121 protein-coding genes and 1 riboswitch (1 of these 122 only partly in view) are annotated in these 113,826 nt (G+C 44.3%); of the genes, 76 read left to right on the top strand and 45 right to left on the bottom strand.

All coding sequences use genetic code 11. The features are described 5' to 3' along the window. The 6 genes in view from R8269_RS10990 to R8269_RS10965 are tightly spaced (at most 33 nt apart) and all read left to right on the top strand, a layout consistent with a single transcriptional unit that may run on beyond the window. On the top strand, window positions 1–262 hold the 3' portion of the coding sequence (locus R8269_RS10990) for an asparagine synthase-related protein (RefSeq protein ID WP_005379482.1). 1,184 nt of this gene lie to the left of the window's left edge; the window shows 262 of its 1,446 coding nt (coding positions 1,185–1,446); its start codon lies off the left edge, out of view; it ends in the stop codon at window positions 260–262. Continuing rightward, a complete protein-coding gene (locus R8269_RS10985) occupies window positions 259–1,371 on the top strand; it encodes a glycosyltransferase (RefSeq protein WP_005379484.1) in 1,113 nt (370 codons plus the stop codon). Before R8269_RS10990 ends, R8269_RS10985 begins: the two co-directional genes overlap by 4 nt. A gap of 33 nt (window positions 1,372–1,404) precedes the next feature. After that, complete coding sequence (locus R8269_RS10980; RefSeq protein ID WP_318222534.1) at window positions 1,405–2,487, top strand: EpsG family protein; 1,083 nt, start codon at window positions 1,405–1,407, stop codon at window positions 2,485–2,487. A gap of 8 nt (window positions 2,488–2,495) precedes the next feature. Continuing rightward, window positions 2,496–3,584 carry a glycosyltransferase gene (locus tag R8269_RS10975; RefSeq protein ID WP_005379488.1) on the top strand — a complete coding sequence of 363 codons (1,089 nt, stop codon included), beginning with the start codon at window positions 2,496–2,498 and terminating at the stop codon, window positions 3,582–3,584. After that, window positions 3,581–4,843 (top strand): hypothetical protein, encoded by a 1,263-nt coding sequence (locus tag R8269_RS10970; protein WP_021034099.1) that lies wholly within the window; start codon window positions 3,581–3,583, stop codon window positions 4,841–4,843. Before R8269_RS10975 ends, R8269_RS10970 begins: the two co-directional genes overlap by 4 nt. Beyond that, window positions 4,840–5,649 carry a glycosyltransferase gene (locus tag R8269_RS10965; protein ID WP_005379492.1) on the top strand — a complete coding sequence of 270 codons (810 nt, stop codon included), beginning with the start codon at window positions 4,840–4,842 and terminating at the stop codon, window positions 5,647–5,649. Before R8269_RS10970 ends, R8269_RS10965 begins: the two co-directional genes overlap by 4 nt. A 114-nt stretch (window positions 5,650–5,763) precedes the next feature. On the opposite strand, the gene R8269_RS10960 is transcribed toward R8269_RS10965, so the two are convergent. Further along, on the bottom strand, window positions 5,764–6,771 hold the full coding sequence (locus R8269_RS10960) for a sugar transferase (RefSeq protein WP_017820724.1): 1,008 nt from the start codon (window positions 6,769–6,771) through the stop codon (window positions 5,764–5,766). Between the two features lie 239 nt (window positions 6,772–7,010). Further along, complete coding sequence (locus R8269_RS10955) at window positions 7,011–8,327, bottom strand: MBL fold metallo-hydrolase (RefSeq protein WP_318222533.1); 1,317 nt, start codon at window positions 8,325–8,327, stop codon at window positions 7,011–7,013. Window positions 8,328–9,472: 1,145 nt separating this feature from the next. Here R8269_RS10955 and wecA point away from each other — a divergent pair. From wecA to galU, 10 genes are all read left to right on the top strand, one after another. Further along, complete coding sequence (gene wecA, locus R8269_RS10950; protein ID WP_140268604.1) at window positions 9,473–10,591, top strand: UDP-N-acetylglucosamine--undecaprenyl-phosphate N-acetylglucosaminephosphotransferase; 1,119 nt, start codon at window positions 9,473–9,475, stop codon at window positions 10,589–10,591. Between the two features lie 80 nt (window positions 10,592–10,671). Continuing rightward, complete coding sequence (locus tag R8269_RS10945; RefSeq protein WP_213899423.1) at window positions 10,672–11,871, top strand: O-antigen polymerase; 1,200 nt, start codon at window positions 10,672–10,674, stop codon at window positions 11,869–11,871. Next, on the top strand, window positions 11,871–13,067 hold the full coding sequence (locus R8269_RS10940; RefSeq protein ID WP_318222532.1) for a hypothetical protein: 1,197 nt from the start codon (window positions 11,871–11,873) through the stop codon (window positions 13,065–13,067). The genes R8269_RS10945 and R8269_RS10940 overlap by 1 nt, the downstream gene beginning before the upstream one ends. 1 nt (window position 13,068) lies before the next feature. Further along, the gene (locus R8269_RS10935) at window positions 13,069–14,121 is read left to right on the top strand and encodes a glycosyltransferase family 4 protein (protein ID WP_213899425.1); all 1,053 of its coding nucleotides are present in this window, start codon (window positions 13,069–13,071) and stop codon (window positions 14,119–14,121) included. Further along, window positions 14,108–14,590: a PssD/Cps14F family polysaccharide biosynthesis glycosyltransferase gene (gene pssD, locus R8269_RS10930; RefSeq protein WP_213899426.1), complete on the top strand. Its 483-nt coding sequence runs from the start codon at window positions 14,108–14,110 to the stop codon at window positions 14,588–14,590. Before R8269_RS10935 ends, pssD begins: the two co-directional genes overlap by 14 nt. Beyond that, on the top strand, window positions 14,587–15,039 hold the full coding sequence (gene pssE / locus R8269_RS10925; protein ID WP_318222531.1) for a PssE/Cps14G family polysaccharide biosynthesis glycosyltransferase: 453 nt from the start codon (window positions 14,587–14,589) through the stop codon (window positions 15,037–15,039). Before pssD ends, pssE begins: the two co-directional genes overlap by 4 nt. A 170-nt stretch (window positions 15,040–15,209) precedes the next feature. Further along, window positions 15,210–17,303, top strand: a complete 2,094-nt coding sequence (locus R8269_RS10920; protein ID WP_412079954.1) for a YjbH domain-containing protein — start codon at window positions 15,210–15,212, stop codon at window positions 17,301–17,303. A gap of 100 nt (window positions 17,304–17,403) precedes the next feature. After that, entirely contained in the window at window positions 17,404–18,570 is a 1,167-nt protein-coding gene (locus R8269_RS10915; protein ID WP_005379519.1) for a nucleotide sugar dehydrogenase, read from the top strand. A 66-nt stretch (window positions 18,571–18,636) separates the two neighbouring features. After that, window positions 18,637–19,641 (top strand): NAD-dependent epimerase, encoded by a 1,005-nt coding sequence (locus R8269_RS10910; protein ID WP_005379520.1) that lies wholly within the window; start codon window positions 18,637–18,639, stop codon window positions 19,639–19,641. A 48-nt stretch (window positions 19,642–19,689) separates the two neighbouring features. Next, entirely contained in the window at window positions 19,690–20,568 is an 879-nt protein-coding gene (galU, locus tag R8269_RS10905; protein ID WP_005379521.1) for a UTP--glucose-1-phosphate uridylyltransferase GalU, read from the top strand. A 97-nt stretch (window positions 20,569–20,665) separates the two neighbouring features. On the opposite strand, the gene tpiA is transcribed toward galU, so the two are convergent. Further along, window positions 20,666–21,436, bottom strand: a complete 771-nt coding sequence (gene tpiA / locus R8269_RS10900; protein ID WP_005384863.1) for a triose-phosphate isomerase — start codon at window positions 21,434–21,436, stop codon at window positions 20,666–20,668. Window positions 21,437–21,705: 269 nt separating this feature from the next. On the opposite strand from tpiA, the gene R8269_RS10895 reads away from it, so the two are divergent. The 3 genes from R8269_RS10895 to R8269_RS10885 all read left to right on the top strand — a co-directional run bounded on the left by R8269_RS10895 (window position 21,706) and on the right by R8269_RS10885 (window position 24,158). Beyond that, window positions 21,706–22,053, top strand: a complete 348-nt coding sequence (locus R8269_RS10895) for a 5-carboxymethyl-2-hydroxymuconate Delta-isomerase (protein WP_005379524.1) — start codon at window positions 21,706–21,708, stop codon at window positions 22,051–22,053. A gap of 162 nt (window positions 22,054–22,215) precedes the next feature. Continuing rightward, a complete protein-coding gene (locus R8269_RS10890) occupies window positions 22,216–22,638 on the top strand; it encodes a DUF805 domain-containing protein (protein ID WP_005379526.1) in 423 nt (140 codons plus the stop codon). Between the two features lie 1,226 nt (window positions 22,639–23,864). After that, entirely contained in the window at window positions 23,865–24,158 is a 294-nt protein-coding gene (locus R8269_RS10885; RefSeq protein WP_049872675.1) for a GIY-YIG nuclease family protein, read from the top strand. Here the strand turns inward: R8269_RS10885 and R8269_RS10880 are convergent. From R8269_RS10880 to glpX, 3 genes are all read right to left on the bottom strand, one after another. Beyond that, a complete protein-coding gene (locus R8269_RS10880) occupies window positions 24,152–24,502 on the bottom strand; it encodes a DUF3135 domain-containing protein (RefSeq protein ID WP_005379531.1) in 351 nt (116 codons plus the stop codon). The genes R8269_RS10885 and R8269_RS10880 overlap by 7 nt on opposite strands. A gap of 160 nt (window positions 24,503–24,662) precedes the next feature. Then, on the bottom strand, window positions 24,663–25,283 hold the full coding sequence (locus R8269_RS10875) for a helix-turn-helix transcriptional regulator (protein WP_005379532.1): 621 nt from the start codon (window positions 25,281–25,283) through the stop codon (window positions 24,663–24,665). A 384-nt stretch (window positions 25,284–25,667) separates the two neighbouring features. Continuing rightward, window positions 25,668–26,675: a class II fructose-bisphosphatase gene (gene glpX / locus R8269_RS10870; protein WP_005379534.1), complete on the bottom strand. Its 1,008-nt coding sequence runs from the start codon at window positions 26,673–26,675 to the stop codon at window positions 25,668–25,670. A 348-nt stretch (window positions 26,676–27,023) separates the two neighbouring features. Here glpX and zapB point away from each other — a divergent pair, with 348 nt between their 5' ends. Further along, entirely contained in the window at window positions 27,024–27,266 is a 243-nt protein-coding gene (gene zapB, locus R8269_RS10865; RefSeq protein WP_005379536.1) for a cell division protein ZapB, read from the top strand. 135 nt (window positions 27,267–27,401) lie between these two features. Here zapB and rraA read toward each other — a convergent pair whose 3' ends face one another. The 7 genes from rraA to priA all read right to left on the bottom strand — a co-directional run bounded on the left by rraA (window position 27,402) and on the right by priA (window position 36,521). Beyond that, complete coding sequence (gene rraA / locus R8269_RS10860) at window positions 27,402–27,908, bottom strand: ribonuclease E activity regulator RraA (RefSeq protein ID WP_005379537.1); 507 nt, start codon at window positions 27,906–27,908, stop codon at window positions 27,402–27,404. 76 nt (window positions 27,909–27,984) lie between these two features. After that, the gene (locus tag R8269_RS10855) at window positions 27,985–28,902 is read right to left on the bottom strand and encodes a 1,4-dihydroxy-2-naphthoate polyprenyltransferase (protein WP_005379538.1); all 918 of its coding nucleotides are present in this window, start codon (window positions 28,900–28,902) and stop codon (window positions 27,985–27,987) included. 1,287 nt (window positions 28,903–30,189) lie between these two features. Beyond that, window positions 30,190–31,521 (bottom strand): HslU--HslV peptidase ATPase subunit, encoded by a 1,332-nt coding sequence (hslU, locus tag R8269_RS10850; protein WP_025768349.1) that lies wholly within the window; start codon window positions 31,519–31,521, stop codon window positions 30,190–30,192. Window positions 31,522–31,544: 23 nt separating this feature from the next. Then, on the bottom strand, window positions 31,545–32,096 hold the full coding sequence (gene hslV, locus R8269_RS10845; RefSeq protein WP_005379541.1) for an ATP-dependent protease subunit HslV: 552 nt from the start codon (window positions 32,094–32,096) through the stop codon (window positions 31,545–31,547). 115 nt (window positions 32,097–32,211) lie between these two features. Further along, window positions 32,212–32,760 carry a cell division protein FtsN gene (gene ftsN / locus R8269_RS10840; protein ID WP_017820300.1) on the bottom strand — a complete coding sequence of 183 codons (549 nt, stop codon included), beginning with the start codon at window positions 32,758–32,760 and terminating at the stop codon, window positions 32,212–32,214. 225 nt (window positions 32,761–32,985) lie between these two features. Further along, the gene (gene cytR, locus R8269_RS10835) at window positions 32,986–34,014 is read right to left on the bottom strand and encodes a DNA-binding transcriptional regulator CytR (protein WP_254901949.1); all 1,029 of its coding nucleotides are present in this window, start codon (window positions 34,012–34,014) and stop codon (window positions 32,986–32,988) included. A 302-nt stretch (window positions 34,015–34,316) separates the two neighbouring features. Further along, window positions 34,317–36,521: a primosomal protein N' gene (gene priA / locus R8269_RS10830; RefSeq protein WP_258458310.1), complete on the bottom strand. Its 2,205-nt coding sequence runs from the start codon at window positions 36,519–36,521 to the stop codon at window positions 34,317–34,319. Between the two features lie 296 nt (window positions 36,522–36,817). On the opposite strand from priA, the gene rpmE reads away from it, so the two are divergent. From rpmE to rplQ, 29 genes are all read left to right on the top strand, one after another. Next, window positions 36,818–37,039 (top strand): 50S ribosomal protein L31, encoded by a 222-nt coding sequence (rpmE, locus tag R8269_RS10825; protein ID WP_005379546.1) that lies wholly within the window; start codon window positions 36,818–36,820, stop codon window positions 37,037–37,039. Between the two features lie 456 nt (window positions 37,040–37,495). Then, on the top strand, window positions 37,496–37,807 hold the full coding sequence (gene rpsJ, locus R8269_RS10820) for a 30S ribosomal protein S10 (protein WP_004410492.1): 312 nt from the start codon (window positions 37,496–37,498) through the stop codon (window positions 37,805–37,807). A gap of 14 nt (window positions 37,808–37,821) precedes the next feature. Continuing rightward, complete coding sequence (rplC, locus tag R8269_RS10815) at window positions 37,822–38,451, top strand: 50S ribosomal protein L3 (protein WP_005379555.1); 630 nt, start codon at window positions 37,822–37,824, stop codon at window positions 38,449–38,451. Between the two features lie 17 nt (window positions 38,452–38,468). Beyond that, window positions 38,469–39,071 (top strand): 50S ribosomal protein L4, encoded by a 603-nt coding sequence (gene rplD, locus R8269_RS10810; RefSeq protein WP_005379556.1) that lies wholly within the window; start codon window positions 38,469–38,471, stop codon window positions 39,069–39,071. After that, on the top strand, window positions 39,068–39,370 hold the full coding sequence (gene rplW, locus R8269_RS10805) for a 50S ribosomal protein L23 (protein WP_004398471.1): 303 nt from the start codon (window positions 39,068–39,070) through the stop codon (window positions 39,368–39,370). The genes rplD and rplW overlap by 4 nt, the downstream gene beginning before the upstream one ends. A gap of 15 nt (window positions 39,371–39,385) precedes the next feature. Then, window positions 39,386–40,210 (top strand): 50S ribosomal protein L2, encoded by an 825-nt coding sequence (gene rplB, locus R8269_RS10800; RefSeq protein WP_005383168.1) that lies wholly within the window; start codon window positions 39,386–39,388, stop codon window positions 40,208–40,210. Between the two features lie 21 nt (window positions 40,211–40,231). Beyond that, window positions 40,232–40,510: a 30S ribosomal protein S19 gene (rpsS, locus tag R8269_RS10795; RefSeq protein WP_004394525.1), complete on the top strand. Its 279-nt coding sequence runs from the start codon at window positions 40,232–40,234 to the stop codon at window positions 40,508–40,510. Between the two features lie 10 nt (window positions 40,511–40,520). Continuing rightward, window positions 40,521–40,853: a 50S ribosomal protein L22 gene (rplV, locus tag R8269_RS10790; RefSeq protein ID WP_005383164.1), complete on the top strand. Its 333-nt coding sequence runs from the start codon at window positions 40,521–40,523 to the stop codon at window positions 40,851–40,853. Between the two features lie 18 nt (window positions 40,854–40,871). Continuing rightward, a complete protein-coding gene (gene rpsC / locus R8269_RS10785) occupies window positions 40,872–41,570 on the top strand; it encodes a 30S ribosomal protein S3 (RefSeq protein WP_005383161.1) in 699 nt (232 codons plus the stop codon). Between the two features lie 11 nt (window positions 41,571–41,581). Continuing rightward, complete coding sequence (gene rplP / locus R8269_RS10780; protein WP_005379577.1) at window positions 41,582–41,992, top strand: 50S ribosomal protein L16; 411 nt, start codon at window positions 41,582–41,584, stop codon at window positions 41,990–41,992. Beyond that, window positions 41,992–42,183 (top strand): 50S ribosomal protein L29, encoded by a 192-nt coding sequence (gene rpmC, locus R8269_RS10775; protein WP_005379576.1) that lies wholly within the window; start codon window positions 41,992–41,994, stop codon window positions 42,181–42,183. The genes rplP and rpmC overlap by 1 nt, the downstream gene beginning before the upstream one ends. After that, window positions 42,183–42,437 carry a 30S ribosomal protein S17 gene (gene rpsQ, locus R8269_RS10770; RefSeq protein WP_005379575.1) on the top strand — a complete coding sequence of 85 codons (255 nt, stop codon included), beginning with the start codon at window positions 42,183–42,185 and terminating at the stop codon, window positions 42,435–42,437. Before rpmC ends, rpsQ begins: the two co-directional genes overlap by 1 nt. Window positions 42,438–42,599: 162 nt before the next feature. Further along, the gene (gene rplN, locus R8269_RS10765; protein WP_004410450.1) at window positions 42,600–42,971 is read left to right on the top strand and encodes a 50S ribosomal protein L14; all 372 of its coding nucleotides are present in this window, start codon (window positions 42,600–42,602) and stop codon (window positions 42,969–42,971) included. Window positions 42,972–42,984: 13 nt separating this feature from the next. Beyond that, the gene (rplX, locus tag R8269_RS10760) at window positions 42,985–43,302 is read left to right on the top strand and encodes a 50S ribosomal protein L24 (RefSeq protein ID WP_005379574.1); all 318 of its coding nucleotides are present in this window, start codon (window positions 42,985–42,987) and stop codon (window positions 43,300–43,302) included. A gap of 23 nt (window positions 43,303–43,325) precedes the next feature. Next, on the top strand, window positions 43,326–43,865 hold the full coding sequence (gene rplE, locus R8269_RS10755; RefSeq protein WP_005379573.1) for a 50S ribosomal protein L5: 540 nt from the start codon (window positions 43,326–43,328) through the stop codon (window positions 43,863–43,865). Between the two features lie 17 nt (window positions 43,866–43,882). Continuing rightward, window positions 43,883–44,188 (top strand): 30S ribosomal protein S14, encoded by a 306-nt coding sequence (rpsN, locus tag R8269_RS10750; RefSeq protein WP_004410442.1) that lies wholly within the window; start codon window positions 43,883–43,885, stop codon window positions 44,186–44,188. A gap of 29 nt (window positions 44,189–44,217) precedes the next feature. Further along, complete coding sequence (rpsH, locus tag R8269_RS10745; RefSeq protein ID WP_005379572.1) at window positions 44,218–44,610, top strand: 30S ribosomal protein S8; 393 nt, start codon at window positions 44,218–44,220, stop codon at window positions 44,608–44,610. A 13-nt stretch (window positions 44,611–44,623) separates the two neighbouring features. Further along, window positions 44,624–45,157, top strand: a complete 534-nt coding sequence (gene rplF, locus R8269_RS10740) for a 50S ribosomal protein L6 (protein ID WP_005379570.1) — start codon at window positions 44,624–44,626, stop codon at window positions 45,155–45,157. Between the two features lie 9 nt (window positions 45,158–45,166). Next, window positions 45,167–45,520 (top strand): 50S ribosomal protein L18, encoded by a 354-nt coding sequence (rplR, locus tag R8269_RS10735; RefSeq protein WP_005379568.1) that lies wholly within the window; start codon window positions 45,167–45,169, stop codon window positions 45,518–45,520. Between the two features lie 14 nt (window positions 45,521–45,534). Continuing rightward, window positions 45,535–46,038 carry a 30S ribosomal protein S5 gene (gene rpsE, locus R8269_RS10730; protein WP_004745894.1) on the top strand — a complete coding sequence of 168 codons (504 nt, stop codon included), beginning with the start codon at window positions 45,535–45,537 and terminating at the stop codon, window positions 46,036–46,038. 7 nt (window positions 46,039–46,045) lie between these two features. Further along, window positions 46,046–46,222, top strand: a complete 177-nt coding sequence (gene rpmD, locus R8269_RS10725) for a 50S ribosomal protein L30 (protein WP_005379565.1) — start codon at window positions 46,046–46,048, stop codon at window positions 46,220–46,222. A 5-nt stretch (window positions 46,223–46,227) separates the two neighbouring features. Beyond that, window positions 46,228–46,662, top strand: a complete 435-nt coding sequence (gene rplO / locus R8269_RS10720) for a 50S ribosomal protein L15 (RefSeq protein ID WP_005383155.1) — start codon at window positions 46,228–46,230, stop codon at window positions 46,660–46,662. 20 nt (window positions 46,663–46,682) lie between these two features. After that, window positions 46,683–48,017 (top strand): preprotein translocase subunit SecY, encoded by a 1,335-nt coding sequence (gene secY / locus R8269_RS10715; protein WP_005379562.1) that lies wholly within the window; start codon window positions 46,683–46,685, stop codon window positions 48,015–48,017. A gap of 38 nt (window positions 48,018–48,055) precedes the next feature. After that, on the top strand, window positions 48,056–48,169 hold the full coding sequence (gene rpmJ, locus R8269_RS10710; RefSeq protein ID WP_000868186.1) for a 50S ribosomal protein L36: 114 nt from the start codon (window positions 48,056–48,058) through the stop codon (window positions 48,167–48,169). Window positions 48,170–48,318: 149 nt separating this feature from the next. Further along, entirely contained in the window at window positions 48,319–48,675 is a 357-nt protein-coding gene (gene rpsM, locus R8269_RS10705) for a 30S ribosomal protein S13 (RefSeq protein ID WP_005383154.1), read from the top strand. Window positions 48,676–48,693: 18 nt separating this feature from the next. Beyond that, on the top strand, window positions 48,694–49,083 hold the full coding sequence (gene rpsK, locus R8269_RS10700; RefSeq protein ID WP_001118870.1) for a 30S ribosomal protein S11: 390 nt from the start codon (window positions 48,694–48,696) through the stop codon (window positions 49,081–49,083). Between the two features lie 27 nt (window positions 49,084–49,110). After that, a complete protein-coding gene (rpsD, locus tag R8269_RS10695) occupies window positions 49,111–49,731 on the top strand; it encodes a 30S ribosomal protein S4 (RefSeq protein WP_005383146.1) in 621 nt (206 codons plus the stop codon). A gap of 24 nt (window positions 49,732–49,755) precedes the next feature. Next, on the top strand, window positions 49,756–50,748 hold the full coding sequence (locus R8269_RS10690) for a DNA-directed RNA polymerase subunit alpha (RefSeq protein WP_005383143.1): 993 nt from the start codon (window positions 49,756–49,758) through the stop codon (window positions 50,746–50,748). A gap of 26 nt (window positions 50,749–50,774) precedes the next feature. Then, complete coding sequence (gene rplQ, locus R8269_RS10685) at window positions 50,775–51,155, top strand: 50S ribosomal protein L17 (RefSeq protein ID WP_005383141.1); 381 nt, start codon at window positions 50,775–50,777, stop codon at window positions 51,153–51,155. 135 nt (window positions 51,156–51,290) lie between these two features. On the opposite strand, the gene R8269_RS10680 is transcribed toward rplQ, so the two are convergent. Together R8269_RS10680 and R8269_RS10675 are read right to left on the bottom strand one after the other, a co-directional pair. Further along, complete coding sequence (locus R8269_RS10680; RefSeq protein WP_017820297.1) at window positions 51,291–51,770, bottom strand: DUF2780 domain-containing protein; 480 nt, start codon at window positions 51,768–51,770, stop codon at window positions 51,291–51,293. Window positions 51,771–51,923: 153 nt separating this feature from the next. Then, entirely contained in the window at window positions 51,924–52,544 is a 621-nt protein-coding gene (locus tag R8269_RS10675; protein ID WP_005383137.1) for an FKBP-type peptidyl-prolyl cis-trans isomerase, read from the bottom strand. 232 nt (window positions 52,545–52,776) lie between these two features. Between R8269_RS10675 and R8269_RS10670 the strand changes: the two genes are divergently transcribed. Then, window positions 52,777–53,373, top strand: coding sequence for a LysM-like peptidoglycan-binding domain-containing protein (locus R8269_RS10670; protein WP_017820296.1), 597 nt, complete (start codon window positions 52,777–52,779; stop codon window positions 53,371–53,373). A gap of 91 nt (window positions 53,374–53,464) precedes the next feature. Here R8269_RS10670 and R8269_RS10665 read toward each other — a convergent pair whose 3' ends face one another. Then, entirely contained in the window at window positions 53,465–53,926 is a 462-nt protein-coding gene (locus R8269_RS10665; RefSeq protein ID WP_017820295.1) for a GNAT family N-acetyltransferase, read from the bottom strand. Window positions 53,927–54,068: 142 nt separating this feature from the next. Here R8269_RS10665 and dbpA point away from each other — a divergent pair, with 142 nt between their 5' ends. After that, entirely contained in the window at window positions 54,069–55,448 is a 1,380-nt protein-coding gene (gene dbpA, locus R8269_RS10660) for an ATP-dependent RNA helicase DbpA (protein WP_054579273.1), read from the top strand. Between the two features lie 53 nt (window positions 55,449–55,501). Here dbpA and R8269_RS10655 read toward each other — a convergent pair whose 3' ends face one another. Next, window positions 55,502–56,080 carry a Crp/Fnr family transcriptional regulator gene (locus R8269_RS10655; protein WP_054579272.1) on the bottom strand — a complete coding sequence of 193 codons (579 nt, stop codon included), beginning with the start codon at window positions 56,078–56,080 and terminating at the stop codon, window positions 55,502–55,504. Between the two features lie 97 nt (window positions 56,081–56,177). Further along, window positions 56,178–58,139 carry a 2',3'-cyclic-nucleotide 2'-phosphodiesterase gene (gene cpdB / locus R8269_RS10650; RefSeq protein ID WP_318222529.1) on the bottom strand — a complete coding sequence of 654 codons (1,962 nt, stop codon included), beginning with the start codon at window positions 58,137–58,139 and terminating at the stop codon, window positions 56,178–56,180. A 275-nt stretch (window positions 58,140–58,414) separates the two neighbouring features. On the opposite strand from cpdB, the gene cobA reads away from it, so the two are divergent. From cobA to cysC, 5 genes are all read left to right on the top strand, one after another. Then, entirely contained in the window at window positions 58,415–59,290 is an 876-nt protein-coding gene (cobA, locus tag R8269_RS10645) for a uroporphyrinogen-III C-methyltransferase (RefSeq protein WP_167426973.1), read from the top strand. Window positions 59,291–59,349: 59 nt separating this feature from the next. Further along, complete coding sequence (cysD, locus tag R8269_RS10640; RefSeq protein WP_005379592.1) at window positions 59,350–60,258, top strand: sulfate adenylyltransferase subunit CysD; 909 nt, start codon at window positions 59,350–59,352, stop codon at window positions 60,256–60,258. An 18-nt stretch (window positions 60,259–60,276) separates the two neighbouring features. Next, window positions 60,277–61,707 (top strand): sulfate adenylyltransferase subunit CysN, encoded by a 1,431-nt coding sequence (gene cysN, locus R8269_RS10635; protein WP_047101905.1) that lies wholly within the window; start codon window positions 60,277–60,279, stop codon window positions 61,705–61,707. 251 nt (window positions 61,708–61,958) lie between these two features. Next, window positions 61,959–63,683, top strand: a complete 1,725-nt coding sequence (locus R8269_RS10630) for an SLC13 family permease (RefSeq protein WP_047101907.1) — start codon at window positions 61,959–61,961, stop codon at window positions 63,681–63,683. A 24-nt stretch (window positions 63,684–63,707) separates the two neighbouring features. Further along, window positions 63,708–64,325: an adenylyl-sulfate kinase gene (cysC, locus tag R8269_RS10625; protein WP_005379598.1), complete on the top strand. Its 618-nt coding sequence runs from the start codon at window positions 63,708–63,710 to the stop codon at window positions 64,323–64,325. Window positions 64,326–64,414: 89 nt separating this feature from the next. On the opposite strand, the gene R8269_RS10620 is transcribed toward cysC, so the two are convergent. The 7 genes from R8269_RS10620 to R8269_RS10590 form a co-directional block, all read right to left on the bottom strand. Beyond that, window positions 64,415–65,320, bottom strand: coding sequence for a TIGR03899 family protein (locus R8269_RS10620; protein ID WP_005379599.1), 906 nt, complete (start codon window positions 65,318–65,320; stop codon window positions 64,415–64,417). 322 nt (window positions 65,321–65,642) lie between these two features. Continuing rightward, window positions 65,643–66,137: a DUF3299 domain-containing protein gene (locus R8269_RS10615; protein ID WP_005379600.1), complete on the bottom strand. Its 495-nt coding sequence runs from the start codon at window positions 66,135–66,137 to the stop codon at window positions 65,643–65,645. A gap of 4 nt (window positions 66,138–66,141) precedes the next feature. After that, on the bottom strand, window positions 66,142–67,401 hold the full coding sequence (locus tag R8269_RS10610) for an ABC transporter permease (RefSeq protein ID WP_005379602.1): 1,260 nt from the start codon (window positions 67,399–67,401) through the stop codon (window positions 66,142–66,144). Beyond that, window positions 67,398–68,126, bottom strand: a complete 729-nt coding sequence (locus R8269_RS10605; protein WP_005379603.1) for an ABC transporter ATP-binding protein — start codon at window positions 68,124–68,126, stop codon at window positions 67,398–67,400. Before R8269_RS10605 ends, R8269_RS10610 begins: the two co-directional genes overlap by 4 nt. Before the next feature lie 52 nt (window positions 68,127–68,178). Then, the gene (zrgA, locus tag R8269_RS10600; protein WP_213915171.1) at window positions 68,179–68,841 is read right to left on the bottom strand and encodes a zinc uptake protein ZrgA; all 663 of its coding nucleotides are present in this window, start codon (window positions 68,839–68,841) and stop codon (window positions 68,179–68,181) included. Window positions 68,842–68,974: 133 nt separating this feature from the next. After that, complete coding sequence (locus tag R8269_RS10595; RefSeq protein ID WP_213915172.1) at window positions 68,975–69,274, bottom strand: DUF2607 family protein; 300 nt, start codon at window positions 69,272–69,274, stop codon at window positions 68,975–68,977. A 227-nt stretch (window positions 69,275–69,501) separates the two neighbouring features. After that, complete coding sequence (locus R8269_RS10590) at window positions 69,502–70,053, bottom strand: YtfJ family protein (RefSeq protein ID WP_132936730.1); 552 nt, start codon at window positions 70,051–70,053, stop codon at window positions 69,502–69,504. Between the two features lie 215 nt (window positions 70,054–70,268). Between R8269_RS10590 and R8269_RS10585 the strand changes: the two genes are divergently transcribed. Continuing rightward, window positions 70,269–70,469 carry a DUF1107 domain-containing protein gene (locus R8269_RS10585; RefSeq protein ID WP_005379612.1) on the top strand — a complete coding sequence of 67 codons (201 nt, stop codon included), beginning with the start codon at window positions 70,269–70,271 and terminating at the stop codon, window positions 70,467–70,469. A gap of 70 nt (window positions 70,470–70,539) precedes the next feature. Here the strand turns inward: R8269_RS10585 and msrA are convergent, their stop codons facing one another. Further along, window positions 70,540–71,178, bottom strand: a complete 639-nt coding sequence (gene msrA, locus R8269_RS10580; RefSeq protein ID WP_017633451.1) for a peptide-methionine (S)-S-oxide reductase MsrA — start codon at window positions 71,176–71,178, stop codon at window positions 70,540–70,542. Between the two features lie 167 nt (window positions 71,179–71,345). Between msrA and R8269_RS10575 the strand changes: the two genes are divergently transcribed. The 4 genes from R8269_RS10575 to R8269_RS10560 are packed head-to-tail and all read left to right on the top strand — an operon-like array spanning window position 71,346 to window position 77,623. Further along, window positions 71,346–73,058, top strand: a complete 1,713-nt coding sequence (locus R8269_RS10575) for an autotransporter assembly complex protein TamA (RefSeq protein ID WP_005383121.1) — start codon at window positions 71,346–71,348, stop codon at window positions 73,056–73,058. Beyond that, window positions 73,055–76,819 (top strand): translocation/assembly module TamB domain-containing protein, encoded by a 3,765-nt coding sequence (locus R8269_RS10570; protein ID WP_318222528.1) that lies wholly within the window; start codon window positions 73,055–73,057, stop codon window positions 76,817–76,819. Before R8269_RS10575 ends, R8269_RS10570 begins: the two co-directional genes overlap by 4 nt. 44 nt (window positions 76,820–76,863) lie before the next feature. Further along, window positions 76,864–77,211 carry a gamma-glutamylcyclotransferase gene (locus R8269_RS10565; protein ID WP_025768359.1) on the top strand — a complete coding sequence of 116 codons (348 nt, stop codon included), beginning with the start codon at window positions 76,864–76,866 and terminating at the stop codon, window positions 77,209–77,211. A gap of 49 nt (window positions 77,212–77,260) precedes the next feature. Next, window positions 77,261–77,623 carry a DUF2799 domain-containing protein gene (locus R8269_RS10560; RefSeq protein ID WP_017633454.1) on the top strand — a complete coding sequence of 121 codons (363 nt, stop codon included), beginning with the start codon at window positions 77,261–77,263 and terminating at the stop codon, window positions 77,621–77,623. 73 nt (window positions 77,624–77,696) lie between these two features. Here the strand turns inward: R8269_RS10560 and ppa are convergent, their stop codons facing one another. Continuing rightward, complete coding sequence (ppa, locus tag R8269_RS10555) at window positions 77,697–78,227, bottom strand: inorganic diphosphatase (RefSeq protein WP_005379635.1); 531 nt, start codon at window positions 78,225–78,227, stop codon at window positions 77,697–77,699. Window positions 78,228–78,354: 127 nt separating this feature from the next. Next, window positions 78,355–79,371 (bottom strand): class 1 fructose-bisphosphatase, encoded by a 1,017-nt coding sequence (gene fbp / locus R8269_RS10550; protein WP_005383114.1) that lies wholly within the window; start codon window positions 79,369–79,371, stop codon window positions 78,355–78,357. 312 nt (window positions 79,372–79,683) lie between these two features. Between fbp and mpl the strand changes: the two genes are divergently transcribed. The 5 genes from mpl (at window position 79,684) to thiQ (ending at window position 85,257) form a co-directional block, all read left to right on the top strand. Beyond that, window positions 79,684–81,042 (top strand): UDP-N-acetylmuramate:L-alanyl-gamma-D-glutamyl-meso-diaminopimelate ligase, encoded by a 1,359-nt coding sequence (gene mpl / locus R8269_RS10545; RefSeq protein ID WP_138938991.1) that lies wholly within the window; start codon window positions 79,684–79,686, stop codon window positions 81,040–81,042. A 5-nt stretch (window positions 81,043–81,047) separates the two neighbouring features. After that, on the top strand, window positions 81,048–81,686 hold the full coding sequence (locus R8269_RS10540) for a flavin prenyltransferase UbiX (protein ID WP_005379640.1): 639 nt from the start codon (window positions 81,048–81,050) through the stop codon (window positions 81,684–81,686). A gap of 37 nt (window positions 81,687–81,723) precedes the next feature. Then, window positions 81,724–81,860: riboswitch (TPP riboswitch) on the top strand. A gap of 72 nt (window positions 81,861–81,932) precedes the next feature. Next, window positions 81,933–82,925, top strand: coding sequence for a thiamine ABC transporter substrate binding subunit (gene thiB, locus R8269_RS10535; protein ID WP_025768363.1), 993 nt, complete (start codon window positions 81,933–81,935; stop codon window positions 82,923–82,925). A 41-nt stretch (window positions 82,926–82,966) separates the two neighbouring features. After that, a complete protein-coding gene (gene thiP, locus R8269_RS10530) occupies window positions 82,967–84,553 on the top strand; it encodes a thiamine/thiamine pyrophosphate ABC transporter permease ThiP (RefSeq protein ID WP_017820277.1) in 1,587 nt (528 codons plus the stop codon). Further along, window positions 84,553–85,257, top strand: coding sequence for a thiamine ABC transporter ATP-binding protein (gene thiQ / locus R8269_RS10525; RefSeq protein WP_318222527.1), 705 nt, complete (start codon window positions 84,553–84,555; stop codon window positions 85,255–85,257). Before thiP ends, thiQ begins: the two co-directional genes overlap by 1 nt. A gap of 18 nt (window positions 85,258–85,275) precedes the next feature. On the opposite strand, the gene R8269_RS10520 is transcribed toward thiQ, so the two are convergent. Then, a complete protein-coding gene (locus R8269_RS10520; protein ID WP_005379650.1) occupies window positions 85,276–86,223 on the bottom strand; it encodes a LysR family transcriptional regulator in 948 nt (315 codons plus the stop codon). A 92-nt stretch (window positions 86,224–86,315) separates the two neighbouring features. On the opposite strand from R8269_RS10520, the gene R8269_RS10515 reads away from it, so the two are divergent. Further along, window positions 86,316–87,392, top strand: a complete 1,077-nt coding sequence (locus tag R8269_RS10515) for an alkene reductase (RefSeq protein ID WP_258476721.1) — start codon at window positions 86,316–86,318, stop codon at window positions 87,390–87,392. 63 nt (window positions 87,393–87,455) lie between these two features. Here R8269_RS10515 and R8269_RS10510 read toward each other — a convergent pair whose 3' ends face one another. From R8269_RS10510 to argR, 4 genes are all read right to left on the bottom strand, one after another. Further along, on the bottom strand, window positions 87,456–87,893 hold the full coding sequence (locus tag R8269_RS10510; protein ID WP_005379654.1) for a universal stress protein: 438 nt from the start codon (window positions 87,891–87,893) through the stop codon (window positions 87,456–87,458). A 45-nt stretch (window positions 87,894–87,938) separates the two neighbouring features. Further along, the gene (locus R8269_RS10505) at window positions 87,939–90,518 is read right to left on the bottom strand and encodes a TRAP transporter permease (RefSeq protein ID WP_171345715.1); all 2,580 of its coding nucleotides are present in this window, start codon (window positions 90,516–90,518) and stop codon (window positions 87,939–87,941) included. A gap of 291 nt (window positions 90,519–90,809) precedes the next feature. Next, a complete protein-coding gene (locus R8269_RS10500) occupies window positions 90,810–91,778 on the bottom strand; it encodes a TAXI family TRAP transporter solute-binding subunit (protein WP_005379657.1) in 969 nt (322 codons plus the stop codon). Window positions 91,779–92,183: 405 nt separating this feature from the next. Next, the gene (gene argR / locus R8269_RS10495; protein WP_005379659.1) at window positions 92,184–92,654 is read right to left on the bottom strand and encodes a transcriptional regulator ArgR; all 471 of its coding nucleotides are present in this window, start codon (window positions 92,652–92,654) and stop codon (window positions 92,184–92,186) included. A 359-nt stretch (window positions 92,655–93,013) separates the two neighbouring features. Between argR and mdh the strand changes: the two genes are divergently transcribed. Next, the gene (gene mdh / locus R8269_RS10490) at window positions 93,014–93,949 is read left to right on the top strand and encodes a malate dehydrogenase (protein ID WP_005379660.1); all 936 of its coding nucleotides are present in this window, start codon (window positions 93,014–93,016) and stop codon (window positions 93,947–93,949) included. 113 nt (window positions 93,950–94,062) lie between these two features. Beyond that, complete coding sequence (locus R8269_RS10485; RefSeq protein ID WP_005379661.1) at window positions 94,063–94,254, top strand: hypothetical protein; 192 nt, start codon at window positions 94,063–94,065, stop codon at window positions 94,252–94,254. 93 nt (window positions 94,255–94,347) lie between these two features. Here the strand turns inward: R8269_RS10485 and ispB are convergent, their stop codons facing one another. Then, window positions 94,348–95,319, bottom strand: a complete 972-nt coding sequence (ispB, locus tag R8269_RS10480) for an octaprenyl diphosphate synthase (protein WP_025768368.1) — start codon at window positions 95,317–95,319, stop codon at window positions 94,348–94,350. A 256-nt stretch (window positions 95,320–95,575) separates the two neighbouring features. On the opposite strand from ispB, the gene rplU reads away from it, so the two are divergent. From rplU to folA, 6 genes are all read left to right on the top strand, one after another. Next, window positions 95,576–95,887 carry a 50S ribosomal protein L21 gene (gene rplU / locus R8269_RS10475; RefSeq protein ID WP_005383096.1) on the top strand — a complete coding sequence of 104 codons (312 nt, stop codon included), beginning with the start codon at window positions 95,576–95,578 and terminating at the stop codon, window positions 95,885–95,887. Between the two features lie 20 nt (window positions 95,888–95,907). Then, window positions 95,908–96,165, top strand: coding sequence for a 50S ribosomal protein L27 (rpmA, locus tag R8269_RS10470; protein WP_005383095.1), 258 nt, complete (start codon window positions 95,908–95,910; stop codon window positions 96,163–96,165). Between the two features lie 212 nt (window positions 96,166–96,377). Further along, on the top strand, window positions 96,378–97,553 hold the full coding sequence (gene cgtA, locus R8269_RS10465; RefSeq protein ID WP_005383091.1) for an Obg family GTPase CgtA: 1,176 nt from the start codon (window positions 96,378–96,380) through the stop codon (window positions 97,551–97,553). Between the two features lie 195 nt (window positions 97,554–97,748). Further along, window positions 97,749–98,549 carry a threonine/serine exporter family protein gene (locus tag R8269_RS10460; RefSeq protein ID WP_065274127.1) on the top strand — a complete coding sequence of 267 codons (801 nt, stop codon included), beginning with the start codon at window positions 97,749–97,751 and terminating at the stop codon, window positions 98,547–98,549. After that, a complete protein-coding gene (locus R8269_RS10455; RefSeq protein WP_005379665.1) occupies window positions 98,549–99,022 on the top strand; it encodes a threonine/serine exporter family protein in 474 nt (157 codons plus the stop codon). The genes R8269_RS10460 and R8269_RS10455 overlap by 1 nt, the downstream gene beginning before the upstream one ends. Window positions 99,023–99,031: 9 nt before the next feature. Next, window positions 99,032–99,511 (top strand): type 3 dihydrofolate reductase, encoded by a 480-nt coding sequence (gene folA, locus R8269_RS10450; protein ID WP_005379666.1) that lies wholly within the window; start codon window positions 99,032–99,034, stop codon window positions 99,509–99,511. A gap of 269 nt (window positions 99,512–99,780) precedes the next feature. Here the strand turns inward: folA and apaH are convergent, their stop codons facing one another. The 6 genes from apaH to lptD all read right to left on the bottom strand — a co-directional run bounded on the left by apaH (window position 99,781) and on the right by lptD (window position 106,541). After that, the gene (gene apaH, locus R8269_RS10445; protein ID WP_169644226.1) at window positions 99,781–100,587 is read right to left on the bottom strand and encodes a bis(5'-nucleosyl)-tetraphosphatase (symmetrical) ApaH; all 807 of its coding nucleotides are present in this window, start codon (window positions 100,585–100,587) and stop codon (window positions 99,781–99,783) included. A gap of 15 nt (window positions 100,588–100,602) precedes the next feature. Continuing rightward, a complete protein-coding gene (apaG, locus tag R8269_RS10440; protein WP_005379668.1) occupies window positions 100,603–100,983 on the bottom strand; it encodes a Co2+/Mg2+ efflux protein ApaG in 381 nt (126 codons plus the stop codon). A 75-nt stretch (window positions 100,984–101,058) separates the two neighbouring features. Next, entirely contained in the window at window positions 101,059–101,868 is an 810-nt protein-coding gene (gene rsmA, locus R8269_RS10435) for a 16S rRNA (adenine(1518)-N(6)/adenine(1519)-N(6))-dimethyltransferase RsmA (protein WP_005379669.1), read from the bottom strand. Beyond that, window positions 101,865–102,863 carry a 4-hydroxythreonine-4-phosphate dehydrogenase PdxA gene (pdxA, locus tag R8269_RS10430; RefSeq protein WP_064353592.1) on the bottom strand — a complete coding sequence of 333 codons (999 nt, stop codon included), beginning with the start codon at window positions 102,861–102,863 and terminating at the stop codon, window positions 101,865–101,867. Before pdxA ends, rsmA begins: the two co-directional genes overlap by 4 nt. Further along, complete coding sequence (surA, locus tag R8269_RS10425) at window positions 102,853–104,136, bottom strand: peptidylprolyl isomerase SurA (RefSeq protein ID WP_005379672.1); 1,284 nt, start codon at window positions 104,134–104,136, stop codon at window positions 102,853–102,855. The genes pdxA and surA overlap by 11 nt, the downstream gene beginning before the upstream one ends. A 59-nt stretch (window positions 104,137–104,195) precedes the next feature. After that, window positions 104,196–106,541, bottom strand: coding sequence for an LPS assembly protein LptD (lptD, locus tag R8269_RS10420; RefSeq protein WP_005379673.1), 2,346 nt, complete (start codon window positions 106,539–106,541; stop codon window positions 104,196–104,198). Between the two features lie 266 nt (window positions 106,542–106,807). Here lptD and djlA point away from each other — a divergent pair, with 266 nt between their 5' ends. Continuing rightward, complete coding sequence (gene djlA / locus R8269_RS10415; RefSeq protein WP_005383076.1) at window positions 106,808–107,662, top strand: co-chaperone DjlA; 855 nt, start codon at window positions 106,808–106,810, stop codon at window positions 107,660–107,662. Window positions 107,663–107,804: 142 nt separating this feature from the next. Here djlA and R8269_RS10410 read toward each other — a convergent pair whose 3' ends face one another. From R8269_RS10410 to leuA, 5 genes are all read right to left on the bottom strand, one after another. Beyond that, window positions 107,805–108,587 (bottom strand): DUF547 domain-containing protein, encoded by a 783-nt coding sequence (locus R8269_RS10410; protein ID WP_005383074.1) that lies wholly within the window; start codon window positions 108,585–108,587, stop codon window positions 107,805–107,807. A gap of 335 nt (window positions 108,588–108,922) precedes the next feature. Beyond that, the gene (leuD, locus tag R8269_RS10405; protein ID WP_005383071.1) at window positions 108,923–109,525 is read right to left on the bottom strand and encodes a 3-isopropylmalate dehydratase small subunit; all 603 of its coding nucleotides are present in this window, start codon (window positions 109,523–109,525) and stop codon (window positions 108,923–108,925) included. A gap of 11 nt (window positions 109,526–109,536) precedes the next feature. Then, window positions 109,537–110,937 (bottom strand): 3-isopropylmalate dehydratase large subunit, encoded by a 1,401-nt coding sequence (gene leuC / locus R8269_RS10400; protein WP_005379681.1) that lies wholly within the window; start codon window positions 110,935–110,937, stop codon window positions 109,537–109,539. A gap of 194 nt (window positions 110,938–111,131) precedes the next feature. Continuing rightward, the gene (leuB, locus tag R8269_RS10395; RefSeq protein ID WP_033906035.1) at window positions 111,132–112,223 is read right to left on the bottom strand and encodes a 3-isopropylmalate dehydrogenase; all 1,092 of its coding nucleotides are present in this window, start codon (window positions 112,221–112,223) and stop codon (window positions 111,132–111,134) included. Window positions 112,224–112,305: 82 nt separating this feature from the next. Continuing rightward, window positions 112,306–113,826 (bottom strand): 2-isopropylmalate synthase (gene leuA / locus R8269_RS10390; protein WP_318128618.1); only part of this gene is annotated, 1,521 nt, incomplete at its 5' end.

Here is a 113,826-nt window from a genome sequence, read left to right as displayed (position 1 = left end):
TAGTGGTGTATTGCAAGAGTTAGGTATATTTAATGAGAAGTCTTTAGATATGTGGGCAAAGCACTGGCCTAAAACAACTTATGCTAAGGCAGATCGTCTTGATGAAAAAATGGCATGGTTAGCATCATTTTCAGTTTTCGTTAGAAACAATAACCTTAAGTCACAAGTAAACAAATATAGTGCACTTGATGACTTCAATCGACTAAAGGCTTTTGCTTACACCAAGCTATATCATACAGCACTGAAGGTCAGCAAACGATGAGAAAATCAATAACATTTATTATTGGTGGCTTACGTGGCGGTGGTGCAGAGAAAGTTTGTGTAACTTTAGCGAACGGTCTTGTTAATCAGGGGTACTCTGTAGACTTAGTCGTATTGAGTCTAAACGGTGCTGTCAGAGAAAAAGAGCTAGCTTCCGAAGTGAACTTAATTAATTTAGACGTTAAGCATACCCGTTATTCAGCCGTTGCTATTTCTCGCTATCTTAAGCAAGCAAAGCCTAAAATAGTTTTATCTTTTAACCGCCAAATATCAGTAATGTTGGGTCTGATACGAAGTATCATGAGACTGAAATTTACATTGATTTCAAGAAATATCATTTTCTTATCTATAGCTGAATCAAAGAAAAAAGGCCTATGGCACGGTTTTATTGTTAAACATTTGATTAAGAAGTTTTATGCACTGTCTGATTATTTTATCGCTCAATCTTCTGCAATGAAAGTAGACTTGATTGATTACTTAGGTGTCGAAGCATCCAGAGTTGAAGTGATCAACAATCCTGTTTGCCAAATTGTTGCGAACTATCAGAAGCAAGTGTCACTTGGCACTATCGTAAATGAAGCCAGTATTGAAGACTATTTGCTATGTGTGGGAAGACTGGAAGAGCAAAAAGCTTTCCATTATGCGATTGAAGCCTTCTCGAAAGTGGCACCAAGGTATCCAGAGCTCCGCTTGAAGATTGTTGGGCAAGGAGGCTTGGAGAGTGAACTGAAGAAGTGCGCCGCTAAGTTTAATGTACTTAAAAGAGTAGACTTTGAGGGGTTTCAGGGTGATATGATTCCTTATTATGCCAATGCAAAGGCAACGTTATTAACTTCATTATTTGAAGGCTTCCCAAACGTGCTTGTTGAATCGATAACACTTGGGACTCCAGTTGTTTCATTTGATTGCCCAAGTGGTCCAAGCGAAATCATTGAAGATGGCATAAATGGATATTTAGTCGGCTATCAGGACGTAAATGAGTTAGCAGAAAAAATATCACTAGTCTGTGATGGCAGTATTATTAGAAAAAAAACACAAAGTACATCTGAACGATATACTATAGAGAAAATTTTGCAAAGTTATCAGTCTTTAATTGAAGCTAAGTCTTAATGCTCTTATCTTTTTACTAAAGGTTGAATTATAGTGGCAATATACTTCTTTCCATTCTTTCTGATTATGTTTTTTTCTATTATTTCTGTTAATAGAAGTCAGAGTGTAATCAATTTATCGCCAGCACTTTATATATTACTTGTGCTTTTTGTTGGCATTAGATATGCCTCAGTTGATTACTTTAACTACGAAGAAATTTACTATTATGTCGACAATGTTTCAGAGATGGGATTTCCAAACTATATCCCATCTTCTGGAGAAAAACCGACGGAAAGCCTTTATGCATTCTTAACACTATTTATTAAGTCATTTGGTGGTAGTTTCGAACTATTTGTTTTTTTTATTGCTTCTATATCTATAGGGATAAAGCTCTATGCATTAAAAAAAATGTCGAACTTCTTTTACTTATCAGTACTTTTATACATAGCTATCTGGATGCGGGCAGACTTAGGGCAAATAAGGAATGGTTTGTCTTCTGCGATTACTTTAATGGCCGTCTACTATTTATACCATAGCAGGAAGTTGATTTTTACTCTCGCCGCGACATCATCTTTACTGGTACATATTGCTGCAGTGTTATCTTTTTTATTGATTTTTATGAAAAAGCTCGCGCGTCCGTGGATGCTGTCTTCAGTGCTCGCAGCATCCTTTGTTATGGCTGCTGCTGGTGGGTTCGGGATGACAATTGTTCTCTATATTGCTGAGTTTATGGGGCTGGGTAATGAATTTAGACTCGTCAGATACATGGATTCAAAGTTTGCTGAGTCATATTCTATATTTGGCGGTACCGTTTTAGTTCATTTATTAATTTCTGTATTAATCCTCTTGTTTTACAAGAGATTGGTTAAGGTAAACAAATATAATTCTATTCTAATACCCATGTATGTTTATGGATTTTCGATGATGCTGTTTTTTATCGATTATGGGATTATGTTTGCTCGTATAAAAGATCTTTTCTGTACACCAGCTTCCATCATAATATTGCCTTCTATTGTGTTGATTTTTCATAGAAGGTCTAGGCCGCTTATATATTTATCTTTAATAGCATTTTCTGCACTAATGTTTGTCACTACAGTTCAAAACGCAGAACCATATCAAACAATAATATTTAATTAGGTACAAACATGAGAATCCTCTTTGTTGTCAGTACATTGAAACACTCTGGCCCAACAAATCAATTGCTTAATATCATAAACAACCTTGATAGAAACATTTTTGAACCACACTTGATCACATTGTCTCCGGAGCCTCAACATAATAGCCGCTGGAAAGACTACGAAAGTGCAGGGGTCAATCTGTATTCTTTGAATCTATCTAGAATTAAAGGCATGTTTCTAGCTAGCTCAACACTGAAGAGTTTAATCAAAGAGATCCAACCAGACTTAATCCATACTCAGGGCATCCGAGCTGACAGTCTTGCCTCTTCAATTGCAGGTAGCATTCCATGGGTTATGACATCGAGAAACTTTCCACCCGAGGACTATATTAGTAAGTTTGGTCGAATTAAAGGAGCGTTGATGGTTAAGCAGCACTTTTCTGCTATGAAAAAGTGTCACAACTTAGTGTCATGCTCTAAAACGATCCAAGCACAGCTAAAGAGTGTTGGCATCGAGAGTGATGCGATTCAGAATGGTGTAAAAGACTTTGTAGAAAGCTCACAGGCTCCTTCGGTTTTGCAAGAATACGAGAAACCGGTTTACATTTCTGTGGGAAGTTTAATTCCAAGAAAAAACATGGAGTTATTGATAGATGCGTTTAATAGGCTACCCAATAAAAGTGCAGGTAGTTTGATTATTCTTGGCGATGGCCCTCTTAAAAATGACCTTCAGGTCAAAGCTGGGCCCAACGTGGGTCTTTTGGGCAATGTATCCAATGTAAATGAATATCTTGCTGCTTCGGATTATTTTGTATCTACTTCATTATCTGAAGGCTTACCAAATACAGTCTTAGAAGCTCTATCCGCAGGTTTGCCTGTAATATTATCAGACATTGACTCCCACCAAGAGATAGCACAAGAATCTAAACAAGCGTGTCAATTATTTTCTTTAGATTCCGGTACGCTTCATCTTAAACAAAAGTTGTCTCAAGCACCGATCGACTTTGATGAAAACTCAAAAAAAGAGGCGAGACGACTCGCAACAGAAGTGTTTTCTGCGAAGCAAATGTCTGAAAAGTATCAAGAACTATATCGTAAAATTTTGGAGGCACAGTGAGTAGTTATAGCGGGTTGGAACGTAATATTGCCAGAGTACTGAGGCGCTTTCCTGCGATCAAAGAGTTTGCAAAGTTCTGTTACTCTAGATTAATGTATGTTCGAGCTAAAAAGTCTTACAAGTTCAAATCTGAAGTGAGCCCTATCGCTTATTCCAACCAATCAAGGGAAAGCTTTTTTGGCTACTACGATAAGTCCCCGGAAAATAGCCTAGGAATGGTAATTACCCAATTATCTAGTCGCTCAACTAGTCTTTTACCTTCAATAGAAAAAAGTGTAGAAGTTGCTGTATTTGATAATAATCAAGAAATGTTATTAAGCTTGTCTGTCAATGCCTACAACTGGCAGCAAGGTTGCAGAGCGCATTGGCTAAATGAAGATCTTTTCATTTTCAACGACTACGATAGCGAAAGAAACATTTACATTGCGAAAATCTATTCAGTAAGTGAAAGAAAGCAAATTAAAGAGTTTAGCCATGCGGTGCAGGATTCTTTCAAAGACGAGTATTTTATTTCGCTAAACTATAAACGTCTGATGACTTTAAGGCCGGACTATGGTTACCGAAATACCTCACTACTAAAAGACAAAGAATTGCGTGATAATACCCAAGATGGATTATGGTTTGTAGATATTAAAACTGGTAATACGAAACTATTATTTTCTCTAGATGATGCTTGTAAAATAAATCCCACTCCAGACTTTCAGAGTGCGGTGCATAAATTTAATCACGTGATGATCTCACCATCAGGTGAACACTTTATATTTATGCATCGATATTTACTAGGTAAGCGTCGTTTCGATCGCTTGCTCAAGTTTGATATTACAACAGGAAATGTCACCTTGTTGAGTGACTTTGGTATGGTAAGCCACTGTTTTTGGGTTAACGAGTCAACGGTGCTTGGTTTTATGCGGGGTCCTAATGGAGTTGATGGTTATTGGCTTATTGATGTGGCTTCTGGCAACTTTACTCCATTCCAGCATGAGAAACTTTCAGGTTATGGGGATGGGCATCCTCATGTAGTCGGAGATTGGTTTGTGACTGACACATATCCAGACAAAGCTAGAATGCAGCATCTTCTTCTCTGTAACCTTGTCACTGGTGAAGTTAAACCAATTGGTGAGTTTTTCCATGGATTTGAGTTTTCAGGAGAAACAAGGTGCGACCTCCATCCTCGATTATCATCATGCGGGACGGCCGTTTTCTTTGATTCGGTATTTAGCGGTAAGCGTCAACTTTACAGAATGGATCTACCTAAATGAAATTTAGTGTTTTGCTCTCTGTCTATACCCAAGAGAGTCCCTCATACTTAAAAGAAGCAATGGAAAGTATTTGGGAGCGGCAGACCTTAAAGCCAGATCAGATAGTTTTAGTGAAAGATGGGCCTCTATGTTCTGAGTTAGAAGATGAAATTGTATCGTGGAAGGTCAAGCTTGGTGATGTTCTAACACTTGTTGAGTTGCCACAGAATATTGGGTTAGGGGGTGCATTAAATGCGGGCTTGAAAGCTTGTCGAAACGAATTAGTTGCGAGAATGGACACCGATGATATCGCATTGCCGCAACGTTTCGAAAAGCAAGTTGAATTTATGCTTCGAAATCCGAGTATTGCTGCCTCTAGCGCAACGCTTGAGGAGTGGGATGAGAGTTTTAGCTTTCGTATTTCTGAACGCAAGTTACCAGTTAGTTCAGCAGAGTTACGCAAGTTCGCTATTCGTCGTAGCCCTCTTAGCCATCCAGTTTCTATTTTCCGAAAGTCGATTATAGAATCCGTAGGCGGGTATCCAGACTTACGGAAAGCTCAGGATTATGCTTTGTGGAGTCTTTTATTGAGTAAAGGATATCAGCTAACTAATTTACCTGACACATTGTTGAAAATGCGCTCGGGCAAAGAGATGCTTACTCGCAGAGGGTATTTTTACTTCAAGCAAGAGTGTAGGTTAATGCGCTATCAAAAAAGAATAGGTTTCTTATCAACGAAAAACTTGATAGTAAACACTTCATTAAAAGCGGTGCTGAGGCTTTCTCCAAGGTTTACTAAAAAGATTATCTATAGATTTGCAAGATAATTGTTAGCATACTTTTTAAGATATAACTAACTAAAGTAAATACAAAAAGAGCAGCGACCGCGAGGCGCTGCTCTTTTTTATACCTGTGATACGTTCGATAAAATTCGCCGTGTTTTAGCGACCCATCCCAAATAACACCGTTTTGACTGTAAGGAAAAGAATCTTCACTTCCATCATCCAGTTTTGGTGTTTGATATAGTAGACATCGTATTTATGCTTCCAAATAGCATCTTCTACCGATGCGCCGTAAGGATATTTTACTTGAGCTAGGCCAGTGACCCCAGGTTTAACGGCGTGACGAAAGCGATAGTAAGGAATGGCTTTTTCCAACTCAGAGATGAACACTTCACGTTCTGGGCGAGGGCCAACCATTGACATCTCTCCCTTTAGTACGTTGATTAACTGAGGGAGCTCATCAATGCGAGTTTTACGAATAAAACAGCCGACTTTCGTTACGCGAGCGTCATTTTTTGTTGCCCATTGGGCTCCGTTCTTTTCTGCATCGTTTCGCATCGAGCGAAACTTAATCACTTCAAACTCTTCATTATACTGGCCGGTACGACGCTGTTTAAAGAATACCGGACCTGGCGATTCAAGCTTAATGAGTAGTGCCGTAATAAGCCCTACTGGAATAGCAACCCATGACAGCATGAAAACAAACAACAGATCGATGAAGCGTTTTTGCCAGCTGTTCTTGCGATTAGAAAGGATAGAAAAAGCTTTTTGGTGTAAGAAGTAGCCGCTGTGCAAAAGCTCCGTTTCAGTATATCCGAGTGAACGGTCAAAATAGCTCACTAATGGCTCAACCCAAGCACCTAGCTCTGTCGCCGCGACAAGAAACGCTTGCTGTTCAGGATCTAGATGCGAGCTTTTGAAGTGGCAAAGCGTTTTGCTCTTGAAGTCTCTAAGAGAATAGTTATTAACCTGAGCATTAATCTCAGGATGCCTCTTAAGTACTTGAGCAATTTTTGCTTCGTCTTCTTTTGGACAGTAGATATAAAGGCAAGCATTTGATTCACTTGCGGATAACTCGTCCAATGCTGATGTTATGCTGATAGAATTATGCTTAGTTAATTCAGAAGCTTCTCGTTCTTGAAGCGTGTCGCTCATACTGTCTGTCATAGGAATGGAATAAGTTGTTATCGACTAGCCAATTGCTTACAAGTCGGCGATTATAATTTATTTCGTATAGAAATTATATCCCTGAATCCAGAACATGCTCATAACTTTGTTAATTTTCTTGAACCTGAGTCCTTGTTCATGACTTGTTTTTGAATCTTAACGTAATTATATCAATGAACTCGAAAAACTATGTTTGCGATATATTATATTGCCTCGAAATTAAATGATTGTTCATTTCACTATATAACGCAGTTATATCCGAGGGTTATCAGTTGTTGATAAAGCGATCTTTTCGACTCTTGTTCACCATGAATAAGGTGAACTTCTTTCGGAGGAGTTGGAATGCCAGAAACAAACTGTATTAAATCGTCCCTATCCGCATGTGCAGAGTAACCTGACATGGTATGTACTTGAGCCTCCACTCTAACGCGCTTTCCTTCAATCAAGATGCTCTCTTCTCCATCCTGAATTCGCCGACCTAACGTCCCTTCTGCTTGATAGCCTGCAAATAACACATCATTTCTTTTATCTGGCAGCAATGCTTCTAAATAATTGACGACACGTCCCCCTTCACACATACCAGAGGCCGCAACCACGATAGCAGCTTCTGCCGTGCTCGCGAGTCGATTGACGAGCTTTAAATGGTCAGTGTGGCTTTCGACGGTAATACATTGATCAAACGCAAGAGGGTGTCGGTGATGCTCGAGCCGCTCTTTCGCTTCAGCTCCCCAAAGCTTTTTAAATTGCCTATAGGTAGTAGTTACCTTTTTAGCCAAAGGAGAATCGAGAATAATAGGCAGAGAATCTTGCAAGGCGTGCTCATGAATAAGCTGTTCTATATCAAACAGTAACTCTTGAGTTCTCCCGACGCTAAAAGCAGGTATAACAATTACGCCACCATCCTGAAGTGCATGCTCAATAATAGAAAGCAATCGCCTACTGCGAGACTCAACATCTTCGTGAACTTTATTGCCGTATGTTGACTCGATAAACAAATAGTCAGCTTTTTCAGGCGATACCGGATCAGGTAGGAGAGGCGTGTTACGAGGTCCCAAATCCCCTGAGAACACAACAACTTCATTGTTTGATAAATGAAACTCAACATATGCAGACCCTAAAATGTGTCCTGTTGGTTGAAAGCGAAGGTAGGTATGTTCTTCTATCTCTATCCATTGGGAGTAAGAGCAAGGGCGAATAAGCGTTCGAATAAAATCGAGCAAGCTTTCCCTTTGATGGCGCCTCATGCCTAACTGGAGCTTTAATCCATCTTCTAACATAAGCGGTACGAGCTCAGCGGTGGCTTCCGTACAGTAGATAGGTCCCTTATAACCTGCAGCCAATAGCCAAGGTAGCCGACCAACATGATCGATATGAGAATGGGTTAGAACAACAGCTTTGAGATCAGAGATAGAAAAGTCGATATTCAAACTCTCCTGCTGAGCATTATCTTGACCTTGTAGCAAACCACAGTCGATCAGCATACTTCCATTTTGTAATACGAGCTCGTGACAAGAGCCAGTAACCGTATTTTTCCCACCGTGGTGCAGTACTTTCATAACGAAACGACGCCTTTCCTTTGTTAACCCACGCTTACGAGTATTTGCTTTTATATAGCGACACCTCGCGACGTAAAGACGGCTCAGTCAATCGCGCAATGAACAAGGTAAGCAGAAAGTGGTGAATAAGTGAGCGTATTGTAGGCAAGGATAATGAGAGTTAGAAAACAGCAAAACCGAAAGTTTAGAGAGACTTAAATATTCGTCATAAATTTGACTGTGTAGAATTGCAACCTGTTGTGATGCAATTCATATTATTGCAACTATTTTCACTTAGGCTTCTGAGATTAACGCGCTAGCTATACAAACATCAGCTATGCCGGAAGGAGTTTAATAATTAGTAAGCCAACAAAAAAAAGCGTCACGTTTATGGCGAGTTAAGTGTCAGAAAAAAGACATTTTTTTGCAAGCTTTTTACACGTTCTACTTTTAGTTGCAACGTGTTTACTATACAATTCGTCTCCTGTTTGGAAACGCAACCATTAAACACTACGTCTAAAACTTGCTTCTAGGAGCCAGACCTAGGGGCGGTAGCGTGCCCAAATCATCTGTTAGTCTCTTTCCTAACAGAAGAGAGACCAAGCAAGATAATTTTTAATAATAATAAGCACCTAAGTGCATTTCTGGCAAGATTGATTTATAAAAAACGAGAACTATTACAAATTTATGTAATTCCCTTTTGTCAGAGGGACGCTCAAAGCTAACAAAGTGGCGAGCAAATGTTGGTTAGGCATAGGTTACAATTTAAATCTCCATTTCTCATACCTATCAAAACCAAATACTAGGTTTATAGAGGTACATAACTACCGGCCCAAACCGTTAGTTAGTGTATTCAGCTTTGTATTTGGCCTGCCTATAAAAGGCTGAGAACCGATGACCGTCACGAACTAGTGTCGGTGGAACTCAGTTACTTACATATTCAATATTAGAAATTAGCGTTTGCAATGCGTTACAACCCACGTTGGCTAATGTGGTTTTGTCACGCCAAAAAATCACCTGCTCATTCTTAAAGTTCGGCGTGTCTAGATACGAGCGAAGCAAGAATCAGCAGTATCGGACCTGTGATGCAATGGAATCCGTAAAGGAAATCAGTTGGATGCGTTATAGATTTACCTCAAACTTATTTAATAACACAGTTGGCTATCATGAATAATGCATATTTATTTGTATTTATTTTGTCGTTCGTTCTACTTTTTGTTATGCGCAAGGTCGCTAAGCGCGTAGGTCTAGTAGATAAACCCAATGCAAGAAAGCTTCACCAAGGTGTGGTGCCACTTGTAGGAGGCATCTCCATTTTCTCTACTATACTGGTGGGGTTCCTTTTGTTCCTACCAATGAATGACAACTTATCACTCTACTTATCTTGTTCGGCTGTACTCATCGTGCTCGGCGCATTAGATGACTATTACGATGTAAGTTTCAAAATTCGCCTTATTATCCAAGCAGGAATATCCCTTGCGATGATTTACATCGGAGGCCACAGCTTACACGATTTAGGTTATCTAATGGGAAGCGAAACCATTGCCCTGAATGAAGTTACTGGCGCGGTGATCACCGTGATTGCGGTAATAGGCGCAATTAACGCATTTAATATGGTTGATGGTATAGACGGCTTGCTGGGCGGGTTAGCCTCGGTCACCTTTACAGCATTAGGTATTGTGTTTGCCTACAACGGAAACGAATACTTAGCCACGATCTGTTTATTGATCGTGACTGCGATGCTCCCTTATATCTTCCTGAACTTAGGTTTCCCACTAGGTCGTCGCTTTAAGATCTTCATGGGCGATGCAGGCAGTATGTTTATCGGCTTTACCGTGGTCTGGATGCTGATTCGCGGCACACAAGAGCCAGGAGCTGTAGCTTTCAAGCCAGTTACAGCGCTGTGGTTAATTGCCTTACCATTGATGGACATGGCAACCATTATGATTCGTCGCGTTCGTAAAGGTCAGTCACCATTCCAACCCGACAGAGAACATCTACACCATATTTGTCAGCGTTTAGGTTTATCTCCCCTAGCTACTTTAATTTTGATTTGTTCTTTAGCTGCTATTTGTGCATTTGTTGGCTTGTGGGCCGATTTTACTAATACCAAAGAATCTACAATGTTTATTGCGTTCTTGATTCTATTTGGTTTTTATTTTACGGCTATCAATCATATATGGAAAGTTTCTACTTTCTTGAAGAGGGTGTTAATTAAAAAAAGATTAGATGTTAAAGTGAAAATTGACGTTTCTGATAACGATCTAGCTAGATATAAAAAATAGAATTTTCATTTAACATACATTTTTATGGTTAGGGTTTATTATGACTTTACTAAATTTTATTTTTTATTTGGCTGTTAATAATGCAGATTGAATTGTCGCTATTAGTCACATTGATTATATTTAATATATTTATTCTTAAGTTTTTTAATCCACTAGTGAGAGTGTATTTTTTAGCTATATCATTATATTCATTGTTATCTTTGGTTATTTATAATGAAAAAGTTGACTTTTATTATGTTAATAATATATACACGCACTTTTTCGTTTCATTTTTTGTTTCTCTACTAATTTTAAAATTTACTTTTGGTTTGTCTTATAATGGTATTATAAGAACAAGATATTCTTATGATGATTATCGTAATGAAAATTTATACGTATTAATTGGTATTTCTATTTTTTTCATTATGGGGGTTTTGTCTTTTTTATTTATATCTATAATTTATGGAGTTCCTATACTTAACATAGAAAATCGATATAAGGTTTCTGGATACTTTTCATATATTGTTTTTTCATTGTGGATAATATATCCAATAGTGTTCCTTTATTTAAAGAAAAATAAAATAATGATCTATACAGTAACCGCGTTATTTATTTTTTTCTGTATGGGTTATAGAACACCTATAGTAATAATAATAGCGATGTTTTTTATTATGAATGGTGTTAGACCTAGGTTTTATATAAATAGAAAGAAGAAAATAATAATTTCTACATTATTATTTTTAATTATAGCTGTTTATCCTCTATTGCGTTTTGATGATATGTCAGTTCTGGAAGATTTAGCTAATTATCTTGAAGTTCCTGTTTATTTAGTATGGATGTTGCCGCTTTTTTTAGCTACGACTGAAGGAGCAGAGGTCTTAACGGGAATTAAAAGTATAATATTAGAGCAAGGTATTCAAATGGGTTCTTTTACTATTGGTGGTATGCTTACTTTTCTGCCTAATATAGAGCTTCACAGTAGAAGGCAGCTTTCTATTTGGTTAGGTAGAACGAATTGGGAGGAGTCGACTACAACATCAACACTTATAGGCCAATTTATGATTGAGTTCGGCTTTATAGGAATTTATATTCTTGCAATATCACTTGCTGTATTTTTATTTTTATCTGATCGTTATTTTTATAAAGCAAATAAGACGTTCTCATTATCATTGTATTGTATATCATTTATTCTTTTATTGTTGTCTATTCATACAGGGTTACTTGATCCAGTGATAATTTTTGCTTTCTTCATATACGTGTTTTTTGTTTTTATTGCACAATTAAAGTATAGGGTTAGATAGTGACTCAGGTAAATATAATTTATAAGCTAAGTAGCCTAGCTTTTGTCGCGCTTCCGGGATTTAATCGTCTTGTAATCTTCTATATAGCGGCATTAATGTTAGACACTAATAGCTTTGCTTCTTTTTCATCAGCTTATTCTCTTGCCGTTGTAGTGGCTATGGTCGGTGCTATTGGCTCTGGTTTGTTGATATTAAAAGATGAAATAGCAGTTACAGTAAGCTCTTTGCTCAAATTTACGGTAATATCTGTTATCGTATCACTTCCGATTTTCTTTATTTTTTTTCTTAATTCTAATGACGTAGAGTTGTTTGTTTATCTGTTTTTATTAGGTTTAGGCTTAAGCGCTAACCAAGTTCTAAGACATTCAATCATACTAGAAAAAAAGTTTTTTCTAGGTGCTTTTTATGAGACAGTATTAATACTGTCAAGTTTGATTTGTATATTTTCATTTACTAATCACTTGATACTTTCGATCGGTATTTCTTACATTTTCATATCTATCACGTTTTCTTTAATAAAGAGTCCTTTAGATAACAATAACAATAACAATAGTAATAATATTAAGTCTATAATGGTCATCGGATATTCTAATCTAGCCTCATCAGGAATTTTATTTCTTCTCCCTACATTTTCAACGATGATTTCAGAACCTGAAGTAACAAAAGTAACCTCTCTCCTTGTTTCTGTAATTGGTATTGTGACAGTGTTCCCTAGAGCGATATATAACTTAAAAGTTATTGACTTCAAAAGGTTGTTAGAAGATAGAGATGTTTTTAACTATAAACTCTCATTGTTTGATTATAGAAAAAAAGTATATCTAATTATGGCGTTGGGTATCTTTTTTGTTAATTCTTATGCGTTAACAATTGAAACGGACATCCCAAAAATCAACATTTTCATTTACTCTCTTATGATGTCTTCATTTATTTGTATTGGTCAGGCTTTTATGCCGGAAACTAATATGATGAACTTTATTAATAAAGAAAAATATTTGATGTTTTTGAATTTCTTTGTTTTTTTCTTATTCTTTTTATCTTTTTTGATTATAAAAGCTCTTAATTTTTTAGATGGTTTTTATTCTATTCAAGTTCTGTGTCTATTGATTTCTTTTCTCTATGCCATTAGAAGTGCACTAGTTATAAGAGAAATTGAAGGGTATATGTCATCACCTAAAAAAGTAGAGGTTTGTACGTAATATGAATAAAATACTACTTATAAGTAATATGTATCCTAGTAACAGAAATCCAAGTTTTGGTGTTTTTGTTGAAAATATTCATGATCAATTAACTAACTCGAACTTTGACATTAGCAAAGTTGTTGTCAATGATAATAATCTAACAAAAATAGCCAAGTTATTATCATATACGTGTTTTTTCCTTAAGATAATTGTAAAAATACCCTTTTACAAACTGTTTTATGTTCATTTTGTTTCGCATTCAATGATTCCATTTGTCTTGTTGTCATATATCGGAATTAAACCTAGAATTGTAAGTCATGTACACGGTGGTGATGTTAAATTATTAGATGGCTTCAGTCGTAATCAATTTAAAATTAAGCGTAAAATCGTACAGAGAGCATTAAGTATATCAGAAAAAATTGTCGTTCCTTCTTACTCATATTCTAAGTATGTACAACAAGAGTATGGAGTTAGCGCTGATAAGATATTAGTTTATCCCTCCGGAGGTGTTGACCTAGATAAGTTTAAGCTCCTACCAATTGAAAGAGAACAGAAGTTGCTTGGTTATGCAGGTAGACTTATAAAATCTAAGAATGTTGATATTATTATTCGAGCATTAGTCGATCTTCCTGACTTTCATTTAGAAGTGGTAGGTGATGGAAATCAAAAAAATGCTTTAATTGAACTAACTAAAAAGCTTGGTGTTGAGAACCAGGTAAAGTTCCTTCCGCCTATGTCCCAAAGTGAACTAGTTCTTTGGTACAATAAGATCAATACTCTTATATATCCATCAGATAGCGAAAGTTTGGGGCTAGTGCCTATCGAGGCTATGGCATGCGGCGCGCAAGTTGTATTATCAGATATACCTGCTTTTACTGAGTTAGTAGATCTTTCTTTCAATGTCTGTATTGTTAACGAAAAGAAACCAGAGCGTTACTCTAAGGCTATTTTAGAGAAAATGGATATTGAAAATCAAGATCGTAAAAAAATAATAGAACACAACCTGGATATTATCCGTAAAAATTATTCATCCTCTGTAACCTTAAAGAGTTTAAAAAATGTCTTGTTCTAAAAGTATCCTGTTTTGTTATGGTGTCGGTGGGCACAATAGTCAAATGAATCGTTTAGTTAAACGTTTAAAACCTCATTTGGAAAATGCGAAATTAATTTCGCTTTCCGACAAAAAAGATGCTCCTGATTGGGCTGATGAACATTATGTCTGTGGCGAGTTGCGCTCTAAACATAGACATATAGACTCTCTTTTAAATACAGGCCCAGCGAAAATAATCACTTGTCTGATTAAAATTCGTCGTAACCATCATATTCATAGCGTTGTATCAACAGGACCTGGTATCTGTATAGTTGCTGCTTTATTTTATAAGATTATGGGAGCAAAAATCGTTCATGTGGAAACATGGTCCCGATTTAAAACTAGTTCATTAACTGGTCGTATTATGTATAAATTAGCGGATAAGTTTTATGTACAAAACGAATCCCTTGTACGTCTCTATCCCAATGCTATTTACGCAGGATTATTATGAAGATTTTTGTGACTGTTGGTACAACAAAATTTGACACTTTGATTCGAGCAGTTGATTTCGCTTCTGATACTGAAAGCCATCAGTATACTTATCAAATTGCTGACGGCGAATACAAGCCATCATCTGGAAGCTATTTTACTTTTACTTCAGATATAGAGGATTACTATAATCAGGCGGATGTTGTTATAACTCATGCTGGTGCAGGTTCTATTTACGGTCTTTTGGAGCGAAACAAGACCATAATCATTGTTCCAAATCTAGACCGCGTAGATAAACATCAAAGCGATATTGCAGATTTTATGGAAGAAGGTGGGTATGCAAGAGTATGTTACAATATGGAATTAATAGGTGAAATCATTAACAGTATTGTTGAATTTCAACCCAGAAAGTTTATTAAAAAAGACTTTTTTAAGCAAGAAGAAATTTCCAGATTCATCTTGGGTGTGTAAATTTTTATTTGATGTTTTTACTATATGGTGCTTTTTTATAAAATAAGTTAGAACCTTAATAAAAAATCATTCATGTCGTTATTAGTCATGTTGATGTTTTTTATTGCTGTTATGGTTAGCGATTAACTTCTGCATTCTGAATGCAAACTTAATATATTGAAAATGGAATGATGGTAAATAAACCTAATGCACTAGGGATTGTATTTTTTGCATTATCTCTACATACAGGCGAAACGCTTGCAACATCCTTAAAAGAATTACCTTCTAACCAAAGTTTTACTGGTTTGACTTTTATACCCAATGCCCAAGTTCAAAACTACGGGAGCTTTGGCTTTGACTTTGCACATGGGTTACCGCTTAGGAATAACGTCTCTGATATAGAGTCTTTAACGTTCTCTCTCGGACTAATCGAAGGGTTAGAGGCACAAGGCCGAATCGTGACTGAAGACTATAGTTCTAATGGGTTTGTTGTGGGGAGTGTTAGAGACCTATCAGCCTCTTTTAAGTATCAACTTCCTTTTTTTAAAGATTTTAATAAACTCAAGTTGGCAGTTGGCGTGCAAGATCTTGGAGGAGAGTTAAACTACTTTAATACGAATTATATAGTTGCTGACTACTCTTTCGATTTTGCTCCAGTTCGAATGTCGTTGGGGTATGGTCAGTCAGACATTCCGCTTGGTGTTATGGATGGCCCATTTGGTGGTGTTGAGTACCAACCATTCAATTTCATTCAGTTGGTAGGTGAGTACGACTCAGAAGAGTTTAATTCTTCAGTAAAGATTTTTACGCCAAAAGAGCTGCTCCCGTATGATATAACAGCTTCTCTTAGTTATCAGGTCTATTCAGGCCATGACACTGATACTAAAAATGTATGGAATGCCGCTTTTTCAATCCCTCTGATATCTGATTACACACGCTCAGTTAGCTTTTCTCAAAGCGATATGTCTTTGAGAGATAAGCTTTTTGTAGAACAGAAGAAGTTTCAAGATGCTTCGATCTCAACTTTGGTGAGTGCGTTAAAAAACGAAGGTTTCGTTAATGTTCAAGTGGGGTTAGTCAATGGTAGAGTCGTGGTGGCTTTAGAGAACCGTCGATACAACCATAATCAAGCAGATGGATTAGGTGTAGCTCTGGGGATTGTATCGAGTCATTTTGGTCAAAATGCAGCGCAAGATATTGGCGCTGCATCGGATCAATTTGAACTTGTGATGCTTGCCAACCAAAAACCAGTGGTCAGCGTTTTGTCTAACTCTAACTGTTACCAAAGTTTTGTCAATGGTAGCGCAGCTTGTGATGACATTCAGTTTATCACGCGCGATTTGTCGGAAAGATTAGACATGGTTGATTGGAAAACGGAGCGAGTTAATTCAGGCACTTTAGATTCGCAGATAGTACTTTCCCCTATGGTAAGGCATGGCGTAGCAACCGAGTACGGTGTGTATGATTACTCTTTTGCCATGTCCAGCAACTTATACACCTACCTATGGTCTGGCGCGGCAATAGATGTTCGTCATATTTTACCTTTAGCAGAAAGTGATGATTTTGAAGAGGGTGGGTATTTCGAAGACAGCGCGTATGAGAGCGAGATTGATCGTGCAATGGTGCATCAGTTCTTCCGTTTACCATATGTCGATATTGCTAACCAGGTCTCTCTAGGCTTGGTTAAGTCGGATTATATCGGTGCGCGTAGCGAATCAGCTTGGTTCTCTCAATCGGGCAACCATGAGTTGGGACTAGAGATGAGCTACTTCCAACATCAAGACGAAAAAGACAAAAATGGTTATGCGAATCCAGATCGCCAAACCTTTTTAACTCGTTACACATTCTCTATGCCAGAGTGGGATTGGCAGTTTAACGCAACTGCTGGCGAGTTTTGGAAAGGGGATGTTGGCGCAAAATTCACGACCTCACATTGGTTTGAAGACATAGAAGTATCTGCAAGTTATCAGGTGACAAAGTTTAACGATACAGACGAAGAGCAGTTTGTCACTGTGTCGGTAAAGCTGCCATTAACGCCATGGCGTGATATGTCTCCGGGAGTGATACAAGTTCGTGGTAACGAGGCTTATGATTTCAACGTTACGACGCGAGTTGGCAACGATTATAATTACTTAGCGGCAGGCCAAGGGGATGAACTCGTAATGGATAATAGCATGCTTCGTCGCTACTTTAACCGAGGCCGTTATGGCCAAGAGTACTTTGAGCAGAACAAGCTGCGCATTCGCAACGCGTATTTGCGTTATTTGGGTTCTCAGTTAAATTAAGTTTTTGTCGCGAGTTTGAGCTTTCTAATTATTCACCACACTCTACCGAGAGTGTCGGTGTTTTGATATGCTAGCGTCAGTCAAATAATAGGAAATAAAAATGAAAATTGCTGTAGCAGGCACGGGCTACGTCGGTTTGTCCAATGCCATGTTATTGTCACAAAACCATGAGGTTGTGGCGGTTGATATTATCCAAGAAAAAGTGGACTTGTTGAATGACAAGAAATCTCCAATTGTTGATGTGGAAATCGAACATTTCCTTGCAAACAAAGAACTCAACTTTATCGCGACGCTAGATAAAGAGCTGGCTTACAAAGACGCGGAGTTTGTTGTTATTGCCACACCAACGGATTATGACCCTCAAACGAACTACTTTAATACTTCTTCAGTTGAAGCAGTGATTAAAGATGTGATGGCAATTAATCCAGATGCAGTTATGGTGATTAAGTCGACTGTACCTGTGGGTTATACTGCGCGCATTAAAGAGGAACTCGGTTGTCAGAATGTTATGTTCTCTCCGGAGTTTCTTCGCGAAGGCAAAGCTCTTTACGATAACCTACACCCGTCTCGCATCATCGTTGGAGAGCGCAGCGAACGTGCAGAGAAGTTCGCTAACCTTTTGGTCGAAGGTGCGGTAAAAGAAGACATCTCGGTTCTGTTTACTGACTCTACAGAAGCAGAAGCGGTTAAGTTGTTCTCAAACACGTATCTTGCGATGCGCGTAGCTTATTTCAATGAGTTAGATTCGTATGCTGAAGCTCATAATCTTGACGCTCGCCAAATTATTGAAGGTGTTGGCTTAGACCCTCGTATTGGCAATCACTACAACAACCCGTCATTCGGTTATGGTGGTTACTGCTTACCAAAAGATACAAAGCAATTGTTAGCAAACTACCAAGAAGTTCCTAACAACATCATTGGTGCAATCGTTGATGCAAACCGCACGCGTAAAGATTTTATTGCAGACTCAATTATCAAACGCCAGCCAAAAGTGGTGGGTATCTACCGCTTAATTATGAAGTCTGGTTCAGATAACTTCCGCGCTTCGTCAATTCAAGGCATTATGAAGCGTATTAAAGCGAAAGGTATTGAAGTAGTGGTGTACGAGCCAGTACTTCAGGAAGATGAGTTTTTCCACTCTGTCGTTATCCGCGATCTTGAAGAGTTCAAACAAGTGTCAGATGTTATTGTTTCTAACCGCATGGTTGAAGAACTTGCTGATGTGGCTGATAAAGTTTATACCAGAGACCTGTTTGGTAGCGACTAATCAAAATGACATTGTAATAAGCCAGTCGTAGTGACTGGCTTTCGTTTTATTAAGGTAATCAATCTGATGAAATACTTAGTGACAGGTGCGGCCGGTTTTATTGGTAGTGCAACCGTAGAGAAGCTAAATGCTGCAGGGAATGAAGTTGTTGGTATCGACAATCTAAACGATTATTACGATGTAAACTTGAAGCTTGCTCGATTGTCCCGTATTGAACATCCTATGTTCAAGTTTTTGAACGTTGATATTGCTGATCGCTCTGTGATGGAAACACTCTTCTCGACAGAGAAATTTGATCGTGTTATTCATTTGGCCGCGCAAGCTGGCGTACGTTACTCTTTGGAAAACCCTCATGCTTACGCAGACTCTAACCTAGTAGGACATTTGAATATCCTTGAAGGTTGTCGTCAAAATGATGTTAAGCACTTAGTGTATGCATCATCTAGTTCTGTATATGGCTTAAATGCCAAGGTACCATTTGCTACATCTGATAGTGTTGATCACCCGGTGTCACTGTATGCGGCAACCAAAAAGTCTAATGAGCTAATGGCTCATAGTTATTCGCATCTATACGATATTCCGACCACAGGCCTGCGTTTCTTTACCGTTTACGGTTCATGGGGACGCCCTGATATGGCTCCTTTTATTTTCACTAAAAAGATTCTTGATGGTGAAACCATTGATATTAATAACAATGGTGATATGTGGCGCGACTTTACTCATGTGGATGATATTGTCGAAGGTGTGGTTCGTATTTCGGATGTGTTGCCTGCACGTAATGATAGCTGGACCGTTGAAGATGGTACTCCAGCAAGTAGCTCTGCGCCTTACGCCGTTTATAACATAGGCCATGGTTCACCGATTAACCTAATGGATTTTGTTAAAGCGATTGAAGATGAACTGGGTATTGAAGCTAAGAAAAACTTCCGAGAAATGCAACCCGGTGATGTCTATCAAACCTATGCGGATACAGAAGACTTATTTTCTGCGACTGGCTACAAACCAAAAGTAACTGTAAAAGAAGGAGTTGCTGAGTTTGTCTCTTGGTATAAAGAGTTTTACAACAAATAATAAATAGCGAGCTGAGTGCTCGCTATTGGTTGAGTTAGGTTTAATAAAATGATTAAAAAGTGTTTATTCCCTGCGGCGGGTTACGGTACACGTTTCCTTCCTGCGACTAAGTCGATGCCGAAAGAAATGATGCCAGTGGTAAACAAGCCATTGATTGAATACGGTGTTGAAGAGGCGATTGAAGCCGGTATGGATGGTATGTGCATCGTCACTGGTCGTGGTAAGCACTCGTTAATGGATCACTTTGATAAAAACTACGAGCTAGAGCATCAAATTAGCGGTACAAGTAAAGAAGCGCTGCTTGATGATATTCGTTCTTTGATTGATTCTGCGAGTTACACTTACATCCGTCAGCGTGAAATGAAAGGCTTAGGTCACGCTATTCTTACGGGACGTGAATTGGTCGGTGATGAGCCGTTTGCTGTTGTGCTTGCGGATGACCTATGTGTGAATGGGGACAAAGGCGTTCTAGCGCAAATGGTTGAGCTGTACAAACAGTTCCGCTGTTCAATCGTTGCGGTACAAGAAGTGCCGGAATCAGAAACGCATAAATACGGTGTGATTGCTGGCGAGATGATCAAAGATGATATCTTCCGCATTGATAACATGGTTGAAAAGCCAGAGCCAGGCACTGCACCTAGCAATCTAGCGATTATTGGTCGCTACATTCTGACACCTGATATCTTTGAACTGATTGAAAATACAGAGCCAGGTAAAGGTGGTGAGATTCAAATCACCGATGCGCTGATGCAACAAGCTCAATCTGGTTGTGTTTTGGCATACAAATTTAAAGGTCAGCGCTTTGATTGCGGTAGCGTAGAAGGCTACATTGAAGCCACAAATTACTGCTACGAGAACCTTTATAAGAAAGATTCCAGTGCGGAGCTCGCGAAAAAGCCAACCGTGAAAATTGCTGAGCCAGCGTAAGTCGGAACTTTCTATTAGGTACTCCGACGGTACAACACAAACAAAAAGGGATGCATGATGCATCCCTTTGTTATTTCTACTCTCAGTAAAAACGAGATTAAGCTTTTGCTTTAGCCGCTGCTTTAGCGATGGCTGCGAAGCTTTTAGCGTCTAGAGAAGCACCGCCAACGAGAGCGCCGTCGATGTCTGGTTGTGAGAAGTAAGCTTCAGCGTTTTCTGGCTTAACAGAACCACCGTATTGGATGATTACTTGTGCTGCAACTGCTTCGTCTTTTGCTGCGATTAGTGCGCGGATAGAAGCGTGGATGCGTTGTGCATCTTCAGCTGTTGCTGCTTTACCAGTACCGATAGCCCAGATTGGTTCGTAAGCGATGATTGCGCCGTTTAGAGCTTCAACACCGTAAGTGTCGATAACTGCGTTGATTTGACGTGCACATACTGCTTCAGTTTCGCCAGCTTCGTTTTGCGCTTCAGATTCACCGATACAGAAAACAGGTGTTAGACCATTTTCTTTTAGGAAGTTGAATTTCTTAGCGATGAACTCGTCAGATTCGTTGTGGTATTCACGACGCTCTGAGTGACCGATGATGATGTGAGTAGCACCGAAATCTTTCAGCATTTCTGGAGACATATCGCCAGTGAACGCACCGCTGTTGTTTAGGTCAGTGTTTTGAGCACCTAGGATGATCTTGTTACCGCCTTCAGCGATTACGCGCTCTGCTAGGTCGATGTAAAGTGCTGGTGGAGCGACTGCTACGTCAACACCTTCAACGCCTTCAAGTTCAGCGTTAAGACCAGTTAGCAGCTCAGTTACCATTGCTTTGCTGCCGTTTAGTTTCCAGTTACCCATCACTACAGGACGACGCATAGGAATATCTCCCTTATCTTTAATGTAAATAGTCAATTAATGTAAAAAATCTACGTAGGAATATAACAGAATAATGTGAACAGATCATGATTGGCGTCATGTCTTGTCCGGCTTTCTTTACTGATTCGACCAAGCATCGATCCTGTTATTTTTGTCAAAAGCAACCGATTGGTGATCGCGTAGACAGAATGATAGTTCATTCCTCGGAAATTGCTGCTGAGATTGGTATTACTACGCGCTGGAATTAATTGTTGTAGAAAGGAATCAAAATGCCAAATCTCGTTTTAGAGTATTCAAACTCGGTGGAAGAACGCGTCAATGTTCAGGGGTTGCTGGAGGATTTACATAAAACGGCGTTAGAAAGTGGCCTCTTTGAACTCGCGTCAGTGAAATCTAGAACGCTCCGGTGCCACAATTGGTTAATAGGAGAGGAGGGTGATAGCCTCGACTTTATCCATATCAACTTTGATTTGTTATCTGGTCGCTCCCAAGAACAAAAGCGAGAACTGTCACGAGCCTTGATGGCGACACTTCAAGAGCAAGCCAGTCACGTGCACAGTTTAACAGTCAATATCCGAGACATAGATATAGATAGCTTCCAAAAGGTCGTGAACTAGGTTGCGCTGAATTGCCCGAGAATAGCGAGGGGTTATTGCTACGAATTCTCAGCCTGGCTCTGCTTATTGTAAGGTCGTTGTGGGCACCCAAGCTATCGGTGTCCTTTCCAAACTATATCGACTCGGCTAATCTATAACCTTTCTACTTTGGGGTAAAATTTGATGTCGACTAAAGAGTTACTGTTTTCTTTTCAAGGACGTATAAACCGTAAAACCTACTGGATTTGGAACGTCATTTACTATGTGTCCATTCTAGGCTTTGGTGCCGGTATCAGCCAACTGCTTCCTACTCTCTCCTATGTGCTTCTTCCTATTTTCTTGGTGGTTCTGTTGATCCCTGATTTGGCGATCACCACCAAGCGTTGGCACGACCGCAACAAATCGATCTATTGGCTAGCACTGAATATTCCGCTGATTATCGGACGAATTGCCACGCCAATGACCAGCCCTGCCGCGCAAGAGCCGTCGACCCCACAGATGTTCGTCGCTTCCATTTCTCTGATTTGTGGTTTATGGATTCTAATTGAATGTGGTCTCTTAAAGGGGACATCAGGACCAAACCAATATGGCCCTGAGCCGGAGTAATTGCCTCAAGTATCGTGCGTGCTGAAAGTAGATTCTTAGTCTCGCTAAGGCTCGCTAGAATGACGATCCTTTTTGGTTTGGAGGCTGTTAAAGTCATCATCATTCTGAACAGCGAGGGACGAGTGTGATTCAGAATCTATCGTCCGCTTGAGCAGTGTTTAAGCTGAGTGGGAAAGAATAGGAGCTTGCTGTTACTAGATTCTTAGTCTCGCTGAGGCTCGCTAGAATGACGGACTCTTTTGATTTAGAGGCTCTTAAAGCCACTGTCATTCTGAACAGCGAGGAATGAGTGTGATTCAGAATCTATCGTCCGCTTGAGCCCTGGTTAAGCTGTGTGTGAAAGAGTAGGAGTTTGCTGTTACCAGATCCTTAGTCTCGCTAAGGCTCGCTAGAATGACGAACTCTTTTGATTTAGAGGCTGTTAAAGCCACCATCATTCTGAACAACGAGGCACGAGTGTGAATCAGAATCTATCGTCCGGTTGAGCAGTGGCTAAGGTGAGTGCGAAAGAATAGGTGCTTGTTGTTACCAGATTCTTAGCCTTGCTAAGGTTCGCTAGAATGACGATCCTTTTTGGTTTGGAGGCTGTTAAAGTCATCGTTATTCTGAACAGAGAGGTGCGAGTGTGGTTCAGAATCTATCATCCGATTGTACGGTGGTTTAGGTGAACGGGAAAGAATAGGAGCTTGCTGTTACGAGATTTTTAGTCTCGCTAAGGCTCGCTAGAATGACGAGCTCTTTTTATTTAGAGGCTCTTAAAGTCATCGTCATTCTGAACAACGAGGAACGAGGTGGTTCAGAATCTATTATCCGATTGTGCGGTGGTTTAGGTGAGCGGGAGAGAATAGGAGCTTGCTGTTACCAGATTCTTAGTCTCGCTGCGGCTCGCTAGAATGACGGACTCTTTTGATTTAGAGGCTGTTAAACTCACCGTCATTCTGAACTGCGAGGAATGAGCGTGGTCCAGAATCTATCGTCCGGTTGAGCAGTGGTTAAGCTGAGCGGGAAAGAATAGGAGCTTGCTGTTACGAGATTTTTAGTCTCGCTAAGGCTCGCTAGAATGACGATCCTTTTTGGTTTGGAGGCTGTTAAAGTCATCATCATTCTGAACAGCGAGGGACGAGTGTGATTCAGAATCTAGGCGCAGAGTGCTCTGAGATTGAAATAAACTGCCTGAGCTTGCGAATTACAACGGAAAAGTAACAGCGAATAATGAAGGAGAATGAATCATCGATAAGACACCTTGCGTTTATATCCTAACGTCAAATAACAACGCCGTTCTCTACATAGGTGTTACCAGTCAGCTGCCCCAAAGAATATGGCAACATAAAAATGGAGTAGTGGAAGGATTTACTAAGAAATACAACGTTCATAAGCTCGTTTGCTTTGAGCTATTCGACGATATGGCTACGGCTATAAACCGAGAAAAGCAGCTCAAGCAGTGGAAGCGTGAGTGGAAGTTAGCCTTGGTAAGAGAAACGAACCCTAACTTTCTCGATCTATCTACTGAGTATCAGTAAAAATCATCCCTATCTTTAAACGCATTTAAGCTAACCACATCCGCTTTTTGTGTCGGTGTCGCTTCCCCTTCTAGCGCTGCTTTGAACTTTACGACCTGTTTTTGCAACTCGTTCATCAATACCACATTGGTGTGATGAGGGTTTTTACACGTGCTGATGACTCTATCAATGTGGCTTTGTTGAGCCCACAATCTTTCTTTCATATCTTCTGATGCGCTTTCGATCATCTCTTTCGCCATCTCATGACGAAATTGCTCAAAAGCTTCTGGGTCTCGCTCTGCCATTTGAACCATTTCATCGAATGGAGGAAGCGTTTGGGATGGGATATGACGTAGAGTAGACATCGATGCTCTCCAAATCCTTATGGAAATTGCCTTTAGTTACTAAAAGCCTATACCACTAGAAAGAGGAGAGAGGATGAATTCTTCAGCCGTCTCACTTATAAGAGAAGCTTTCAAGCTTGAGATTGAATAAGTGCGGCATGTCGATGCTTGGTTGTGGTGGTTACTGCAGTTGTTGGATGCGGTAAACGCAGCGTCTTTGGCCACTAATGATGTGTTCGGTACGCTCTACTTTGGTGTCACGTCCAAGTAAAGACTGAAAGACACTTAATTCTGATTGGCACAAGCTTGGGCAGCGAGTTGCGGCTTTACAAATCGGACAGTGATTTTCGATCAAGATGAATCCGTTCTCATCTTTCTCGAGCTCTGCCATATAGCCTTCTTGCTCTCTTAATGTGACGAGTGTTTCTAGTTTGCTTTGCAGAGAGTCGCATTGCTCAAGATGCTGACGATAACTTTGTAACGTGAGTTTTTCCCTTTCTGATGTGACTTTTTCCAGTCCATCTTTGCCAAAGATATGTTCGACAGCTTCTATAAACTGAATAGTCAACTCACCGTGACGGTCAGCAAATTGCTCATGACCTTTTTGAGTGAGAGACCAATGACGAGCAGGGCGACCGACTTTTACTTTTACGTCATGGATAGAAAGAATGCCATCATCTTCTAAACTTTGCAGGTGCTGACGAGCCCCCATGGTTGTCATCCCTAGCTCAGAAGAGAGTTGTTTTGCAGTGACGGAGCCATCACGCTTAACGATTTGCAATATCCTATCTACGGTCTTCATATACCCACCATTTATACGTCAGTACATATTATGCGCGATAGGGTTAGTAAAGAAAAGTGTTGACTTAATTTGAGTGTGGATTTGTAGGCGCTATGTTCATATGAGTCAATATATGTCGTCATTCTGAACAGCGAGGAACGAGGTGATTCAGAATCTATCGTCCGGTTGAGCAGTGGTTAAGGTGACCAGGAAAGAATAGCAGTCTGCTGTTACCAGATTCTTAGTCTCGCTGGATCTCGCTAGAATGACGAGTTCTTTTGATTTAGAGCTTATTAAAGTCTCCGTCATTCTGAACGGCGAGGGACTAGGTGATTCAGAATCTACTGTCCGGCTGTGCGGAAAGAAAGGCTCAAACTCAGATTGAGCTAGAGCCTCGGGAAATGCTTAAAGAATAATATCGCGTACTTCTGGATCTTTACGATCTAGGTAGTGAGTCGACTTAATGCGACGAATAGTACGGCATCGACCGCGCACGAGCAGCGTTTCTGTGGTCGCTATATTGCCTTGACGAGAGATACCTTCCAGCAAGTCACCTTTAGTGATGCCTGTAGCTGAAAATACCACATTGTCGCTACGAGCCATGTCTTCCATTTTGAGGACAACATTCGCTTTTACGCCCATTTCATCGCAGCGTTTTAGTTCATCTGCGCCGTAAATGCGGTTTTCTTCAGTATCGCCTTTTACTTCGTGACGAGGAAGCAGGCGACCGTGCATATCACCGTCTAGCGCTCGAATTACCGCCGCTGATACTACCCCTTCTGGCGCGCCACCAATACAGTACATCATGTCCACTTCACTGTCTGGCATACAAGTCAGAATAGAGGCAGCCACGTCACCATCAGGCACCGCAAAGACACGCACGCCCATTGCTTGCATTTCTGCAATAACGTTATCGTGGCGAGGTTTCGCAAGGGTAATAACGACTAGGGTATCAAGTGGCTTGTTCAGGGCTTTTGCTACGTTCTCTAGGTTTTCTTTTAACGGCTTTTCTAAGTCAATTACGCCTTTTGCACCAGGGCCAACAACCAGTTTTTCCATGTACATATCTGGCGCTTTAAGAAAGCTGCCTTTCTCACCTGCGGCAAGTACGGCTAGTGCGTTCGATTGTCCCATTGCCGTCATACGCGTTCCTTCAATCGGGTCGACTGCAATATCTACTTCATCACCACCCATACCCACTTGCTCACCAATGTACAGCATTGGCGCATCATCGATTTCACCCTCACCAATGACAATTTCACCACTGATATCTGTTTTGTTCAGTAGCGTGCGCATAACTTCAACAGCTGCGCCATCGGCTGCGTTTTTATCGCCACGGCCAAGCCATTTGTAACCAGCCAGAGCTGCACCTTCAGTCACACGGGAAAATGCCATTGCTAAATCGCGTTTCATGATGTCTCCAAGTAAGCAAGAGGGAAGAAGAATTTGCGCGGCGATTCTATCACAAGGTCGAGTAAACGTTTGCCTTTTTGCGAGGCTTTTACTTTATCTAACTTGAATTTGATCAATACTTAGGGCGATTTTCAGCGTAGCGAGACGCAAAATCCTTGCTCAAAAATGCTTCGGCGACAAGAAAAGTCAGCGTTTAGTGAGATTGCGCTGATTTTTTGACCGAATGATGCAAAATATCGAATATAGTGAGTGTTTCTCATCGCGACGCTGAGTAGAATGAACCTTATATAGGTTAGGTGTGCATCAATCTCGCACATCGTCCCAACGGAATAACATAGGTAGGCCAAGATGTCTTTTGAAGTACTAGAACAACTAGAATCTAAAATTCAAACTGCAGTTGACACAATCACTCTTCTTCAGATGGAAGTCGAAGAGCTGAAAGAAGATAAAGCTAAACTTGCGGAAGAAGCGAACGAGCTTCGCTCTCAACGTGAAGAGCTAGAGCAAAAAGCACAACAAGCACAGCAAGAGCACGCACAATGGCAAGAGCGCATTCGTGCACTACTTGGCAAAATGGACGAAGTGGAATAATTCGGCTTCTTCATTCCAAATTAAAAACACCCGCGTTAAGCGGGTGTTTGTGTTTTAGGGAAGTAGAAAATGTTAAGACAAGGCTAGGCGCTAAGAGCCAAGAGAAGACCCTATAACTTAGACACCTAAGACTCGCTATGCTTCTTCATCCAACTCTAAATCAATATTCAATGGTTCAGGCGACAGGATAATTCCGGTGCTATCAGCATAAATATAATCTTCAGGTAAGAAGCTGACGCCGCCAAAGTTGACTGGTACATCCAATTCGCCAATCCCCTGACTGGTCGCTCCAACAGGAATAGAAGCGAGGGCTTGAATGCCTAAGTTCATATCTTCAAGTTCATCTACTTCACGAACACAGCCGTAAACGACAATGCCTTCCCACTCGTTTTCTTCCGCAATGGTTGCGATTTCTGCATCGATAAGGGCTTTACGTAGGGAACCGCCACCGTCAATTAACAAAACGCGACCAAGTCCATCTTGCTCTAATGTCTCGCGGATCAACGAATTATCTTCAAAACACTTGATGGTGGTGATTTGCCCGGCAAATGAAGCGCGACCGCCAAAGTTACTGAACATTGGTTCAACCACATCTACCTGATCGAGGTAGATATCACAGAGTGCTGAGGTATTGTATTCCATAGCGTACCTTTCTAAACAGAAATTGGTTGTCTTTGAGTATATCTAGGCATTAAGTCAATGCAATGACAATCCTTTTTTAACTTACTAGAGTTTGAGCTACCACAATTGTTGCAAACAAAACGTTGGTGACTAAAGAGCATTTCACGATGACTGGCATCATTGGTGCTATCTGAGCGGGCTTTTGTGTATGCCAAACCGCTTTACCATGATCGGCCACGAAATAAATACTAAGTAAAAATGGCAAGCTAATCCAAACGGGTTTGTCTTGAATTAACAAGTAAGCCGCAAAGGCAAGAATAGCACCGCCAAGTAAAACAAAGTGGTAATGCTTGGCTTTGCGTTGACCCAATCGCACTGCGACTGTGCGTTTACCACACTCTCGGTCGTTCTCGATATCACGCATATTGTTGATGTTGAGTACTGCAACGGCGAGTAAACCGCAGCCTAGAGCAGGTAAGAATAGCGTGGTATCTACGTGACCAGTATGCAAGAAATAAGTACCGGATACGCCGAGTAAACCAAAAAACAAGAAAACTGAAATATCGCCAAGCCCCACGTAACCGTATGGTTTGCTACCCATGGTATAAGCAATGGCTGCGAGAATGGCCAGAATTCCCAGCCCGATAAAAGTGACAATGCTTTCCAGTGAACTTAGTGAATAGAAAACCAACACCAAGCCTGAAATGGCGGTCAGAGCGATGTTAAAGATAATCGCCTGTTTCATCTGTTTCGCACTTACCGCGCCTGACTGCATCGCTCGTAATGGGCCGAGGCGTTTGTCGTTATCTGTACCTTGAACGGCATCGCCATAGTCGTTTGCCAGGTTGGACAGAATTTGCAGCAATGTCGCGGTTACGAAAGCCATGATGGCAATCGTCAGTGAGAAATGACCCGCCGAGTACGCGAGCACGCTACCTGTTAAGATAGAGACCAATGCCAGAGGTAATGTTTTTGGACGAGCGGCTTCAAGCCAGATCTGTAGAGATTGTTTCATGGAAATTTCGTGCTAGTAACCAATGTGCCCAGTATAAGCACAAAGAGGCAGATACGCTATTGACCTAAAACAACTCAACTAGAAGTCAAAGGGTTATTCAGAATCTATCATCCGGTTGTGCTGTGGTGAAGGTGAGTGGGAAAGAATAGGAGCTTGCTGTTAGCTGAGTCTTAGTCTCGCTTGAGCTCGCTAAAATGACGAGGTCTTTTGATTTAGATGTTGTCAAAGTCACCGTCATTCTGAACAACGAGGAACGAGTGTGATTCAGAATCTATCGTCCGGTTGTGCAGTGGTGAAGGTGAGTGGGAAAGAATAGGCGTCTGCTGTTAGCAGATTCTTAGTCTCGCTGGATCTCGCTAGAATGACGAGAGCTTTTGATTTAGATGTTGTCTAAGTCACCGTCATTCTGAACGGCGAGGAACGAGTGTGATTCAGAATCTATCATCCGATTGTGAAGTGTTACGGTGAGAGAGAAAGAATAGGCGTCTGCTGTTACTAGATTCTTAGTCTCGCTTGAGCTCGCTAGAATGACGAGATCTTTTTGATTTAGGTGTTGTCACAGTAACCGTCATTCTGAACAGCGAGGAACGAGGTGATTCAGAATCGATCATCCGATTGTGCGGTGGTTAAGGTGAGTGGGAAAGAATAGGCGTCTGCTGTTACCAGATTCTTAGTCTCGCTTGAGCTCGCTAGAATGACGAGATCTTTTTTGATTTAGGTATTGTCAAAGTCACCGTCATTCTGAACAACGAGTGTGATTCAGAATCGATCATCCGATTGTGCGGTGGTTAAGGTGAGTGGGGAAGAATAGGCGTTTGCTGTTAGCAGATTCTTAGTCTCGCTTAAGCTCGCTAGAATGACGAGGTCTTTTGATTTAGATGTTTTCAAAGTCACCGTCATTCTGAACAGCGAGGAACGAGGTGATTCAGAATCTATCGTCCCAATAGTGCGGTGGTGAAGGGGAGTGGGAAAGAATAGGCGTCCGCTGTTACCAGATTCTTAGTCTCGCTTGAGCTCGCTAGAATGACGAGCTCTTTTGATTTAGATTTTGTCTAAGTCACCGTCATTCTGAACAGCGAGGAACGAGTGTGATTCAGAATCTATCGTCCGATTGTGCGGTGGTGAAGGCGAGTGGGAAAGAAAGGCGTTTGCTGTTAGCAGATTCTTAGTCTCGCTTAAGCTCGCTAGAATGACGAGAGCTTTTGATTTAGATGTTGTCAAAGTCACCGCCATTCTAAACAAAAAGCCCAGAAACAAGGTTCTGGGCTTTGGTGGGATAGATTGCGGTTAAAGAATAAAGCGGCTTAGATCTTCATCTTCAATCGTGTCGCCTAGGCGCGCTTTCACATAAGCGGAATCAATAACGAATTTAGCGCCAGATTGCTCCGCTGCGTCGTAAGAGATTTCATCCATCAAGCGTTCCATTACGGTGTGTAAGCGACGAGCACCGATGTTTTCTGTGCTTTCGTTGACCGTCCATGCCGCTTCCGCGATTTGCGTGATGCCGTCTTCTGTGAATTCGATGTCCACATCTTCCGTTTTCATCAACGCAACGTACTGCTCTGTTAGAGAGGCTTTTGGTTCTGTCAGAATGCGTTTGAAGTCGTTGCTGCTTAGTGCTTCTAGCTCAACACGAATTGGTAGACGACCTTGCAATTCTGGGATCAAGTCAGATGGTTTTGCCACTTGGAATGCACCAGATGCAACAAACAGAATGTGGTCTGTTTTTACCATGCCGTGCTTGGTTGATACCGTGCTGCCTTCAATCAATGGAAGTAGGTCGCGCTGAACACCTTCGCGTGAAACGTCTGGGCCTGAGCTCTCGCCACGTTTACAGATCTTGTCGATCTCATCGATAAATACGATGCCGTTGTTTTCAACGTTGAAAATCGCTGCTTCTTTCAGCTCTTCTTGGTTAACCAGTTTCGCCGCTTCTTCTTCCGCTAACGCTTTCATTGCGTCTTTGATTTTCAGCTTACGTTTTTTCTTGGTGTCGCCAGCTAGGTTTTGGAACATGCCTTGCAGCTGGTTAGTCATCTCTTCCATACCAGGAGGCGCCATGATCTCTACGCCCATTTGTGGTGCGGCTACGTCGATTTCAATTTCTTTATCGTCTAGTTGGCCTTCACGCAGTTTCTTACGGAAGATCTGGCGAGTGTGAGAAGACTCTTCTGTTTGCTCTGCTTGACCCCAGCTATCACGTGCTGGTGGCAGTAGCGCATCAAGAATGCGTTCTTCCGCTTGTTCTTCTGCGCGGAATTTCACTTTTTCCATCGCTTGTTGATGCGTCATTTTCACAGCGACATCTGTTAGGTCACGGATGATGGTTTCAACTTCTTTACCAACGTAACCCACTTCGGTGAATTTTGTCGCTTCAACTTTGATGAAAGGGGCATTTGCCAGTTTTGCGAGGCGTCGTGCGATTTCAGTCTTACCAACACCAGTAGGACCAATCATCAAGATGTTTTTTGGCGTCACTTCGGCACGCAAGCTTTCTTCAAGCTGCATGCGGCGCCAGCGGTTACGAAGTGCAATCGCAACCGAACGCTTGGCTTTTTCTTGACCGATAATGTGGCGGTTCAATTCATGAACGATTTCGCGAGGCGTCATTTCAGACATATTCTTTCCTTACTTCGTTACGATTACGCGGTTGGTTTTTCAGGCTCTGCTGTTGAGTCTAGCTCTTCTACCGTGTGGTGATGGTTAGTGAAGACACAAATATCACCCGCGATATTGAGAGCTTTTTCCGCGATCTCACGGGCATCTAGATCTGTGTTTTCTAGTAGGGCGGTTGCGGCAGCTTGTGCGTAAGCACCACCAGAGCCAATCGCAATCAGGTCGTGTTCTGGCTGTACGACATCACCATTACCGGTAATGATTAACGATGCGGTTTCGTCGGCAACGGCAAGTAAGGCTTCGAGCTTGCGCAAAGCACGATCGCTACGCCAGTCTTTGGCTAGCTCAACTGCCGCTTTGGTTAGGTGACCTTGGTGCATTTGCAGTTTGCTTTCGAAGCGCTCAAAAAGGGTGAAGGCATCCGCAGTACCGCCGGCAAAGCCCGCTAGTACTTGGTTGTTGTATAGGCGGCGAACTTTGCGCGCATTACCTTTCATTACGGTATTGCCTAGAGATACTTGGCCATCACCCGCGATGACGACTTTATTATTTCGACGTACAGATACAATGGTAGTCACAGTCGACCTCTTGATTATTTCTCTTTGGATTTAATTCAGTATATGGGGGAGGAGAAATGGGGATTCAAGGGGGCAAAAAGAAAGGCCCTAGGATCTTAGCTCCTAGGGCCTGAGTTTAAAGATTTTCTTTCCAAATCGCACACGGCTCGATTTTCGCGCGTTGCAGTTTATGACGGTCACGTTCTGCATCACGTTTGAACTTATACGGACCTAGCACCACGCGATACCATGAACTGCCTTCTTTCTTACGAATCTTGCTCGACATCCCTTGGAACGCGATTGCAAGCTTACGCTCTTCGGCTTGTGCCTGGGTTTTGTACGCGCCACACTGCATGATGTAAGGAATTTTAGAAACTTCAATTTCTTTAGCCACAACTTCAACTTCACGTTTCGGTAGTGACTCAACATATTCCCATTTTTCTTCTGGTGGTGGCGGCAAGTCTTTTTTCGGCTTTGGTTTGCTTACAGTGGTTGTTGGCTGCTTCACGACTGGTTGTTTAGGTTCTGGGTCGCTACTCAAAAGGTAAAGACCATAGCCAAAACCGCCCACGAGCAAGATAGCGAGCAGGCCACTGCGCCAAGGTTTTTTTCTTCTCGGCGGCTGTTTTTTTGTCGACTTTTTTGGGGCGCCTCGCCCCCGTCTTACATAATCTCTATTTGCCACGGTTATTTCTGGTCATCAAGGATTCTTGCAAATATGTTAATCCAGAACGAGTTGAGAAAACACCCTATTGATAGAATCTTGATAGCTAAAGCGCGACAACGCCCGAGTGTAGGAGTGTGTTTCTGTTCTCGCTTATATTTATTCGGGGATATACAAAAAGCAGGAGGGGTAAATAAAAAAGCGGCGCCTTAGCACCGCTTTGGGGATGAATACCTAATCTTTAGGTTAAGGGCGCTGTGGTGGCGCTGCACTTCCACGAATGACGAGATTAGTTTCAAGCAGACGCGAGCCTGAATGCACGTCGTGGCCTTTTAACATCTCGAGCATCATTAGCATCGCTTGTCGACCAATCTCATAGCGAGGTTGAGAGATGGTGGTCAACGGTGGATCGCAGTACTGAGCGAAGTTAATGTCATCAAAGCCCACAACAGAGAGATCTTGCGGTACTCGTAAGCCAAGCTTTTTCGCTTCTTGAATTGCGCCGATGGCCATTGTGTCACAGTGACAGAAAATAGCCGTTGGTGGTTCTGGCAATTCGAGCAGTTTACGAACGGCTTTTGCTCCGCCATCAAAAGAGAACTCAGTAATGACACTATATTGTGGATCTTTATTGATGCCGGCACGGCGCAGGGCTTGTTGGTAGCCTTGCTGGCGGAACTGACACAATATTGCTGTATCTGGTCCAGAGATTTGAGCAATGCGTTTATGACCTAATTGGGTCAGGTAATTCACCGCTTCAAATGCTGAGGTCAGGTTATCAATATGTACTGTCGGAAGCTCGAGCTCTGGCGCAAATTCACACGCCATTACCATCGGAGGTAAGTTCTTTTGCTCTGGCTTACTGACATCGAATGGTAGATCTGTACCAAGCAGTAGCATTCCATCTGCCTGCTTAGTAAATACGAGGTTAACGAAAGAGCTTTCGCGTTTCTTCTGTTGTCCGCTATCGCCCAGCAGGACTAGATAGCCATGTTCCATGGCTGCATCTTCAATACCGCGAATAATTTCAGAAAAATAAGGATCACAGATGTCGGGAACGATAGTAACAATGGTTTTTGATTCGTTTCTACGTAAGTTACGCGCCAATGAGTTTGGAGAATAACCCGCTTCAAGTACGGCATCTTCTACTCTCTTTCTTGTAGAAGAAGAGACCTTCTCTGGATTCATTAAGGCTCGAGATACCGTAGCCGTAGACACTCCCGCAAGCTGGGCAACATCCTTCATTGTCGCCATAGTTTTTAACCTCTCATTTATTTTTTGCCAAGATGACGTTATTCCGGTTTGAAATCAGAGTAATCAAACCGAGTTAGAGCTGTATTTGCTCTTCGCTCAGTTCGTGTTAACGAGTGGGAAAATGGATTCTTCACCGCGATATCAATTTGTGGGAATAGTCATTGTTTAATCTAAGCCTGTGCAAACAAGTCACTTTAGACTTTTCTAATTTGGATAGTCTATTCATTTCTAAAGTGAAAGTTACGGTCTGTTTAACAAAAATTGTAATCTTGGTGTGATTCTAGTCACATTAAATGGTAATTCATTACATAGTTAAACGTTTGCTAGCTGAGATCTTGTGGTTCTATGTCTAAATTCCAGCGTACTTTCTTAGCATTTGGCAACAACTCAATAGCAGGTTTGGCACTGGTTAATAACTTTTGCATCAATGAACGATGCTGAGTTTGCAGTAATAGTTGCCAACGGTATTTACCAGCCCGCTTGGCCAAAGGTGAAGGAGTAGGGCCTAACACCATGCAGGAATCATCGAACAGAGGGTGTGACTCTAACGTAAAGCGAACCTGACGCAGGAAGTCTTCAACTACCTCACTTTGGTTCGCCTCTGCTTTAAACAGAGTCAAGAAACTATAAGGCGGAAGCTGAGCCAATTTGCGTTCTTCCAGAGCAGTCATAGCAAAGTGGCGATAGTCTTTTTGAAGCAGGGCCTGCAGCAAGCTGTGCTCAGGATGGTGGGTTTGTAGGATAACCTCGCCAGGTTTACTTGCGCGGCCGGCACGACCTGCGACTTGAATAAACAACTGCGCTAGTCGCTCGGAAGCGCGGAAGTCACTACTATAGAGAGAGCCATCAACATCCAAAAGAGCAACGAGCGTTACATTTGGAAAATGGTGCCCCTTAGCTAGCATTTGGGTGCCAATCAGAATTTGATGTTCACCTTTACGAATCGATTCAAGGGCGTCTTCCAAACTACCTTTGCGACGTGTGCTGTCTCTGTCGATGCGAATGGCGTTGTATTCTGGAAATAACTGAGCCAATTGTTGTTCGAGTTGTTCCGTTCCTACGCCGACGGTAACCAATTGGGTTGAACCACACCCCTGACATTGATGAATCACCGGTTGTTGTGAGCCGCAGTGATGGCAGCGTATTTCGTTGCTGTAATGGTGGAACGTATAGTACGCATCACAGCGTTTACATTCTGCAATCCAACCGCATTCATGGCACATCAAAGCGGGCGAAAAGCCTCGACGGTTAAGAAACAACATTACTTGATTGCCCGCTTTTAAATGCTTGCGCATCTCGGCAATCAGTTGGGCAGATAAGCCACTTTCTAAATACTGACCTTTTACATCTAACACTTTATTAGTGGTTGGCACGGCAGAGCCAGCTCGTTGGGTTAGTGTTAAATGGTGATATTTGCCTGACAAGGCATTGTGCAATGTCTCCAGTGCAGGTGTGGCTGAGCCCAGAACAATCGGAACTTGTTCTTTATGAGCGCGCATTACAGCAACATCGCGTGCATGATAACGCAAGCTATCTTGCTGTTTGTAAGAGGTGTCATGTTCCTCGTCCACAATGATAATCCCGAGATCAGCAAAAGGCGCGAGTAGGGCAGAGCGTGTGCCGATAATGATTCCGGCCGCTTTGTCGCGTGCAGAAAGCCACGCATTCAGACGCTCCGTCTCGTTTAACCCGGAGTGGATGACGTCAACTGGCACATTAAAACGGCGTTTAAAGCGGTTGATGGTTTGGGGCGTTAAGCCAATCTCTGGTATTAAAACCAAGGCTTGTTTCCCTTGCTCTAAAACTGGCTTGATAAGGTTGAGGTACACTTCTGTCTTACCTGAGCCCGTGACGCCTTCTAATAAATAGGAGGCAAAACCTGTTTGGCTATTTACACTCGCAATAGCCAGCGCTTGTTCGTGGTTGAGCTTTGGCTTTTCGACGTCGCATTCAACGTGCTGTCCCCACTGGGTGATTACAGGCTTCTTCTCGATACGTTCAATCCAGCCTTTCTCTTCTAAAGACTTTAGTACTGTTGAGGCTATCTCTTGGTCGACAAATTCCTGGTGAGGCAAAGCGCCGTTAACCAACATTTGCAAGACCTTCTGTTGTTTGACCGCTCGACGATCAAGCCCTTGCATCAGCTTGTCTTTACCGGATTCGGTAATTTGCCACTCTTGTAGCGTCGCAAAATCTGCAGGCTTTCCTTTACGTAGAGCTGCTGGCATCGCATTGTGTAGCGTATCTCCAAGTGGGTATTGGTAGAACTGGCTGCACCAAGTCAGCAACGAATAAAGCTTTTCAGACCATATCGGCTGAGAATCAAGAACTGCTTTGATTGGCTTGAGTTGATCTTTGGGAAAGTCCGAGTGATTAACCATTGCGGTGACGATGCCGACTAAGGTTTGGCGTCCAAAAGGCACGGAAACGCGTCCACCAATGATCGGAAACAGATGCCCCGGAATGGCGTAATCAAATTGTTTGTCGAGCGGAACGGGTAATGCCACTCTAGCAATGGTTGGACGCATAAATTCTTAGCTATTAAAAAAGAGGGAAAGGAAATGAGAGTCTATTAAAATCGGTATGGAAATTCGAGTAAAGCAATGCGATTCAGCGTGAATCGTGCCTCTATGATTAGTCTGGCTAAAAAAGTGGCGAAAAAGTTGCCAAATGTGTTGATCCGAGCAATGTGATTCTTTACTATATCGCGCCTTGAGATATGGCTTCGGCAATTAGTTGATGCGGTATCCCATTTTATTATTAATTGCGTGTGGTGTGCGGCTTAGATTCGTATAGCGACACGGCCTACTATTGAGGTTATCCCATGAAAGCTGGTATCCACCCAGAATACAAAGCAGTAAAAGCGACTTGTTCTTGCGGCAACTCTTTTGAGTTCAACTCTACTCTAGGTAAAGAGTCTATCCACCTAGACGTATGTGACAAGTGTCACCCATTCTACACTGGTAAGCAACGTATCGTTGATACAGGCGGCCGTGTTGATCGCTTCAACAAGCGTTTCGGTGCACTATCAAGCGGTAAGAAATAATAGCAGCCGCTATTACGATTACAGTTTAGAAAAGGACGCTTCGGCGTCCTTTTTGTTTTAATGGCTACCAAGCGAAGAGGAATGTATGGGGTTTGGAATATTCCCGATTATTTTTCACTCAGCGCTTGCAACCTAAAGTGTGATCTGTATAATGCAGCGCACTGGTTAAGCCAGTTGTGAACCAATGAGCAGTGAGGAGCGAGCAAATCTAAGGATTTGTGAGGTAATGTATACTCAGCTTATGTTCGCGGTTAATACAATTAGCTATCTTTTCTTCGGAAAAACTATCCTCAAAGGTGACTTTGGTATATAGGGATAGTTAATCGAAAATTAACTGACAATGCGTCCTAATCTTGGATGCTACGGTTTCACATAAATCAATCGGCATTCTCTCGTCTCGACGAGTTTGAGTGGCGATATTGTTTGTGTAATTTATTAAATTTGGAGCTCTGTCTCATGCAGAACCAACGTATCCGTATCCGCCTAAAAGCTTTCGATTACAAACTAATCGATGCTTCTACAGCGGAAATCGTTGAAACAGCTAAGCGCACTGGCGCACAGGTTCGTGGTCCAATCCCACTGCCAACTCGTAAAGAGCGTTTCACAGTTCTTATCTCTCCACACGTTAACAAGAAAGCACGTGACCAGTACGAAATCCGTACTCACAAGCGTCTAATCGACATCGTTGAGCCAACAGACAAGACTGTTGATGCTCTAATGCGTCTAGACCTTGCTGCGGGCGTTGACGTTCAAATTAGCCTAGGTTAAGGGAGATTAGAAGTATGATTGGTCTAATCGGTCGTAAAGTGGGCATGACCCGCGTATTTACTGAAGAAGGCGTTTCTATCCCAGTAACAGTTGTTGAGGTTGAAGCTAACCGTGTTTCTCAAGTGAAAACTCTTGAAACTGACGGCTACGCAGCAATCCAGGTTACAGCTGGTTCTAAGAAAGCTAACCGTGTAAACAAAGCTGAAGCAGGTCACTTTGCTAAAGCTGGCGTTGAAGCTGGTCGCGGTCTTTGGGAATTCCGTTTAGAAAACGGCGAAGAGTTCGAAGTTGGTTCAGAACTAACTGTTGAACTATTCAACGAAACTAAGAAAGTAGACGTTACTGGTACATCTAAGGGTAAAGGTTTCCAAGGCGCTGTTAAGCGTTGGAACTTCCGTACTCAAGATATGACTCACGGTAACTCATTGTCTCACCGTGCTCCTGGTTCTATCGGTCAATGTCAGACTCCAGGTCGCGTATTTAAAGGCAAGAAAATGGCAGGTCACATGGGTGCTGAGCGTGTAACGACTCAAAACCTAGAGATCGTACGTGTTGACGCTGAGCGCAACCTGCTTCTTATTAAAGGTGCAGTCCCAGGCGCAACTGGCGGCAACGTGATCGTTAAACCAGCTGTTAAAGCATAACGTCTCAGGAGTAAGTAATGGAACTAATGGTTAAAGGTGCCGATGCACTAACTGTTTCCGAAACTACTTTCGGACGTGAGTTTAACGAAGCTCTTGTACACCAAGTAGTTGTTGCGTACGCAGCAGGTGCTCGTCAAGGTACTCGTGCTCAAAAAACACGTTCAGAAGTTTCTGGCGGTGGCGCTAAGCCATGGCGTCAAAAAGGTACTGGCCGTGCGCGTGCTGGTACAATCCGTAGCCCAATCTGGCGTACAGGTGGTGTTACTTTTGCTGCGAAACCACAAGATCACAGCCAAAAAGTAAACAAAAAAATGTACCGTGGTGCTATGAAGAGCATTCTTTCTGAGCTTGTTCGTCAAGAGCGTCTAATCGTTGTTGATAACTTCTCAGTTGAAGCACCAAAGACTAAAGAGCTAGTTGCTAAGCTTAAAGAGCTTGAGCTAACTGACGCTCTAATCGTGACTAGCGAAGTAGATGAGAATCTATTCCTAGCTGCTCGTAACCTATACAAAGTTGACGCACGTGATGTTGCTGGTATCGATCCAGTATCTCTAATCGCGTTTGACAAAGTTGTAATGACTGCAGAAGCAGTTAAGCAAGTAGAGGAAATGCTAGCATGATCACTGAAGAGCGTATCCTAAAAGTTCTACGTGCACCGCACATCTCTGAAAAAGCAACTATGGCAGCTGAGAAAGCGAACACTATCGTTTTCAAAGTAGCTAAAGATGCGACTAAAAAAGAGATCAAAGCAGCTGTAGAAAAGCTATTTGAAGTTGAAGTTAAGTCTGTAAATACTCTTATCACTAAGGGTAAGACCAAACGTCAAGGTCTACGCCAAGGTCGCCGCAGCGACGTTAAGAAAGCGTACGTTACTTTGAAAGAAGGTCAAGATCTTGACTTCGTTGGCGGCGCGGAATAACAGGAGTAGTTAAAAATGGCTATTGTTAAATGTAAGCCGACTTCCCCTGGTCGTCGTCACGTTGTTAAAGTTGTTAACGCTGACCTACACAAGGGCAAGCCATACGCACCTCTTCTAGAGAAAAACTCTAAGAACGGTGGTCGTAACAACAAGGGTCGTATCACAGTACGTCACATCGGCGGTGGTCACAAGCACCACTACCGTGTAGTTGACTTCAAACGTACTAAAGATGGTATTCCAGCGACAGTTGAGCGTCTTGAATACGATCCAAACCGTAGCGCAAACATTGCTCTAGTTCTTTACAAAGACGGTGAGCGTCGCTACATCCTAGCACCTAAAGGTGTTGTAGCTGGTGATGTTATTCAGTCTGGTGTTGATGCACCAATCAAAGCTGGTAACACTCTACCAATGCGTAATATCCCAGTAGGTTCAACAGTACATAACGTTGAACTTAAGCCTGGTAAAGGTGGTCAGCTAGCTCGTTCGGCTGGTGCTTACGCTCAAATCGTTGCTCGCGACGGTGCGTACGTAACTATCCGTCTACGTTCTGGCGAGATGCGCAAAGTTCTTTCTGAAGGCCGTGCAACAATCGGTGAAGTTGGTAACTCTGAGCACATGCTACGTGAACTTGGTAAAGCAGGTGCATCACGTCATCGCGGTATCCGTCCAACGGTTCGTGGTGTTGTAATGAACCCGATTGACCACCCACATGGTGGTGGTGAAGGTCGTACTTCTGGTGGTCGTCACCCAGTATCTCCTTGGGGTATGCCTACTAAAGGCTTCAAGACTCGTAAGAACAAACGCACTGACAAGTACATCGTACGTCGTCGTAACAAGTAATCTATATAAAGAGGAATCGCCATGCCACGTTCTCTCAAGAAAGGTCCTTTTATTGACCTACACTTGCTGAAGAAGGTAGAGAAAGCGGTGGAAAGCGGAGACAAAAAGCCTATTAAGACTTGGTCCCGTCGTTCAATGATCATCCCTACGATGATCGGTTTGACCATCGCTGTCCATAATGGTCGTCAGCACGTACCAGTATTTGTAACTGATGAAATGATCGGTCACAAACTGGGTGAATTCGCACCAACACGTACTTACCGCGGTCACGCTGCGGATAAGAAAGCTAAGAAGCGCTAAGGAGTAGATAATGGAAGCAATTGCTAAACATAACTTTGCTCGCATTTCGCCTCAGAAAGCTCGCTTAGTTGCGGATCTAATCCGTGGTAAATCTGTTGACCAAGCTCTAGAAATCCTAACGTTCAGCAACAAAAAAGCTGCTGCACTAGTTAAGAAAGTTCTAGAGTCTGCTATCGCTAACGCGGAGCACAACGAAGGTGCAGATATTGACGATCTGAATGTCGCAAAAATCTTTGTAGATGAAGGCCCAACCATGAAGCGTATTATGCCTCGTGCTAAAGGTCGTGCGGATCGTATCTTGAAGCGTTCAAGCCACATCACTGTTGTTGTAGCAGATCGCTAGAGACTAGGAGAGTAAGCAATGGGTCAAAAAGTACATCCAAATGGTATTCGTCTAGGCATCGTTAAGCCTTGGAATGCTACATGGTTTGCTAACACCAAAGATTTCGCTGACAACCTAGACGGCGACTTCAAGGTACGTCAGTTCCTTACAAGTGAACTGAAAAAAGCGTCTCTATCACGTATCGTTATCGAGCGTCCTGCTAAGAGCATCCGTGTGACTATTCACACTGCTCGTCCAGGCGTTGTTATCGGTAAGAAAGGTGAAGACGTTGAGAAGCTACGCGCAGCTGTAGCTAAAATTGCAGGTGTACCAGCGCAAATTAACATCGCTGAAGTACGTAAGCCTGAACTAGATGCGCAACTTGTTGGTGACAGCATCGCGTCTCAGCTAGAGCGTCGTGTTATGTTCCGTCGTGCTATGAAGCGCGCAGTACAAAACGCTATGCGCCTAGGCGCTAAAGGTATCAAAGTGGAAGTAAGCGGTCGTCTAGGCGGCGCTGAAATCGCACGTTCAGAGTGGTACCGTGAAGGCCGTGTGCCTCTACACACTCTACGTGCTGACATTGATTACGCAACTTCTTCGGCTCACACTCAATACGGTGTGATCGGCATTAAAACTTGGATCTTCAAAGGTGAAATCCTAGGTGGTATGCCAGCAGCTAACGCTGTAGAGCCTAAAGGCGACAAGCCTAAGAAGCAGCGTAAAGGCCGTAAGTAAGGAGTCGACAGATGCTACAACCTAAACGTACTAAGTTCCGTAAGGTTCAGACTGGTCGTAACCGTGGTCTAGCTAAAGGTACTGATGTAAGCTTCGGCGAATTCGGTCTTAAAGCTGTTGGCCGTGGTCGTCTAACTGCTCGTCAAATCGAAGCGGCACGTCGTGCAATGACACGTCACGTTAAGCGTCAAGGTAAAATCTGGATCCGTGTGTTCCCAGACAAACCAATCACAGAAAAACCACTTGAAGTTCGTCAAGGTAAGGGTAAAGGTAACGTTGAGTACTGGGTAGCCCAAATCCAACCTGGTAAGGTTATGTACGAAATGGGTGGTGTACCTGAAGAATTGGCACGTGAAGCGTTCCGTCTTGCGGCACGTAAACTGCCTTTCAAAACTACATTTGTAACTAAGCAGGTGATGTGATGAAAGCACAAGATCTACGCGAGAAAAGCGTTGAAGAGCTTAACGCTGAGCTAATGAATTTGCTACGCGAACAGTTCAACTTGCGCATGCAAGCTGCGACTGGTCAACTACAGCAAACTCATACTCTGAAAGCTGTACGCCGTGATATCGCACGTGTGAAAACTGTTTTGACTGAGAAGGCAGGCGCATAATGAGCGAAGTAAAACGTACTCAACAAGGTCGTGTTGTTAGCGACAAGATGGACAAGTCTATCACTGTTGCTATCGAACGTTTCGTAAAACACCCAATCTACGGTAAATACGTAAAACGTACGACTAAAGTACACGCACATGACGAGAACAACGAGTGTGGCCTAGGCGACACAGTTGAAATCGCAGAGTGTCGTCCACTGTCTAAGACTAAGTCTTGGACTTTGGTAAAAGTTCTAGAAAAGGCGAAGATTTAATCTCGTTAATTCTATGAAACTAAAGCGGCTCCAAAATATTTTTGGAGCCGTTTATTTTTTGACTACCCAATCACAAAAAAGGGTGGTACAATTCGCGTCCCTTTTAAAGAGGCAGCCCGACCCGTGATGGGTCTAGTTATTAATATTTAGCGGAGCACTAACATGATCCAAATGCAAAGTATGCTGGACGCAGCTGATAACTCAGGCGCACGCAGCGTAATGTGTATTAAGGTTCTGGGTGGCTCTCACCGCCGTTATGCACATATCGGTGACGTCATCAAAGTTACTGTGAAGGAAGCAATCCCTCGCGGTAAAGTTAAAAAAGGTGATGTTCTGAAGGCGGTGGTAGTGCGCACCCGTAAAGGCGTACGTCGTCCTGACGGTTCTGTCATTCGCTTCGACCGAAATGCTTGCGTATTGCTAAACGACAATACTGAGCAACCAATCGGTACACGTATCTTTGGTCCTGTGACACGCGAACTTCGTGGCGATAAGTTCATGAAGATCGTTTCACTGGCTCCAGAAGTTCTGTAAGGAGCACGTAGAAATGGCAGCTAAAATCCGTCGTAATGACGAAGTAATCGTTCTTGCTGGTAAAGACAAAGGCAAGAAAGGTAAAGTAACTAAGGTTCTAGCAACTGGTAAAGTTATCGTTGAAGGTATCAACCTAGTTAAGAAACATCAGAAACCTGTTCCAGCTATGGGTATCCAAGGCGGTATCGTAGAGCAAGAAGCAGCTATCGACGTTTCTAACGTGGCTATCTTTAACGCAGCTACTGGTAAAGCTGACCGTATCGGTTTCCGTTTTGAAGACGGCAAAAAAGTTCGTTTCTTCAAGTCTAACGGCGAAACCGTTTCTAACTAATAGAAGTAATTTGGAGTTCTACTATGGCGAAACTGCATGATTACTACAAGTCGTCTGTAGTCGCTGAACTGACCAAACAGTTCGGTTACACAAGCGTCATGCAAGTCCCTAGAATCGAGAAAATCACCCTAAACATGGGTGTTGGTGAAGCAATCAACGATAAGAAACTGCTAGAAAATGCAGCGTCTGATATGGCAACGATCTCTGGTCAAAAGCCACTTATCACAAAAGCGCGCAAATCTGTTGCAGGTTTCAAAATCCGTGAAGGCTACCCTATCGGTTGTAAAGTAACCTTGCGTGGCGAACGTATGTGGGATTTTCTTGAGCGTTTAATTAACATCGCTCTTCCACGTGTACGTGACTTCCGTGGTGTTAGCGCTAAGTCTTTTGACGGTCGCGGTAACTACAGCATGGGCGTTCGCGAGCAAATCATCTTCCCGGAAATCGACTTTGATAAAGTTGATCGAGTACGCGGTCTAGACATCACTATTACGACGTCTGCTGGTACTGATGAGGAAGGCCGTGCTCTGCTGGCTGCCTTTAACTTCCCATTCCGTAAGTAAGGTGAAGGGTTACTGTTATGGCTAAAAATTCAATGAAAGCACGTGAAGCAAAACGTGCGAAGCTAGTAGCTAAGTTCGCTGAAAAGCGTGCAGCGCTAAAAGCTATCATCAGCGATGTAAACGCATCTGAAGAAGATCGTTGGAACGCGGTTCTTACACTGCAATCTCTTCCACGTGATTCAAGTGCATCACGTCAGCGCAACCGTTGCAACCAAACTGGTCGTCCACACGGTTACCTACGTAAGTTCGGTCTAAGCCGTATTAAGGTTCGTGAAGCTTGCATGAAAGGCGAGATTCCGGGTCTTCGTAAGGCTAGCTGGTAATTGCCACTTAATCATTTGGAGTAAATCATATGAGCATGCAAGATCCGATTTCGGATATGCTGACCCGCGTTCGTAACGGTCAGGCAGCAAACAAAGTTGCTGTAAAAATGCCTTCTTCAAAGCTTAAAGTTGCAATTGCTGCACTACTAAAAGCTGAAGGTTACATCGTTGACTTCGCTGTTGAAGGCGAAGCAAAACCTGAGCTAGAAGTTACACTTAAGTACTTCCAAGCTAAACCAGTAATCGAGCAACTTAAACGTGTTTCTCGTCCAGGTCTACGTGTTTACAAGAAGAAAGATGAACTTCCTTCTGTAATGGGTGGTCTTGGTATTGCTATCGTTTCTACTTCCAAGGGTCTTATGTCAGACCGCGCTGCACGTAAAGCAGGTCTTGGTGGTGAAATCATCGCTTACGTAGCTTAATAAGGAGTAGACTATGTCTCGTGTTGCAAAAGCACCTGTCGCTATTCCAGCTGGCGTAGAGGTGAAACTAAACGGCCAAGAAATCACTGTAAAAGGTGCGAAAGGCGAACTAACTCGCGTTCTTAACAACGCAGTTGTAATCGCTCAGGAAGAAAATAACCTGACTTTCGGTCCTAAAGAAGGTGTTGCTAACGCATGGGCTCAAGCAGGTACTGCTCGCGCTCTAGTTAACAACATGGTTGTTGGTGTTACTGAAGGCTTTACTAAGAAGCTAACTCTTAAAGGTGTAGGTTACCGTGCTGCTATCAAAGGCAACGCTGTAGGTCTAACACTAGGCTTCTCACACCCAGTTGAGCACGAGTTGCCAGCGGGTATTAAAGCTGAATGTCCAAGCCAAACTGAAATCGTGATCACTGGTGCTGACAAGCAACTAGTTGGTCAAGTTGCGGCTGACATTCGTTCTTACCGTGAGCCTGAGCCATACAAAGGCAAAGGTGTTCGTTACGCAGATGAAAATGTGCGTACTAAAGAAGCTAAGAAGAAGTAAGGTAACACTATGGATAAGAAAGCATCTCGCATCCGTCGTGCTACACGTGCACGTCGTAAGATTGCAGAACTGGGTGCGACTCGCCTAGTTGTACACCGTACTCCTCGTCACGTGTACGCACAGGTTATCGCGGCTAACGGCTCTGAGGTTATCGCAGCAGCTTCTACTGTAGAAAAAGCGATCCGTGAGCAAGTGAAATACACTGGTAACGTTGATGCAGCTAAAGCAGTGGGTAAAGCTATTGCTGAGCGCGCTCTAGAGAAGGGCGTAACTGCAGTTGCATTTGATCGTTCTGGTTTCCAATACCACGGTCGAGTAGCGGCGCTAGCAGAATCTGCTCGCGAAGCTGGTCTGAAATTCTAAGGTAGGGTTGGAAGATGGCTAAAGAACAACAAGTTCAAGCGAATGATTTGCAAGAAAAGCTAATCGCAGTTAACCGTGTTTCTAAAACGGTTAAAGGTGGTCGAATCATGAGCTTCACTGCACTAACAGTAGTTGGTGACGGTAACGGTCGTGTAGGTTTCGGTTACGGCAAAGCTCGTGAAGTACCTGCAGCGATTCAAAAAGCAATGGAAAAAGCGCGTCGTAACATGACTACGATCGCTCTAAACGAAGGCACTCTTCACCACCCAGTGAAAGGTCGCCATTCGGGCTCTAAAGTTTACATGCAGCCTGCTGCAGAAGGTACTGGTGTTATCGCAGGTGGTGCGATGCGTGCAGTACTAGAAGTTGCTGGTGTACACAACGTACTATCTAAAGCGTACGGTTCTACGAACCCTATCAACATCGTTCGTGCAACGATCGATGCACTAGGTAGCATGAAGTCACCAGAAATGGTTGCTGCTAAACGTGGTCTAACTGTTGAATCTATTTCGGAGTAAGAACACCATGGCAACTATTAAAGTAACTCAAACTAAAAGCTCAATTGGTCGTCTGCCAAAGCACAAAGCTACTTTGCGCGGTCTAGGTCTTCGTAAAATCAACCACACAGTAGAACTTGAAGATACTCCGTGTATTCGCGGTATGATCAACAAGGTTTACTACATGGTTAAAGTTGAGGAGTAATCAGAATGCGTTTGAATACTCTAGCACCGGCTGCTGGCGCGAAAACTTCTGCGAAGCGAGTAGGTCGTGGTATCGGTTCAGGCCTAGGTAAAACTGGTGGCCGTGGTCACAAAGGTCAAAAATCACGTTCTGGCGGCAGTGTTCGTCCAGGTTTCGAAGGCGGTCAGATGCCTCTGAAACAACGTCTACCAAAATTCGGTTTCACTTCTCGTAAGAGCCTAGTGTCTGCTGAAGTTCGTCTAGCTGAGCTAGCGAAAGTTTCTGGTGACGTAGTTGATCTAAACAGTCTTAAAGCTGCTAACATCATCACTAAGAACATCGAATTTGTAAAAGTTGTTCTTTCTGGTGAAATCAACAAAGCAGTGACTGTTAAAGGTCTACGTGTGACTAAAGGCGCTAAAGCTGCAATCGAAGCTGCAGGCGGTAAAATCGAGGAATAATCTCGAGGAACGAGGTACAGATGGCTAAGAAACCAGGACAAGATTTTCGTAGTGCTCAGAGCGGCTTAAGTGAACTAAAGTCGCGCTTGTTATTCGTAATTGGTGCACTTTTAGTATTCCGAGCCGGCTCTTTTGTGCCGATTCCTGGTATTGACGCTGCTGTACTTGCCGATTTGTTCGAACAGCAAAAAGGTACCATCGTTGAAATGTTTAACATGTTCTCCGGTGGTGCTCTTGAGCGTGCATCTATATTAGCATTGGGCATCATGCCGTATATTTCGGCATCTATTGTTGTCCAATTGCTAACTGTAGTTCATCCAGCGTTAGCTGAACTCAAAAAAGAGGGTGAAGCAGGCCGTCGTAAGATAAGCCAATACACACGCTACGGCACGCTTGTACTTGCAACCTTCCAAGCTATAGGTATTGCAACTGGCCTACCAAACATGGTCGACAATCTGGTTGTTATCAACCAAACCATGTTTACGCTAATTGCTACCGTAAGTTTAGTAACCGGTACCATGTTCTTGATGTGGTTAGGTGAACAAATTACAGAGCGCGGAATTGGTAACGGTATTTCGATACTGATTTTTGCAGGTATTGTTGCTGGATTGCCTTCTGCAATCGGTCAAACAATCGAGCAAGCGCGTCAAGGTGAATTGCATGTACTTCTTCTGTTGCTAATCGCGGTATTAGCTTTTGCAGTAATTTACTTCGTTGTTTTCATGGAACGTGGTCAACGCCGAATCGTCGTTAACTATGCGAAACGTCAACAAGGTCGTAAAGTATTTGCTGCGCAAAGCTCGCACTTGCCTCTTAAAATTAACATGGCAGGTGTAATTCCAGCGATTTTTGCATCAAGTATTATCTTGTTCCCAGGAACATTGGCTCAGTGGTTTGGTCAAAACGGTGAGAGCAGCGCGTTCGGTTGGTTAACTGACGTGTCTTTGGCTCTTAGCCCAGGTCAACCGTTGTATGTAATGCTTTATGCAGCAGCAATTATCTTCTTCTGTTTCTTCTACACGGCGTTGGTTTTCAACCCGCGTGAAACAGCAGATAACTTGAAGAAGTCTGGTGCATTCGTACCCGGTATCCGCCCAGGTGAGCAGACAGCGAAATACATTGATAAAGTAATGACACGTTTAACCCTTGCTGGTGCACTGTACATTACCTTTATCTGTCTGATTCCCGAGTTCATGATGGTCGCGTGGAACGTACGTTTCTACTTCGGCGGTACATCGCTACTAATCGTAGTTGTTGTAATTATGGACTTTATGGCACAGGTACAGACTCATCTGATGTCTCAACAGTATGATTCTGTGTTGAAGAAAGCGAATCTGAAAGGCTACGGCCGTTAATCCGGCGGTAGACTCAGTTTCATTTACGGAGTTTAGCAATGAAAGTTCGTGCTTCCGTTAAAAAAATCTGCCGTAACTGTAAAGTAATCAAGCGTAACGGTGTCGTTCGCGTGATTTGCAGTGAGCCAAAGCACAAACAGCGCCAAGGCTAATTAGCAGAAATTTTTACTTGAAAATGAAGGTTGGGTCGAGTATATTCCTCGGCCTACCTTTTGCGTGCAAAAGAAGTAGTATTCCGCAGCGTATCCATAACGGGCTTTGCTGCGGCTAATTCTTTTATAGAAACACTTAGGAGTGAATAATGGCCCGTATAGCAGGCATTAACATTCCTGATCAGAAACATGCAGTAATCGCTCTAACAGCGATCTACGGCATCGGTAAAACTCGTTCTCAAGCTATCCTAGCTGAAGTGGGTATTGCTGAAAATGTTAAGATCAGTGAACTAACTGAAGAGCAGATCGATCAACTGCGTGATGGTGTAGCTAAGTACACTGTAGAAGGTGATCTACGTCGTGAAGTATCTATGAACATCAAGCGTCTTATGGACCTTGGCTGTTACCGTGGTCTTCGTCATCGTCGCAGTCTACCACTACGTGGACAGCGTACTAAAACCAACGCTCGCACCCGTAAGGGTCCGCGTAAGCCGATCAAGAAATAATCGGGAAGGTAGAGTACAATGGCTAAACAACCAACTCGCGCTCGTAAGCGCGTACGCAAGCAAGTTGCAGATGGCGTTGCGCACATCCATGCTTCTTTCAATAACACAATCGTAACCATTACTGACCGTCAAGGTAACGCTCTTGCATGGGCTACTGCAGGTGGTTCTGGTTTCCGTGGTTCTCGTAAGTCTACTCCGTTCGCTGCACAGGTTGCTGCTGAGCGTTGTGCTGAAATGGCTAAAGAATACGGCCTAAAGAACTTGGAAGTTATGGTTAAGGGTCCTGGTCCAGGTCGCGAATCTACTGTTCGTGCACTAAACGCCGCTGGTTTCCGCATCACAAACATCGTTGATGCTACACCAATCCCTCATAACGGTTGTCGTCCACCTAAGAAACGTCGCGTATAACGTTTCTAGGACAATTGGAGAAGAATCATGGCAAGATATTTGGGTCCTAAGCTGAAGCTTAGCCGTCGTGAAGGCACTGACTTATTCCTTAAGTCTGGTGTTCGCGCGATCGATACCAAGTGTAAAATTGATAACGCACCAGGTGTACACGGCGCTCGTCGCGGTCGTCTATCTGAGTATGGCGTTCAGCTTCGTGAGAAGCAAAAAGTACGTCGTATGTACGGCGTTCTAGAAAAACAATTCCGTAACTACTACAAAGAAGCTGCTCGCCTAAAAGGCAACACTGGTGAAAACCTACTTCAGCTTCTTGAAGGTCGTCTTGATAACGTAGTTTACCGCATGGGCTTTGGCGCAACTCGCGCAGAAGCACGTCAGCTAGTTAGCCACAAAGCTATCCTAGTAAACGGTAAAGTTGTAAACGTTCCTTCTTTCAAAGTAGCGGCTAATGACGTTGTTTCTATTCGCGAGAAAGCTAAACAGCAAGCTCGTATCAAAGCAGCTCTAGAAGTTGCTGAACAACGTGAAAAACCAACTTGGATTGAAGTAGATGGTGGCAAGATGGAAGGTACATTCAAGCGTATGCCTGAACGTTCTGATCTATCAGCTGACATCAACGAACAATTGATCGTCGAGCTTTACTCTAAGTAAGGTTTAAACTAAAGAGAGGACACAATGCAGGGTTCTGTAACAGAATTTCTTAAGCCACGTCTAGTTGACATCGAACAAATCAGCTCGACTCACGCAAAAGTAACTCTTGAGCCATTAGAGCGTGGCTTTGGTCATACTCTGGGTAATGCACTTCGCCGCATCCTTCTATCTTCTATGCCAGGTTGTGCTGTAACAGAAGTAGAAATTGAAGGCGTACTTCATGAGTACAGCACGAAAGAAGGCGTTCAAGAAGATATTCTTGAAATTCTTCTAAACCTTAAAGGTTTGGCTGTGCGCGTTGCCGAAGGCAAAGATGAAGTGTTCATTACTTTGAACAAATCAGGCTCGGGCCCTGTGGTTGCAGGTGACATCACCCATGATGGTGATGTAGAGATCGCTAACCCTGAACACGTAATTTGTCACCTGACGGATGACAACGCTGAGATCGCAATGCGTATCAAAGTTGAACGTGGTCGTGGTTATGTTCCAGCTTCTGCGCGTATCCATAACGAAGAAGACGAGCGTCCTATCGGTCGCCTACTAGTAGATGCTACTTACAGCCCAGTAGACAAAATTGCCTACGCTGTAGAAGCAGCTCGTGTAGAACAGCGTACTGATCTAGACAAGCTTGTTATCGATATGGAAACAAACGGTACTCTAGAACCTGAGGAAGCAATCCGTCGTGCAGCTACAATCCTAGCTGAACAATTGGATGCATTCGTAGATCTTCGTGATGTACGAGTTCCTGAGGAGAAGGAAGAGAAGCCAGAATTCGATCCGATCCTACTGCGTCCTGTAGACGATCTTGAACTAACAGTTCGCTCTGCTAACTGTTTGAAAGCAGAAGCGATTCACTACATCGGTGATCTAGTACAACGTACTGAGGTTGAGCTACTTAAAACGCCTAACCTTGGTAAAAAATCTCTTACTGAGATTAAAGACGTACTTGCGTCACGTGGTCTGTCTCTGGGCATGCGCCTAGAAAACTGGCCACCTGCATCAATCGCTGAAGATTAATCGATACTAGTTAGAAGGATTAGGTCATGCGCCATCGTAAGAGTGGTCGTCAACTCAACCGCAACAGCTCACATCGCAAAGCGATGTTCAGCAACATGGCTAGCTCTCTAGTACGTCATGAAGTTATCAAGACTACTTTGCCAAAAGCAAAAGAGCTACGTCGCGTAGTTGAGCCTTTGATTACACTAGCTAAGACTGACAGTGTTGCTAACCGTCGTCTAGCATTTGCACGTACTCGTGACAACGAAGTAGTTGCAAAACTATTTAACGAACTAGGTCCACGTTTTGCTGCTCGTCAGGGCGGTTACACTCGTATCCTAAAAGCTGGCTTCCGTGCTGGTGATAAAGCTCCAATGGCTTACATTGAGCTTGTAGATCGCCCAGCTGCTGAAGAAGCTGCTGAGTAATCAGTTCGTAAGAACGAGAAAGCCGAGCATTAGCTCGGCTTTTTTGTATCTGTAATTCAGTAAACCTTTATATCCAGCCTGCATTTATTTCAACCCATGCAGACTGGCAATTTAAAAAGTGACTATCACTTGCGCTTATTTACTAGTATTCCACAACCCGCCCAACGAACTTAGAAGCCCTTCGCTAGCGCCTTGCTTGTTCAAGTAATCCAAGATTACTGGAGCAAACTGACTGATCATAGATGGGTCTAAACCTAACGTATCGAATGCACTTTTTACTGCACTGATATTCTCAATATTTCCTAGTAAGCTTTGTGCTCCTTGCAAGTTTGAAAGTCCAGGAATCAAAGACTGTAACTCACTACTATTTTCTTGCGAAAGCTGGCTTTGAGCCAAAGCGAGTAGTGCACCACTGCCTCCGGCTGCTTGCTCAGTGGATACTGGTAATTGGCTAGTTAGCATGTCTGTTAATGGAGACGACTCGGTGTTCAAGCTGCTGCCGACCATGTCCATCAGGCCACTTTCTTTACTTTTTTGAGTGACTGAATCTAAGAATGCGTGCGCACTACCAATGTTGATTGATAGGAGTGCTAGAGTTAGGAGTGTTTTACGCATAGTACCTCCAAAGGTTGAGCGTTTTTTAAAAGTGATTTTATTTTTAAAGGCTATCAGAGTGAAAGGTTCAGAGGTGAGAAAGTCTATTCAGTTTAGACAAAAAAACGGCGCTAGTGCGCCGTTTTATTTAATCATAATTGAAAATGGTTTCAATTAGATAATATCTAATAGTTCTACTTCGAAAACTAAAGCTGCAAATGGAGGGATAGCCGCACCAGCGCCACGCTCACCGTACGCAAGATCTTGTGGTACGTATAGCTTCCACTTAGAGCCAACAGGCATTAGTTGTAGTGCCTCTACCCAACCTTTGATTACACCTGTAACAGGGAATTCAGCAGGTTGACCGCGAGATACAGAGCTATCGAATACAGTACCGTCAGTTAGCTCACCGTGGTAGTGAACGCGAACTGAGCTTTCTGCTGTAGGAACTGCACCAGTACCTTCAGAAATGATTTCGTACTGAAGACCAGAGTCTAGAACGTTAACTTCAGGTCGTAGAGCGTTGTCTTTTAGGAACGCTTCGCCTTCTGCTGCCGCAATTTTTGCTGCTTCTTGGCGAGCTGTTTCTGCACGAGTGTGAAGTTCTTGTAGTGCTTTGTTGATTTCATCAATTTCGATTGATGGCATGTCACCAGTTAGTGCTGTTGCAATACCTGCTGCGATAGCATCAACGCTAAGACCTTCAAGACCAGAGCCTGCAAGTTGCTGACCCATTTGCAGACCAATGCCGTAGCTTGCTTTTTGTTCTGCAGTTTCAAATTTAATTTCAGACATGAATGTCGCTCTTATTAGGAGTGATAAAGGTAACAGGATATCAGTTTCGAGCTTAGGTTTAAATGATTGCGACTGAATGCTTAATTGAGGCGGCCAGGTTGTGACTTATCTCTTACTCCAAGTGAAATTTCTGCTAATTTAATCCCAATTCCATTTTAGTTTGGTGAAAAACATATACTCTCCGCGTCGGTATTTTTATACTGACCGTAGAAGTATTAAGGGACTCATTACAATGAATCGTCGCAGAAAGAAAAAGCAGCAAGTCGACTATGTCGAATTGGTTAAACAAAAATTCGCTGCTATCGACTGGAAGCAGCCGTTCAACAAAGAGCAATGGTTGGAGCGTATACAGCCTGTTAAGCAGTTTTGGTTGCGTCTGCCTAAATTTCATCAGCGTGCTTTGATGGTCTTAGTGCCATTGATTCTGGTACTCCTTGTTATTCCTTTGCCAAATAAAACAGATCAACCAGTTGAGCAGACTGAGGTCGATCATCAACGCGTAGCGATTGAGCTGAACGCGCAGAGTTTAAGCCAGCAGAGAACCTCTCAGAACTCTGGACCGAAATCTGAAGATTGGAAAGAGTACACGGTTAAAAATGGTGATACATTAGCGCAGGTTTTCAGAAGTAATCAGCTCTCTATGGCGGATCTTAGCGCTCTGGTCAAAATAGAAGGCAGTGATAAGCCGCTAAGCCAAATAAAGCAGGGACAGTTGATTCGCTTTAAGCTTAGTGACGAAGGCGAGTTAGATATGCTACAGCTGGAAAAAAGCGGGCGGTCCGTTATGTTTTTCCGTTTGTCGGATGGGACCTTTGGGCGTAACAAGTAAACGCTTCAAATGAAAAGACGCGAATATATCGCGTCTTTTTAGTTAGTTTTTTAATTCGATTAGTTTTCATAGTAACCAATCGAATTGAAACTTATAGCGCTACGGATTCTTTCCGCATATCCACATGAGGGATACCATCTTCAAGATAGCACTCTGAGATAACCTTGAATCCATGACTAGCATAAAACTGGATGAGGTGTTCTTGAGCACCTATATCTATTGTCTGTCCTGGCCATAATGTTTCGCATTGTGCCAAGGCCTTGTCCAATAACTTATGACCTAAGCCACCGCCTCGCGCGGTCTGCTTTGTCACCACTCGACCAATACTCACATTGTCATACGTAGTGCCTGCGGGCAGTAATCTTGCGCAAGCAACCAGTTCATCACCGTGATAGCCTATTAGATGATAAACGCCTTCCAGTGTGTCCTTACCATCAAGTTCAGGGTAAGGGCAGGTTTGTTCAACAACGAATACATCCACACGCAATTTCATCATTTCATACAGCTGTGTGGTTGTTAGCTGAGCAAAGGGCAAAGTAATCCAAGTGAGCATGTTGTTATCCGTAATGAGAATAGAGTGACTGACTTTACTTTGTTTTGAGCTCATACTCATTAACAAAGGTTAATTAGCACTGGTTTTCCCACCAAATCTGGTGATAATGTGCCCTCTTTCCATCTCACCTGAGGATATCCCCGTGAGCAAACAAACATTCGATCAAGTTGGGCTGAACCCAGCGTTACTCGCCACACTTGATTCCCTGAACTATACCCACATGACGCCAATTCAAGCTTTGAGCTTGCCTGCAATCCTAAAACATCGTGATGTCATCGGGCAGGGTAAAACGGGCTCAGGTAAAACCGCTGCATTTGGTTTAGGGGTTTTATCGAACCTCAACGTCAAACGCTTTCGTGTCCAGTCATTAGTATTGTGTCCAACACGTGAGCTTGCAGATCAAGTAGCGAAGGAAATTCGTACTTTAGGTCGCGGCATTCATAATATTAAAGTGCTTACTCTCTGCGGTGGGATGCCAATGGGGCCACAAATTGGTTCGTTAGAGCATGGTGCGCATATCCTAGTTGGTACTCCTGGTCGTATTTTGGATCACCTTGAGAAAGGCCGAATTGATCTTAGCGAACTGAATACCTTGGTGCTAGATGAAGCTGATCGCATGTTGGACATGGGTTTCCAAGACGCATTAGATGCGATTATTGATGCAGCGCCAAAGCAGCGTCAAACTCTACTTTTCAGTGCTACTTTTCCAGAAAAAATTGAGCAAATTGCGCAGCGTATAATGCAGACACCGGAAGTGATTAAGGTGGAATCGACGCATGATACCTCAAGCATTGCGCAGTACTTCTATAAAGTTGAAGGCTCGGAAGCACGTGATGAAGCGTTGGCGAATTTGCTGCTGACTCACCAGCCAGAGTCCGCGGTGGTTTTTTGTAATACCAAAAAAGAAGTTCAAAGTGTCGCAGATGAGTTGCATCACAAAGGATTCAGCGTTATCGATATCCATGGGGACTTAGAGCAGCGTGAACGCGACCAAGCATTGGTGCAGTTTGCTAACAAGAGTGTGTCTATCCTTGTTGCAACAGACGTTGCGGCGCGTGGTTTGGACGTTGATAATCTTGATGCTGTGTTTAACTTTGAGCTATCGCGCGATCCTGAGGTTCATGTGCACCGTATTGGTCGTACAGGTCGTGCGGGTAGTAAAGGTTTAGCGTTCAGCTTTTTTGGTGAGAAAGACGGTTTACGTGTAGCTCGTATTGAAGAATACCTAGAGATGGACGTGGTACCAGCAACATTGCCTGCCAAATCAAATCAGCAGCCATACCAAGCGAAGATGGTGACGATTAACATTGATGGCGGTAAGAAACAGAAAGTACGACCGGGTGATATCTTAGGTTGTTTGACAGGAAAAAATGGTATTCCAGGCTCTCAAGTCGGAAAGATCCACCTATTCCCTGTACGCGCTTATGTTGCCGTCGAAAAGTCTGTGGCTAAAAAGGCTCTACAGACCATTAGTAACGGCAAGATGAAAGGGCGCCAATTCCGGGCGCGAATTCTTAACTAGCTCAAATAGCAGAGAAAAAGCTCTTCGTTTGAAGAGCTTTTTCTTTTTTGAGTTTATTTGAGAGTGTGATCTTTGGTTAAGCGTGCTTTGATTCGACTCAAACTGATTGGCGTAATGCCCAGGTAGGCCGCAACTTGACTATCGGTAATACGTTGCTTTAAATCTGGGTAATGAGCGCAAAATAATTGATATCGTTCTTCTGGAGAGTGGAGCAACATAAAGCGTTCTTTATTCTCTTTATTAACCAGTTGGTTTTCGAGTAGCTTTAAGTAAATGGCGTGCTTTTCTGCTCGCCAGTGATGCAACGTTTCAATTGGCAAGCAAAATAGCTGACAAGCGCTCAGCGTTTCCAATAAGTAAGGCGAAGGTTGGTCCTTTATTATGCTCTCAAACCCGATAACCCAGTCCTTCTCCCAATAAAATTCTTTACTGAATTCTTTGCCGTGCTCCGTGAGATAGCTTGCGTGGCATAACCCCTCAATGATGAAGTAAAGGTGTGAGCTAAACTCCCCTTGGTGATTAAGAATGTGGCGTGTAGGCAGTTCGAGTAACTCACCATTTTCAATAAGTTGGTTTGCTTCTGTCTCTAAAAAGCCATGTTTGACTAAGTCTGAAAAAAGATCGCTGTGCATGTGATAACTCGGAAACGGTTTTCTTTATTTTAACGGGTTTTATTGATAACAAAAAAGCGGCTCATGAGAGCCGCTTAGTGTTGTTGTCAAATCAACCTTATTTATTCAGATCGATTTGATAAATTGCGAAACCAATGTCGTCTGTTGACACGCGTTTCATTGGGTATTGTCCTTTCTCTTTGATGAACTGCGCCGCTTTATCGCTAGGGGATGTTTCGAAACGAATATCTAGCTTGTTATCGGACTTAATCGGTGCGAAAGACCAGTTGTTGTCAGCGCTTGGTGTCACTTCTCCTTTTTCTTCACTCACGCGAGAAATATAAGTGGCGACGACAGAGCGGTTTTCATCTGGTGCGTCAAATGCAATGAAATCTGGGCCTGTACCAGGGAAAGTATTGCTATAAGCACGGTAGTTATTGGTTGCGATGATGAAATCTTGCTTCGGATTGACAGGCTTACCATTGAACGTCAGATTCACAATGCGCTGAGAAGCTGGATTAATCACTTTACAATCCGCATCGTACTTCGGCGGTTGGGTAACGTCGATTTGGTAGTTAACCCCATCAATAACATCGAAGTTGTAAGTACGGAAATTATCCCAATCAATCAAAGATTGCGGTTTAGGATTGTTGATGTCGATGTGGTTGAATTGACCCGCACTGCACTCTAGCCATTCGCGAACTTCTTTACCTTTCACTTTCATCGCAACCAAGGTGTTTGGGTATAAGTAAAGATCGGCCGCATTACGGAAGGTGAGCTGACCGGATTCTACTTCTGTAAAGTTATTCGGATCGTTCTTACGACCGCCGACTTTAAATGGTGCTGCCGCACTCAGTACTGGAATGTCAGAAAGGTCTGGGTCGCCTTGAATAAAGCGTTCTACGTAGTCTTTCTGAGCAAGGTTAACGATTTGAATGGTGGGGTCGTCCTGCACTAATGCCAAGAAGCTGTACATGACATCATTTGCTTTGCCGATTGGTTGGTTTACAAATTCACGAGTGCCTTTGTGATCTTCTTCTAACGCTTTCACAATATCTTCATCGGCTTTAGCTAATGACTTCTTATTTACTTTATCGAAGATAGGGCGTGCTTCTGCTTGGCCTTCGACGACTTGCCATCTGCCGTCTTTCTCTTTCAGCATCAAATCCATCACACCTACGTGACTTCCCCAGCGACCCGGCATCACGGACGTTACACCATTGATGGTCCCTTTATCTATATCAACACCAGGTAGGTTTGCGAAGTCTTTCCCTGGGAAGACTGCGTGAGAGTGGCCAAAAGCAATTGCATCAATACCTTCAACTTCTGTGAGGTAGTAAACAGAGTTTTCAGCGCCTAGCTTGTATGGATCAGTAGAAATGCCCGAGTGTGGAATCGCCACAATCACGTCTGCGCCTTCTTTCTTCATTTGAGGAATCAGTTTCTCTGCTGTTTCCTTAATGTCTTTAGCAAAGACTTTGCCTTCTAAGTTCTTCTTATCCCATACCATAATTTGTGGTGGTACAAAGCCGATGTAACCCACTTTTATTTGATGCGCTTCGCCGTCTGTGTCTTTAAATGTGTGAGTTTTGATGAGGTAAGGCTTGAAGTAATGCTCACCGGTTTGTTTATCAAATACGTTTGCATTGATGTAAGGGAAGTTTGCCCCCTTCAACGTCGTTTGTAGGAAATCTAAGCCATAGTTGAACTCATGATTGCCAATATTACCCACATCGTAGTCTAGCTTGTTCATCGCTTTGTAGACTGGGTGCACGTCGCCGGGATTAATCCCCTTTGCCGCCATGTAATCGCCCATTGGGCTGCCCTGAATTAAATCACCGTTATCTACTAGTACCGAGTTTTCAGCCTCGGACTTAGCTTGTTTCACTATTGTTGCTGCGCGACTTAAACCGATTTGCTGTGATGGTTGGTCTTTGTAGTAATCGTAATCCATCACGTTGGTGTGAATGTCGGTGGTTTCGATAATACGAAGCTTGATGGTATCGGCCATTGCTGGACCAGCAAGCGTTAGCATGCCACTTAATACTGCGAGGGAAATAGGATGAACTGCCACTTTCATTTGGTGCTCCAATTCAATGATAAGGGGAAATTGTACTGCGTAATGTATCAAACACAGGTGCAACTCGATGATAAAGATACAGAAAACTGTGAACATTAATCAGTTTACTGAACCTTATTCATATTAACCGCCGACTTTTTCACGCTTTTGAATGAGACCAAACAAAAACTTCTTAGCAGATTTTTGAATAAAAAATGAAATTTTAGAATTTCAGGTAATATAAACGCCCCGCCATAATGCTTGCATAACGATATCAATGGACGATGAGCAAGCACATGGCAACGAACGATTCAGTCACTTCTTTTCCTAAACCAAAGCCCCGGTTAGTTTCTGACAACCCAGTCGCTGGTGTTACTCGTTTTGCAAAGCAATCGCTACAGCCTGGTGAAGTCGCCTTAGTAGGTGCAGGACCAGGCGATCCTGAACTTCTGACGGTGAAAGCACTGAACTGCTTGCAGCAAGCTGACGTGGTTTTGTTCGACTACTTGGTGTCTGAAGAAATCATGGCATTGATTCCAAGCGATACGATTTTGGTGTGCGTTGGGAAGCGAGCTGGGCATCACAGTGTGCCGCAGGAGAAGACGAATCAGCTTTTGGTGGATTTTGCCAAGCAGGGCTACAAAGTAGTGCGCATTAAAGGTGGTGATCCGTTTGTATTTGGTCGTGGTGGTGAAGAGTTAGAAGTGCTTGCTGATGCCGGCGTTCGTTTTCAAGTTGTCCCTGGCATTACCGCAGCAGCTGGCGCAACCGCTTATGCTGGTATTCCACTGACTCATCGTGATTATGCGCAATCGGCCATCTTTGTGACTGGCCACTTGAAAGAAGAAAGTGATGAGATGGATTGGTCCACGTTGGCGCGTGGGAATCAGACTTTAGTGATCTACATGGGGCTGATGAAATCACACTATATTCAGAATCAACTCATTAAGCATGGTCGTTCAGCGTCGACTCCGATTGCCATTATTGAGCGTGGCACGCAGATTCAACAAAAAGTATTTACGGGAGAACTCTCCCAACTCTCTGATTTATCGAAGGAAGCACAGTCGCCATCTTTGATTGTTGTCGGAGAGGTAGTGCGACTGTCTCAAAAGTTAGACTGGTTTTTGTCTAGTACTGAATTCAACAAAAGTGCTATTGCCAACTCCATATAATTTCAGACCAAAGATTAGAGACGTAATGCGCCTTCAAGCTTAAAAAGGAAATACAAAACATGGACCAACAACGTTTAACTCACCTTAAACAACTCGAAGCGGAGAGTATCCACATCATCCGTGAAGTTGCGGCTGAGTTTGATAACCCAGTCATGATGTATTCGATTGGTAAAGACTCATCAGTGATGCTGCACCTTGCGCGTAAAGCTTTTTACCCAGGTAAGATTCCATTTCCATTGCTGCATGTTGACACCGATTGGAAGTTCCGCGAGATGATTGAATTTCGTGATCGCACCGCGGCCAAATACGGTTTTGAGCTTTTGGTACATAAGAATCCAGAAGGTCTAGCCATGGGCTGTAGCCCGTTTGTTCATGGTTCTTCTAAGCACACTGACATCATGAAGACTCAAGGCTTAAAACAAGCGCTGAACAAGTACGGTTTTGATGCGGCCTTTGGTGGCGCGCGCCGCGACGAAGAGAAATCACGGGCGAAAGAGCGCGTGTATTCATTCCGCGATAAGAACCATACATGGGACCCTAAAAACCAACGTCCTGAGCTATGGAAGACGTACAACGGTCAGGTTAATAAGGGTGAGAGCATTCGTGTATTCCCGCTGTCTAACTGGACTGAGCTTGATATCTGGCAATACATCTATTTAGAAAACATCGAGATCGTGCCGCTTTACCTCGCGGACAAACGCCCAGTTGTTGAACGCGATGGCATGCTGATCATGGTTGATGATGATCGTATGGAGCTTCAACCGGGTGAAGTGATTGAAGAGAAGAGTGTGCGCTTCCGTACCCTTGGTTGTTATCCATTGACCGGGGCCATCGAGTCTGAAGCAAACACTTTAACTGGCATTATCGAAGAGATGCTGGTGGCAACGTCGAGTGAGCGCCAAGGCCGAGCGATCGACCACGATCAGTCAGGATCGATGGAGCTTAAGAAACGTCAAGGTTACTTCTAAAGGATCTAAGGAAAGATAATGAACAGTGCAGTTGAAGCTCAATTAGCCGAGCTTGGTATCGAAGGCTATTTAACACAACACCAGTACAAGTCGTTACTTAGATTCTTGACTTGTGGCTCGGTGGATGACGGTAAAAGTACATTAATCGGTCGCTTACTCCATGACTCAAAACAAATTTATGAAGATCAGCTAGCAGCAGTGCACTCAGACAGCCAACGTGTGGGTACCACGGGTGAAAAGCCCGACCTTGCGTTGTTGGTCGATGGCTTACAAGCTGAGCGTGAGCAGGGGATCACGATTGATGTGGCTTACCGCTATTTCTCGACGCAGAAACGTAAATTCATCATTGCAGATACCCCTGGACACGAGCAGTACACACGTAACATGGCTACAGGTGCATCGACATGTGACTTAGCTGTGATTCTGGTTGATGCACGTAAGGGCATTCTCGATCAAACTCGTCGTCATTCTTTCATTTCCAACCTGTTGGGTTTGAAGCACTTTGTTGTGGCGATCAACAAGATGGACTTAGTGGATTACTCCCAAGAGCGCTTTGAAGAGATCCGCGACGAGTATTTGAAGTTCTCTGAGAATCTGACAGGGGATATTGATATTCAAATCATCCCGATCTCAGCGCTTGAAGGGGACAATGTGGTGGATAAAGGCCAAAACCTGACTTGGTTTAAAGGCCCATCATTGCTTGAGCTTCTTGAAACGGTCGATGTGGATCAAGAAAAAGGCGCGGGTGAATTCCGCTTCCCTGTGCAATACGTTAATCGTCCTAACCTCGATTTCCGTGGTTTTGCGGGGACCATTTCTTCTGGTTCGATCAAAGTCGGTGATGCCATTAAAGCATTGCCATCGGGTAAAACGTCAACTGTGGCTCGTATTGTGACCTTTGATGGTGATATCGAAGAAGCTCGTGCCGGATTAGCTGTCACTCTGACGCTAAGCGATGAGATCGATATTAGCCGTGGCGATTTGATTGTTCTAGATAATGCTCAAGTGGAAACCACAAACCATTTGCTTGCCGATGTGGTATGGATGACAGAGCACCCCCTGCAACCGGGTCGTGACTATGACATCAAAATCGCAGGTAAGAAAACCGTAGGTCATGTTGAAGCGATTCGTCATCAATATGACATTAATAATCTCTCGACTCATAGCTCGGCAGAGCTGCCATTGAATGGTATTGGTTTGTGTGAATGGTCTCTTAATGAGTCAGTCGCGCTGGACAATTATCAAGACTGTGCAGATACCGGTGGCTTTATCATTATCGATCGTCTGACAAACGTGACGGTTGGTGCTGGCATGGTTAAAGAGAGCCTCGCCGTGGTTGAGCGCGATTTGACGGGCATCTCTGCGTTTGAAGTTGAGCTTAATGCGCTTGTCCGTAAACACTTCCCACACTGGGAAGCAAAAGACGTCAGCCAGTTTCTGAAAAAGTAACTGGCTTACCCAAGTACGATAATTTCAGGCTCTGTCTGCTGTTGTACTTGGGGCGTCGCTACCTAACTGAATTGCGAAATGTCGTTAGGTATTCTCCTAATACCAGAATGCTTCGGTGGAGCCCAAGAAAACCGAGCATTCTGATGTTCTTTTCGCTTGCGCTGATTTTTGTCTGTTTACTCGTTTGTCGGTGTTTCATGGATAAATGAGTCGTTGTTGTGCCCTTTGGGGCTATTTGGTAAGGAAAGGCTATGTGGGAACAAGGGTTTGTGTTAGCGATTTTGCTTGGCATTATCACTTGCTTGCTTGTCACGAAAATTAAGCCTAGTTACGTCTTTGCGGGTGCCGCTTTTATTGCATTCATGGCTGGGATGATGGATTCAGCCACTATCGCATCCAATTTTACCAACTCTTCATTGTTAACCCTGGTTCTATTGATTCTTGCATCCTGTGCTCTAGAAAAAACACTGCTGATCAGTTGGGTGAGCCGAAGTATCTCTGAGGGTCAGTTAGGCAGCGTGATTGCTAAGCTCGGTGTGTCGACCGCCTTGCTTTCTTCATTTACGAATAATACCGCTGTGGTTGTCTCATTGATTGGGGCGATTAAGCGTAATCAGCAGCATGCACCTTCGAAATTACTTATTCCCTTGTCTTATGCCGCCATTTTTGGTGGCACGTTAACTTTGATTGGTACGTCGACTAACTTAATCATCAACAGCTTTGTCGAAGACGCAGGCTTACCGAGCCTGAGCTTTTTTACACCTACGATGATAGGTTTGGCTGTGCTGGTGGGAGGGATGCTGATTCTTATCCCACTGAGCTACTTGCTACCGAATTATGATGATCAAAGTCAAGAAGATTTACCTTACTTTCTTGAGTCTCGCGTTGAGCCAGGCTCACCGCTAGTTGGGCGTACGATCAGCGAGAATAATTTACGTGCGCTGCGCAAACTGTTTCTTGCAGAAGTGGTGCGCGATGGTGTTACTGTTTCTTCTGTGGGACCGGATTTTGTGCTCAATGCAAAAGACCGCCTGTTATTTTGTGGCGATGTTGAGAGCGTCGCGACCCTGCAAGAAATTCCGGGCCTCAAGTTGTTTGGTCAGCAGCACTTAAATGGGCAAAACTTTATCGAAGTTGTGGTGAGCTCGTCGGCGACATTTTGCTACAAAACCCTCAAAGAGAGCCGATTCCGCGACCGATTCGATGCCGTTGTTGTGGCGATTCGCCGAGGCCACGAACGCCTAGAAGGTGGCTTGGGTAGTATTACCTTAGCGCCTGGGGACACGTTAGTTCTGGTTCCAGGAAAGCGTTTTGAGTCTGAACGCCGAGCTCATCGTAAAGAGTTTGTTTTAGTGCATGACTTGGACTCTAGCGCTCGGCTTGATACGAATAAGTCTTCCATTGTATTACTGGGCTTTGCAGCCGTAATTGGATGCGCTCTATTAGAGTTAGTACCGATTATTAAAGGTCTAGCTGCGTACCTTATCGCGCTTATTGCGTTTGGCATTGTGCAGATTTCAGAACTGCGCCGCCGTTTTCCGATCGATATCGTCGTGATTGTCGGTTCCGCTTTGTCTATTGCTCAACTGATGATCTCTTCTGGATTGTCAGAAAGAATGGGAGTGATGTTTATTGAAGCGTTTAATGGCTGGGGAGTATTTGGTGCCTTGGTGGCGACTTATATCATGACATTGGTACTCACTGAATTGGTGACAAACAATGCCGCGGCTGCGCTTTCTTTTCCTATCGGCTATAGCATGGCGGTGGGTTATGGCGTGGATCCGATGCCATTCATCATGGCGGTTTTGTTCGGCGCGAGTGCGAGCTTTATCTCTCCCTACGGTTACCAAACTAACCTGCTGGTGTACAGCGTAGGAAATTACAAATTGACCGACTACGTGAGAATTGGAGTGCCAATTTCGATTGTGTACTCTGTATTAGTACTTACTTTGATCCCGGTCTTTTTCCCGTTTTAATTCCGATATTTACAAGGATACGTTATGACTGCCGAAACGACGGTAAAAGATGAAAACATTGTTTGGCACCAGCATTCGGTTGATAAACAGTTTCGTGCTGAATTAAAGAAGCAAAAACCTGCCGTATTGTGGTTCACTGGCTTATCTGGAGCGGGTAAATCAACCGTAGCGGGGGCGTTGGAAAATCGCCTTGCAGCATTGGGTTACCACACCTATTTATTGGATGGTGACAATGTACGACATGGTTTGTGTAGCGATTTAGGTTTTTCTGAACAGGACCGTCGCGAGAACATTCGTCGTATTGGTGAACTGGCGAAGTTGATGGCAGATGCGGGTTTAATTGTTCTGTCGGCGTTTATTTCACCGCATCGTGCAGAGCGGAAGTTAGTGCGCGATTTATTGCCAGAAGGCGAGTTTATCGAAGTGTATGTCAATGCATCTCTAGAGGTTTGCGAAGGTCGAGATCCTAAGGGTTTATACCGTAAAGCCCGTGCGGGAGAGATTCCTAATTTCACTGGTATTGATTCGGAATATCAAGCGCCAGAGAACCCTGAAATCGATTTGCCCGCGGGAGAAAAGAGTGTCGATGAGCTGGTGGATTTGTGCTTAATCGATCTTAAACAACGCGGTGTGATCCGATAAAAAAGCATTTAGATCATAGGTGACCTAAAGCTCTTTGAGCAGCTGGAGAAGTATTTGGATCATAGGTGATCAAATGCTTCTCAAGCTGGCTAGACGGTATGATGAACCGTACTTTTAGCTTCACTATGGACACTAAATCTATGATTTAACAGTGCAAGCATTTGATCGTAGTATTCGGCATGTGGTTTGTTTCCGAGCAAGGTACAGAGCTCATTGCCTGTGGGTGTGAAGCGGTAATATAAAAGGCGGACACCTTTACTGTTTACGTTCAGTGACAAGTTTTTACCTTGGTAGGTGAGGACCAACGGTGTTTCGATACTAATTTCGCCAGATTCAAGTTCGGCACTGTGCAGCAGCCCTAATTCAATTAAGAGCAACAAGCTTGAATACGGCAGTTGAAAACTTCCCATATTTAGGCTGTTAGCGACGTCTCGCTTGCCGAAGCTAAATATGCCTCCTTGGGCTTTGTAACCAATCAGCAGTTTTCTGCTGTGATCCCCTCCAAAACTGCACGCTAAAGAGGCGGCTCTTTGCAGAGTTTGTGCTTCCTTTGGTGACATATCCTTGAGGGTTTTCAACGCTTTCATGGACGTTGAACCCGGATTGGTCACTTCACGCTTCATCACTTGAGCCCATAGCTTTTGCATCGCGCTGTTATGGATGTCTTGAGCCATCTCAAAAAATCGATGCAACCAATCTTGGTCTGGCTCTCCCGCTGTCTCATCTCGGCATGAACTGTGCGCTAATTTTAAAATCTGTTCTAAGTTTTTTTGTCGCTGTTCTTGGCGTCGTTGCTCTCGCAATTGGGCTCTTTCAAACGCAGATTTGGCTGGCGGTTCGGTTTGCAGTAAGGCGTCAAGACCGTGTATTTGGGCTATGGTTTTTACCTTACTAGCACTGTCTTTTATGTAGCCTTGTTTCTTTTCTTGTTGCGTATTTTTTTTTGTGTCTGACTGATGTTCGATGACAACAGGTTGCTTTGTCGGGTCTGCCATTCGTTTTCCTACCAAGAACTGCGCGGTTCGCACGTTTAAATTTACACCTTATCTGACCAAGCGACCAGACAGGAGTTCTCAGTTTTTGAACGAATAGGGCTATTCAAAATGATAATGAGTTGTTAAAATTGTTATCGTTATTTTGGAGGGGCTATGAAGTTCTCAGAAGCAGGTAAACTCAAAAAGCACCTGTCGATAGCGTTTCTTTTGGTTATTTATGTGGGCGTGTTAGCGTATTTATCTCGTTATATCGTGTAGCACAAAGCTAAAAAAGGCGCCAGTGTGACGCCTTAGGTGTAGCGAGGCTTATCGACGACTTAAATTACATATCGTCGTAGGCTTCTATTTCTGATCCCTCAATAACGTAAGCCGTTTCTGCCAGTTCGTGGTTTATCGTCTCGGTTTTCAACGTTCCAACCACATATATAACATCCCACAACTCTTGAACAGGCGCGCCTTTCGGAAACTTCACGTAAATGATCTGGTTTGGAGGCGGTGGTGGCACGTGAATACAAGCTCCAAAATATGGCACCAATAAAAATTCGGTGACGGTATCGGCATCACCTTCAAGTGGGATAACAAACCCCGGAATTTTAACTTGGCTTCCGTTCAGTTCTGGTCGAACGTTACCAATCTTGGACTGCTGGGCTGCGCCACCACTGTGATCAGATGCGGGCATGCCTATACTGTCGAACAATTTACGCTCTTTTTCTGGAACAAGGTCAATCCAGTCAAGCTTTAATGGTTCTTCGCTGGCCATAACAGGCGCTGTGAATGCGACGACCAGCAAGCAACTTGCGAGAATTTTTTTCCACATTTTATTAAATCCTTATTGTCATTCCGTCACTCAGTGACTGTCGGTAGGCGCGGAGTGCGGGAATGAAACCAATCACAATACCAGCGCATTGTACGAAACCTAATAGCATCCACTCATAAGTAGATAAGATGCTTAAGGTGAGATGTATTCCATAGTGCTGTTGGATGATCGGCTGCGCGATAGCAAGAATAGCATACAGCCCAGTAACGCCAGTAATAATACCAGCAGCAGTAAGCAAGCTGGCTTCACTAATTAAGAGTGAGAAAACATGACGAGGCCTTGCTCCCATGGCACGCAAAATCGCCATTTCACGGCGGCGTTCCTGTAGGCTAGTTAATAGACTGCTTAACATACCTAACAACCCTGCAATCACGACAAAACCAGATACTGCCATTAGGGCTTGCTCTGCAACAGACATCATTCCCCATAACTCATGCAACGCAACGCCGGGCATAATGGCGCTAAGCGGCTCTTTGGGGTAGGTGTTAATTTGTCTTTGCAGGGCGAAAGTTTGAATACGAGATTTCAAACCAACGAGCATAGCGGTAATTTGTTTGGGCTGAAAGTCTCTGTTTTTGAGATCTTGTGCCTTGGGTGTCGGGCCCAAACGCGCACCACTTTCCCATCCGACGTGAATGGCTTCGATGGCTTCCAATGATACATGGACAGTTTTGTCGACTGGTGTTCCTGTAGGTGCAAGGATACCGACAACTTTAAATGGCAGATTGTCATGACGGCTAAAGCCAACGTCGCTAATGCCGTGGGCAATGATGATTTCGCTACCGATATCATAACCAAGTTGTTTAGCGACATCAGAACCTAGCACGGTTTCAAATAAACCATTGAATTCTCTACCCTTGCTGAATGTTAGTGGTTGCTTACTTCCAAACTTGTAATGCTCAAAGTAACTGTGATTGGTTCCCATAACTCGGAAGCCTTTATGCGAGTCGCCAAGCGAGATTGGAATAGCCCAATCGACTGAACGATGATTGGCAAACTCTTGGTAGCTTTTCCAATCGATGTTGTTGGTCGCATTACCAATACGAAACACAGAATAGAGCAATAGGTTCACTTGCCCAGAACGTCCACCAATAATGAGGTCTGTGCCTGAAATTGTATTGGCGAAGCTATCCTTGGCTTGAGTTCGGATACGCTCGACGCCCAAGAGGAGTACCACTGAAATCGCAACGGTCATGATGGTTAGAATTGCCGTCGCTTTGCGGTTCATCAAGCTCTTCCAGGCGAGCTTTACAACAGCACTCATGATATGGCTCCTAGGCTAGATACTTGATTAATGTCGGGTAGATTGAGCGTGCGATCGAATAAGGGTTCGAGTGTTGGGTCGTGGCTAACGAATACCAGTGTGGCATTGGCTTGATTCGCTTGCTCCATGAGGAGCTCAATAAATGCCTTACGATTGTCATAGTCTAAAGCTGAGGTTGGTTCGTCAGCGATCACTAACTCTGGATGTCCTATCAGAGCTCGAGCCGCAGCCACACGTTGTTGTTGACCAATACTCAATTCAGAGACAGGGCGTGTATGAAGCTCGTTTGGCAAGTGCAGTCGTTCTAGTAGGGCCTGAGCCTGTTCATTTAACGTTTGAGATGAGGCACCTAAATGGGCACGGTCACGTCGTATTTTACTGAACTGACATGGCAATAATACGTTTTCAAGTACGTTAAGGTACGGCAATAAATTGAACTGTTGAAAGATGTAGCCAATATGATTGGCGCGAAAGCGGTCTCTCTGACTGGCACTTAAACTAGCAAGGTCAGTATCGAGTACAGATAGAGAGCCTGAAGTTAATGTGTTAATCCCCGTCAACAAAGCGAGCAAGGTCGATTTACCGCAGCCACTTGGACCTTTGATAAACACATGCTCGCCTTGTGTAATGTGTAATTTGGGGATGTGGATGGTTGGGTTGGTTGAACCGGGCCAGAAAAATTGGGCATCTTCTAGCTCGACAACATTTGGTGTGGTTTCAGTCATATTAAATCACCAAAGCTGTGGCGTGTAAGTGGGTACTTACACGCCACTCGTGTTATTTGATTACGATTTGGGTGTTATCTTTGCTTAATTTAATTGCTGATTGCATGGTATCAGTGAATATATTGACGCTGATGGACTCTGTAGTTGGGAATTGGTTAAACCAATCGGTTTGGATTTGGCTAAGCTGATTAACTTGTTCGCAACTGAAGCGATATTGCACCGAAAATTCACCGTGACCGCCATGATCGTGCGCCTCATCATGAGCGTCATGGTGGTCATGGTGGTCATGTTTATCATGATGTTCATTGTGATCATGGTGTTCGTGCCCTTCATGATCGTGATGTGCATGGTCATCATGGTCGTGCTCACTATGATCATGTTCCTCATGAGTTTCGCTTAGGTTGTGGCTCACGTAAGCTTCTTCAATATTACAATCAGCTTGTGAGTTAATAGCGAACAATGCGTTGCTGTCTTCGAGTGTAGCGACGGCTTGTTTAAGCGCTTGCTCTTGTTGCGCGTTTTCTGGAGCATGTTCGAAACCCACAACATCAGCTCCAGGAGCTGTAATCTCTACTAACAGATCTTTGCCATCTTGGGCGATATTAAACTCGACGTGACCATGCACATGAGCACCATGCTGGCGGTATTCGTTTGCATTCGCTGCTGTTGATAAAGTGAGGCCAATAGCAAGGGCTAAAACGTGTTTTGATGACATTGTATTTTTCCTAATTTTACTGGCATTAACCAAAGGCGGTATTGCTCAGATTCGAGTTTCACTAAGTTATTGTTCCTGACACACTAGGTGCGGAAATGAACTCAATAATTTTGAGTGTGGAATAGTTTGGAAATTAAGCAAAATAAGGAGGGGCACGAGCTGCGCCAAGAACTTCTTCGCCGTACACGAGATGCAAAAAAACATGATGATGCTGGGCGCGCGTAAAAGTCGGTGTAGAGAGGGTAGGTTGTACCTTTGCTATACCGTGCTGAACACCAGAAAATAATTGGCAATGATGATGGGTATGATGGTCGGGCGTCAGATCGACTTGATGAAGTACAACCGCAAAGTTCCAAGCGATCAGCATCGCAACACTGAAAAATAAAGCAGTGCGATACCAATATCTTAGTGTTTTTTGCTGGTGGTGGTACATCTGAGCTCCTCTTACCGACTGTTATAATATAACACCCATAATGAATAAAAGTTCACTCTTTTGTTGGCTAGCAGAAAAATTTAACTCTACACATACGTGCCGAAAAATATTGGTAATACTCTCTGATGGAAGTGTCGCACTTATAAAGAGCAGAGTTGTCACTGCCCATGCTTCTAATCAAATTCATATAGCTCCTTACAACAAGAACAAGGAGCCATTCAATGAAGCTAGATGTTCTGTTTAATAAGCTCAATGACTTTTGTTATCTCATCTTGCTCAAGTGCGCCCTCTTTGACGAACAGAACTTTGCCCGTTTTGTCTTGAACAATAATGGCCGAGCTTTCTTCTTTCAGGTCCCAAGTATTAGCAACTACGCCATTTTCATCAAGAACCATGGATGACCAAGGAAACTCTTTTTTGCTGTCTTGAGCTGAAGACTTCACGAAAGAGCCTGTCCCCCAAATTGCATCATCTTGGTTGATGATAGTCGTCGTCTGGTAGCTTTCTTGTGGAAAATTTTCCGCTGTTATTGCTGACATTAAAGGGGCATTCATTTCTTTTGAACTGCTTCGGCCTGCGATGGCTTGAATAACACGAACTTTGCCTTGCATATGTTGAGTTGCCCAGGGTTGGTATGCAACGCCTTCGCCTTGTAAAACAATCTCGCCGTAAGCGGCAACATTGACAGGAGGAACGCTTTTACCCACTGACAAGTTGTGTGCAAAGGTCAAGCTTGGCGTTAAGGCCAATAGCAGAGGTAGGAGAGTCTTAGTTTTCATATTGTTATATTCCGTACGAGGTTTGGAAGCTTCCAGTATATATCCAGATCTTAGAAATTTGTAGGACCGTTGATAACATTTATTTAACGTATGGAGTGGTGTAATCTTGCGTTATATTTAGAATTTGCTAAAATGATTTCCGTCGCAAATTGCGCATTAAGATTGCAGAGGAAAAATAAGCAATCCGTGTTTTCTCAAAGGAATTGAGGTGAGTTATGCTACGTGAGTTTGCTGTATATCGACCATTACAAGTGGCCCGTTTTGTTAAAACGTTGTTCAAAGGTCAATTTTTTATTGTTGGGGTTGGCTGTTTTCAGTTCGACAATGGCAAAGTGTTACTACCTGACGTCAACGATCATAAAAGGCTCACCATCTTTAAAGAAGTAAACCAAGTGATAGCATCATTATCGGCTTAGTTAGCTTGGTACCCACTTAGATTTAGAAAAGAGCGACCATATCGGTCGCTCTTTTTGTTGCTGGTTAGGTTTATCCTTGGAGGCTTGGTGGGAAGCAAACTCCCGTTCCTCCGATGCCACAGTAACCATCAGGGTTTTTCGCCAAATATTGCTGGTGGTAGGTTTCCGCAAAGTAATACGGACCTGCTGGTTGTATTTCGGTGGTGATGTTCGCGCGCTGCTCTTCTTGCAGTGCTTGCTGATACAAGAGTTTCGATTTCTCTGCGCTCTCGAGCTGCTCCGTCGAATAAGTGTAAATTGCAGAACGATATTGAGTACCTAAGTCGTTACCTTGACGCATTCCCTGAGTTGGGTCGTGTTTTTCCCAAAAAACAGCCAGTAGCTTTTCTAATGAGATGACGCGTTCATCGAAAACGACTCGTACGACTTCTGTATGACCCGTTTTACCCGTACAGACTTCTTCATACGTGGGATTGGGTGTGTAACCCCCAGCGTAACCGACCGAAGTAGATACAACGCCGTCGAGTTGCCAAAATACGCGCTCAGCGCCCCAAAAACAGCCCATTCCGAGCAAGATCTGCTGTTGGTGTGACGTCAGAGGCGCCTTTAGGTTAGATTTATTTACAAAATGATGATCGTCAATCTGCATTGGTTGATCTCTACCTGGCAAGGCATCTTCTATACTGATCAATGTTTGTTTGTTGAGCATGGTATTTGTCCTTCAATACGTGTCTTAAATTTGCGAACTTTTTCATTTCGTCTGTATCTGATGCTGTGATGACATAGACCGCGTTAAACCTATTAATATTACAGACTTAGAATCTAATTGGCGTTATCATTATTTACGTTTACTTAACCTCATTCAGCCATAAAAGCATGATAAAAAAAGCTCTCCCCACCATTGTTGGCCTGTTTGCCTTTTCTCATGGTGCCTATGCCGATGTTTCTTTGACTTTGAAAGGCATTGATGGCGCTTTAGAAGAGAATGTCAGTGCGTATCTATCATCTATTCCAGAGAAGGATTACTCCACTTCTCTGCGTTTTCAAGCGAGATTAGATCAAAGTATCACTGAAGCGCTTAACGCGCTTGGGTATTATCATGCAAAAATTTCATACTCTATTCCTGAAGCGAATGATGAGTTAATTGTGCTCATCAAGCCGGGCTTGCCAGTGAAAGTGAAAGTCATGGATGTGGTCATCACTGGAGAGGCCAAGGACGATGAAGAATTTGCAAAACTTATTGAGCGCTCTCCGCTCAAAGTTGGCCAAGTTTTGAATCAAGGCCAATACGACAGCCTTAAGTCAGGCATTCGTAACTTGGCGCTTCAGCGTGGTTACTTCAATGGTGAGTTTACGCTAAGTCGATTAGAGGTTATCCCTGATCTGAACGAAGCTAATGTCCGTTTGCACTACAGCAGTGGAATACGTTTCAATTTTGGCGACGTTTCTTTTATTGGCAACCACATCTGGGAAGACCGTGTCGCATCACTACAACCTTTTAAAGAAGGGGACCCATACAACGTTTCGAAGCTGGGCGAGTTTAACCAGAAGCTATCAAATACGGAGTGGTTTTCCTCAGTTTTTGTTGAGCCTGAATTGGATAGGCTTGATGATGGCCGAGACTTGCCAATTAAAGTGTCTTTATCTCCTGCTTCGAAGAATCAGATCGAGACGGGTATTGGTTACTCAACGGATGTTGGCGTTCGAGGAACGTTGAAGTGGAAGAAACCTTGGGTGAGCTCCCGAGGACACAGTTTCAACACTGCTTTATCCCTATCTAAGCCAGAGCAAACCGTGACTGCTTCTTACAAAATTCCTTTAGAAGATGTCGCTAACGATTATTATCAAGTTCAATATGGGCTTAAAAACCTAGACAACCGTGACACGCAGAGTATCGAGTCTAACCTTGCAGTGGAGCGTCATTGGTTAGCAGACGGTGGTTGGCATAATACCGTTTATGTTCGTCATTTGTACGAGAGCTTTACGCAAGGTTTACAAGATGATGAATTCAACTTCGTACTTCCAGGTGCGACATTTTCTCGGACTAGGGTTCGAGGGGGCAATATGCCAATGTGGGGAGACAAGCAAAGCATCACTATTGAGTATGGTGATACCGCTATGCTTTCTGAAACTAGAGTGCTCCGCTTAATTGGCTCGACTTCTTGGATTCGTGGTATTGGAGAGAATCATCGTGGTTTGTTCCGCTTAGAAGGTGGTGCGAATATTACCGATGAACTTGAAAAACTATCACCGTCGCTGCGTTTCTTCGCTGGTGGTGACAATAATATTCGTGGTTACGGCTATGAATCTATTTCACCTGTGGATGAGAGTGGCGCCCTGACGGGGGGTAAATACATTGTTAGCAGTACATTAGAATACCAATATCGTGTTTATGGAAACTGGTGGGCTGCAACGTTTTACGATATTGGTGATGCGTTTAATGAAACACCAGATTGGAAATCAGGTGCTGGTGTTGGTATCCGCTGGGCGTCTCCGGTGGGCCCTGTTAGTTTTGATTTTGCATGGGGGTTGGATGCAAAACCAGAACGAGAGTTTCGTATCCACTTCTCATTGGGGCCTGAGCTATGATCAAAATGATGTTTAAGTGGACCAAATGGCTGTCGCTCAGTTTGATTGGTCTATTGCTGTTGCTCATCATTATTGTCGCGACAGTTTTATTTACCCACCCAGGCCTCAAATTTGCCTTGTGGGGAGCCGAAAAAGCACTACCACAATTGCAGATTGAAAAAGTGCAGGGTTCATTGTTTCCTCGCTTCGAACTGCATAACGTCAGTTTTTTCGATGAGTCTTTGAATATCGACGCCAAAGTCGAGCGTTTAGCATTGGCAGTGAACTTCCGCTGTTTCTTTGACCCTAAGGTCTGTGTCGATGAGTTAAGACTGCAGGGGCTTGACTTTAAGATGCCAGAGCTACCGCCAGCAAGCGAGGAGCAAGAGGAAACACCACCACTGCGTTCTATCAGTACGCCAGTGCCAATTTTTGTTAATAAAGTCAGCTTTAATGACATCAATGTCAATGTGCTGGGCAATCAAATTGATTGGCAAACATTCTCGACAGCTTTGTCGATGCAGGGTGATCGTTTGGTGATCGCACCTACCGCGTTGAAAGACATTAATGTGGCTTTAGCACCAAGTGAGGCTGAACCTGAAGCGGCTGCCGAGGAGCCGAAAGAAACTGACGTTACGCCGCAAGATATTGTGTTACCCGAAGTATGGATTCCACTGACGGTTGAAGCGCGTCGTCTTGATATTCACAATTTCAAACTGGCAGGTGAAACGCCAGTGATCGTCAATCATCTTGGTTTGGTTGCAAGAGCAGGCGGTGAGCGTGTTGATGTCAAAACATTAGAGCTCGACATGCCAGAAGTGGAAGGCAAGTTGAGCACACAAGTGACGCTTTCTTCTGATTACCCTATCAAAGCGCAACTGGACGCGTTAGTGAAGCAAGCGGATGCGAAGGGACAAAAACTGTCGCTTTCGGTCTCGGGTTCGGTTGGTGATTTGTCACTAAATGCTACGCTTTCTGAGCTTGTACAAGCGGAGATCAAAGGTGATATTCAACTGCTTAAAACGCAGTTACCGTTTGATGTCGAGATTAAAAATGTACAGGCGCAATGGCCGCTATTTGGACAAAGCGATTACCAGGTTTCTGTACCAAGCTTGGCGGCAAAAGGCTCACTTGATGGCTACGAAGTCGCATTAGAAACCAAAGCTTCGGGCAAAGATATTCCCGCCGTTGATGTCGCACTAAACGGCAAAGGTACGTTAGAGCAAATTGACCTCGAAAGCCTTGTAGTGAAAACCCTGGGAGGCGAACTCTCTGGGAAAGTCATGGCCAATTGGGCCGCGCCAATCAACTGGCAAGCTGACTTGAACCTGAAAAATATTCAACCAGGTTTACAATGGAAAGAAGCTGAAGGGGATATCAGCGGTAACCTTTCGACTTCGGGATCGTTAACAGAACAAGGCGGTTGGCAAGTCAGTTTGCCTAAGTTAGACATCGACGGCATTTTGCGAGGGTATCCGCTGAATGTTGAAGGGCAACTTGAAGCGTCTGATAAGAACGGCAAAGGCGAAGACATCCAACTTACCACTCAGGGTCTAGCGCTTTCTCATGGTCCAAACCAACTCAGTGCAAAGGGTAAGATAGATAAGCAAATTCTGATGGATGTTGAGGTTAACTTCCCTGATTTTGCGAAAAGTGTTCCGGATCTTGCAGGTAAAATGCAAGGTAAAGTCGCACTACGTGGTAGCTTGAAAGAACCAGACATCAATCTTGATCTCGCTTTAAATCAGATAAACTGGCAGCAACAGGCGAACGTAGAAACGATCACTTTAAAGGGTGATGTGAAGCCTCTGCCAGCACCAAAAGCGAACATAAGCCTTATTGCGAACAACATTACCTATGACGACATAAAAGTTGATAGTGCTGACCTTGAAATCTCTGGGGATGAAAAACTGCATCAACTGACGCTCGATGTAGTATCTGACCTGGTGTCGACCAGTTTAGAAATTGAAGGGACATTCCAGCAGAAACCAGAAATGATTTGGGATGGGGCGCTGCGCCGCTTGACGCTGAGCTCGCAACAAGGCCCGTGGGCGTTGCAAAAATCGACCGCGGTGAAGGTCAATATCGACAAACAGATCGCGAACGTTCAAGCGCATTGTTGGTTGCAAGCTGAGTCGAGCGTATGTCTAACCGAAGACATTAGTGTCGGTAAGAGTGGCCAGGCGAAGCTAGCCATCAATGATTTTGATTTTGACCAAATCAAGCAATTCCTGCCGCCAGAAACCAAGCTGCAAGGCTCGGTTAATGCACAGGTTTTTGCTAAATGGGCACCAGAGAAAAAGCCCGAAGTAACCTTAAGTGTCAATATGCCAAAAGGCCAAGTTGAACAAGCACTTGAGCAGCCAATTAAAGTCGGTTGGGAAAGCTTCAACTTTAAAGCGGCATTAGCGAAAGACAAGCTTGATGCCGAGTGGCTATTTGATGTGAAAGATAACGGTGACTTGTCTGGTAAGGTTTCTTTACTGAATGTCTCGTCTGAAAAGCCCACTATTGATGGTAAGGTTTCACTCTCTACGTTCCACTTGGACTTCTTGGCACCGTTGATTGGTGAGTACAGCTTGTTTAAAGCAAACATGAATACTGACCTAGCGATATCAGGTGACGTTATGCATCCGAAGGTGAACGGTCAGTTCTTGATTGACCAAATGAAGCTACAGGGTGAAGTCACACCGATAGATATAAACTCAGGGCAGGTCGTCATCAACTTTAAAGGCCATCAAGCGGACTTGGATGCCGGGATTCTAACCCCGGATGGTGAGTTGAACGTTACCGGTGATGCCGACTGGCAGGACTTACAGAACTGGCGTACTAAAGCGCGTGTATTTGCTAAAGAGCTCAATGTTGATTTGCCCCCAATGGTAAAAATCAAAGTTGAGCCTGACATGACAATAGATGTGACTCCTCAGCTTGCGAAAATTGAGGGTGATATTAATTTGCCATGGGGCAGAATTGTCGTCGAAGAGCTTCCACCAAGTGCGGTAGGCGTATCGAGTGATACCGTTATTCTCGATAAAAACTTGCAGCCAGTGGACGATGTCGCTGCGATGCCGTTTGATGTGGAAACGAACATCAACATTAAAATTGGTGATGACTTCCAACTTGCCGCTTTTGGTTTAAAAGGTGGGTTGAAAGGGAACCTAAACGTGACACAAAAAGACAAAGGTCCGTTCATCGTTGGTGAAGTGAATGTTGTCGATGGTTCCTATCGTTCGTTTGGTCAGGACTTATTGATTAAAGAAGGTAAGATTCTGATGAATGGTCCACCAGACCAACCTTACTTGTCTATCAAAGCGATTCGTAATCCAGACAATACCCAAGATGATGTCATTGCGGGGGTACAAGTGTCGGGCCCAGCATCTGATCCGAGTATAGAAATTTTCTCAGAGCCAGCGATGAACCAAGCCAATGCGCTTTCTTATCTACTTCGTGGTCAAGATATTGATGGTGAAGCCGGTGGTAATGCAATGACGACTACCTTAATTGGTTTAAGCTTGGCGAAGAGTGGTCGTGTGGTTGGTGAAATCGGTGAAGCCTTTGGCGTACAAGATTTACAGCTGGACACTGCTGGGTCGGGCGATGATTCGCAAGTGACGGTGAGTGGTTATATTCTGCCAGGTTTGCAGGTGAAATATGGTGTCGGCATCTTTAACTCCCTAGGTGAGTTCACTGTGCGTTACCGATTGATGCAAGACTTGTATTTAGAAGCGGTATCTGGTGTAGATAGCGCCGTTGACCTACTCTATCAGTTTGAGTTCGATTAAAGTGCTTTAACCTAAGCATACACAGTCATGACTAAGGAGTGGTTATGCAGCATTTGATTTTTGTCTACGGCACGTTACGCAAGGGAGAGTACAACCATCAGTATTTGCGCTCGGCGCAGTTTCTTGGTTTACATGAAACGGATGCTCAATTTGCAATGTATGACTTAGGCCCTTATCCAGCGTTGTCTGTTGGGCAACGCTCGATTCAAGGTGAAGTGTATCTGATTGATGATGAAACCTTATCTGAGCTAGATAGGTTAGAAGATGTGCCAGTGGAATATCGCCGAGAGAGCATCGTTACGCCTTTTGGCCAAGCTTGGATCTACTTATATCAAGATACTGAGCAGTTAACCGAAGAAATCGCTTCCGGAGATTGGTGTCAAAAGGTGTGAGCTATACTGACATTATCAATAGCAACGAGCTAAACACTAAGGAGTCACGATGAAAGCATTCGTAATTGGAGTAATGGCGTTGCTTCTTGCTGCATGCGCACAAACAACACTACCGACTTCGAATAATGTGACCGATTGGCAAGTGTTTGGTAAGCAGTCAGCTTTAGATGGATTACGGGAGTTATCTGAGGAGCGAATTGCGAAGCTGGATGATGTTAACCATGCGACGCCAGAACTGATAATGGCTTATCAAGCGGGTTACCAGCAAGGCAAGCAAGAGTATTGTGAGCAAAGTGCTTATATGCTCGGTGTTATCGGGCGTCCGTATTTTGGCATTTGTGATGATGTTGACCCCTTCTTTCAACATGACTACGACGCTGGACGAATGTCTTCAGCAGGCGCACCTATCTAGTTGACACAGGTAAGATGAAAGCAAAAGAGCTGCCCTAGAGCAGCTCTTTTTAATTTTGTATCAGCAGTGATGCTTATTTTTTCTGAGCTCGCTCGTAAGATTCTAGGATCTCAGCTTTAGCGGCAGCAACATCTGCCCACCCATCCACTTTCACCCATTTGCCTGCTTCAAGCTCTTTGTAACGCTCAAAGAATTGCGTGATCTGCGCTTTCAGTAGTTCTGGGATATCGTCCACATCTTGGATGTGCTCGTACTCTTTCGAGATTTTTGAGTGGGGAACCGCAAACACTTTTGCATCTTCACCCGATTCATCTGTCATCTTCAAAACGCCAACAGGACGGCAGCGAATGACTGAACCTGGCATGAGTGGGTATGGTGTTGGTACCAATACGTCGACTGGATCGCCATCAAGCGACAGGGTATTGTTCACGTAGCCATAGTTGCATGGGTAGAACATTGGTGCAGACATGAAACGGTCGACAAATACAGCACCAGAGTCTTTATCTACTTCGTACTTGATTGGATCTGCATTTGCAGGAATTTCGATAACGACATAGATATCTTCAGGCAGCGACTTGCCTGCTGGTACATGGTTTAAGCTCATTAGAATATTCCTTTTCATTAACGATGAGTCACACAAAAGCGGCTTCATCTGATGATAAATTCGCGTTTCACTTTAGCGACAAAAACGCGGCAGGTAAACACCTGCCGCGTTGGACAAAGGTCTGAAATTATTCTTCGTCGCGGTGCAGTTCAAGGAACTCTTCAACTTTGCGAACCATGTTCTTCGAACCCACAAAGAAAGGTACACGCTGGTGCAACTCAGTAGGCTTGATGTCCATTATGCGATTCACGCCGTCCGATGCAATGCCGCCAGCTTGCTCAATGAGGAATGCCATAGGGTTACATTCGTAAAGCAGGCGTAGCTTGCCTTGTGGGTGGCTTTGTGTGCTTGGGTAAAGGTAGATACCACCTTTCAGTAGGTTGCGGTGGAAATCAGCAACCAGCGAGCCAATGTAGCGAGAAGTGTATGGGCGACCGTCTTCTGGCACGTTTTCTTGGCAGTACTTGATGTACTTCTTCACCCCTTGAGGGAAACGAATGTAATTACCTTCGTTGATGGAGTAGATCTTACCATCATCAGGAATCATCATGTTTTCATGAGAAAGACAGAAGCTGCCGATAGATGGGTCGTAAGTAAAGCCGTTTACGCCGTTACCAGTTGTGTATACCAACATGGTGGAGGAGCCGTAAATCACGTAGCCCGCAGCCACTTGCTTGTGACCAGGTTGTAGGAAGTCTTCTTCAGTTGGTGGAGTACCGATTGGAGAAACACGACGGTAAATCGAGAAGATAGTACCAACAGAGACGTTCACATCGATGTTAGAAGAACCATCAAGTGGGTCCATCAGTACTACATATTTGGCGTTTTGGTTGAGTTCTTTATTGAACGCAACTGCTTCGTCTTCTTCTTCACTGGCAACGCCACACACTTGATCACGAGCTTCAAGCGCGGCTTTGAACTTATCGTTCGCGTAAACATCGAGCTTTTGCTGATCTTCACCTTGGACATTTTCCGTGCCTACAGCACCAGTGATATCACCGAGACCCGCTGCGTTGATTTCGCGGTTAACGATTTTTGCAGCTAAACGAATGGAGGCTAAAAGGGATGATAGATCACCGCTAGCGTGGGGGAAATCCGCTTGTTTTTCGACAATGAACTCGCCTAGGGTGCGCAGTCCTGACATGGTTAATCCTTACATTTTCATTTTATTGGGGGTAGTGCGCAAGTGAGCATCTCTTTATGAATGTTAAACGATTGCGCTGGATGTAAGTTTAAGTCGCAGATCTTTTTAATGGTAATGAAGTAACTGTTTGAGATCTCAATTTATTTGTAGACTTGTTTGAGGGATTCATCAGTAAGCAAGAGGTTGTACAGTCTGTGTTCAACCTTGTCATATTTGTGAAAGGGACTGCAAGAAGAAGGCTAAAGTCACTCGCTTTTCAGGCGGTAATCGCGATAATGAAAGCATTAAAAAACGCATTACAAGGTTTAGTTTATGCACATTCATATCTTGGGTATCTGTGGCACATTTATGGGCGGCGCAGCGATTCTAGCGCGCCAATTAGGACATAAAGTCACTGGTTCTGATGCCAACGTTTATCCGCCAATGAGCACACTGCTTGAGTCTCAAGGTATTGAAATTATTGAAGGCTTTGACCCGTCTCAACTCGACCCTCAACCAGATCTTGTGGTGATTGGTAATGCGATGAGCCGTGGCAACCCTTGTGTCGAGCATGTGCTCAACACTAACATGCGTTACACCTCTGGCCCGCAGTGGCTCAACGAGTTTTTGCTGCATGATCGTTGGGTATTGGCGGTATCGGGTACACATGGGAAAACGACCACGTCGAGCATGCTTGCTTGGATACTTGAAGATTGTGGTTATCAACCGGGTTTCTTAGTCGGTGGGGTACTCGGTAACTTCGGAGTGTCTGCTCGTTTGGGTGAAAGTATGTTTTTTGTCGTTGAAGCGGACGAATATGACAGTGCTTTTTTCGATAAGCGTTCTAAGTTTGTGCATTACCATCCTCGCACTTTAATCATGAACAATCTTGAGTTTGATCATGCTGATATCTTCGATGATCTAGAAGCGATCAAGCGCCAATTCCATCATTTAGTGCGAACTGTACCGGGCAATGGATTGATCTTAGCGCCGAGAAAAGATCAGGCGTTAGCGGATGTATTAGAGCGTGGCTGCTGGACTGAAAAACAGTTCTCTGGTGAGAATGGTGACTGGCAAGCGCACAAATTAGTGCTTGATGGCTCAAAATTTGACGTTGCGTTGCAAGGCGAGAAGGTTGGTACCGTCGAATGGAATTTGGTGGGTGACCACAATGTGGATAATGCGCTGATGGCAATCGCTGCTGCACGACATGTTGGAGTCACTCCGGATCTTGCTTGCCAAGTATTAGGGCGTTTCATCAATACCAAGCGCCGTTTAGAGCTGAAAGGTGAAGAACAAGGTGTGACGGTTTACGATGATTTTGCGCATCACCCAACGGCAATTGAACTTACTGTCGGTGGTTTGCGTAACAAGGTAGGTGAAAAACGCATCCTAGCAGTGTTAGAGCCGCGTTCTGCCACCATGAAGCGTGGCGTACACAAAAACACACTTGCAGAGTCACTACACAGTGCAGATGAAGTCTTCTTGTTCCAGCCAGATAATATCGAGTGGTCTGTGCAAGACATTGCCGACCAATGCACACAGCCAGCGTTTGTCGATGCGGATATAGATAACTTTGTAGCCAAGATCGTCGAACGTGCGCGACCAGGTGACCAAATTCTAGTCATGAGCAACGGTGGCTTTGGTGGTATTCACGGAAAACTTCTTGAGCAGTTAAAACAAAAAGCCTGATTGATATGCAAAACAAAACACAACCCTCTCATAAAAAAGCCATCACGTTGGCATTAACGGGTGCTTCTGGTGCTCCCTACGGCCTTCGTCTTTTAGAATGCTTGGTTGCGGCGGATTATCATGTCTACGTTCTGATTTCTTCGGCGGCTCGTGTTGTGATGGCAACCGAGCATAATCTTAAGCTACCAAGTGGCCCAGAAGCGGCGCAGCAAGCATTGGTAGAGCACCTGAACTGCAATCGAAATAACATCACCGTTTGCGGTAAAGATGATTGGTTCTCGCCGGTTGCGTCTGGTTCTGCTGCACCAAAGCAAATGGTGGTTTGCCCATGTTCTGCGGGAAGCGTTGCAGCCATAGCACACGGTATGTCGGACAACTTGATCGAACGGGCCGCTGATGTGGTAATGAAAGAGCGCGGGCAGCTGTTGCTCGTGGTTCGTGAAACGCCATTTTCAACGCTACATCTGGAGAACATGCACAAGCTATCGCAAATGGGCGTCACCATCATGCCAGCGGCCCCGGGCTTCTACCATCAGCCAAAGAGCATTGAAGACTTAGTGGATTTTATGGTGGCGAGAATTCTCGACCACTTAGGTATTGAGCAAGGTTTGGTGCCTCGTTGGGGCTATGACCAGCGCTCGTGAGCTGATTGTGTAACCACTCAAATACCTTTACAATCCATCCAACTCATCGGGGAGCAAACCCATTTTGCATTGAGTCAATCAATGCATTTGGGCGCTGAGACCTAAGTGCTTTACTAGGGACCCGTATTACCTGAACCAGATAATGCTGGCGTAGGAATTGAGTCTGGATATTGGAAATCCTTAATAGCCGCCTCAAACCCTGTGCCGCTCAACTTATTTCTCTGAAATACTCATGGAGAGCGAGCAGTGAAAACCACTCTAAATCTGATTGCCTTAGCTGCAATCACCTCTACTTCAGCGTTTGCCGCTGAAAACACATTAACCATCTATACCTACGACTCTTTTGCCGCAGATTGGGGGCCGGGTCCTAAAATCGAGCAAGCTTTTGAAGCAAAATGTGGCTGTGACGTTAACTTCGTGGCATTAGACGATGGTGTGTCGATCCTGAATCGTCTTCGTCTTGAAGGCGGTAATAGCAAAGCCGACATCGTGTTAGGTTTGGATAACAATCTGATGGCAGAAGCGAAGAAAACCGGTCTGCTTGCCGAGCACAATGTGGATACGGCTAACACAGTGTTACCAAACGGTTGGAGTGACACGACGTTTGTACCGTACGATTACGGCTACTTCGCGTTTGTGTACAACAAAGAGAAACTGGCTAATCCGCCGAAAAGCATGAAAGAGCTGGTGGAAACGCGCGACGATCTGAAAGTGATTTACCAAGATCCGCGGACTTCAACGCCGGGCCAAGGCTTAATGCTATGGATGAAATCTATTTATGGCGACGATGTGACGCAAGCGTGGCAGAAGCTAGCGAGCAAAACCGTAACGGTCACGAAAGGTTGGTCTGAGGCGTATTCTATGTTCCTCAATGGTGAGTCCGATTTAGTGCTTTCTTACACCACTTCACCTGCGTACCACTTAATTGCGGAAAACGATTCGAAGTTTGCTACGGCGAGTTTTGCTGAAGGCCACTACATGCAAGTTGAAGTCGCCGCCAAAGTGAAAGGGGCAAAAAATTCAGAACTTGCTGATCAATTTATGAGTTTCATTTTAAGTGATGAGTTCCAATCGGCGATGCCAACGGGTAACTGGATGTACCCAGTCACTGACGTTGAGTTACCTAAAGGTTTTGAAACTTTGAGTGTTCCAAGCAAGTCGTTGAGCTTTAGTGCTGATGAAGTGGCAAAAATGCGTAAGTCTTGGATTCGCGAATGGCAAAGCGCATTGACGTTTTAGCTGACGTTTCCACCCTCATCTGAATGAGATAGGTTTTACCTTTGAATTCTGTTCCAAAAATAGGTTTAGGGGTCGCGATGATCATCGCGACCTTTGTTATTTCTGCCCTAGGTGCTTTGATTGTTCAAGCCCCTTCACTTGATGTGTCTGTGGTATGGGGCGACCCGTACTATCAACATGTCACCAAGTTCAGTTTCTACCAAGCGTTTCTTTCCACATTGCTCAGTGTTGGCTTTGCCATTCCAGTAGCGCACGCACTTTCGCGTCGCCAATTTATTGGTAAATCATTACTGCTTAAGCTGTTTGCATCGACACTGGTTTTGCCGGTTTTGGTTGGTGTTTTTGGGCTGTTAGCGATTTATGGCAACAGTGGTTTGTTGGCGCAGTGGTTGCAAAGTTTCGACACTAAACTGCCATTCTCTATTTACGGTTTGAACGGCATTTTACTCGCCCATGTGTTCTTTAATTTACCTTACGCGGCACGATTGCTTCTGCAAGCCTTGGAGTCTATTCCTGCCGAGCAGCATAAGCTTTGCGCGCATCTTGGGATGAGCCATTGGGATAAGTTTCGTTGGGTAGAATGGCCGCGTTTAAGGCAGCAGCTTCCCCACGTTTGTGGGTTGGTGTTTATGTTGTGCTTTACCAGTTTTGCCACTGTAATGGCGTTGGGGGGCGGGCCAAAATCCACCACCATTGAATTGGCCATTTACCAAGCGATTAAGTTTGATTTTGATTTACAAGCTGGGGCGTTATTGGCGCTGTGGCAGATGCTGTTATGTGGACTGCTTGCTATTGGAGTGCAGAAGTTAACAAGGCCTGTTTCTATCAGTGCTGGAAGCACATCGGTACAGCAATATTTAACGAAGGATCATGGGTGGTCAAAAGCTTGGGATAGCTTTTGGATCATAGGTGCCTTTTTACTGGTAATACCGCCGTTATTGATGGTGTTACTGAGTGGCATCAACCAACAAGTTTGGACAGTATTAACCGATGAGCGTTTTTGGTCTGCGCTATTGAACTCCCTCAAAGTCGCCTGTGTCGCTAGCGCGCTTGCGGTCGCTGCAGGGGTGTCCATACTATTGACCAGTCGCCGTTGGCGGTTGCAGTACAAAAACACGCGAGCCGATCAGATTGAGTTAATCGGCACCGTTATTTTGGTGACTCCAGGTCTGGTGATTAGCACCGGTTTATTCTTACTACTGCGCGCATTTACCGATGTTTTTAGCTTGGCATTTTTTGTCGTGATTTTGGTGAACGGTTTGATGGCTTTGCCTTACGTGATCAAAACGCTAGCGCAGCCAATGCTGCACATTGAACAACAGTATCAGTATGTATGTGCCAGCTTAGGCATGCGTGGCTGGCAACGGTTTAAAGTGGTGGAGTGGCAGGCGCTACGCAAGCCGTTTGCACATGCGTTTGCGATCAGCTTTATGTTTGCGATTGGCGATTTAAGTGCTATTGCGTTGTTTGGCGGACAAGAGTTCCGCACTTTACCTCTGTATTTATTCCAGCTGCTTGGCAGCTATCAGATGGACGCAGCTGCGGTGGTATCGGTGACCCTATTGTTGTTGAGTGTGGGCTGTTTTGCCTTGATTGAGAAAGTATTGAAAACGAAGGAGAGAGCGTAATGTTAGTGTTGGATGATGTGCAGTACACCTACCAACGTGAACTGTTTCGTTTTGACTTAACGATTGAGCAAGGACAGATTGTGTCGCTGATGGGACCAAGTGGGGCAGGGAAGTCAACCTTGCTGGCGTTGGTGGCAGGATTCATCCATCCTGACCGTGGTGATATTTGTGTTGATGGTGAGTCCATTGTGCGTAAAGAGCCTTATCTGCGTCCGTTCTCTATGTTGTTCCAAGAGCACAATTTGTTTGCTCACTTATCGGTGCGTGACAACATCGGTTTGGGCTTACACCCAGGGCTAAAGCTTACGGTGGACCAAAATCGTCAGATTGAACAAGCCGCGCAGCAAGTTGGTGTTGCAGAGTACCTCGACCGTTTGCCAGAGCATCTTTCTGGTGGCCAGCGTCAACGTGTTGCCTTAGCGCGTTGTTTTGTTCAGCCTCATCCCATGTGGCTATTGGATGAGCCGTTCTCGGCGCTTGATCCGGTGTTGCGTGAAGAGATGCTGAGCTTGGTAAAAAAACTCGCAGCAGAGCGGGGAATAACCGTATTGATGGTCACGCACAATTTAAGCGATGCCAAAGCGATTGCCAGCCACTTTGTGTTTGTGGCAGATGGTAAAGTGGAAGCCGCGGGTGATATGTCTGCATTGAGTGAACAGCATGCTAGTGAGAAGCTTGCGGCATTTATCCGAGCCGCATGCTAGTGCCTGATAGTTGCTAGGTTATGCTTCTCCGCAACACAAACCATGCCTAGGGCCAAATTCAAATTGAGATCTTAAGCTCATGATATGGTCAATCATTGCTTGTACGCGCCGTGGGCGGTTTGCTCCAGGACGATAGACTAGATAAATAGGCATTGGTACCGTGTGCCATTGCGGCAACACTCTGACTAAGGTGCCACTTTCTAGCTCTTGCGTCATGTTTTGCACAGGTAAGTTAGCGATGCCTAGTCCTTTAAGTGCGCCTTTCAATATTGCTTCTACAGTTGTACTTGAGAAGTTACTGGTTATTGAAACATTGACGGTATTATCGTGTGAGATCAGCGTCCAAGGCCCTATTTCTGAAACATATTGATACCTCAAACAGTTGTGTTTTGTCAGATCTTCTGGCGTTTCAGGTACGCCGAACTCAGCTAAATACTCAGGGCTAGCAGCCAGAACTCGAGTGGTATAGCCTAATTTTTTTGCGATCAATCGATCATCAACTATCTGACCGACTCGAATTGCCATATCAAAGCCGTGTGAAAAGAGATCAACAAAATCGTTCGATGCTTCTAACGCAATTTGTACTTTTGGCCATTGTTTTAAAAATGGCAAAAAGATGTGCTCCGCCATATACGCATCCAACGCTGGTGGCGCGGAAATACGCAGCCGGCCTTGGATCTGTTGTTCCATCTCCTGAACGTCATGGCCAATTGAGTGGAATTCCTCAACTAAGCTTGCAGCACGCTCTAAAACCATTTGGCCAGCTTCGGTGATCACTAACTTTCGGGTTGTGCGCTCTAGCAGTTTGGCTTCAAAGTGTTGTTCGAGTTTGGTTATGGCTTTGCTAACAGTAGATTTTGGTAGGTTTAACTCCAGCGCGCACTTGGTTAAGCTCAGTAGTCGACAGCTTGTGACAAAGATAGAAAGCGTTCTAAAGTCAATTGTTTCTAAATTGCGAACAATCACTTTCAATTATCCATATTGTTTCAATATTAATCTGATTATAGTCTGGCACCTCATCCTTAGCCATCAAGTTATTGTCATTTGAGGTAAACAACATGTCCAACTCTGTAGACTTATTTTCTCCTATCGAACTCGGTCAATTAGTATTAGATAACCGTGCCATTATGGCGCCTTTAACGCGAGCTCGTGCTGGCGCAGACCATATTCCTAATGACCTTATGGTTGAATACTACGCTCAACGTGCGAGTGCCGGACTTATCATTGCTGAATGCACCATGGTGATGGAAGGTACGTCTGCTTTCATGGCAGAGCCGGGCATTTACAACGAAGAGCAAATCGCAGCTTGGAAAAAGGTAACGGATGCGGTTCATGAGAGAGGCGGTAAGATTGTACTGCAAATTTGGCATGCGGGACGAGCTTGTCATCCTGATCTGAATGAAGGAAAAACACCTGTAGCGGCGAGCGCATTGGCCATTCGTGATGAATTAGTCCATACCCCTTCGGGTAAGCAAGCATATACGGTACCACGAGCACTCGAAGTGGATGAGATAGCTTCCATTGTTGCGGCGTTTAAACAAGGTGCAGAAAACGCCAAGAAAGCCGGCTTTGATGGGGTCGAGATACATGGCGCCAATGGTTATCTTATTGATAACTTCCTTCGTGACGGCTCAAATTTACGTACCGATGAATACGGTGGCTCGGTTGAAAATCGTGCTCGATTTTTACTTGAGATAGTGAAAGAAGTCGTTGAGGTGTGGGGACCCGGAAGAGTCGGTCTGCGTACATCTCCGCTAAATGGATTTAATGACATGAAAGACAGTGATCCAGTTGGCTTGGTGCGTTACTTAGCAGAGCAACTTAATTCTTTCGATCTTGCTTATTGGCACGTGATGCGTGCGGATCTGAAAGGCGTACAAAAAGCAGATGTTCTCAAGCCAGCACGCGAAAACTATAAAGGTCACTTAATGGCGAACGTGGGCTACAGTGCACAAGAAGCGGCAACAGCAATTGCAGAAAACAAAGTTGATGTGGTCGCATTTGGCGTTCCCTTTATCGCAAACCCAGATTTAGTTGAGCGATTTAAGAAAAATGCACCTTTTAATGAGGCGAAACCAGAACACTTTTATTTGGGTGGAGCAGAAGGTTATACCGATTACCCAGTGATGGCATAACCCTTACTTGTTTAATATAAAAAGGACGCTAATGTTAGCGTCCTTTTTCGTTTCTGTATTTACTTAGCCTTGCGGTTTTACGACCATCACATTGATTGGAGAATATTCCACAACCTTACTCGCGACAGAGCCAAGCATTACTTTATTGATTTTAGAGCGCTTGTGACTTGGCATAATGATGAGATCAGCGCCTAAACGTTCTGCATAATCAAGAATGGTCGCGTAGGCCTTGCCTTCAGCAACATGCACTTGGTAAACCACATCTTCAGCAATATGCTCATTAGCGAAAGTTTTTAGTTGCTGCTTCACGTCTTGCTTCATTTTGGCCGCAGCATCTTTCGGAAAGTATGTGGCAACCATCGACATGTGAATACCAGGTAGTACCGTCAGAAGATGGATTTGAGCATTTGCTTGCTTTGCCTGCCAAACCGCTAGTTCAACCGCTCGGTCTGAAAAGCCTTGGTCATTTAGATCAACCGGAACAAGAATTTGTTTGTACATTCAATGTCTCTCATTAAGGCCCCTTTATCCTCGGGGCCAAATCGGTTATGCGCTCAATTGTTCCTTACGAGCACGACGTTTTTGGTTCATGGCAAGCACCAGCAAAATCATTAAGCATGGTACAAACACCCACTCTTTCATCGGACGGTCTGCATCCTGGATAACCCACTTGATTTCCCAATCAAAGTCGATACCTGCGGACTCTGCTGGACTACCAAATTCAACCATATCGACAATCATTTTTTTGTCACTTTCGGTCAGCATCAGACCCATAGATGAAATACGTGCGTCTGCTGTTGTCGCACTGTCTTCGAATGGAAGACGAACCGTTTTCTCAATGTAGTCGCCCTCAAGGTTTTCACCGGCAACACGTAACTCCAATGATTCTCCTACATTTAGTGTTTCCGTGATTTGAGCTACCTCAACGCCAGGAGAAAGAACTTTCGCTGGGTACAGCATGTCCCACCAAAAACCTGGACGGAAAAACGAAAACGTCAGTACTAATAATAGGACTGTTTCCCACCACTTGTTACGCGTGAACCACCACCCTTGAGTTGCCGCAGAGAATATCAGCATTGCAATGATCGATGAGATGACCGTGAGTGCCAAATGCCACCAAGAGTCGATCCCCATTAACAATAACTGGGTATTGAACACAAACATGAACGGCAAAATAGCGGTTCGAATATCGTAAGTAAAACCTTGGATACCGGTACGAATTGGATCTGATTTCGCAATTGCGGCTGCTGCAAAAGCTGCAAGACCTACAGGTGGGGTATCGTCGGCCAAAATACCAAAGTAGAAAACGAACAAGTGCACCGCTATCAACGGAATAATCAAGCCATGCGCCGCGCCGAGCGTAACAATAACCGGCGCCATTAGCGTAGAGACCACGATGTAGTTCGCCGTTGTTGGCAGACCCATCCCCAGAACCAAGCTAATGATGGCGGTAAACAGCAGCATAAGAATGATACTGCCACCAGAGATAAACTCGACGAAGTCGGTCATCACTAGGCCGATACCCGTTAGTGTAACAACACCAACAACGGTGCCCGCTGCCGCGGTTGCAACGCCGATACCAATCATATTACGCGCACCAGAAACTAAGCTCTCGGCAAGATCGACAAAGCCATCTTTGGTTTGCTGAAGCATGTCACCTTGCTTTGACAGCAGTGCAATCAACGGACGTTGAGTAAGCAAAATGAAAATCATGAACACCGTTGCCCAGAATGCCGAAAGGCCAGGTGAGAAACGTTCGACAGTCAAACACCAAACTAATACGACGATAGGGAGTAGGTAGTGCAAGCCTGACTTAACGGTTGGGCCAGGATCAGGTACTTCTGTTAATTCTGCATCAATCTCAATTGCGCCATCTTGCACGTGATTTGCTGAGACTTTCACCAACCCAACGTACGCGATTAATAGTGCGACGGTAACAATTGGTGTCGCGGCATCACCAAAGACGTCCTTTGTCCAACCCACTCCGTAGTAAACCAATGCGCTGATCACACACAATCCTAAGATTGTGCCAGTAAAGGACAGCAGACTTTGTACTAGTGTTGGGTTGTGGCGACGAGGAAGGCCTGTCATGCCTGCTTTACATGCTTCAAGGTGAACAATGTAAATTAAAGCAATATAAGAGATTAGCGCTGGAAGTAGGGCAGCTTTAATCACCTCAACGTAGGAGATACCGACGTATTCCACCATCAAAAATGCTGCTGCACCCATGATTGGCGGTGTTAACTGACCATTGGTTGAAGCCGCTACCTCTACCGCACCCGCTTTTGTGCCGGGAAAGCCAACACGCTTCATCAGTGGAATGGTAAAGGTGCCAGTTGTTACTACGTTTGCGATTGAAGAACCAGAAACCAGACCAGATAAACCTGATGCAACAACGGCCGCTTTAGCTGGACCACCTTTCATATGGCCAAGCAACGAGAAGGCAACTTTAATGAAGTAAGCACCGGCACCAGCGCGTTCCAGCATTGCTCCAAACAATACAAACAAGAAGACAAAAGAGGTAGAAACACCTAGCGCAACCCCAAAAACGCCTTCTGTTGTTAGCCACAAGTGAGACATGGCCTTGTTCAAGCTTGCCCCTTTGTGCGCGATAACGTCAGGCATGTAAGGGCCTGCAAAGGTGTAAGTAAGGAAAACAGCAGCCACGACCATTAATGGTGGACCAAGTGCTCGGCGTGTTGCTTCTAAAAGGAGGAGCATACCGATAACAGCAACAACGATATCAACCGTTGTCGGTGCGCCTGAGCGTCCTGCTAGCTCGGTATAAAAAAGGTATATATAGGCTGCTGAAAAGCTGCCAGCCAACGCGAGTATCCAATCAACAAGAGGGATATGATCGCGAGGAGAATTCTTCATCGCTGGATAAGCAGTGAAAGCCAAAAAGATCGCGAAAGTAAGGTGGATAGATCGCGCTTCCGTGTCGTTCAGTACGCCAAAATTGAAAATAAATGGTAACGGGGATGCGTACCATAATTGAAATAGTGACCAACACAGAGGAACAAACCAAAGGATTCGTCCTTGCATTCCCGAAGGGCTACGTGCACCTGTGTCTGCCTGAGCCACCATTTCTTGCACATCTTGTGACGGAGCTTGATTCGTCGCCATGTACTTTTTCCTTATTATTGATGGTCCTGTCTGATTTTTATCGAGAACCACACTTCGCCTCTATCAGTGTAGTGAATGGAGCGAAGTTTGCTTTCGAGTATTTTGCTGCCTGAACTCAAAGTGTTGATTGTTGGATACTCTGTTAGGCGGCGTTTAAGTTTTCTTGGGTATGAGCTCGCAGTTTTCAGAAGAAAACTGGCGAATGAAGCATACAGTTAGAACGTGCTACAACCTGTATGCTCAAACAGGCAGAAAATATTCTTTCCTGCCTGTATGTAGAGTCTGAGGAAATTACTTAATTAGACCCATTTCTTTGTAGTATTTTTCTGCACCTGGGTGAAGAGGAATAGAAAGACCAGCTTTTACCATGTCTTCTTTCTTCAAGTTTGCGAATGCAGGGTGTAGACGTTTGAAGGTATCAAAGTTTTCAAACACAGCTTTTGCCACGTTGTAAGCGACATCGTCTGAAACATCAGAGGTCGTTACCATTGTTGCTGCAACACCAAAGCTGTTTACGTCTTTGTCTGTACCGCGGTACATACCAGCCGGTACTGAGCTAAAGGCGTAGTATGGGTTGTCGGCAACAATTTTATCGATTTTAGGGCCTGTTGCTGAAACTAGCTTCGCATCACATGATGTGGTTGCTTCTTTGATTGAACCGTTCGGGTGGCCGACCATGTAAATGAAGGCGTCAATTTTGTTATCACAAAGTGCCTGAGAGCGTTCAGAGCCTTTTAGCTCAGACGCCAATTTGAAGCTGTCGTTTGTCCAACCCATCGCTTCCATGACAACGCCCATCGTTGCACGGTCACCAGAGCCTGGATTACCGATGTTTACGCGCTTACCTTTCAGGTCTTCAACGTTTTCAATACCTGAATCTGCACGCGCAATGATGTTGAAAGGTTCTGTATGAAGAGAGAACATTGCGCGTAGCTTCTTGTACGGGCCTTGTTCTTCAAACTTGCTCGTACCGTTGTAGCCGTGGTACTGCCAATCCGATTGCACGATACCAAAATCTAATTCGCCTGCACGGATAGTGTTAACGTTGTAAATTGAGCCACCAGTTGATTCTACTGAACAACGGATGTTGTGGTCTTTACGACCTTTATTTACCAACTTACAGATAGCACCACCAGTTGGGTAGTAAACACCAGTCACAGAGCCAGTACCGATGGTAATAAACTCTTGAGCGTTAACTGCGCCTGCGCCCATTACGGCTGCAGCGATAGCGCCTACTTTGAGAAGTTTGTTAAATGCCATGAATTTCCCTTCCTTATATTCATTATTTACCCGGAAATAACCATAAATCACTTCTGGAGTTTCCTATTTGGAAACGGCACCTTTTTCAATCCAATCGTTTGAAAAAGCGAGCGAATCATAACAAAAAATTGGCAGAAAATTATCCAATTGTTAAATGTTATAGTTGATAAGTCTGAATTTTGTATCAGGGGATAGGATTCAATTTGTGATTTAATTCTTTTTATAACAATTACTTAATTAACATTTAGTGACTGAAATGAAAAAGATCAATTGCGTGATGTTAATCACAAAACGGATGGTTAAAGAATGAGCGGAGTAAGCAAAAAATTTACATAAATTATGGGCTACAAAATGAGACTTCTTTTATAACCCACAATGAGTTAGCTGATTGAAGCTTTATAGAACTTAACCAGTATATTCGAACAGCTCGCACACTGATTTGAAGAGTTGCTCAGTCGTAATTGCCATGGTTGGCGTAATGAAAATGGTATCGTCACCTGCGACAACACCAAGAATACCTTCGGATTTACCGAGTGAATCAAGCAAGCGAGCAATCAACTGTGCTGCACCTGGGCCGGTGTGAATTACTACTAACGCTGCGTTACGATCGATGTCTAGTACCAGTTCACGCAGAGAGCTGCTGACTGTTGGGACACCTAGCTCAGCAGGAAGACAGTAAACCATTTCCATTTTTGCATTGCGCGTACGGACGGCGCCAAATTTAGTCAGCATACGTGAGACTTTAGATTGGTTGATACTCTCAAACCCTTGCTGTTTGAGTGCGTCAACAATCTCGCCCTGTGAGCCAAAGCTTTCTTCTTTTAACAGGGCTTTAAAGGCGCGAACTAAGTTGTCTTGTTTTTCTGAATTGCGCATAGTCATTACAAATCTCTTATTACGGGTCAGCAATTTTGCATATTCTCGCATATATATTCAGGCGGTGCCAAAGAGTCCCAGTATTATGTTAGATGCGTCACTGTAAACTATATACCACATAGAATTCTTTAGCGCGCTGAAGTAGGGCTGTATCTGTTTTCTTGAATTCCTTGTCATTTCAACAGAATAAAAGAATAATCCAGGCCCCATTTGTAGCACGGTAACAGCGAGTTGCGCGAGGTCGCAAAGCTAGCGTTAATTGATTGTAATCAAGTTGTGATTCCGATAGCTTTATTTAAGTTGGTTACAAACTACCCTACGAATACGTTTATAAGAGAAATACTCTCAAGGAGAACTACATGAAAGTAGCCGTTATTGGTGCCGCTGGTGGCATCGGTCAAGCCCTGGCCCTTCTACTTAAGAACCGTCTTCCTGCTGGTTCTGATCTAGCCCTATATGATATTGCTCCAGTAACTCCTGGTGTGGCCGCTGATCTTAGCCACATCCCTACGCCAGTTTCTATCAAAGGTTACGCTGGTGAAGATCCTACTCCAGCACTAGAAGGCGCGGATGTTGTGCTAATTTCTGCTGGTGTTGCGCGTAAGCCAGGTATGGATCGTGCGGATCTATTTAATGTAAACGCTGGTATCGTTAAATCGCTAGCGGAGAAGATTGCGGTTGTTTGTCCGAAAGCTTGTGTTGGTATCATCACAAACCCTGTAAATACAACAGTGCCAATTGCTGCTGAAGTTCTTAAAAAAGCGGGTGTTTATGATAAGCGTCGTCTATTTGGTGTAACAACGTTGGATGTTATCCGTTCAGAAACGTTTGTTGCTGAGCTAAAAGACAAAGATCCAGGTGACGTTCGCGTGCCAGTAATCGGTGGTCACTCTGGCGTAACGATCTTACCTCTACTGTCTCAAGTAGAAGGTGTTGAGTTTACAGCTGAAGAAGTAGAAGCATTAACGAAACGTATTCAAAATGCAGGTACTGAAGTTGTAGAAGCGAAAGCGGGTGGTGGTAGTGCAACACTATCAATGGGCCAAGCTGCATGTCGCTTTGGTCTGTCTCTGGTTCGTGCTCTTCAAGGTGAAGAAGGCGTAGTTGAGTGCGCTTACGTTGAAGGCGACGGCGAACACGCGACTTACTTCGCGCAACCTGTGAAACTGGGTAAAGAAGGCGTTGAAGAAGTACTAAGCTACGGCAAACTCAGTGATTACGAAAAGTCTGCATTAGACGGTATGCTAGAAACACTAAATGGCGACATCAACATTGGTGTTGAATTCGCAAAGTAATCTAGAAAGCCTATATAAGAAGAAAGCCGATCATTTTGATCGGCTTTTTTGATCCTTGATTTCTCAACTTCGTAAAAATGGTCGAATAAAACCACGTAGTGAAGGAGAAGATGATGGAAGCGAGTCGAATCCGTAAAGGCATGGTTGTTGAGTGCCAACAAGGCGTCGGTACGATATTAGTGGTCGACCATGAAGCAGAGACGGTATTGTTGTCCAAACAAGGGACTGAACAGCAGCTCGCCGTTAGCTTTGATGAAATAGAAGATGATCCACAACTGCATGGCGGTAGTGACAGATATTACTAGCGCCTCCGGCGTCGTCATTAGGTATCAAACGTAAAAAAGGAAGAGCATGCTCTTCCTTTTTGCTATAAGTCTTGCGTTATGGGTAACTATTGATTACTTCGTGCGTTGTACCGCGACATGAGCCAGAGTAACAAGCGCTTGTTTGTATTCAGACTCTGGCAACACTGATAGTTCTGCGATTGCTTTGTCTGCTTCTTCTAGAGCTTTTTGCGTTGTGTATTCCAGAGAGCCTGCTTCTTTCATGACCGCAAGAATTTCTTCTAAGCGATCCATGCCATTTGCTTTCTCAATCGCTTCACGAATCATGATTGAGTTTTCTGGTGTGGTATTACGCATAGCATGGAGTAGAGGTAAAGTTGGCTTGCCTTCGGCCAAGTCATCACCCACATTTTTACCCATGTCTTCGCCATCAGAAGTGTAATCCATGACGTCATCAATGAGCTGAAACGCAGTGCCTAGATACTTACCGTAATTTTGCATTGCGATTTCAACATGCTCAGGAGCATCATTTAAGATTGCACCGATTTGAGTTGCGGATTCAAATAAGCGCGCAGTCTTAGAGTAGATGACTTGCATGTAGCTTTCTTCTGTCGTGTCAGGGTCGTTACAGTTCATCAACTGCTGTACTTCACCTTCGGCGATCACGTTTACGGCATTGCTCATTAGTTTAAGGATCTTCATGGATCCTAGTTCTGTCATCATCTGAAATGAGCGTGTATAGATAAAGTCCCCAACTAATACGCTAGCCGCATTGCCAAATGCTGCATTCGCAGTGGCTTTACCACGGCGCATGTCTGATTCATCTACCACGTCATCATGCAGCAAAGTCGCTGTATGGATGAACTCAATAAACGCAGCTGCCATTGTATGACCATTGCCTTGGTAACCAAGTGCACGGGCTGACAGTATCGCTAAAAGCGGTCTTAGACGTTTGCCTCCACCACTCACGATATAAAAACCGAGCTGGTTGATTAAAGAGACATCAGAATTAAGTTGGGCTTGAATTGTTTCATTCACTTTTGCCATGTCATCGGCAGTAAGCGCTTGGATAGTTTTAAAATCCATCGTATATCCGGCTGAAGTTAGACCCTGCAAGGCTTATTCGATTTATATAATTGTCGAATAATACACTAAAAAACGTTGATTAATACATTACTAAAGGGCATGATTGCCGCACTTTTCTTTGGCGATTAGCTTTTCGCCAATTTTTTCAAAATATGGCTTGTCATAGGAGCATCTATTCTGTAGAATCTGCGCCCTATTGATGATTAGTTTAGCGCACACCCTCAAGAAAGGCTGTGCGGAAAAAGCGGAGTAAAATATGTACGCTGTTTTCCAATCTGGTGGTAAACAACACCGTGTAAGCGAAGGTCAAACTCTTCGTTTAGAGAAATTAGACGTTGAAACTGGTGCAACTGTAGAATTTGATAAAGTTCTTCTTGTTGCTAACGGCGAAGACATCAAAGTTGGTGCTCCTCTTGTAGAGGGCGGCAAAATTGTTGCTGAAGTTGTACAACACGGTCGTGGCGATAAAGTTAAAATCGTTAAGTTCCGTCGTCGTAAGCACTCTCGTAAGCAACAGGGTCACCGTCAGTGGTTCACTGAAGTGAAGATCACTGGTATCAACGCTTAATCTATTAGGAGAGTTTAACAATGGCACACAAAAAAGCTGGTGGTTCTACTCGTAACGGCCGCGATTCAGAAAGCAAACGTCTAGGTGTTAAGCGTTTCGGTGGTGAATCTGTACTTGCAGGTAACATCATCGTTCGTCAACGTGGTACTAAGTTCCACGCTGGTAACAACGTAGGTATCGGTAAAGACCACACTCTATTCGCTCTTACTGAAGGTAAAGTGAAGTTCGAAGTGAAAGGTCCTAAGAACCGTAAGTTTGTAAGCATCGAAGCTGAGTAATTAGGTTTTTAACCAAATTACTTAATAGCTTTAAGCTGAATTCAAAAGCCCTGCCGAATCGGCGGGGTTTTTTATTTGTGGCAGTCGACATATCGAAGTTTCTCGCTAAGATCCTAAGCGATTTGAATCTGGGAGCTTAGATCTGTCATCTGCTAAAATTGTCGGATGACATAGTAAGATTTAATCCACGCACGAAGTAGTCGGAGTAAAAGATGAAGTTCGTAGATGAAGCGGTAGTAAAAGTTCAGGCTGGTGATGGCGGTAGTGGCGTTGTCAGTTTCTGGCGTGAAAAATTCATCACTAAAGGTGGCCCTGATGGCGGTGATGGCGGTGACGGTGGTGATGTTTATATCCAAGCCGATGAAAACCTAAATACCCTGATTGATTACCGTTTCCAGCGCTTCTACGAAGCTGAGCGTGGTGAAAACGGTCGCGGTGGTAACTGTACAGGTAAGCGTGGTAAAGACATTGTTCTTCGTGTACCTGTGGGTACGCGCGCTGTGGATATCCACACAAATGAAATCGTGGCGGAAGTTGCTGAACACGGTAAGAAAGTGATGATCGCAAAAGGCGGTTGGCACGGTCTAGGTAACACGCGTTTCAAATCTTCAGTAAACCGCGCGCCTCGTCAGAGAACATTGGGTACAAAGGGTGAAGTACGCGAAATTCGCCTTGAGCTATTGCTTCTTGCTGATGTGGGTATGCTTGGTCTACCTAATGCTGGTAAATCAACCTTTATCCGCGCAGTATCAGCAGCAAAACCGAAAGTCGCTGATTACCCATTCACGACGTTGATCCCAAGCTTGGGTGTCGTAAGTGTCGTACCAGAGAAAAGTTTTGTTGTTGCAGACATCCCTGGTTTGATCGAGGGTGCAGCAGATGGCGCTGGCCTTGGTATTCGATTCTTGAAGCACTTAGAGCGTTGTCGAGTGTTGCTGCACATGATCGATATTATGCCAATTGATCAGTCCGATCCGGTGCAAAATGCATTGACGATCATTGATGAATTAGAACAATACAGCGAAAAACTGGCAAGTAAGCCGCGCTGGTTAGTGTTCAACAAAGTTGATCTAATGCCTGAAGAAGAAGCGAATGAGAAGATCCAAGAAATCTTAGACGCACTAGGTTGGGAAGACGAGTACTTTAAGATCTCGGCGATCAATCGTAACGGTACTAAAGAGCTTTGTTACAAACTGGCTGACTTTATGGATAACCTACCTCGCGAAGAGGAAGAAGTGGCTGAAGAAGATAAAGTTAACTTCATGTGGGATGATTACCATAAAGATGCGATGGCGGGTAAAGACGTTATCACTGAAGATGACGACGACGATTGGGATGACTGGGACGATGAAGAAGATGACGGTCACGTTGTCTACGTTCGTGACTAATCAGAACGGTCAAACAATGCCTGTTTGCCTATAATTCATTAAGCCGCAATTATTTATTGCGGCTTTTTTTGTATCTAAATCATATTTAGGTGATGTGATTTACGGCACAATAACCGATACGTCGTGTTTTTTGAGGGTTAGTTTGGCCCTCGCGCGTATGAATGAGTAACACCCTAAAAGGAATTAGACTTATTTATGACTCTAGAAACCATACCGCATAGAGAGTTGGCGGTATCTACTCAACGATCGATTTCTCGTCTTGTCGCCCAAGCCGGACAAATGCTACTCGCTCATGGTGCTGAAAGTACTCTTGTGAGCGATATTATGCGTCGTATTGGCCTTGCTTGTGGGGTGAATGAAGTTGCGGTAGCACTATCAGCTAATGCATTGGTTGTGACGACGGTAATGGATGGGCATTGCATCACCACCACCCGAAGCTGCGCTGATCGTGGCATCAATATGCGCGTTATTACGCAAATTCAACGAATCTGTATCATGATGGAACGTGGTTTGCTCGATTCAACCATGGCGCAGAAAAAGCTGAACGCTATCAGTCCAGAGCGTTATAACCGCTGGTTGGTGGTGTTTATGATTGGCTTGTCTTGTGCGGCATTCAGTCATCTTGCTGGTGGTGATTGGGGAGTATTCATCATGACCTTTTTAGCTTCAGCTGGTGGCATGATCGTTCGCCAAGAAATTGGTCATCGTCATTTCAACCCTCTATTGAACTTTGCTGCGACCGCTTTTGTGACTACCTTAATTTCAGCACAGGCGGAAATTTACCAAATCGGTAATCTACCTACCGTAGCAATGGCATCGTCGGTATTAATGCTTGTACCTGGTTTCCCACTCATTAACTCTGTCGCAGATATGTTGAAAGGCCACATTAATATGGGCATTGCTCGATTTGTGATGGCTAGTTTACTAACGTTGGCGACATGTTTGGGGATCGTTGCTGCGATGAGTGTAACTGGAATTTGGGGGTGGGCTATCTAATGAGTTTATTTGATTTGATGTTTGGCCTTTTGAATGACATGTTTTTTGCGGCGATTCCCGCCGTAGGATTTGCATTGGTTTTTAACGTGCCACAAAGAGCCTTAGTGTATTGCGCTGTTGGTGGCGCGATTGGTCATGGTAGCCGCTACTTGATGATGCAGTTTGGCATTCCTATTGAGTGGGCAACCTTTTTTGCCGCGACGTTAGTTGGGATGATTGGTGTGTACTGGTCTCACCGTTTTCTCGCGCATCCAAAAGTGTTTACTGTGGCTGCTTTGATCCCGATGGTGCCGGGTGTGTTTGCGTACAAAGCAATGATCGCTATGGTAGAGATCAATCATGTTGGCTACTCACCCGAGCTTGTCGCAACCTGTATGGAAAACTTTCTTAAGGCCATGTTTATTATTGCAGGTTTAGCTGTTGGTCTTGCGGTTCCAGGGCTGTTATTCTATCGCCGCAGACCAATTGTATAAGGACCTAACATGATCATTAGTATGATTGCCGCGATGGCCGACAATCGCATCATTGGCAAAGACAATCAAATGCCTTGGCATCTTCCCGCCGATTTCGCTTGGTTTAAGCGTTGTACCATGGGAAAACCGGTTGTGATGGGACGCAAAACCTATGAGTCTATTGGTCGCCCTTTACCAGGTCGCTTGAATATTGTTATTAGCCGTGATGAGACACTAAAGATCGAAGGTGTCACTACCGTAACATCGATTGAGCAGGCTCTGGAAGTCGCAGGTGATGTGGAAGAAGTGATGATCATTGGTGGTGGTGCGATTTACACCACTTGTCTGCCTATGGCCAATAAACTGTATGTAACACACATTGAAGCGGCCATTGATGGTGATACTCAGTTCCCAGATTGGGGAGACGAGTTTAAGGAGACTTACTCAGAAATGTATCAAGCCGATGAGAAGAACGCCTACAACATGCGCTTTACTGTGTTAGAAAAGTAATTCGAGATTAACACCGCGTAGTTAATACGGTAATGCCGTTCGTGTAACAGCGAGCGGCCATCCCAACCTACCGTCATCCTGAAAAGCGACGAAAGAGCGAGATTCAGGAGCCTCTATACGAGTACCTTGTTGTCAAAGGTATTTCTATCTATTCGCAGCGCGAGGATATTAGATTCCTAGTCTCGTTAAGGCTCGTTGGAATGACCCTACAGGAAGTGTTAAGTGACAGGTATTCCTCCTACTATGGATTATCGACTGTTATTCAGTGTTTAACTTAACGCATCCTGAGTGAAAATTTTCTTATCTTCCCAACGGATCATGGTCAGACTTCCGCCCCAAACGCAGCCAGTATCTAGCCCGATGACTTCGTTGTTCATATAGCCTTGTAGTGCAGCCCAGTGCCCAAAGAGCACCGCTTTGTTTAAGTGGATACGTTTAGGCACCTCAAACCATGGAATAAGTTCGTTACCGGAAACTTGTTGCGGTGGCAATTTACAATCCATATCCAAACGACCATCAGGGAAACAAAAGCGCATCCGCGTAAAAGCATTGATAATATAACGGTATCGGTCCAAACCCTGTAGAGAGTCATCCCAGGAATCAGGTTGATTGCTGTACATGTTTTTTAATAGCCAAGGCAGCTCTTCACTTTGGATGATGCGCTCAACTTCACGGGCACACTTTCTCGCTGTTTTTAGATTCCACTGCGGTGATATGCCAGCGTGACACATCACGAACTCGTCATGCTCGGCCATTAGAGGTTGCTGAGCTAGCCATGTCAGTAGTTCCTCTTTGTCAGGGGCCGTGAAAATAGGTGCGGTTCTATCTTTGTCTTTGACCTTTTTTATCCCGTGAGCCACTGCTAGAAGGTGAAGGTCGTGATTACCAAGCACCACGATTGCGCTTGCGCCAAGTGACTTCACAAAGCGTAACGTTTCTAGTGATTTAGGCCCTCTGGCGACCAAATCACCAGCAAGCCAAAGTTGGTCTTTTTTCGCAGAGAAAGATACTTTTTCTAGTAGTCGCTGCAATTCATCAAAACAGCCTTGGATGTCACCAACAATATAGGTAGCCACTGAATCTCCAATTTACTAATTTAAAACATTTGGAACAGCCAAGCGAAATGGTTCGATTTCGGTGATGAACTCTTGCCCTTTCTCATCCAGCATTTTGTAGTGTCCTTGCATAACGCCGACAGGGGTTTCTAACGCGGTTCCGCTACTGTACGTGTATTCATCATTGCTTGGAATAAAGGGCTGCTGGCCTACCACTCCGTCACCTTCAACCGTCATTTGCTTGCCATTCGAGTCTGTGATTAGCCAGCGGCGGCTCACTAACTGTACGGTTTGCTGGCTAAGGTTTTTGATGGTGATGATATAAGCGAAAACGTAGCGTTGTAGCTCTGGGTTGGACTGTTCTTCGATGTATTTGGTGTGAACTTGAATTTTGATGCAAGGTTGAATGACGTCCATGTGCACTCCTCAGAAACGTAATATCCCAATAATAATAAGCCAAACCTACAAGGGTTTGGCTCATTGTTTGAGTTCTTAGTGCTGCGGGTTATCCGCAAGCCAGTTCGCCATTGCGACGAATTGTTCTAGCGTCAGGTTCTCTGGACGCATGCTTGGATTAACACCTAGCTCTTCTAGTACTTCTGTGCTTAACAACGATTTGTAGCAGTTACGAACTGTTTTACGACGTTGGTTAAAGCCTTCACGACAAACGCGATCGAGCAAACGCAGATCTTTCGCCGGGCATGGCAGCTCTTCGTAAGGCACTAAACGAACAACGGCAGAATCCACTTTCGGTGGTGGAACGAATGCCGTTGGCGGTACTTCCAGTACCGGTACCACTTTACAGTAGTACTGAGCCATTACCGTTAAACGGCCGTAAGCTTTGCTGCCAGGGCCGGCGGCTAAGCGGTTTACCACTTCTTTTTGCAACATAAAGTGCATGTCTTGAATGTCTTTATGGAACTCGAAAAGGTGGAACATCAATGGTGTAGAGATGTTGTACGGCAAGTTACCAAAAATGCGCAGCTTGTTGTTTGGCTTCACTAGTTGAGTGAAGTCAAAACGCATAGCGTCACCCTCATGGATGGTCAACTTATCTGCCAGTTCAGGGTGAGTACGTAGGCGTTCCGCCAGATCGCGGTCTAATTCGATAACTGTGAACTTATCTACTTCACGACCTACTGGCTCAGTGATTGCACCAAGACCAGGACCGATTTCAACCAGGTTTTGACCTGGTTTTGGGTTAATCGCTGATACGATTCCATCAATAATGTATGGATCGTTCAGGAAGTTTTGACCAAAACGTTTACGCGCTTTGTGTCCTAAATGGACATCATTTCTCATTGTTTCTTCTCTACCAAATCTATCGCATGCGTGAGCGCTGTTCGGAAACTCCCTGTATCCGCTTGACCTGTCCCTGCCAGATCTAATGCAGTACCGTGGTCCACCGATGTTCTAATAAAAGGTAGACCAAGAGTAATGTTTACTGAACGACCAAAGCCTTTGTATTTTAATACTGGCAACACTTGATCATGGTACATGCCTAAAACAGCATCAGCATCATTTAAATATTTTTCATTGAAAATGGTATCAGCCGGCAGAGGGCCGATCAGGTTGATACCTTTTTCTTGTCGAACTTTTTCCAGTGTCGGAGTGATGGTTTCGATCTCTTCACGACCTAAGCAGCCATCTTCGCCAGCATGAGGGTTAAGCCCGCAAACGTAGATGTTTGGTTGTGCGATAGCAAACTTTTCTACAAGGTCTTTATGAAGAATATCGATGATTTTTTCTAATCGCTCTTCGGTGACAGCTTTGGACACATAAGCTAAAGGAATATGTGTTGTAACCAGCGCCACGCGAAGTCCTTCCGTTGCTAGCATCATTACGACTAGCGGCGTTTGTGACTTCTCGGCGAAAAATTCAGTATGACCACTGAATGCAACACCTGCGCGATTAATCACCCCCTTATGAACAGGGCCGGTGACAATAGCATCAAATTCATCATTCATACAGCCTAAAGCCGCTCTTTCTAGCGTTTTTAGTACATAGTGGCCATTCGCTTCATTGAGCTCGCCTGCGACCGCAGGTTCCGATATTTGGATATGGTCAACGATAAGCGTGCCCGCTTTTTGTGCTTTAGGTGCTTCTTCTGGATTGTAATCAGATAGTTGGACTTCGATGCCAAGCTGCTTGGCTCGCTCCGTCAGCATATTCTTATCGGCACAGACGACAATTTGGTGCGCCCAATCTTCTTTCGATAGGGCAAGCACTAAGTCTGGGCCGATACCCGCAGGTTCCCCTGCGGTTACGACAATTCTACGAATTGTATTAGTTGTCATTGTTGTCATCCACGATTTCAACAAACGCACTTGCGCGTAGCTCTTGCATCCATGCGCCCGCTTCTTCATTAAATTTACGATTAAATAGAATACGGTAAGCTTTGTTCTTCATCGCTGAGTCAGTGCGGTCCACTTGGCGACGATCCAACACTTCAACGATATGCCAGCCGTGAACGGTTTTGAACGGTTCGCTGATTGAGCCAACTGGCAGAGTTTCTACTTGGTGCTTGAATTCTGGCACGTAAAGATCTGGTGTTTGATAACCTAGTTCACCGTCTTGTGCTGCCGAGCCAGGATCTTGACTGTATTGTGTTGCCAATTGAGCGAACGTTGCTTCACCGGCTTTGATGCGGCGTACAAATTCATTCAGTTGCTTCTTCGCCCCTTCGTCGCTCAGAATCACGGTAGGTTTAATCAAAATATGACGCGCATTTACTTCCGTTACCGCAACCGTTTCTAGGCCTTTGACATCCTCTATTTTTAGGATGTGGAAACCAACGCCACTACGGAAAGGACCAATAATGCTGCCTTTGTTTTGCATCTTGATCTGATCAGCAAAGATGGTTGGCATCTCTTCTTTACGCATCCAGCCCCAGTCACCACCTTGTAAAGCTTTAGGACCTTTTGAGTAGGTGTAGGCCATCTCCGTAAAGTCTGCACCTTCGTTTAGCTTTTTCGCGAGCGCTTTAGCTTCTGCTTCTACAGCTGACTTTTCTTTATCGTCAGAGAAGCGCAGTTGAATGTGTCCAATTTTGTATTGAACAGTCGCATTGGTTTCTTGTGATAGTTGCTCAGCAAGGCTATCGACCTCTGCTGGAAGGATATTAATACGGCGACGAACCAGTGCATTGCGAGCTTCTGATGCGGCGATTTCCTTACGAATTTGTTCGCGGAATTCTGGGTAACTTAAACCTTCACTTTCTACAGAAGCAGCGAGTTGTTCTACCGATTGCTCATTATTACGTGCGATCTCTGCAATCGCTTGGTTTAAACGGTTGTCGTCAATACGCACACCAATACGGTCTGCTTCTTGGCCTTGCAACGTATCAATGATAAGTTTTTCAACGACTTGTTCTTTTAACACGCTGGTAGAAGGTAAGCTCTTTCCACTTTGACGAGCGTTGGCTTGCAGCGTTTTCATCGCTGTTTCGATGTCGCTTTGTAGAACTACACCGTCGTTCACGATGACCGCAACCTTATCGATCTCTACTGGTGCTGCAACCGCTCCGCAAGAGAGTAGGGTCGTGAATAAGATTGATTTCCAAATTTTCATTTAAAATTCCGTCAGTATTTTTGAATAGGCGTCTTATTCATTTAAGACGCCTATTTTGATTAATTGTTCAGATAGAATGGGCGGCCGTACTTAATCGCGTTATCAGAACCATCCAGTTCTTTGACAGCAGTGTCTTCACGCTGGTTGGTCGCAAAGCCTTGAATACCGAAGTTAACGCTGAAGTTATTTTCGTATTCAGGTGATGCCCCGGTGCTGCCGATAGCTTGGTCTTCCCAACCAAGCAATTGGTTTGAGTAAGTGACGCCAATGTACCAACAGTCAGATTGGTAACGTAGGCTCGCTAACCATTCTAGGTCCGCATTTTCATTGAGGTCGTAGTAGTATTGACCACTCGCAGACCAGTTCGGGTTGAACTCGTAGGCCGCTACAATACCTGCTTGAGAAATACCTTTACGAGTAATTGTGTCTAGGTTTTCGAGAATGATCGTATCTTCGATGTATTCACGCGTAACGTAGCGATAGTTACCCTGAATAAAGCCGCCGTTGAATTGGTATTCCAAGGTACTGTTTGCCAACTGCATGGAGCTCAAATCAATATCGTATTGAATTCCACCGTGATAGAACAAGTAATCGTTGTAGTTGAAATCAGCTTCAATCGCCCATGATGAGTAATTGGTTGTCTCATCCGGAAGATTTGGGCTGTTGCTCAGTTTGGTCTTTTTATCGAAGTAGTAAATCTGACCAAATGAAACGTTAAGACGCTCTTTATAGTCATCATCAAAGAAGCGAGTACTCGCACCGTAGCTTAACTGGTTCGCCGAGGCGATTTTATCAATGCCACTGTACTTACGACTGCGGAATAGCCCGTAGTAGTCGGTTTGTAGCAAGGTGGTATCGTAGTTGTAGATGTTGGTTTGATCTTCTTCAGGTACGTACAAGTACTGCAGCTGAGGCTCCAGTGTTTGGGTGTAGCCCTTGATCCAGCTTGTATCTCGCTCTAAGTAAAGTTGCGCATGCGTGCGGAACTCAGGAATAACACGAGAAACTTCATCATCCAACTGGTTTTGCAAGTTTACATCTGTCAAACCCGTTAAGTCTTGAGAGTAATACGTAGAGAGCACACGCGCTTCTGTTGTCCACGTTGCCCATGAGTTTGAGAGTGGTAATGTAAGCCCTGGTTCAATGTGAACACGGGTCGCATTTGGTCGCGCAGCATCGCTGGTATCGAAGCGGCTCACTTGGCTCTTCACGTCAAAGTTAAGGTAGTCTCCCCACAACGGCGTGTAGTAGTTCAAGTCTAACTGAGGAAGCAGGCGATAAGGGCGGTTCTCTTCTTTCAATAAGATTTGGAAGTCACGAACGGTTAACGAGGCATCCCAGAAGTCAGAACGATATTGTACTTGTCCTTCTTGAACCAGTTGACCATCTTCACGGTTACCAATGTCGGAGTCGAGATCGAGGAAGTAATCAATATCACTCACTTTTGAGTAATCGACTTTGACTATCCACTGTTTATTGATGATACCGTCGTGTTTAACTTGGTAGCCCCAACGAGACTCGTCCTGATATTTGCGATCACTATTGAGGTATTCGCCTTTGATTTCCCCATTTCCCCAACCATCTGTTAGGTAGCGGAAATCAGTATCGAGTTTTGTACCACGTTGCTGCATATAGAGCGTGGTGAGTGTCATGTCATATTGAGGCGCGATGTTCCAATAGAATGGCACCTCGACTTCCATACCATCACTAGAACCATACGATAAAGAAGGAAAGAGGAAACCCGTTTTACGCGTATCTCCAATTGGCATGGTTAGATACGGCACATAGAAAACAGGCACATCTAACACTTCAAATCGAGGATGGTGCAGTGTCGCTGTCTCTTCATCTTGGTCAACATCGATGCCTGACGCAACCAATCGCCATGAATTATCGCCTTGAGGGCACGATGTGATAGAGCCGTCTTCGAGTTCATAAACCGACTGACCTGTGCGAGCGATATAGGCTGCAGTGCCTCGACCTTGTTGGCAAAGGAACTGATAATCAGTGTTCTCAAGTGAAAACGTATCTTGATTAATGTCGTTAGTAACACGATCAGATCGAGCTTTGACTTGGCCGTCATTGAAAGTCACGTTGCCTTCGGCAACCACGACGTTGTCTTGTTGGTGCAGCGTTACGCTATCTGCGGTAATTTTCTTCTGGCCTTGGGTGACTTGTACATTACCTGAGTACTGAGCTTTGTCACCATTGATGGCTTGCAGGGTGTCAGCTTCTACCACTACTGGGGTATTAAGAGCGTCCTCCTCGCCACTTGTATCGACCAAACATTGATCTGTGGCGGGCATTTCCTGCACACTATCATGGATATTCGCTTCAGCTTGAGTGGTGGGTACAAACAAGGCGGTGCTGATAGAGGCCGCTAAAAATGTGCGGGAGAAATGTTGCATTGAATTGAACTTTCCTGTGTCACTACTACTCGATGGCTATAGGGCTTGTTGTACCCTAGCGTAATAGCCAAATGAATCAACTATAGTCGCATTTATCCCAGCGTATTGATTCACTGTGGCATAATGACGACAAAATAGCTGCAAAGATAAGCAGGCGAAATGGCCTAGCCGAAATAAAACTAATTCCATTATCATAAAGGAAATCGTTGCATCCGGCACTATAAGACCGCCGTCGTCGATAAAAATTCATTGATAGAGAACACATAATGCATATTTTTGGCAAAATTCTGGGTGCCTTTTTTGGCTTGTTACTTGGCGGGCCGCTAGGTTTACTCTTTGGCTTATTTATTGGCCATCAATTCGATAAAGCACGTCGCTTGAGTCAAGCCGGGTTCTCTACTGGCGGCTTTGGAAAAGGGCCAAGTCAAGCTCAGCGCCAAGAAGAGTTTTTTAAAGCGGCGTTTGCGGTAATGGGACATGTGGCAAAAGCGAAAGGCCAAGTCACCAAAGAGGAAATCCAACTGGCTTCAGCCATGATGGACCGCATGAATTTGCATGGCGAACAGCGTCGCGCAGCGCAAGACGCGTTTCGTGAAGGTAAAGACAGCGACTTTCCGTTAGAAGATGTTCTTGTTCGTGTGAAAATTTCGACAGCTGGTCGCTTTGACTTGTTGCAATTTTTCTTAGAGCTGCAAATCTCGGCGGCCTTTGCAGATGGCTCGATCCACCCGAGTGAACGAAATGTACTACACAAGATTGCACGTGGTTTGGGTTTCTCTTCTGAGCAATTAGAGCGTCGTTTGCAAATGCAAGAAGCCGCATTTCGTTTCCAAAGCCAGGGCGGTTTTCATGGTCAGCATCAAGGCCAATCTTCAGGTGGTAGCTGGCAACAAGCTTCACAAGCGGATCAGTTGGCCGACGCGTACAAAATTCTGGATGTGTCTTCAGATGCAGACAGTAAAACCGTTAAGCGTGCTTATCGTAAACTGATGAACGAGCATCACCCGGACAAATTGATGGCTAAAGGTTTACCACCAGAGATGATGAACGTCGCGAAAGAGAAATCTCAAGAGATTCAAAACGCTTACGATCTTATTAAGAAGGTTAAAGGCTTTAAGTAGTCGGACGTTTTCTATCAAACATTTGGATGTAAAAAAGGGCACTCAGTGCCCTTTTTTTTCATGTCTTAGTCTTTGAGTTGCCGGTGTCTTTAGCTTTTGGCCTATTATGTCCCTAATGCTAATTGACCTCACATCCCCCAGTTTAGTTGGCTTGATTCAAGTCCCAATCGTATTCGTATTTCACTTTGCCAGAGAAGTTTTTGTATTGCGGTGCGTACTTTGCGATGTGTTTGAAGATTTGTTTTTCTCCACCAAAGTCCGTTGCAAACCAATCATAAATAGAAGACAGCTGTGCCGTGTTACCTTGGATAGATACGCCTTTGCTGCTGTTGATAAATGTTTTGGCGGCACTATCCAGTAGAGCTTGCGTGTTGTCAGCAGTGAATGCTTGAGATTGCAGATTAGGGCATCCTAGGCTGGCACAGTTAACCGCGTAATGCGTTCTTGGGTCATTCCAAATTGGACGCAAAATTCGATGTTCAATATCGTTTAAAGTTAGATCCTTCCCATTGACCACGACCACATCGTCTCCCCAAGGACCAAAGCTAAATAAACCACCTAGCTTGGTGATTGATTCGACTGGATAGTTATCCAAAATAAGATCTACCGTGATGGCGTTGTAAAGGTTTACCCAATAGGCATATTGCTCTGCTTGGTTGTATTGTAGAGGGTCTAGTTTTGCCAAACGCTGGATGTATTGTTTCAGCTTAGTTTTATCGACAGAGGAGACTTGGCTATAACGAAACAAGGTATTCTCGCCTTGTTCAACTAAATAAGTATCGAGCAGTTGTTGCCATTCTTGATGAGAAATTTGGGTTTGGTTGGCTTGATTCGATTGTTTCCAATATGGCCATAAGTCGGATTTAGGCGCGGACAATGTCGAGAAAGAAACCAGAGCACACAACAGCAATAACAGACGCTTCATAGAGATACCTTTGAATGAGATATTGTTGATAGTGTAGACCAGTTTAGTGCTTGTTTTCTTTCAGTAATCAGTGGCCTTTATTCGCTGTCATTCCGAGGAGCATAAGCGATATCAGGAATCTAATACCCACAAACTCTTGAGTAAAGACAGTATGAATCTGTACAGTGCGCTGTGGTAGTCGATCCTGAATCACGCTCCTTCGTCGCTGTTCAGGATGACGAATTTCAACAGAGGCGTTCGGTATTCTGTAAGCAAAGCGATATGAGATCAGTCACCCAAAACAAATCAAGGGCCGACAATTGCCAGCCCTTGATTTGTGTATTTACTAACGCGTCTTAACGCAAGAAGCTTGGAATATTCGCTTCGTACTCAGCAATCTTATCTTCGTGTTGAAGGGTTAGGCCAATGTTGTCCAAACCGTTTAGCAAGCAATGACGACGGAACGAATCGATTTCAAAACCATATTCTTTGCCGTTGGCACGAACGACATTCGCTTCTAGGTCGACCTCGACTTCTGCACCTTCATTTGCCTCAACAAACTGGAAGATTTCATCCACTTCTTGTTCAGTCAAACGAACTGGCACCATTTGGTTGTTGATCGAGTTGCCGTAAAAAATATCGGCAAAGCTTGGTGCGATCATCGCTTTGATGCCGTAATCCGCTAGTGCCCACGGTGCGTGCTCACGAGATGAGCCACAGCCGAAGTTTTCACGAGCCAGCAAGATAGACGCGCCTTGGTAGCGAGGTGCGTTCATCACGAACTCTGGATTTGGCTGTTCGCCAGCATCGTCTAGGAAGCGCCAGTCATGGAATAGGTGCTTACCAAACCCTAGGCGGGAGACCTTTTGTAGGAACTGCTTTGGAATGATGGCATCAGTATCAACGTTCGCTGCATCTAGAGGAACAACTAAGCCTGTGTGTTGTTTAAAGCCTGACATTGGTTTGCTCCTTAGTCTAGTTCACGAATATCTACAAAGTGACCAGCAATTGCTGCTGCCGCTGCCATCGCAGGGCTCACTAGGTGGGTACGGCCATCACGACCTTGGCGGCCTTCAAAGTTACGGTTTGAAGTAGACGCACAACGTTCATGTGGGCCCAAACGGTCATTGTTCATTGCTAGACACATCGAGCAACCTGGTAGGCGCCACTCAAAGCCCGCTTCTTTAAAGATAACGTCCAAGCCTTCCGCTTCTGCTTGCGCTTTTACTTGCTCAGAGCCAGGAACGATCAGCGCTTGAACGTGAGGCGCGACTTTGCGACCTTTCGCTACTTCAGCGGCTGCGCGCATGTCTTCGATACGTGAGTTAGTACAAGAACCAACGAAGACTTTATCGACGTTGTAATCAGACAATGACTTGCCTGCCTCTAGGCCCATGTAAGCCAATGCTTTTTCTGCCGATGCCTTTTCTACTGGGTCGGCAAAGCTTTCTGGTGCTGGGATAGGTTGATCTACCGCGATCACTTGGCCTGGGTTAGTACCCCAAGTGACTTGTGGTTTAATGTCTGCTGCGTTTAGCGTCACGACTGCATCAAACTGAGCATCATCGTCAGTTTTTAATGTCTTCCAGTATTCTACTGCTGCATCAAAGTCGGCACCTTGAGGTGAGAATTTACGGCCTTTGATGTATTCGAACGTGGTTTCATCTGGCGCAATCAAACCGGCTTTCGCACCTAGCTCTATCGCCATGTTACATACGGTCATGCGGCCTTCCATTGAAAGGTCAGTGATCGCTTCACCACAGAATTCAACCACGTAGCCTGTACCGCCAGCTGCTGTAGTTTCACCGATGATTGCTAGCACGATATCTTTCGCCGTGATACCCGGAGCCACTTTGCCTTTTACTTCGATCTTCATCGTTTTGGCGCGCGCTTGTTTTAGCGTTTGAGTTGCTAATACGTGCTCAACTTCTGATGTACCAATACCAAAAGCGAGAGAGCCGAATGCACCGTGTGTAGCCGTGTGCGAGTCACCACAAACAATGGTCATGCCCGGTAGGGTAATACCAAGCTCTGGGCCCATAACATGCACAATACCTTGGTATTTATGGTTGATGTCGTAAAGCGTAACGCCAAACTCTTCACAGTTTTTCGATAGCGTTTCCATCTGGATACGAGCCATCTCACCCGATGCGTTGATGTCTTTGGTGGTTGTCGAAACGTTGTGGTCCATGGTGGCAAAAGTTTTGCTGACCTGACGCACTTTACGACCTTTTTCACGCAAGCCGTCAAATGCTTGCGGAGACGTCACTTCGTGTACCAAGTGACGGTCGATGTACAAGATTGGGTTTTCCCCTTCTGCTGCGACGGCAACGTGTGCGTCGTAGACTTTTTCGTATAATGTTTTGCCCATTGTTTGCTTCCTTTCCTCATCGCCGTTGCCGCAATAACTGCGTTAGCGACACCCGTTTATCCAGTTATTTAGCTTATTTAGCGAACTAAACGCCTTAATATAAATGGGCTTGCTGCCTTGCTATTGCACCAATGACTTAGAGGAAAGCCATTGGTTGACCGAGGATTTAGTATTTATTATGAATCTGTTTTGTATTAAGAGTTTAAGACGTACTCAGCGATCTTATCGCCCATCTCAGACGTCGAAAGTGCTGGGTTGTCACCAGCAAGGTCACCCGTTAGTTCCCCCGCTGATAGCGCTTTTGAAACTGCCGTTTCGATGTCTTGTGCCGCCGTTTCCTCACCTAGGCTATAACGTAGCATCAGTGCCGCAGACAGGATTTGTGCCACAGGGTTAGCGATGTTCTTACCTGCGATATCTGGTGCACTGCCACCTGCTGGCTCGTACAGACCGAATTTGCTTTCGTTTAGACTTGCTGATGGCAACATACCCATAGAGCCTGTGATCATCGCACATTCATCAGAAATGATGTCGCCGAAGATGTTTGAACACAGCATTACGTCGAACTGAGCAGGGTCTTTGATAAGCTGCATAGTCGCGTTATCAATGTACATGTGTGACAGCTCGACATCTGGGTAATCTTTTGCGATTTCTTCTACCACTTCACGCCATAGGATTGAGCTTTGCAGAACGTTCGCTTTATCGATTGAACACACCTTCTTACGGCGTAGACGTGCAGATTCAAAAGCGATTTTTGCAATACGTTCGATCTCAAAGCGGTGGTACACCTCAGTGTCGAACGCTTTCTCTGTTGCGCCTTCACCTTCACGACCTTTCGGTTGGCCGAAGTAGATACCACCCGTCAGTTCACGGACTACCACGATGTCAAAGCCGCGACCCGAGATGTCTGCACGTAACGGTGAGAAAGCTTCAAGACCTGAGTGAATTTGCGCTGGACGTAAGTTACAGAACAGTTGGAAGTGTTTACGTAGCGGCAGTAGGGCACCGCGTTCAGGTTGGTCATTTGGTGGTAAGTGCTCCCACTTAGGGCCGCCAACCGAGCCGAATAAGACTGCATCAGACTCTTCACATGCTTTTATTGTGCTCTCTGGAAGTGGACAACCGTGATTGTCGATCGCGATACCACCTACATCATGCTCGTCACGCTCAAACGCAATACCATGTTTCTTTTCGATTGCATCCAATACTTTATGTGCCTGCGCCATTACTTCCGGGCCAATGCCGTCACCCGGTAGGACGGCAATTTTGTACGATTTGTCTGTCATGTTAATCCTTTAAGTTTTCTAATTTTGAGCTTAATTATTTCAACGAGCGTGTTCTTTCCTGAGCCGTGTAGCCCGGTTGTTACTACACAGTCGCAATCTTTTTCTGCTTCATTTCTTCGATTTTATCTGCACGATGAATGCTGTTAATAACGTGCAATAATGCCTGACCGGAAGCCTCAACGATGTCGGTGGAAACACCCGTACCGTGGTATTTGCGACCTTTGTAGTTGGCAATGATGTCTGCTTGACCCAAACCATCTTCACCTTCACCTTTCGCGGTTAGGTCGAATTTATCCAGAACGATGTCGTAGCCTGTCACGCGGTAGATACATTGGTATAGCGCATCAACTGGGCCATTACCGACCGCTGCTTCACACATTTCTTCATCACCGCATTGCATTTTGATGCTGGTGGTAGCCATTACGCTGCCAGACTGCACGCTTAGGTAGCTCAATTTGTAGAAGTCATCTTCTTCACGCAAGTTCGAGAAGTGCATTAGGGCTTCTAGGTCGTAATCGAACACTTGGCCTTTGCGGTCAGCAAGTTTCAAGAAATCCGCATACAGTGCGTCTAGGTTGTACTCGTCTTCGTTGTAACCCATGGTGTCCATATGGCTCTTCACGGCAGCGCGACCGCTGCGGCTGGTTAGGTTCAGAGCTTGGTTTTTTAGGCCAATAGACTCAGGGGTCATGATTTCGTAGGTATTCTTATTCTTCAACATGCCATCTTGGTGGATGCCTGAAGAGTGGCTAAACGCATTTGCACCCACAATTGCTTTGTTGCTTTGAATAGGCATATTGCATAGCTGGCTAACCAACTTACTGGTGCGGTGAATTTCATCATGCTTAATGCCAGTGTGAACGCCCAAAAACTCTTGACGAGTCTTGATGATCATTGCGATCTCTTCAAGTGAACAGTTACCCGCTCGCTCTCCAATGCCATTGATCGTGCCTTCTATCTGACGTGCGCCAGCTTGAACGGCGGCAATAGAGTTGGCAACTGACATCCCCAAATCGTCGTGACAGTGAACGGAGATGATCGCTTTATCAATGTTCGGAACGCGGTTAAATAGAGTTTCAATAATCCCACCAAACTCACTTGGTACGGTGTAGCCAACGGTATCTGGAATGTTGATTGTACTCGCACCTGCATTGATGGCGGCTTCTACCATGCGACATAGGTTGTCGATTGGAGTACGACCAGCATCTTCACAAGAAAACTCGACATCATCAGTGTAGTTACGTGCATGTTTAACGGCGTTGACTGCCATTTCTAGTACATCGTCGTAGCTGCGGCGTAGTTTGTCTTCTACGTGAATGGTGGAAGTGGCTAAAAACGTGTGGATACGGAATTGGTCGGCCACTTTTAAGGCTTCAGCGGCAGCATCAATGTCTTTCGCAACGGCACGCGAAAGGGCACAAACTCGACTGTTTTTTATGTTTTTTGCGATGGTTTGTACAGACTCGAAATCACCTGGTGAAGAGATTGGGAAGCCAGCTTCGATAACATCAACGCCGAGTCTTTCCAGCGCATAGGCAATCTGCAGTTTTTCTTTAACCGTCAAGCTTGCTGACAACGCTTGCTCGCCATCACGCAATGTGGT

The organism is Vibrio sp. Vb0667 (assembly GCF_033391095.1).
This window is presented reverse-complemented; position numbering and strand designations above follow the sequence as displayed.

What these genes read in the sequence shown, in the direction of transcription:
- rpmJ (WP_000868186.1), top strand. Translation starts at nt 48,056, where the DNA reads ATGAAAGTTCGTGCTTCCGTTAAAAAAATCTGCCGTAACTGTAAAGTA.
- rplV (WP_005383164.1), top strand. Translation starts at nt 40,521, where the DNA reads ATGGAAGCAATTGCTAAACATAACTTTGCTCGCATTTCGCCTCAGAAA.
- rsmA (WP_005379669.1), bottom strand. Translation starts at nt 101,868, where the DNA reads ATGAGAAATGATGTCCATTTAGGACACAAAGCGCGTAAACGTTTTGGT.
- R8269_RS10655 (WP_054579272.1), bottom strand. Translation starts at nt 56,080, where the DNA reads ATGCACAGCGATCTTTTTTCAGACTTAGTCAAACATGGCTTTTTAGAG.
- rplC (WP_005379555.1), top strand. Translation starts at nt 37,822, where the DNA reads ATGATTGGTCTAATCGGTCGTAAAGTGGGCATGACCCGCGTATTTACT.
- rpsS (WP_004394525.1), top strand. Translation starts at nt 40,232, where the DNA reads ATGCCACGTTCTCTCAAGAAAGGTCCTTTTATTGACCTACACTTGCTG.
- R8269_RS10675 (WP_005383137.1), bottom strand. Translation starts at nt 52,544, where the DNA reads ATGTCTGAAATTAAATTTGAAACTGCAGAACAAAAAGCAAGCTACGGC.
- R8269_RS10570 (WP_318222528.1), top strand. Translation starts at nt 73,055, where the DNA reads ATGATCAAAATGATGTTTAAGTGGACCAAATGGCTGTCGCTCAGTTTG.
- rplW (WP_004398471.1), top strand. Translation starts at nt 39,068, where the DNA reads ATGATCACTGAAGAGCGTATCCTAAAAGTTCTACGTGCACCGCACATC.
- cpdB (WP_318222529.1), bottom strand. Translation starts at nt 58,139, where the DNA reads ATGAAAGTGGCAGTTCATCCTATTTCCCTCGCAGTATTAAGTGGCATG.
- rplE (WP_005379573.1), top strand. Translation starts at nt 43,326, where the DNA reads ATGGCGAAACTGCATGATTACTACAAGTCGTCTGTAGTCGCTGAACTG.
- R8269_RS10410 (WP_005383074.1), bottom strand. Translation starts at nt 108,587, where the DNA reads ATGAAGCGTCTGTTATTGCTGTTGTGTGCTCTGGTTTCTTTCTCGACA.
- rraA (WP_005379537.1), bottom strand. Translation starts at nt 27,908, where the DNA reads ATGGAATACAATACCTCAGCACTCTGTGATATCTACCTCGATCAGGTA.
- R8269_RS10485 (WP_005379661.1), top strand. Translation starts at nt 94,063, where the DNA reads ATGGAAGCGAGTCGAATCCGTAAAGGCATGGTTGTTGAGTGCCAACAA.
- R8269_RS10590 (WP_132936730.1), bottom strand. Translation starts at nt 70,053, where the DNA reads ATGAAAACTAAGACTCTCCTACCTCTGCTATTGGCCTTAACGCCAAGC.
- thiQ (WP_318222527.1), top strand. Translation starts at nt 84,553, where the DNA reads ATGTTAGTGTTGGATGATGTGCAGTACACCTACCAACGTGAACTGTTT.
- rpmE (WP_005379546.1), top strand. Translation starts at nt 36,818, where the DNA reads ATGAAAGCTGGTATCCACCCAGAATACAAAGCAGTAAAAGCGACTTGT.
- R8269_RS10895 (WP_005379524.1), top strand. Translation starts at nt 21,706, where the DNA reads ATGCCAAATCTCGTTTTAGAGTATTCAAACTCGGTGGAAGAACGCGTC.
- zrgA (WP_213915171.1), bottom strand. Translation starts at nt 68,841, where the DNA reads ATGTCATCAAAACACGTTTTAGCCCTTGCTATTGGCCTCACTTTATCA.
- R8269_RS10515 (WP_258476721.1), top strand. Translation starts at nt 86,316, where the DNA reads ATGTCCAACTCTGTAGACTTATTTTCTCCTATCGAACTCGGTCAATTA.
- R8269_RS10960 (WP_017820724.1), bottom strand. Translation starts at nt 6,771, where the DNA reads ATGACAGACAGTATGAGCGACACGCTTCAAGAACGAGAAGCTTCTGAA.
- R8269_RS10875 (WP_005379532.1), bottom strand. Translation starts at nt 25,283, where the DNA reads ATGAAGACCGTAGATAGGATATTGCAAATCGTTAAGCGTGATGGCTCC.
- R8269_RS10605 (WP_005379603.1), bottom strand. Translation starts at nt 68,126, where the DNA reads ATGACTGAAACCACACCAAATGTTGTCGAGCTAGAAGATGCCCAATTT.
- rpsQ (WP_005379575.1), top strand. Translation starts at nt 42,183, where the DNA reads ATGAGCGAAGTAAAACGTACTCAACAAGGTCGTGTTGTTAGCGACAAG.
- rplN (WP_004410450.1), top strand. Translation starts at nt 42,600, where the DNA reads ATGATCCAAATGCAAAGTATGCTGGACGCAGCTGATAACTCAGGCGCA.
- djlA (WP_005383076.1), top strand. Translation starts at nt 106,808, where the DNA reads ATGCATATTTTTGGCAAAATTCTGGGTGCCTTTTTTGGCTTGTTACTT.
- R8269_RS10540 (WP_005379640.1), top strand. Translation starts at nt 81,048, where the DNA reads ATGCAAAACAAAACACAACCCTCTCATAAAAAAGCCATCACGTTGGCA.
- msrA (WP_017633451.1), bottom strand. Translation starts at nt 71,178, where the DNA reads ATGCTCAACAAACAAACATTGATCAGTATAGAAGATGCCTTGCCAGGT.
- rpmA (WP_005383095.1), top strand. Translation starts at nt 95,908, where the DNA reads ATGGCACACAAAAAAGCTGGTGGTTCTACTCGTAACGGCCGCGATTCA.
- rpsK (WP_001118870.1), top strand. Translation starts at nt 48,694, where the DNA reads ATGGCTAAACAACCAACTCGCGCTCGTAAGCGCGTACGCAAGCAAGTT.
- mpl (WP_138938991.1), top strand. Translation starts at nt 79,684, where the DNA reads ATGCACATTCATATCTTGGGTATCTGTGGCACATTTATGGGCGGCGCA.
- rplO (WP_005383155.1), top strand. Translation starts at nt 46,228, where the DNA reads ATGCGTTTGAATACTCTAGCACCGGCTGCTGGCGCGAAAACTTCTGCG.
- leuC (WP_005379681.1), bottom strand. Translation starts at nt 110,937, where the DNA reads ATGGGCAAAACATTATACGAAAAAGTCTACGACGCACACGTTGCCGTC.
- R8269_RS10560 (WP_017633454.1), top strand. Translation starts at nt 77,261, where the DNA reads ATGAAAGCATTCGTAATTGGAGTAATGGCGTTGCTTCTTGCTGCATGC.
- galU (WP_005379521.1), top strand. Translation starts at nt 19,690, where the DNA reads ATGATTAAAAAGTGTTTATTCCCTGCGGCGGGTTACGGTACACGTTTC.
- R8269_RS10595 (WP_213915172.1), bottom strand. Translation starts at nt 69,274, where the DNA reads ATGTACCACCACCAGCAAAAAACACTAAGATATTGGTATCGCACTGCT.
- R8269_RS10460 (WP_065274127.1), top strand. Translation starts at nt 97,749, where the DNA reads ATGACTCTAGAAACCATACCGCATAGAGAGTTGGCGGTATCTACTCAA.
- R8269_RS10945 (WP_213899423.1), top strand. Translation starts at nt 10,672, where the DNA reads ATGCAGATTGAATTGTCGCTATTAGTCACATTGATTATATTTAATATA.
- R8269_RS10510 (WP_005379654.1), bottom strand. Translation starts at nt 87,893, where the DNA reads ATGTACAAACAAATTCTTGTTCCGGTTGATCTAAATGACCAAGGCTTT.
- tpiA (WP_005384863.1), bottom strand. Translation starts at nt 21,436, where the DNA reads ATGCGTCGTCCTGTAGTGATGGGTAACTGGAAACTAAACGGCAGCAAA.
- rpsE (WP_004745894.1), top strand. Translation starts at nt 45,535, where the DNA reads ATGGCTAAAGAACAACAAGTTCAAGCGAATGATTTGCAAGAAAAGCTA.
- fbp (WP_005383114.1), bottom strand. Translation starts at nt 79,371, where the DNA reads ATGTCAGGACTGCGCACCCTAGGCGAGTTCATTGTCGAAAAACAAGCG.
- R8269_RS10920 (WP_412079954.1), top strand. Translation starts at nt 15,210, where the DNA reads ATGGTAAATAAACCTAATGCACTAGGGATTGTATTTTTTGCATTATCT.
- R8269_RS10935 (WP_213899425.1), top strand. Translation starts at nt 13,069, where the DNA reads ATGAATAAAATACTACTTATAAGTAATATGTATCCTAGTAACAGAAAT.
- R8269_RS10955 (WP_318222533.1), bottom strand. Translation starts at nt 8,327, where the DNA reads ATGAAAGTACTGCACCACGGTGGGAAAAATACGGTTACTGGCTCTTGT.
- rpsD (WP_005383146.1), top strand. Translation starts at nt 49,111, where the DNA reads ATGGCAAGATATTTGGGTCCTAAGCTGAAGCTTAGCCGTCGTGAAGGC.
- R8269_RS10565 (WP_025768359.1), top strand. Translation starts at nt 76,864, where the DNA reads ATGCAGCATTTGATTTTTGTCTACGGCACGTTACGCAAGGGAGAGTAC.
- R8269_RS10575 (WP_005383121.1), top strand. Translation starts at nt 71,346, where the DNA reads ATGATAAAAAAAGCTCTCCCCACCATTGTTGGCCTGTTTGCCTTTTCT.
- apaG (WP_005379668.1), bottom strand. Translation starts at nt 100,983, where the DNA reads ATGGACGTCATTCAACCTTGCATCAAAATTCAAGTTCACACCAAATAC.
- priA (WP_258458310.1), bottom strand. Translation starts at nt 36,521, where the DNA reads ATGCGTCCAACCATTGCTAGAGTGGCATTACCCGTTCCGCTCGACAAA.
- rplP (WP_005379577.1), top strand. Translation starts at nt 41,582, where the DNA reads ATGCTACAACCTAAACGTACTAAGTTCCGTAAGGTTCAGACTGGTCGT.
- rpsH (WP_005379572.1), top strand. Translation starts at nt 44,218, where the DNA reads ATGAGCATGCAAGATCCGATTTCGGATATGCTGACCCGCGTTCGTAAC.
- rpmC (WP_005379576.1), top strand. Translation starts at nt 41,992, where the DNA reads ATGAAAGCACAAGATCTACGCGAGAAAAGCGTTGAAGAGCTTAACGCT.
- R8269_RS10455 (WP_005379665.1), top strand. Translation starts at nt 98,549, where the DNA reads ATGAGTTTATTTGATTTGATGTTTGGCCTTTTGAATGACATGTTTTTT.
- wecA (WP_140268604.1), top strand. Translation starts at nt 9,473, where the DNA reads ATGAATAATGCATATTTATTTGTATTTATTTTGTCGTTCGTTCTACTT.
- R8269_RS10965 (WP_005379492.1), top strand. Translation starts at nt 4,840, where the DNA reads ATGAAATTTAGTGTTTTGCTCTCTGTCTATACCCAAGAGAGTCCCTCA.
- rplD (WP_005379556.1), top strand. Translation starts at nt 38,469, where the DNA reads ATGGAACTAATGGTTAAAGGTGCCGATGCACTAACTGTTTCCGAAACT.
- rplX (WP_005379574.1), top strand. Translation starts at nt 42,985, where the DNA reads ATGGCAGCTAAAATCCGTCGTAATGACGAAGTAATCGTTCTTGCTGGT.
- R8269_RS10665 (WP_017820295.1), bottom strand. Translation starts at nt 53,926, where the DNA reads ATGCTCACTTGGATTACTTTGCCCTTTGCTCAGCTAACAACCACACAG.
- secY (WP_005379562.1), top strand. Translation starts at nt 46,683, where the DNA reads ATGGCTAAGAAACCAGGACAAGATTTTCGTAGTGCTCAGAGCGGCTTA.
- R8269_RS10855 (WP_005379538.1), bottom strand. Translation starts at nt 28,902, where the DNA reads ATGAAACAATCTCTACAGATCTGGCTTGAAGCCGCTCGTCCAAAAACA.
- cysC (WP_005379598.1), top strand. Translation starts at nt 63,708, where the DNA reads ATGACTGCCGAAACGACGGTAAAAGATGAAAACATTGTTTGGCACCAG.
- rplF (WP_005379570.1), top strand. Translation starts at nt 44,624, where the DNA reads ATGTCTCGTGTTGCAAAAGCACCTGTCGCTATTCCAGCTGGCGTAGAG.
- R8269_RS10585 (WP_005379612.1), top strand. Translation starts at nt 70,269, where the DNA reads ATGCTACGTGAGTTTGCTGTATATCGACCATTACAAGTGGCCCGTTTT.
- glpX (WP_005379534.1), bottom strand. Translation starts at nt 26,675, where the DNA reads ATGAAACGCGATTTAGCAATGGCATTTTCCCGTGTGACTGAAGGTGCA.
- rplU (WP_005383096.1), top strand. Translation starts at nt 95,576, where the DNA reads ATGTACGCTGTTTTCCAATCTGGTGGTAAACAACACCGTGTAAGCGAA.
- R8269_RS10610 (WP_005379602.1), bottom strand. Translation starts at nt 67,401, where the DNA reads ATGAGTGCTGTTGTAAAGCTCGCCTGGAAGAGCTTGATGAACCGCAAA.
- pssD (WP_213899426.1), top strand. Translation starts at nt 14,108, where the DNA reads ATGTCTTGTTCTAAAAGTATCCTGTTTTGTTATGGTGTCGGTGGGCAC.
- R8269_RS10615 (WP_005379600.1), bottom strand. Translation starts at nt 66,137, where the DNA reads ATGTGGAAAAAAATTCTCGCAAGTTGCTTGCTGGTCGTCGCATTCACA.
- argR (WP_005379659.1), bottom strand. Translation starts at nt 92,654, where the DNA reads ATGCGCAATTCAGAAAAACAAGACAACTTAGTTCGCGCCTTTAAAGCC.
- rpsC (WP_005383161.1), top strand. Translation starts at nt 40,872, where the DNA reads ATGGGTCAAAAAGTACATCCAAATGGTATTCGTCTAGGCATCGTTAAG.
- R8269_RS10500 (WP_005379657.1), bottom strand. Translation starts at nt 91,778, where the DNA reads ATGGCATTTAACAAACTTCTCAAAGTAGGCGCTATCGCTGCAGCCGTA.
- R8269_RS10690 (WP_005383143.1), top strand. Translation starts at nt 49,756, where the DNA reads ATGCAGGGTTCTGTAACAGAATTTCTTAAGCCACGTCTAGTTGACATC.
- pssE (WP_318222531.1), top strand. Translation starts at nt 14,587, where the DNA reads ATGAAGATTTTTGTGACTGTTGGTACAACAAAATTTGACACTTTGATT.
- R8269_RS10880 (WP_005379531.1), bottom strand. Translation starts at nt 24,502, where the DNA reads ATGTCTACTCTACGTCATATCCCATCCCAAACGCTTCCTCCATTCGAT.
- rplR (WP_005379568.1), top strand. Translation starts at nt 45,167, where the DNA reads ATGGATAAGAAAGCATCTCGCATCCGTCGTGCTACACGTGCACGTCGT.
- leuD (WP_005383071.1), bottom strand. Translation starts at nt 109,525, where the DNA reads ATGTCAGGCTTTAAACAACACACAGGCTTAGTTGTTCCTCTAGATGCA.
- R8269_RS10890 (WP_005379526.1), top strand. Translation starts at nt 22,216, where the DNA reads ATGTCGACTAAAGAGTTACTGTTTTCTTTTCAAGGACGTATAAACCGT.
- cgtA (WP_005383091.1), top strand. Translation starts at nt 96,378, where the DNA reads ATGAAGTTCGTAGATGAAGCGGTAGTAAAAGTTCAGGCTGGTGATGGC.
- rplB (WP_005383168.1), top strand. Translation starts at nt 39,386, where the DNA reads ATGGCTATTGTTAAATGTAAGCCGACTTCCCCTGGTCGTCGTCACGTT.
- zapB (WP_005379536.1), top strand. Translation starts at nt 27,024, where the DNA reads ATGTCTTTTGAAGTACTAGAACAACTAGAATCTAAAATTCAAACTGCA.
- R8269_RS10630 (WP_047101907.1), top strand. Translation starts at nt 61,959, where the DNA reads ATGTGGGAACAAGGGTTTGTGTTAGCGATTTTGCTTGGCATTATCACT.
- surA (WP_005379672.1), bottom strand. Translation starts at nt 104,136, where the DNA reads ATGAAAATTTGGAAATCAATCTTATTCACGACCCTACTCTCTTGCGGA.
- lptD (WP_005379673.1), bottom strand. Translation starts at nt 106,541, where the DNA reads ATGCAACATTTCTCCCGCACATTTTTAGCGGCCTCTATCAGCACCGCC.
- rpmD (WP_005379565.1), top strand. Translation starts at nt 46,046, where the DNA reads ATGGCAACTATTAAAGTAACTCAAACTAAAAGCTCAATTGGTCGTCTG.
- hslU (WP_025768349.1), bottom strand. Translation starts at nt 31,521, where the DNA reads ATGTCTGAAATGACGCCTCGCGAAATCGTTCATGAATTGAACCGCCAC.
- rpsM (WP_005383154.1), top strand. Translation starts at nt 48,319, where the DNA reads ATGGCCCGTATAGCAGGCATTAACATTCCTGATCAGAAACATGCAGTA.
- rplQ (WP_005383141.1), top strand. Translation starts at nt 50,775, where the DNA reads ATGCGCCATCGTAAGAGTGGTCGTCAACTCAACCGCAACAGCTCACAT.
- leuB (WP_033906035.1), bottom strand. Translation starts at nt 112,223, where the DNA reads ATGACAGACAAATCGTACAAAATTGCCGTCCTACCGGGTGACGGCATT.
- rpsJ (WP_004410492.1), top strand. Translation starts at nt 37,496, where the DNA reads ATGCAGAACCAACGTATCCGTATCCGCCTAAAAGCTTTCGATTACAAA.
- cysD (WP_005379592.1), top strand. Translation starts at nt 59,350, where the DNA reads ATGGACCAACAACGTTTAACTCACCTTAAACAACTCGAAGCGGAGAGT.
- mdh (WP_005379660.1), top strand. Translation starts at nt 93,014, where the DNA reads ATGAAAGTAGCCGTTATTGGTGCCGCTGGTGGCATCGGTCAAGCCCTG.
- R8269_RS10915 (WP_005379519.1), top strand. Translation starts at nt 17,404, where the DNA reads ATGAAAATTGCTGTAGCAGGCACGGGCTACGTCGGTTTGTCCAATGCC.
- ispB (WP_025768368.1), bottom strand. Translation starts at nt 95,319, where the DNA reads ATGGATTTTAAAACTATCCAAGCGCTTACTGCCGATGACATGGCAAAA.
- R8269_RS10680 (WP_017820297.1), bottom strand. Translation starts at nt 51,770, where the DNA reads ATGCGTAAAACACTCCTAACTCTAGCACTCCTATCAATCAACATTGGT.
- cysN (WP_047101905.1), top strand. Translation starts at nt 60,277, where the DNA reads ATGAACAGTGCAGTTGAAGCTCAATTAGCCGAGCTTGGTATCGAAGGC.
- pdxA (WP_064353592.1), bottom strand. Translation starts at nt 102,863, where the DNA reads ATGACAACTAATACAATTCGTAGAATTGTCGTAACCGCAGGGGAACCT.
- R8269_RS10505 (WP_171345715.1), bottom strand. Translation starts at nt 90,518, where the DNA reads ATGGCGACGAATCAAGCTCCGTCACAAGATGTGCAAGAAATGGTGGCT.
- R8269_RS10670 (WP_017820296.1), top strand. Translation starts at nt 52,777, where the DNA reads ATGAATCGTCGCAGAAAGAAAAAGCAGCAAGTCGACTATGTCGAATTG.
- R8269_RS10975 (WP_005379488.1), top strand. Translation starts at nt 2,496, where the DNA reads ATGAGAATCCTCTTTGTTGTCAGTACATTGAAACACTCTGGCCCAACA.
- cobA (WP_167426973.1), top strand. Translation starts at nt 58,415, where the DNA reads ATGGCAACGAACGATTCAGTCACTTCTTTTCCTAAACCAAAGCCCCGG.
- folA (WP_005379666.1), top strand. Translation starts at nt 99,032, where the DNA reads ATGATCATTAGTATGATTGCCGCGATGGCCGACAATCGCATCATTGGC.
- R8269_RS10620 (WP_005379599.1), bottom strand. Translation starts at nt 65,320, where the DNA reads ATGGCAGACCCGACAAAGCAACCTGTTGTCATCGAACATCAGTCAGAC.
- rpsN (WP_004410442.1), top strand. Translation starts at nt 43,883, where the DNA reads ATGGCTAAAAATTCAATGAAAGCACGTGAAGCAAAACGTGCGAAGCTA.
- R8269_RS10910 (WP_005379520.1), top strand. Translation starts at nt 18,637, where the DNA reads ATGAAATACTTAGTGACAGGTGCGGCCGGTTTTATTGGTAGTGCAACC.
- R8269_RS10985 (WP_005379484.1), top strand. Translation starts at nt 259, where the DNA reads ATGAGAAAATCAATAACATTTATTATTGGTGGCTTACGTGGCGGTGGT.
- ppa (WP_005379635.1), bottom strand. Translation starts at nt 78,227, where the DNA reads ATGAGCTTAAACCATGTACCAGCAGGCAAGTCGCTGCCTGAAGATATC.